This is a genomic window from Myroides phaeus, from assembly GCF_900099675.1.
GTDB lineage: Bacteria > Bacteroidota > Bacteroidia > Flavobacteriales > Flavobacteriaceae > Flavobacterium > Flavobacterium phaeum.
Genome location: NZ_FNDQ01000011.1, coordinates 1 through 106,580, shown reverse-complemented (window position 1 = coordinate 106,580; position 106,580 = coordinate 1). Strand labels below are relative to the sequence as shown.

Below are 106,580 nucleotides of genomic sequence, written 5' to 3'. Positions count from 1 at the left end.
TCGCATTAATTTAAATGGAATGAGCCCGGTAGAATACCGAGCTCATTATATTAAAAAGATTGCATAACTTCGTCCAACTTTTTGGGGTCAGTCCACATCCGATAGTCCTTTTGTATATATTTTTTAAGTTTCGCTTAGATGAAACTAATAAACAAGTTTAATATTAACGCGTTTAAAATGTCGATAAAAAACGCCCCCACCATTGGAATGATTAAAAACGCTTTATATGATGGTCCGAAACGATTTGTAACAGCTTGAATATTGGCAACTGCAGTAGAAGTAGCACCAAGTCCAAATCCACAATGTCCGGCACTTAAAATGATTGCATCATAATCTTTCCCCATTACTCTATACGTTACGTTTGCTGCAAACAACCACATTAAGATAACTTGTACAATTAAGATAACTAAAACAGGAAGAGCTAAATCAACAATTAACCAAAGTTTTAAAGACATTAATGCGCAAGCTAAGAAGATTGAAAGTCCAACGTTCCCTAAAATATCAACAGGTTCATTATTTATTTTAACTTTTAAAGCGTTGCTTAAAACGTTTCTAATGATTACACCTACAAACAAACACCACACAAACGTTGGTAGTTTAAAAGAGTACTGTGCATTCCAATCAGCTAATACTTGTCCAAGCACCAAACAAACAGAAAGCATTGTTACCGTAATCATAATTGACTTATAAGTTACTTTTTCTGCAGGGAAAGCTTCGTCAGACATCTCGTGAGTCTCTTCTCTAAATTCAATTTCCTCAGGGCTTAGTTCAGTATAGTTTTTCTTCTTTAACAAACGATGTGCTAAAGGACCTCCAATTGTACCACCAAAAATTAAACCGAAAGTAGCACAAGCTAATCCAATTTCTTTTGCTCCCAGTAGTGGGTTTCCGCTTGCCATAAAGTCGTTAGCCCAAGCACCAGCAGTACCGTGTCCACCTGTAAGTGTAATAGAACCGGCAATTAATCCAAATCGAAGGTCGATATTCATTAATTTGGCCATCAGTACACCAAGAGAGTTTTGACATAAAATGAAAAGAGCTGCAATAACTAAGAATATAACAAGGGCTTTACCTCCTTTGATCAATTTAGAAAAGTCAGCATTAAGACCAATCGAAGAGAAAAAGATGTACATCATACTATTTTGAAGACCTTCGTGAAAAGTAAACTCTTTGTTAAGAAAGGCAAATGCGCCCCAACTTAATAAAGCTACGAGAAATCCCCCAACTACAGGTTCTGGAATGTTATATTTTTTGAAGAAATTAATTTTTTGAACCAAAAAACGACCTAATAAGAGCACTAAACAGGCTAACATAAGCGTTTCGTATATTCCGAATTCCATATAACGATAAGTTTTTTTGTAAATAATTAAGTGAAGAAAATAAATTCTTTGATAGGCAAATATAACTAATCAAGATTGTAAAATAATAGAAAATGATGTATAATTACCATAAAATTAAAAAATTAGTATTTATTTTCACGTTCTCTTATTAAAAAGAACTTCAGGCTTTAGAATACATATATTATACCAAATTGAAAGAAATATAAAAATCTTTTTTTAGATACGGTTGAAATAACTATTTTTGCGCATGCAACACAATGTACTTATTTTAGATTTTGGATCGCAATACACTCAGTTGATTGCGCGAAGAGTTCGTGAGTTAAATATATTCTGCGAAATCTTACCTTTTAATGATTTACCACAGGACTTATCAGCTTACAAAGCAGTAATTTTATCAGGAAGTCCTTATTCAGTTCGCTCGGAAGAAGCGTTACACCCTGACTTGTCTAATATTAAAGGAAAAATGCCTTTATTAGCTGTGTGTTATGGTGCGCAATATCTTGCTCATTTCTATGGAGGAGAGGTTGCACCATCTAATACAAGAGAATATGGTAGAGCGAATTTAGATTTTATAGCTGAAGACGCATTCCTTAAAGACATTCCTCAAAACAGTCAAGTGTGGATGAGCCACAGTGATACTATTAAAACTTTACCGACAAATGCTGTTCTTTTAGCAAGTACAAAAGACGTTACTAACGCTGCGTACAAAGTTGAAGGAGAGCAAACGTATGCAATTCAATTCCACCCAGAGGTTTATCACTCAACAGATGGAACAACATTGTTGAAAAACTTTTTAGTAGATATCGCAGGAGTAAAACAAGATTTTACACCTAACGCTTTCGTAGAAGAGACAATTGAAGATTTGAGAAATAAAATCGGAGATGAGAAAGTAGTTTTAGCACTTTCTGGGGGAGTAGATTCTACTGTAGCTGCTGTGTTATTACACAAAGCTATCGGTGAAAACTTACACTGTATCTTCGTAAACAATGGTTTATTACGTAAAAACGAGTTCCAAAATGTATTAAATCAATACAACGGAATGGGATTAAACGTAAAAGGAGTTGATGCTACTGACCTTTTTATGACTGCTTTAGCAGGATTAGAAGATCCAGAGCAAAAACGTAAAGCTATTGGTAAAGCGTTTATCGATGTTTTTGACGCAGAGTCAAAATTAATTGAAGATGCTACTTTCTTAGGACAAGGAACTATTTACCCAGACGTTATTGAGTCTATTTCTGTAAAAGGACCTTCTGCTACTATTAAATCTCACCACAATGTGGGAGGATTACCTGACTTTATGAAGTTGAAAATAGTAGAGCCTTTACGTATGCTTTTCAAAGATGAGGTACGTAGAGTAGGAGCTTCTTTAGGAATTGATCCTGAATTGTTAGGAAGACACCCTTTCCCAGGGCCTGGATTAGCAATTAGAATTTTAGGAGATATTACACAAGAGAAAGTTCGCTTATTACAAGAAGTTGATGCTATTTTCGTAGAAGGATTAAAAGAGCACGGATTGTACAACCAAGTGTGGCAAGCTGGAGCTATTTTATTACCTGTAAATAGTGTTGGTGTAATGGGAGACGAGAGAACGTATGAAAAAGTTGTAGCACTTAGAGCGGTTGCTTCTACAGATGGTATGACTGCTGATTGGGTTCACTTACCTTATGAGTTCTTAATGGAAATTTCTAATAAAATTATTAACCGAGTAAAAGGTGTAAATAGAGTGGTTTACGACATTAGTTCAAAACCACCTGCAACAATTGAGTGGGAATAATTTAAATATTTGAATAAGTCGCTGTAACTTTGTTGCAGCGACTTATCGTTTTTTATAAATTCATATTGCTACATGAAAAAGAAATTATTTATAGCCTTAGCGGCGTTTGTTTTTACTACTACTGCATCTTTTGGTCAACAGGGGTCTTTTGTTCAATACAGAGTGAATAAGGGAGATACTGTTAGTAAAATTGCAAGAGAGAATCAGATTCCTGTGTCTGAAATCTTGAAATATAATCCAGATGCTAAGAGTGGTATAAATGAGAATAGCTTTTTATTAATCCCCACCAAAGAATTTTTAGAAAAGGAGAATAATAAGAGTTCAAATCCACTGAAAAAAGAAACGGTTAAACAAGCTGTGTCTTCTGCTTCTGCAGATACGCATATGGTTCAACCTAAAGAAACGCTTTATAGTATTAGTAAAAAATACGGCGTGTCAGTTACTGATTTATACAGTTGGAACCCATCTTTAAAAGATGGTGGTTTAAAATCAGGAAGTACAATTTATATTGCAGCTGCGGATACTTCTAAAAAACAAATTTTTGAAAGTAAAGAGGTAGTTGTGTCAAATCAACAACCAAAACGCATTCCTGCTAAGTTACCGTCGTCTGCGGCTGATACTATTAAAGATATTAATAATATCTATTTTAAGACAATTGACGTAGAGCCACAAGCTACTTTGTATAGTTTGGCGGTGATTAATAATACTACTGTGCAACGATTATTGGAGTTAAATCCAGAATTGAAAGACGGTTTAAAGAGTGGTCAAAAGATAAAGGTTCCTGCTTATGGATATAAAGCAGGTGAAAAGGTTGTAGAGCTTACTGCTGGTAAAGCTAAGCCTGCGCCAAGTAATACAACAACAATTACGGTAGAACCTAAACAGACATTATATAGTATTAGCAAACAATATGGTGTTTCTATTACTGATTTAGTTAAACAAAACCCAGAGTTAAATCAAGGATTGCGCAGTGGAATGGAATTGATTATTCCTACTGATGGGGCTCCTGCTGTTAAAAAGGAAGAGTCAAAGGTAGATTTTGATATTCCACAAGCAAGTGTTAGTACTGGTGGATATGTTGATTTTTCAACTTCTGTGGTTCGTTCAAATAGAAAAGAAATAGCTTTATTGTTGCCTTTTAATGCCAATAAAGCGGGTATGGATATAGATACACGATTACAGTCGGATGGTTTCTTAAACCTAACACTGGATTTCTATACAGGTGCTTTAATGGCAATTGACTATGCTAAGAATTTAGGTTTACCATTAACTGTTAATGTGTATGATTCTAATGAAACAAAGAATAGTTCTTCTGTAAAGAATATATTTAACACAGAGAACTTTGACGATACAGATGTAATTATAGGACCTTTCTTTAAAGCGAATGTTGATGAGGCTGTAAAAGTGTTGCCGAATGATAAAGTGGTTTTAATCTCTCCTTTGTCAAATGAAAAAGCGACACCGTCTAATCGCTTAGTGCAAACAATGCCTTATAGTGATGTATTGAAAAGTCAGTTATTAGATCATTTTATAAGAAGTGGCGCTAAGATAACTGTGGTTGTAGATGATAAAAAAACATCGACAAAGCAGTTTATGCAAAGACATTATCCTAATGTAAAAGTAATTAGTACAACTTTGATTAAGGATATTGATAAAACATTAGTCTCAGGTCAAAATAATGTATTTATATTAGATTCTAATAGTATTGCGTCAGCTTTATTATTAACGGATAAATTAAAAAACAAAGTACGCGATTTCAATATTCAAGTAGCGTCGTTTGATAAGAATGATATATTTGATTACAGTGAAATTAAAATACAAACATTAGTAGATTTAAAATACACTTTCCCTTCTGTTACAAGAGATAGTGAAGAGTCTAAAATGGAATCAGAATTTGCTAAAGAGTATAAGGATAAATATAATGTGCACCCTAATAGATTTGCTACACGAGGGTATGACGTTACTTTAGATGTTATTTTGAGAATGTTCCAAAAAGATGGTTTCTTAAAAACAGCAGGACAAAAAACACAAGAAGTAGAAAATCGCTTTATCTATAGTAGAAATCCTGAAGGAACAATTAGAAATACAGGTGTTTACTTAATGCAGTATAGTGATGATCTAACAGTGAAAGTATTGTAATATGCTTGGTGATCAAAAGTATTTAATAGAGTTAGCTCACGCAAAAATGCCCTTTGGAAAATACGAAGGAAAGTATTTAATAGATTTACCGGAGTATTATGTGGTTTGGTATCACAACAAAGGATTTCCAAAAGGAAAGTTGGGAGAGCAGTTAGCTTTGGTTTATGAGTTGAAATTAAACGGATTAGAACCAATGATAAGAAATATTCGCAATAACTTTAAGTAAAATGTTATTAGTATAAAAAGAGAAAGATAAGTTGTTTATAATGACTTATCTTTTTTTTTATATGTTTTTTCCGTTAAATCTTAGTGATGTGACGGTTGTAACAGAAAAATAACAAAAATTGTAAAAAAAACAGAATAGCTTGTTTTTTAGCATTAGAAGTAAAAATTCTATAATTTGATTAATTCAAATTGTCAAAATGATAAAAAAGGACAATATTATTTGCTTTGTGTCAATTATCACAAGGCTCTAAGCAGGGTCAGAACGAATGTGAAAAATGCGAATAACAATAATATGTTGTAAATTTGTAGAGTAAATTCGATTGATTATGATGAATATTCCTACTTCTAATCGTCCACGTGTTGTTATCATCGGTGGAGGATTTGGAGGGTTAGCTTTAGCAAAAAAGCTTAAGAATAAAAACTTCCAAGTTGTGTTGTTAGATAAGCACAACTACCATACTTTCCAACCATTGTTATACCAAGTAGCAACAGGAGGGTTAGAGTCTGGGTCTATTGCGTACCCAATTCGTAAAGTAGTACAAGGTTTTGAAGAGATATACTTTCGTTTAGCGAATGTGCAACGTATTGATACAGTCAATAAAAAAGTAGTAGCTGATATTGGTACTATTTTCTATGACTATGTTGTAATTGCTACAGGGTCTAAAACAAACTTCTTTGGAAACGAAGCAATTAAGACGAATAGTATGGCGATGAAGACAATTCCTCAGTCGTTAAACATTCGTAGTTTAGTATTAGAAAACTTTGAGTCTGCATTATTGACTACAGAAGATACAGAGCAACGTGCATTGATGAACTTCGTTATTGTTGGAGCTGGACCTACAGGAGTAGAGTTAGCAGGAGCTTTAGCTGAAATGAAAAAGCAAGTATTGCCTAAAGATTATCCAGACTTAGATTTAAGTAAAATGGAAATCAACGTTATCCAAGGAGCAGGTAAGGTGTTAGACGCAATGTCTGATAATTCTTCTAAAAAAGCACAAGAGTTTTTAGAGAAATTAGGAGTAAATGTTTGGTTAAACGAGATTGTAACAGACTACGATGGAAAAGTTGTAACTACTAAATCTGGTAAGACATTTACAGCTGAAACTGTAATTTGGACGGCAGGAGTTATGGGAGCTGTGGTAGATGGATTTGACTCTACTGTAATTCAAAGAGGTAACAGAATTAAAGTAAATGAGTATAACCAAGTAGAAGGTTTTACTGATATTTTTGCTATTGGTGACGTTGCAACAATGATGACAGAAAAAACGCCAATGGGTCACCCAATGATGGCACAACCAGCAATTCAGCAAGGGCAATTATTAGCAAACAACTTAAGTAACCTTAGAGATGGTAAACCATTGAAAGCTTTCGTTTACAATGATAAAGGATCAATGGCTACAATCGGACGAAACAAGGCAGTTGTAGATTTACCTAAGTTTAAGTTTAGTGGATTTTTCGCTTGGTTTGTATGGATGTTTGTTCACCTAATGTCATTAATTGGATTTAGAAACAAATTAGTTGTTTTCTGGAACTGGTTATATAACTATTTAATGTTTGACAGACAAGCGCGTTTAATCGTTAGACCATTTAAACGTAAAACAGAGGAGAGCTTCAAAGATCATAATGAAGATTAACTACTCATATAAAACATATATTTTATCGTAATTAATTAATAAGTCAACAAACTTATTATAAGAATGAATACCCTCTTTTTGGTTGTTTATTTTTAAAAAGTTACTGTAAAAAAGTTTAAAAAATGAATCAGTGATATTCTTGTAAGAATTCCAAAATATAGTATTCTCGTTTATATTTTCCATTACACCTGTATTGAGCATACTAAGGAGTTCTTCAAGTTCATCTGGTTCATTTTTTGCAATATTAGATAGGCAGTATCTCAAAGCAAAGATATTTGCCCCATATCTATACACTTCATTCGGGTGATGGTATGCTGCCATAAACCCAACAAAATTAGCATCACTTTCTTTTGCATATCCCAATTGATGAGAAACTTCGTGAGAAGCTGTAACAATCATTGTTGTTTTGGGTATTAAATAATTTACTTGAGCCTCATTAGTAAACGGATTGATGTATCCTGAAAACCCCATATATGTAAGGGGGATACTAAATAGTGACTTCTTGATAGAAGAAGGAATATTGTCAAAGTGGAAAGTTGATGTAATCTGTTTTAAGCCAATTTTTGCATCTCCCAGTATCTCTTCTGTTGCAAACGGGTTATTAACTGCTTTAAGACTGTCATTTGTCAAAGACAACTGAATTGTGTTTGTTTCTTTAATAATGCGTTTAGTAAGCGTTATAAGCTCTACGTTGTCATATCCTTGTGCTATTTTAAGTTGCGAATGCAAAGAAGGTCTGAAATTGTTTAATCCCCACCCTAATGTAAACAGAATGTAAAATCCAATAGAGAATTTAATAGTTCCAACTGCAATTGTTTTTACCCTTATTTTCCATTCTTTCTTACGTCTAAATACGATTATAAGACTCTTTATAATTTGAAGAATTGCGATGAGGTAGAGTATATCGCCAATAGAAAAAGGTATCCAATGCGTTATAGAGTCCCACATAGTACTATAATATTTATAAAATCCGTTTGTGTAATAAGATTCTATAGTATATGGGGATAACGTAATGCTTTTAAAACCAATAAGGAATAAGCCTAAACAAAGTAACCAATAACGCAATTTCATAAGGAGTATAATTTCACTAAACTTTTAATTAGAATAGATAAAAATAGATATATTTGTATCAAATTCTAATACGATGAGTAAAGTTAAGAAAGGAGAGAGAACAATCTTCGTTTGTGACGGAAAAAAATGTTGTAGATATAATGATGAAGCAAAAAGTTGCTTCAAAGAGTTATTGGAGGAAAATGGTATGAGTGATAATTACAGCATTTGTAAGATGAAATGCCAGGGGATGTGTAAAAGTGCTCCTGTGGTATATTTATCAGCTCACGATAAGTATAAGAAAGAAGTAACTAAAAAGAAAGCGAATAAGATATTTGAGAAATATATTAGTGCTTAAAGCTTTTTAATTACTTTTTTTCAAGTATGTTAGCTTAAATTTAAAATCAATAGATATGCATAGAGTAGTTTGTTTAACACTGTTTTTTTTTGTTAGTATATTGAGCCAAGCACAATCAATTTATTCTGAAGTGTTTTTAAAGAATTTAGCTAATCACTGTGGGAAGTCGTATAAAGGACAAATAATAAGTAATCCAATTCCGAAAGATTTTAAAGATAAAGAATTGATAATGACTGTGATGTTATGTGAGGAGGGATTAATTAAAGTGCCTTTTTTTGTTGGGGATGATTTATCTCGTACGTGGGTTTTTACTTTAAAAGACGATGGTTTAGAATTAAAGCATGATCATAGAAAAGCGAATGGAATGCCTGATGAGGTCACTATGTATGGAGGAACAGCTACAAATCACGGATTAGTTGATACACAGTTTTTTCCTGCTGACCAATATACTGCTAATTTAATTCCGAGCATTGCTGGTAATGTATGGTGGGTAACACTTTCAGATACAGAATTTAGCTATAATTTAAAGCGCGTTGATAGTGAAGGCGCTTTTAAGGTTGTTTTTGACCTAACTACTCCTATAGAATCGAATAAAATACCTTGGTAAAATTGTGAAATAAGAAAGCTTATTTTTAAAGTAATTTTTGAGAATATGACAGTAGAAGAACTAAATAGTTTAAAGAAACCAGTATTATTACAGTTTTATGCAGATTGGTGTGGTCCCTGTAGAATACTTAAAGATACAATGGTGAAATTAGAGCCTGAAATACTAAATTTAAATGTTGAGGTTGAAAAAGTAAACATTGATCTCAATAGGGAGTTGGTAGAAGAGTTTTTTATTCGTTCAGTACCAACACTCGTTTTGCTAAATGCTGAAGGAGACATTATATGGAGAGAAGGAGGTTTACCTTCTCCACAGAAAATATTACGAGAAGTTTTACAAGGAATTTAAAATAAAAAAGGCGCTAATAGACTAGCCCTAAAAAGTTGTACGGAGGTATGCAATCTTTTTAATATAATGAGCTCGATATTCTACCAAGCTCATTCCATTTAAATTAATGCGAAGTCGCTCGTTATTATAATATTTGATATACTCTTTTATTTCATTGGTTAAATCCAATATAGAATTATATTTTTTTAAATAAAATAACATTGACTTCAAAACTCCAAAGAAATTTTCGATTATAGCATTATCCAGACAGTTTCCTTTTTTAGACATAGTTTTACATTGAATTCTATTACATTAGTAGCCCACTTTTTATGAGGCTCTGTAGCTTTAAAATTTTGTTGAAGTATATTCTCTGCTGCTTTACCAACATCTCCTTTAAAAGATTTGTATTTCTTAGCTCGAATTATACTTTTAAGATTTAATTCCTCCATTATCTCAGCGATAGTTTTAAAGTTTACAGGTATTCGTAACTCTTTTCTAAGAGATAATGTAATACGTCTATATCCGTCATTGAACTTTTGATTCCAGGAATAGCGCTTTTCTTTGTCATTGAGGTAATTGTTTTTTTTTTCTTTAAATGTACACCCCGATTGTCTTCTAAACCTTTAAATCCTTTGCTTTTAAATTTTCTTATCCATTGGAATAAGACAGAAGGATTTAAGATTCTATATCTAACACAGGTATCTGTCAAAGATAAATCACTATTTTGATGTTCCTGAATAATATGAATTTTTTCTTCTATAGTGAATTTGTTTTTGGAGATTCCATGTAATCCTTGTTCTCCATAAACTTCATATAGTTTAAGCCAAAAATAAAGGTTAAACTCACTGATTTTTTCTGATCGAGAAAGTCCCCTCATACTGTCTTTACCTTCCAAAATAATAGTTACTATACGTAACTTAAATTCAAAATTGTATTTCTGTTTTCTACTCATAAAAAATGCTCCAAAAAGTGTCTAGCTTTTTGGGGCAAGACTATAATCCTTTTTTTATTTTAAAATTTAAATATGTTTGTTCTTTTTTGTGTGATTTTTGTTTCAAATCATATTTTTTTATTAAAAATATGATTATAAATTCCTTATATTTGTTAAAATTAATTTATAAAAGCTATCTTGTTTAAGAAAAGACAGTTTTGCTATAAATTACTTTTAAAAGGAAAAATAGGATTGTTTCAATAATTAAGCTTTACACCTTACTAAACTGTATACAATGGTGGTATTGATGCCTGGTTATTGAGATATTAATAAAAAGGATTATGAAAAGTAGTATTGAGGTTATTAAAAAATTAAAGGAATTATTAGAAATAAAAACAGATTTCCAATTAGCTAAGTTATTAGATGTTAAACCAAATACAGTGTCATCGTGGAAGTCACGAGAATCTCTGCATTTTGAAAAGATTATCACTTTATGTGAAATGAATAAGATTGACTTGAATACTCTTTTTTTAGAAGGATCGGAAGATATTAATGGTTTTAATCTTAGTAAGAGAAAGGTTAAAATGATATCTGTTGAACACCATTTTGAATACTGTTTAGATGCGAAAAAAGCATTAGCTGTTTGTCCTACATTCATATTTCCAACAGAAGAAGAAATTGATACAGCATTTCAGATATCAAGTGAGAATATGTATCCTACAATTAAAGTAACTTCTTATGTTTTAAGTGAGAAAATTAGTTTACAAGACTTAAAACCTTGGAATGTATATGTATTAGTTTTAAAAGATAAAGGAATTGTTTGTTATAGGTTTAAACGCAAGACTGATACAAATGAATTGTTTTTTATAAGTGATAATGAAAATTACGAGAATTTGATTGTACCAGAGAATCAGGTAAAAGAAGTATTTTACGTTCGTGGGGCATTTATCGGTAATAATAAAAATATGAGTTAATAAAATTTTAATTTTAATCAAAAAAGATTTTCCTTGTTTTAAAGAAAGTCTTTTTTTTTGATTAATTCCCAAGACAAATGATTACATTTAGTGAAACATTTTTGACTTATGCAATACTACCAACTTTATGACGCTTTAAAAGAGTTATATTCAACAGAGCAAGACTACGTGGAAAGTTCTGAATTAGGAATAGAGATTTTTAATTACGATTTTTTATCTCAAAAAGGTAAAAAAGTATTGTATGGTTCTGATGATCTGAGTTGTGGTAAACATCATATAGACTACCAAGAAGAAGTAACTAAAGGCGAAATAGAAGATCATTTGTTGGGATGTCCTGATTTTAATATAAAACAGAATGAACGATTTAAAGTATCTGTCATAAAAACTCAGGATGTTATTTCTGCTACTGGTGTCATCGTAATGTTTCACGGGTTAAATGAGAAAAAGTGGGATAAGTATTTACCTTGGGCGTATGAGTTAGCTAAGCAAACAGGAAAGGCGATTGTTCTATTTCCGATTAGCTTCCACATGGATAGAACTCCAGCAGAGTGGTCTGATCGTAAACTGATGTTTGGTATTGCACAGAAAAGAGCAGAAGACTGGAAGACTAATTCGGATACAAGTTATGTGAATGCGGCTATATCAACGAGAATGGAAGATAATCCTTTACGTCTTTTTTGGTCTGGTTTACAAACTTACTATGATTTTATTCAGTGGGTAGAGGAAGTAAAAAAGGGAACCTATCCAACTATTGATAAGAATGCTACTATCGACTTGTTTGGTTACTCTATTGGTTCGTTTTTATCGCTAATCATCTTAATGGCCAATCCAAAGGGACTCTTAGACTCTTCTAAGTTGTTGTGTTATTGTGGGGGAATGACAATAGATCGTATGGCTCCTATATCAAAGTATATTATGGATGCAAGAGCAACGATTATGATGCAGAAGACATTTGCACAATTACTGACAACTTCTTTTGTATCTGAACCAAGATTAGAGCATTATCAAGATATATTACAACATCCAGAGGAGAGTTGGTTTAGAACAATGTTGCGCTATTACCATTATCAAGAAAACAGAGAAAAACGCTTTAAAGAACTTGAAGGACGTATAAAGTCTATAAACTTGATGAAAGACGATATTGCTCCACCCGTAGAGGCATTGAATACGCTTCAAGGGGCATATCGCACTATAAATATTGAAGTAGATGTAATTGACTATCCGTTCAATTATAGTCATATGATTCCGTTTCCTTTAACTGTGAAGAATGCGGATGAGGTAACGGAGGCATTTAATTTAACAATGGATAAAATGGTCTCTTTTTACAAAAAATAAAATAAAAAACAGAAAAGGCGAACTATATGTTCGCCTTTTCTGTTTTTATAGTCTTACAAGAAGATTTACTTACTTTTTAGCTGGCTTAGCCAAGTAATCAAAGAAGTAATTAGCAATCTTCGTATTCAAATGAACTCTGTCTATTCCAGATACATTGTGTTCGTGAGAGGGGTATAAAAAGAAGTCAACTTGCTTTTGTCCTTTAATAGCTGCTTCAATAAAGTCCATTGTGTGTTGTTGAACAACAACTGGGTCTTGAGCACCGTGTATTAACAATAACTTATTGTCTATTTTATTCGCTTTATTAATCAAGCTTGTTTTCTCATATCCTTCCGGATTTTCTTGAGGCATGTCCATGTATCGTTCACCGTACATAATTTCATAGTACTTCCAATCCATTACAGGACCACCAGCAACACCTACTTTGAATATCTCAGGGTGGTTAATAGAAAGCGTAGTAGTCATAAATCCACCAAAGCTCCATCCGTATACACCAATTTTATCTTGGTCAACAAAAGAAAGGGACTTTAGATAATCAACCCCTTTTAGTTGATCAGCCATTTCATTTTGTCCTAACTGTCTGTGAATTACTTGTTCAAAATCACGTCCTCTGTTGAAACTACCTCTGTTGTCCACTGTAAACACTACATAACCATTTTGTGCCATATAATGGAAGAACAAGTTAGCACCTCCTAACCATGAGTTAGTTACTAACTGTGCGTGTGGTCCTCCATAAACGTACACCATTACAGGGTACTTCTTAGACGCATCAAAATTAGTTGGGTAGATGATACGTGCATTCAGATCCGTTTTATTGTCAGCCGCCTTAATAGTTACCAATTCCATCTTCGGCATAGTAATAACCCCATCATACGGATTTTTAGAAACTAACAAAGTATCCTCTTTTTTGTTGTCTATATTAACAACAGCAACCTTATTAGGTGTATCAATGTTATTAAACTGATCGATGAATAAGGTCTTGTTTTTGTTCAGTACAACGTTATGTGTTCCCGAAAGCGTAGTAATTTGCTCTGTTTTACCCTTTTTAAGATTTACTTTAAACAATTGTCTATCCAATCCCTTATTAGTAACTCCAGTGTAGAATGCATTTTTACCATCTTCATCAAAACCTAAAAACTCAGAAACAATCACATTCTCGTGTCCTAATTTCTTTTCAAGTTTTCCTTCTGTATTGTATAAGTACATTTGTCTGTATCCTTCATTTTCAGAGAAATGAATAAAAGTCTTATTGTTACCTGGTGTAAACACTAAACCTTGAGATGGTTCAACATAAACACTTGACTTCTCTTCAAACAATGTTTTCTCAAAAGCACCTGTTGCCGCATTGTATTGGTTTACTTTTAAATGGTTTTGCTGACGGTTTAACACCCCAACATACACATAGTTTCCTGATGGATCCCACGTAACCATAGTTAAGAATTGATCTTCAAAACCTGTTTGTAGCGTTACTTTTTCCTGCGTTAAGACATCATACACAACTAAAGAAACCCTTTCATTGCTCATACCCGCCATAGGGTACTTAATATTTTTGTTTTCAGCCACGCGACCTCCCCATTGTACAAGAGGATAATCAGTAACTAAACTTTGGTCTTTGCGGTAATATAGCAATTGGTCTTGTTTAGGACTCCACCACATTCCTTTGTTAATTCCAAACTCATTGCGGTGAGTATCACTACTACCATTAACAATATCGTGTGTAGGATCATTGGTAACCTCAATATCAGTTCCATTGTGAGAAGTGATTACAATGTTGTTATCCTTTAACCACGCTAAATAATTGCCGTTGCGAGAAGTAATCTCTTGCTCAGCATCTGCACTATATTTAAAGCTATTCGTTACCTTTTGTTCTTTAATATTAACTTGAATAGCATATTTAGCTTTGCGCTCTTTATCAACTTGCGTAAAGCTAATTTCATTATTGTTTAACCATTGTAGATCATAAGGCAACATACGCAAAGCAAACGATGCATTCTTGATATTCTTATTTAAAATTGTCTCAAGTTCTTTTGCAGTAAGAATAGTCTGGTTTTCCCATTTATTCTCTTTGCTTTTGATCAATAAGCTATCTCTATTAGTAGTAACGATAGAAAAAGCATTGTCACTTTTCCATTTCGGTTGAAGTATTTTTTCAGGAGAAAACTTAAAGTATTGTCCATTAGTTGCTTCCGTAATAGTAAGGTCGCGTTGTGCAAACATTACGTTTCCTGCTAATAATAGAAATAATAATGATTTATTTTTCATGTTGATTTACGAGTTTATATTGTCGCTAATTTAAACTAATTCCGTGCTGAGCACAATTTTTATGCAAGCAAATTAGCTTTCTTTTCTTTTTAACTATAAAATCGTCTTAATATAAGCTATGTGATATTTGTAAAAAAGTATATTCTTAATACCTTTATTACAATAATTAATGTGTAATATAAATAAACAAAGCATATATGAGTAATTCTTTGCAAAAAGTAGCCTATATAACAGGAGGAACAAAAGGAATTGGAAAAGGGATCGCCGAAGCACTATTACAGAACAATTATAAAGTAGCTATTTCAGGACGTGAACTAAATGTAGTACAAGAGGTTGCAAAACAATTAGGTAAATCAGATCAGGTCATTGCTATTCAGTCAGACGTAAGAAACTACCAAGAGGAAGAAAAAGCAATTCAGACAATAGTAGAACAGTTTGGACGAGTAGATGTAGTAATTGCAAACGCTGGATTGGGGATATTTGCTTCTATTGAAGACTTGTCTTTAGAAGATTGGAATGCGATGATAGATACAAATCTAACAGGGGTATTTCACACGCTAAAAGCAAGCATCAAACAGCTAAAAGAACACAAAGGGTACTTTATCAGCGTAGCCAGTTTAGCCGGGATTAACTTTTTTGCAAGTGGCTCAGGATACAATGCAAGTAAGTTTGGTGTAGTTGGTTTCTCACAAGCCGCTATGTTAGATTTGAGAAATGCAGATGTTAAGGTTACAACAATTTTACCTGGGTCTGTAACAAGTAATTTCAATAACCACGAACCATCAGAAGCAGATGCGTGGAAAATTCAACCAGAGGATATAGGCGAATTAGTAGTGGATATCTTAAAGATGAATCCTCGTGTATTACCGAGTAAAATTGAAGTACGTCCATTAAAAACAAGTAAGTAGTTTTCTTTAGATTACATCGTTTCCAATAAGAGAGAATTATACGATAAGTAAAGTAAGCTGAACAATAGTCGTTTATTAATTATAAAAATAAAGTTATGAGTGCAGATTTAGGTAAATTTATTCTTCGTTTAGGAGTAGGAGGCTTAATGATATTTCACGGGATATTTAAGCTTATCCACGGACATGATTTTATCATCAATCAATTATCGGCAAATGGTTTGCCCAAATGGTTGTGGTTAGGCGTTCCGGTAGGAGAGATTGTAGCACCTTTATTTTTGATTGTTGGCTTTGCCACACGTGTTTCAGGTGCTATCATAGCTTTTACGATGTTTATGACATTTTTTTTAGTTAAAGGAATGGCCGGCTTTAGTATTGACCCAAATACAGGAGGCTTAAATGCAGAATTGAATATACTGTATTTAATGAGTGCCTTAGCGATTACTTTTATTGGTCCGGGTAGTTATAGACTATACAAAGGGAAAAGTAGTATATTGTTATAAACCAGTTTTACATCCAATAAAAAGGTATTAGCAAATAGGTTTACTTTAAAAGCAACATTATCCTATAAAAAAACAAACCTCATCCTATGGTTGAGGTTTGTTTTTTTTTGCCTTTTGGCGAAGTACATATAAATATAAACTTTCCGTCTTTTCTCTTGCCCAAGGGGTTTTTCTTAAAAACTTCAAAGAAGAGTTTATACTTGGATCGTGTGTAAAACAGCGAATATTGATTTGGTTTCCCAAACCTTCAAAGCCTTCGTAATATTCTACTAATTCTTCTAATATATCAACAAGCTTTTTGCCGTGTAATGGGTCTTTTGAAGTCTGCATTTTATTCTATTTTCAACAAAGATACAGTTATTCAATAAAATGTATCAAACAATAAAATGTATTTACTCTGATAAAACGGGAAAACTATTCTTTATGAGATTGAGTAAGATTTTTAGCTTAAATACAATATGATAAAGAGATATTGAGTAATACTTAATGAAAAATTGACGATTGTAATTGTAATGTGCTAAATCTATATTTCAATAAGCATTTATATGGGAGGTTTTGTTCTCAATATGTGTTTTTTTATATTAAAATGTGGCTTAAATAATGTATTTTAGTATAAATGTTTTTATATAGTTAGTTTGATTCAATTACTGTTCTTATAATTTTTTCAAAATTATAAGAAATAGCATTGTAATTAAGTGCTAAGAAAATGAGGACAATTGCAAGAAAATAGATAGCTAATTTAAAATGTTGTGCTGTGGGGATAAAGCACCAATTTAATATGGAAAAGAAGTTTTTAATAACCTCAATTACAAGTGTTCTATTACTTGGAGGAACGATTTATGGTCAAAATGATTTAAGCAATTTTAAGTTGCGAAATACTGGGTTAATGAGTGTAGCTCCTAATACCATAGTATCTACAGGCTTTGATTTCATTAATGAAGAAAAATCGACTGTTAGAACAGATGGTATAATCTATTTTTTTAAAGACTTTACGAATAAGGGAGTCTTTGATTTTAGTTCTAAGGTTAAAACATCTACAGTATATTTCCTTTCAAAAGACTCTGCTACAAAGGCTAAAGTACTGCAAGGAGATGAGGTTTCATATTTCTATAATGTTGTGTTTGACAATCCAAATTACGGAATTGATTTAAAAAACAATATAGAGGTTTTTGGTGTAGCAGATTTTAAAGAAGGAATAATTAAAGTTGACTCTACATTTAATGATAAGAAAAAACTATCATATGGTATGGTTACGTTTAACAGTGGAGCTACACATAAAAATGCAAGTGATAAAAGTTATGTAGAAGGAGAAGTAGAGAAAGTAGGAAACGAATCATTTGTGTACCCAATTGGCGATAAAAAAATGTATCGTCGAGCTACTATTTCTGCACCGAAGCAGCTTAAAGATGTAATTAAGAGCAAATATACTGCTCGTGATAAGAAATTCTTTGAAAAGCATACAGCTGTTTCAGGGGTAATAGACAAAATAAATACTGCCGAATATTGGGAATTAAGAACCACTAAAAAAGGAGCAAATAGAGTAGTTCTCACCTTGAGTTGGGATGAGCGTATTACACCAGCGGATTTATTAAACAATCCTGAGAAAAATCTTCACATCGTTCGCTGGGATACAGAGCAAAAAATGTGGATTGATGAAGGAGGAGTGGTTGATATGGAAAAGAAAGAAGTATCTACTTTAGCAGAAATTAGTGGTTTTGGATATTTTACCTTGGCAAATGTAAAAGATGTTTTGTTAGATGGAGATGTTGTTATTTATAATCTGGTAACACCAAATGGAGATGATATGAATGACTATTTCATCATTGATAATATCAATAAATATCCCAATAACAAGGTGCAGATATATGACCGTTGGGGAGTATTAGTTTATGAAACGACTAACTATGACCCGAAAGGTGATGGTAGTGAGAATGTTTTTAATGGGTATTCTGAAGGAAGAGTTACATATAACAAGAATAAGAAACTACCAACAGGAACTTATTACTACATTGTTATTTATGAGTACAAGGATAAAAATGGTAGTCGTATGATTAAAAAAGCGGCTAACTTACACTTAGATACGAATTAGTGAAGTTATAATGATAAAGGAGCTGTCTCATATTAGGAGACAGCTTTTTTTATTATTGCTATTGATATATCGTAGCCAAAGTAAGTGTAGTACACTACTTATTTTGTAAAGCTTTTATGCGATATTTAGTAGGACCATCTACCAGATTCCTACCACATTAGTACCACACTACTTCGGATTTAAGCCTTTTTCTCGAACATGTGTGGTAGAAATGTGGTAGAAGTGTGGAACATGGTACGTATAAGACCTGTATTTACTTGGATTAAGAGTGCTTGATTTACTTGTGAAAAACTAATTACTATTATTTGTTCTTTCTCATTTCTAAAGGACGTCTTCCTGTAAATTCACAAAAAGCATTGCTAAAAGCACCAACCGTATTATATCCAACATCATTGGCTATTTCACTAACTGAGTGTTCTGTTTTTAATAAAAGTTCTATTGCCTTTAAAATGCGCAGTGCTTTTAGATATTGGAGGAAAGAAATCTGTAGTTCTGCTTGAAATAGACGAGAGACAGAGCGTTCACTCAAATTAAAGTGATTGCTAATATCTGATAACGTCAACGGCAGTCCAAAGTTTACATCTAAGTAATCTGTTATTTTAACCATTCGTTCATTATCACTAAAAGGCAATTGCAATTGCATATTCTTACTGATAAAAGTTGGTAGTATATTCTTCAAAGCTTGTAAGAAAGCAAAGTTATACGTTTGTTCATCTACCATTTGCTCGTGCCAACATTGCGTATAAGCAATCATTTCAACTACTAAATCAGAAGCGGCGTATATCCCCAGTTCATTATAGAACGGATTTTTATCATCGTCATCTGTATAGAAGTAGATAGAGTGAAGTACGGTAGCGGAATGACTAAGGCGCAATACGTGGGGTACCCCTTTAGGAATCCAGAAAAAGTAGTGAGCAGGAACAACGTGTGTTACATTGTCCACAATTAAATACGTGATGCCTCCTTCTACATAAGTAAGCTGCCCTTTTTGATGTTGATGTAAAGGGTATCGCTTCTCTGATTTCTCATGTTTGATATAAACACCGTTGGGGACAGTATCGATTAAATCGAGGGAATCAATAATCTTCATTTGAGTTTTGTTTGTTTCTGATGCAAAAGTATACAATGATTTTGTCTGGTTTCAATAAAAAATTGACTATTTAAGAAACACAACATATTGCGTCTGCATTATACTTTTGTGCGGTTAAAAATAATTTATGAAATCCGATAGTTTCTACCTCTTTGCATTGCTCGCAAGTGGCATTATCACTGGCTACAGCCAAAATAAAAATCCGTCAGACATTGATAGAGATACCTTAAAAATAACCTTAAAAGAGGTTTGGCAACAAACGGATGTTCGCAGTAAAAAAGCCTTAATACACCAGAAGGAAATAGAAATACGCCAAGAGAACACAAAAGACGCAAAAATGGAGCGTTACCCCGTATTTAACGCTTTTGGTCGTGTAGAAAAGGCAAGTAATATTCCCGTGTATACAAATGGTATTTTTCACAAACCAGAACAGCACGATGTCATACACACCTTGTACAACAGTGGGGTTTCGATGTACCTCAACTTATACAACGGTAATAAACAGAATCTGGAGATAGAAGAACGAAAGACGCTGGAAGACAAAGCGATTATTACAGCAGAACAATCTCAGTCAGAGGTTCGCTTAGAAGCAGCTAAAAGTTACCTTGCTCTTGCCAAGGTGATGAGGTTTAAAGAGGTAATGATAGCCGATATCGCAGACCAAAAGAAACAGCTTGGTCAGATGGAAAACCTATACAAGAATGGTGTAGTGCTAAAAAGCGATGTACTTCGTGCTTCAATGGAAATATCTAAAAGAGAAATGACCTTGGTTCAGATTGAAAATGATATTCTAATCGAAAACCAGAAACTCGTACTGCTTATGGGAATAAGCGACTCAGATTTCATTAAACCTCAAGATATATATGCTGAAGTTGCTCCTGTAGAATCGTACGAGGAGGCTTTAGAAATAGCAGAAGAACACGCTCACAAACACTTGCTGTCTGAAGAAGACTTAGCCTTAAGTGAGATAGAGCTTAAAAAGGTAAAAGCAAACACCAAACCAAGTATTGGGTTAATAGGGAACTTTACGATGGCTAATCCACAAATCTTCCTTTATCCTTATAATCCAAGTTGGTATAGTTTAGGAACAATAGGAGTGCAAATATCCTTTCCGATTTCTTCACTTTACCACAACGTTCATAAAAAGCGCAGCCATGTGTTAGAACATCACAAAGAAGAAATACAACACTTACACGTACAAGACCAAATTAAACAAGAGGTGCAAGAGGCTTATCTACGCTACCAAGAATCACTTGTGCAAATTCAAGTGTGTACCAAGAATCAAGAAGAAGCATTTGAAAGTGCTCGAATTATAAAAAACACATATTTTAATAGTACATCTCTATACATCGACTTACTCGATGCAGATGTTCAATATTTACAAACACAATTTGAACTTGAAGCTGCAAAGTTAGACAGCATTTACAAATATTATTCTCTACAATTAGCTAAAGGCTTACTATAATGGACATTAAAACTCGCATCAAAATTACAGACCGTTTTATTACACGTATTACGCGTTATATCGCATCGATAATCATTATCGTTGGTTGTATTTGGGGAATTCACACGCTTTGGATTTATTGGAAGTATGAACAAACAAACGATGCTCAGGTGCAGGAATATATCAATCCGGTTATTGCCAGAGTCGGTGGTTATTTGACAGAAGTACGCTTTGAAGAAAATCAAATGGTCAATAAAGGAGATACACTATTGTTAGTAGATAACAGAGAGTATATCTATGACCAAGCACAAACAAGAGCTGAGATAGAAAAACAATACGCACAGATTAAAGAGCTTGATGCTCGTCAATATACTTTATCGCAAACTGCCGCTGCGGCTGAGAGTCAAATTCAAGGACGCGAATCTAAGTTTCACCAACAAGAATTAGACTATAAACGCTATAAGAAGTTATATGATGTAGAATCTGCTACAGCACAACAGTTAGAAGAAAAACAAGCTCAGCTAACCATAGATAAGAGTAATTGGGAAAGTAGCATAGAAAGTGCACGTGCCGCTACAGCAGGGCTTGCTGATATAGAAGCACAAAAGAGAGTGCTTGAAAAGGAAATTAGCCGATTAGAGCAACTTGAAAAGCATAAGAACCTAAATGTAGATTATACAGTAGTTACTGCGCCATATCGCGGTAGAATGGGAAAACGAAGTATAGATTTAGGACAAATGATTACACCCGGACAAGTATTGACTTATATTGTGAATGATGAAACACCGAAATGGATTGTTGCTAACTTTAAGGAAACACAAATACGCAACATTCAAACAGGCGATGAGGTAGATGTTGTAGTAGATGCTTATCCAGACACAGAGTTTAAAGGCCGCGTTATTTCTATCGCACCCGCTACAGGTTCAAGTTTTTCTTTACTACCACCAGATAATGCAACAGGAAACTTTGTAAAGATTGTACAACGTATTCCTGTTCGTATAGAAGTAACATCACCTGCAGATTCTGAAGAACTACTAAAAGCTGGTATGAATGTAAATGTTTACATCGCCAAAAAACAAGCTCATGCAAAATAGTGAAGTTCCAAAGTTATTTGCAGATTGGGTACCAGAATGGATGATTCGCATTATTCTGTTTGTACTGCTAATGCCAAGTATTGTATTATTCTTTTTGCCTGCTGCAAATCCAGTTGCAGCGGCAGGTTTTTTTGGATGCGACGTTAGAGATATTCAGTTTTCTGTATCTCTTCTTTATGCAGGATTTGTTTCGTTTTACAGCCTTGAACGTCGCTTCTTTACCTATTTAGCTACAAAAGAATATTTTATCATATTTAATATATTACAACTTTTAGGGTGTGTAGCACTGTACAATACGCAGGCGTTGTGTATTATTTATCCCGTGCGTTTTTTACAAGGAATGCTCTTTGCAAGTACGGTGAACTTGAGTATTTCTACAATGTATATGCGCCTTGAAAGTTCAAAAGCCAGAGAGATTACCTTTTCGTGTTTCTATGGTATTCTAATTTGTGCAACCCCCGTAAATCAATTGATAACAGCTGATTTTATTGACCAGTACGACTATTCGTTTCTGTTTAAAATGGCAGCTTTATCTTTTGTGCCCGGGTTGTTCTTAGTTTTGATGAGTATGCAGTATGTGCGCCTAAGTAGAAAGCTTCCGCTGTCTAATTTAGACTGGGAAAGTTTTGTGCTCTATGCCGTAGCAGTTGTTCTATTTGGATATATCACAATCTACGGGCAACAATACTATTGGTTTGAAGATGCTGATATACGTTGGGCAGGATTAGGAATACTTTTAGCAATGTTGTTTTTTGTTATCCGTCAAAAGCATTTAAAAAGACCTTATATCAATTGGACAGTGTTGAAATATAGAAACTTTAAAGTAGGGTTGTTCTTGCTTTTTATTCTTTACATCTGTCGTTTTGCCTCAGGAATATCAAATGTACACTTTACAACCTCTTTGCGATTAGACCCCATACACTTATCATATCTAAATATCTTTAATCTGATAGGGTTGGTAGCTGGAGTAACGCTTGCGTGTGTGTGGCTTATCAAACGCTTACAAATGCGTTTGATATGGAGTTTAGGCTTTCTGTTCTTATTCATCTTTCACTTTGGGATGTATTTGCAATTTGCACCAACGGCCAATCCAGACTCATATTTTATGTTATTGTTCTGTCAAGGGTTTGGCGTAGGGCTGTTAATGGTTCCGACAATTATTTATTGTGTAGCCTCAGTGCCAATTGAATTAGGAGGATCTGCTGCCGCTGTTTGTTTAGCAATTCGCTATTTAGGCTATACCAGCAGTACAGCTTTGATGAATTACTACAACTTGTATAGTTCCAATCAACATAAAAATAGATTTTTAGATTATATGAACTTTTCAAATCCAATTTTGCAAAGTAAGTTATCTCAGAATGCAGCAAAACTTCAAGGACGAGGTTTGCTAAATACACCAGCAGAAAAAGCAAGTGAAAAAATGCTTATGCTTGATTTAAATAAACAGATTCAATTGCGTTATGCAATGGACTATTATGAAGTAATGTGCTGGTTATTATTGGTGATTTTACTATTAGTAATATTCACCCCATACCTAAGTAAAACTTGGGTGTACTTAAGATCGAAAACACTTTCGCCATTTTAAATTTTCTCTTTTAAAAGCACGTAGGTTAGATACGCTAAGTATCTAATTTATGTGCTTTGTTTTTTATGCGTCATTATCAAGTAAAAAATAATAAAAAGATTAGGTTGTATTGACTATGTTGTAAAAAGTTAATAATTATCATTAAAAAAATTCGTTTTAGTAAACATCAAGACGTTTTACGTTGGGTAAATAGTAACAAAGAAGTGATGAGGTAGGATTATATTTTAAAAAGTAAGTTGTAACTTTTTATATTACAGTAAGATATGTTATTTTGCACGATAGCGCATTTTGTTGTAAATCATTGTGATTTTAGTTTATTTTTGCGCTTTAATTATAATTATTGCCTAATAGAAATATGCCAAAAGAATTACAATTACAAGTACTGCCTGACGTTGCTGCTTCAGCAGAATTATTAAATCAATATGTAGCCAATAATTTGAGATGTTCTACAACAGATATTCAGCACATCACTATTTTAAAAAGGTCTATTGATGCCAGACAACGTACTGTAAAGATAAATTTGACAGTTGATGTCTTCTTTCAAGGAGAAGAGGTCGTTCATAGACAAATTGATTTTCCTGAATATAAGAATGTAAAAGATGCAAAGCGAGTTATTGTTGTAGGTGCAGGGCCTGCAGGTTATTTTGCTGCTTTACAATTAATTGAGTTAGGTGTAAAGCCTATTGTGATAGAAAGAGGAAAAGATGTAAGAGGAAGACGTAGAGATTTAAAAGCAATAAATATTGACCACGTAGTTAATCCAGAATCAAACTATTGTTTTGGAGAAGGAGGAGCAGGTACATATTCAGATGGGAAACTGTACACTCGTTCTAAGAAACGTGGAGATGTAAACCGTATTTTAGAATTATTGGTTGCCTTTGGAGCAACACAAGATATATTAGTAGAAGCACATCCGCATATTGGTACGAATAAGTTGCCAAAGATTATGCAAGATATGCGTGAGAAGATTATTGAGTTTGGCGGAGAGGTATTATTTGAAACCAAAGTAGTTGATATAGTCGTTAAGAATAGCGAAGTGCAAGGAGTTGTTATAGCAAATGGCGATACTATTGAAGCTAATAAAGTTATTTTAGCAACAGGACATTCGGCACGTGATATCTACGAGATGTTAGACCGTAAGAATATTTTAATTGAAGCTAAACCATTCGCCTTGGGAGTACGTGCGGAACACCCACAATCACTTATAGATAAAATACAGTACTCTTGCGATTACAGAGGAGAGTTTTTACCACCAGCGCCATATTCTATCGTAAAACAAGTGAATGGTCGCGGAATGTATTCATTCTGTATGTGTCCAGGTGGAGTAATTGCGCCGTGTGCTACGGCTCCAGGTGAAGTTGTAACAAACGGTTGGTCGCCTTCTAAACGTGACCAAGCAACGGCAAACTCTGGAATTGTAGTAGAGTTGAGGTTAGAAGATTTTAAACCATTTGAAAAATTCGGAGCTTTAGCAGGAATGGAGTTTCAAAAGTCAATTGAACAAAGAGCATTTTTGTTAGCAGGGGAAACACAACGCGTACCCGCTCAACGAATGGTTGACTTTTCACAGTCTAAAGTGTCGGAGTCAATTCCTAAAACATCTTACTTACCAGGTACAACATCTGTGGAATTAGGTAATGTCTTTCCAGGCTTTTTAACACAGATAATGAGAGAGGGGTTTCAAGAATTTGGCAAATCAATGAAAGGCTATTTTACCAATGAGGCTATTTTACACGCTCCGGAAAGTAGAACATCATCTCCAGTTCGTATTCCTCGTGATAATAAGACATTAGAACACCTTCAGATTAAAGGATTATATCCTTGTGCAGAAGGAGCAGGATATGCAGGAGGAATCATCTCAGCAGCAATTGACGGAGAGAAATGTGCTATAATGTGCGTTGAGAGTATGTCATACAGAATAGTACAATAAAAATAAGCCTAACTATTTACTATAATAGTTAGGCTTATTTTTATTGTACTATTCTGTATGAGATTACTTTTGTAAGCTCTGTATCATATACCCACTCAATTGTAACAATTACTTTAGCATTGGCAGTATTATTAGCTCTTAGTTTCTGTACTGATTTCATTCCTTGAAAAGGAACAAACTCAGCTTCAATTCTCTTTAAATCATTTCCTAAGTCTTCTAATTGCTTAAACTTATTACCATGTTTTAAATAAGCATATTCTAAATTAGAATTACCAATCAAGGCATCAAGGCTAATTTCTCCGACTAACTTATCTAATTGTATATACTTATCTTTTTTATCAATAAATTCTGGATCATCCAAATAAGTAATAGTTACAGTTTTAGGTTCTGATATTTCAATATTCTGATAAGAATCATAATCGTTTAAAAAAGAGAATAGCTCTTTTTCACTTAGTTTTAATGCTTTATCTGTGGGGCTTTGACAATTAGCAAATAATAAGCTACTAAAGATGACTATAATGAATATTTTTAAATATTGCATCTGTGTTATTTTAATTTCTAAAGCGAATATAAAAGTAATCTGATGTTGAGGTATAAATTATTATTTTAGATAAGCCTTTTCTTTAGTTAAGGTATGAAAAGTGAAATGAAATAGATAATTGGTTCATTGTATTTTTATTGAGGTATAAAGTAAATAGGAATGAAAGAACATTGATACCTGTTTACAAAGGAATAATTCCCTTAGATGTTAATGTTAATTGGCAAGAATTATGTTTTAAAGAAGAAATTACTTGTTGATTTATAGAGTGAGTTGTTCTTTTATAATTTAAATTTGCAATGAATTTGACCACTTGGTCTATTTTAAATAGTATGAGTAGAAATACCCCTGCAAATAGAAAGGCAGTAAGCTTGAAGATAGCTCAAAAAAAGAAGAAGGAGAAAGAAGCTGTTGCTAATAGAAAAGCAGCATTAAAAGCTATTGTTAATCAAATGAATAAGAAAGAGTAATTTTGTTTGAGGCGAAGTTGCTTTAAATTAAATAATAAGATAAAATTGCTACATACTTGTAGTAAGTAATACCAAGTCTTTCGCTTAGACAAATAAGACAAGCCTAACTATCAAAAATAGTTAGGCTTGTTTTTTTTGGGGTATAGTTAGAGTTATATTTTTTATATAAGAAAAAAGACCTATAAACGAAGCAAAAAACGTGTATTTTACTTTTTTAAAATGTCCTATAAAGGAAAACACAATGATTATTATTTTAAAAGATTGATTAATGAGAATAGGTTTCTGTTTTTATGTGGATAGTTTTATTAATACTAAGCGGTATAGGTTTTGTTTTTGTTTAATGTATTGATTTTTATGGCTTTGTGTATTGTAAGGTGTTGTTTTGTTTTTAGTTGTTTTTGTTAAAATTCTTTCGTGTCTCTTTGTGTCTCCAATAAAATGAAACCTATTTAACATTTCGATTTATAAAATTTGTTCCTAATAAACAGTGAAAATTGTTTTGTATTCAATCGTAAGAAAACCTAATAACGAACTACAAATTATGAACAAAAAATTACTTTCAATAGCGTGTTTAATGGGGACATTTTCCATGTATTCACAAGTTGGAATTGGTACAAAGATTCCAAATAAATCTGCAGAATTAGCTGTAGTATCTGACAAAAGAGGATTGTTGATTCCTAATGTTTTTTTAAAGAATAAGACAGATATAACAACAATCCAAGCAGGTAATATAGAAAGTTTATTGGTCTATAATACCAATAAAAATGATCAATTAAGTGTTGGATATTATTATTGGCACAATAATTTATGGAATAAACTACTTGTAGAAAAGGATATTCCTGAATTAGTAATTAACTATTTTGAAGAAATTACTCAAGGTGGTGATGTAACCAATATTATTAAAAACATTGTAAGAAAGACAGAAGGTAATGTCTTTTATGAAAACGGTAAGTTTTACTATATAAATGTAAACGGAGATAAAGTAGAAATAGATTTTTCTACTATTCAATTCAATGAAACCCTTACTATTTTAAATTATGATTCGGCAAGTGGATTACTAACTTATACCAATGAGAAAGGACAAGTTGTAACTATTGACATTAAGGAATCAGTTAAAGCATTTGAAACCCTTACTAAAATTGAGCAAGATATTGATAAAGGGACAATTACATTTTATGATGAAAATGGGAACTCTACTGTCTTATTAATTGCAGATTTTATTCAAAAACATGAAACAGAAACAACTTTAGTTAGAAATAGTCCTGGAAATTATAGTTATACAAATGAAAAAAATGTTGTTACTGAGATTACAGTTATTGGAGATCTTGTTGAAGTAATAAATAATAAGTTAGATCAATTATTATATCAAACATTAAAAAACTTTGTTGATTTAGAAGAGACTGTTACAAAGTTAGAGTATAATGCATCTACAAAGATGTTAGCTTATACTGATGAAAATAGACAATTACACAATATTGATATTACTCAAGTAGTAAAAGACAATCAAGATATCACTCGAATTGACAGTAGCAATTCCAAAAACATTACTGTAAGCAGTGTACAAAGTGGTAATATACTGACGTATGTTTTAGAAGTTAATACTGCTACAACTTCTGACTTAGGTGTGGTGAAGCCAGGAAGTGGATTAATTGTGGACGAATTTGGAGCATTGAGTGTAGATGTTACAACAATTTTAAATGGGAAGCATTTAAGTGGAAATGAAAAAATAGTTGTAACAAATGGTGCAGGTTCGGTTTTAAAAGAGGTATCCTTAGATATTAATGAAGCTAAGTTAAGTCTTCAAAATATTGGAGGAGTATTAAATTTAAATCAATTATATAGTGGCAATTCGGGTGATATTCTATTTGTAGATGCATCAGGTGATATTGTTTGGTCTGCATTAGAAACAGTAACATCAAATAAGCTAACTCTAAATCAGGCAGAATTAAGTTCTACTGTTAATGGAGTTTTATCATCAGTAAGTCTGGTTGATAAAATCTCTAATGAGATGATTCAAAGTCGTGCTGTTACCCAGGAAAAATTAGGTGCTTTAGAAAGTCAGGTATCTATGGTACCTGTTGTTCAAATTGATGGTAGTGTTAAGTATCAAAAGATAAATGAAGAACAAATTGAGGGTAAATTATTGGAGTCTGTTAATAATTTATTGACTGTGACTTCAGGTGCTGGGGCAATTTTAAAGGATGTAACTTTAACCGTAAATCAATCTAATTTTGAATTAAATAAGATTGGAGGAACATTAAGTATTTCTAAGATTGAAGCAGGACCAAATAATACTGTTCTTATTACTAATAATGCGGGAGATGTTGAATGGGTTGATCAGAACTCGCTTGTACCTACAACTACTAACGCTTTAGAATTAACAGGGAATACACTAACAAGTACGGTAAACAATATCTCTTCATCTGTTGATTTAGATGAAAGTAATGTTATTTCAAGTAAAGCTATCACGGGAACTGGTATTACAGTTGATGGAGGAGTTGGTGCTTCTTTAACAGATGTAAGCTTAAAGATTACTCCTGGAGCAGAAGAGCAAGTGTTAATCACACGCAATAACGCAACAGAGTGGGTTGATCAAAATACACTTGTACCTACAACTACGAACGCTTTAGGATTAACAGGAAATACACTAACAAGTACGGTAAACAACATCTCTTCATCTGTTGATTTAGATGAAAGTAATGTTATTTCAAGTAAAGCTATCACGGGAACTGGTATTACAGTTGACGGAGGAGTTGGTGCTTCTTTAACAGATGTAAGCTTAAAGATTACTCCTGGAGCAGAAGAGCAGGTGTTAATCACACGCAATAACGCAACAGAATGGGTTGATCAGAACTCGCTTGTACCTACAACTACGAACGCTTTAGAATTAACAGGAAATACACTAACAAGTACGGTAAACAATATCTCTTCATCTGTTGATTTAGATGAAAGTAATGTTATCTCAAGTAAAGCTATCACTGGAACTGGCATTACAGTTGACGGAGGAGTTGGTGCTTCTTTAACAGATGTAAGTTTGAAGATTACTCCTGGAGCAGAAGAGCAGGTGTTAATCACACGCAATAACGCAACAGAATGGGTTGATCAGAACTCGCTTGTACCTACAACTACTAACGCTTTAGAATTAACAGGGAATACACTAACAAGTACGGTAAACAACATCTCTTCATCTGTTGATTTAGATGAAAGTAATGTTATCTCAAGTAAAGCTATCACTGGAACTGGTATTACAGTTGACGGAGGAGTTGGTGCTTCTTTAACAGATGTGAGCTTAAAGATTACTCCTGGAGCAGAAGAGCAAGTGTTAATCACACGCAATAACGCAACAGAATGGGTTGATCAGAACTCGCTTGTACCTACAACTACGAACGCTTTAGGATTAACAGGGAATACACTAACAAGTACGGTAAACAACATCTCTTCATCTGTTGATTTAGATGAAAGTAATGTTATCTCAAGTAAAGCTATCACGGGAACTGGTATTACAGTTGACGGAGGAGTTGGTGCTTCTTTAACAGATGTGAGTTTGAAGATTACTCCTGGAGCAGAAGAGCAGGTGTTAATCACACGCAATAACGCAACAGAATGGGTTGATCAGAACTCACTTGTACCTACAACTACTAACGCTTTAGAATTAACAGGGAATACACTAACAAGTACGGTAAACAACATCTCTTCTTCTGTTGATTTAGATGAAAGTAATGTTATCTCAAGTAAAGCTATCACTGGAACTGGTATTACGGTTGATGGAGGAGTTGGTGCTTCTTTAACAGATGTGAGTTTGAAGATTACTCCTGGAGCAGAAGAGCAAGTGTTAATCACACGCAATAACGCAACAGAATGGGTTGATCAGAACTCGCTTGTACCTACAACTACTAACGCTTTAGAATTAACAGGGAATACACTAACAAGTACGGTAAACAACATTTCTTCTTCTGTTGATTTAGATGAAAGTAATGTTATTTCAAGTAAAGCTATCACTGGAACTGGTATTACGGTTGACGGAGGAGTTGGTGCTTCTTTAACAGATGTGAGCTTAAAGATTACTCCAGGAGCAGAAGAGCAAGTGTTAATCACACGCAATAACGCAACAGAATGGGTTGATCAGAACTCGCTTGTACCTACAACTACTAACGCTTTAGGATTAACAGGAAATACACTAACAAGTACGGTAAACAATATCTCTTCATCTGTTGATTTAGATGAAAGTAATGTTATCTCAAGTAAAGCTATCACGGGAACTGGTATTACGGTTGACGGAGGAGTTGGTGCTTCTTTAACAGATGTAAGTTTGAAGATTACTCCTGGAGCAGAAGAGCAGGTGTTAATCACACGCAATAACGCAACAGAATGGGTTGATCAGAACTCACTTGTACCTACAACTACTAACGCTTTAGAATTAACAGGGAATACACTAACAAGTACGGTAAACAACATCTCTTCATCTGTTGATTTAGATGAAAGTAATGTTATTTCAAGTAAAGCTATCACTGGAACTGGTATTACGGTTGATGGTGGAGTTGGTGCTTCTTTAACAGATGTGAGCTTAAAGATTACTCCTGGAGCAGAAGAGCAAGTGTTAATCACACGCAATAACGCAACAGAATGGGTTGATCAAAATACACTTGTACCTACAACTACGAACGCTTTAGGATTAACAGGAAATACACTAACAAGTACGGTAAACAATATCTCTTCATCTGTTGATTTAGAAGATGTAATTCAAGGTGCACAAAATACCTATGCCGTAATAGATGGAGTAAATACAACTGTTGTTAGTACAACCACTGCTAAGCATACTGATTATAGTGTGAATGTTAGTAAAAATGCTATTCAAAATGCACAAAAAATAAGTGAGGTTATAGCAGGTAATGGAGTGTTAGTTAATTCTGTAGTTGTTGATGATACAACATCATATACAGTTGCAGTAGATCCAAGTTCAACTCAATTATTGGGAGATGTAACAGGACCACTAAACTCAAATAAAGTAGTTGCAATTCAAAATGAAAAAGTAAGTACAACAACTCCGTTGAATAATCAAGTATTGACTTATGATGGAGTCTTAAAAGAGTGGAAACCGGCAATACCTCAAGTAAATGTAGATGATGTTTTGAATGGAAAAGCATTGACTTCAACTGATTTAGAGTTGTCAGCTAATGCACCAACCGCTTTATTGAAAGCAGTTACAGCTAATATTAAGACAGGTGCAGTTACTTCAGATAAAATTTTAGATAGAACAATTTTACCAATTGACATAGCAAAAGCAGGATCACTTGAAGCTTTAATCACAGATAGTACAGGAATGCCTAAATGGAGCAGTCAGCAGACACTTGTACAAGATAATCAGAAAATATCACATGTTGCAGCAGGTGAAAATGTTAATGTAGTTGAGTCTTATCTTGATAATACGACAACATATACAATTGATGTTAAATCAGCATTACCAAAGTTTTTCTATATGCCATCGGTTTTAATACCAACAGCAGAAGGACAATCAAGTCAAAACGGAGTAACATATAGTAACGCTACAAGAAAAGGGTCAATCAACTTATATGAAATTTATAATGAACAATTTAGTACCCCAGTACTAAGTAGTCGTAGTGGGGCTACCTTACCTGTTATTGATGTAGCTGATTTAGATTTTATTATCACTTATATAGATAGTAATGTGTTTTTTAATCTGCAGTTGACTGAGCAAGGACTCTTAACATACGAAGTTAGACCAACAGCAAATGTAACCAATGGTTCCTTTATGAATATTGTTTTTAGCATTCGTTAATTTAAAAATTAATAGAGATGAGAAAATATAGGTTAATAGTCGGTCTTTGCTTTTTAAGTATAAATGCATGGGCACAAAAAATCACCGTAACGACATATCAAGATATAGAAACTATACTAACTAAAGAAGAGACACAAGAGTTAAAGAAATTGGTAAGTGGTGAAAGAACGTTTATGAGTTCTTATAGCGACGGTACTGTTGAACGTTATCAAAGAGAAGACAACAATGCGACAAAAGCATTGTTTATGGAAGGATATTTTTCACCTTCTATTATAGAAAACAATGAGGAGTTTACAAGAATTGCAAGGGATATAGAAGTTGTATCAATCAACTTACATAAAAGTCCAATGCAAGGCAAAGTAAAGTTTGACCTAAGTCTTTTTAAGGGCTTAAAATATGTTGTTGTAAATTCTTTTAAAGAAAGTGATTTAATACAAATAACAACAGATTTTAAAGCTTTGAGTAAAGAGAAAGGACAAGAGATTATTGTTGTAAGTAATTTAATGGAACAAATAAGGTAAGCTATGAAAAAACAATATAAAAAAATGTTTAAGAACACTTCCTTTTATACTTTCCTATTAGTGCTATTGATGATAAGTAATGCTTTTGGACAAGTTATAAATAAAGTTCCTTTTACATTACGAACATCCTCAATGGCACCTGAACCATATAAAAACAAAAGCATTTACAATCTACGAGGAGATTTTACAATGATAGGTAATGCTAACTTATTTGATAGTAGAGTATGGGGAAATAAACCAAAAGATGCAAATGCTAATAATGGTTTAAATAGCTATATGGCTTTTTATAAATTACCAAATGAGATAAGTAGTATTAAGAACTCATCTTCTTCTACTTTAGTACATCTTTCAGGATTTGACGCAAGTTGTACTACTATAGTTTATGTAGGTTTATATTGGTCTGGAAGAGGAGATAACACAGATGCTGATGTTTTGCCAAATGGGTTGAACAAAAAAAAGGTCAAGCTGAAACTACCAGGTCAATCGTCATACCAAGAGTTAACAGCAAACGGTATTTATAAAGGAACGTCTACTGAAAGTGGGATATACTCATCATACGTAGATATCACTGATAAAGTTCGTGCATTAGGAAATAACGCTTGGGGAACCTATAGCGTTGCTGATATAGCTACTACTATTGGTGATGGTGGTTCTGTAGGATATTTCGGAGGATGGGGGATGGTTGTTGTCTACGAAAATTCAATGATGAAATGGAGAGATATTACTGTTTTTGATGGTTATAGCTTTATAGAAAGTAGTAATAGCCAGTATAGAACAGGAATCTTAAATGTTCAAGGATTTAGAGCAGCACAGAATGGAAATGTCAATATTAAAATGGGGATGATGGCTGGTGAAGGTGATAGCCCTATATCAGGAGATTCATTTGAGATTAAAAAAAGACTTTCAAATGATTGGGAGAAATTGAAACATTCAAGTAATGAAGTAGACAACTTCTTTAATTCTACTGTTTTAATATCTCCTAACACACGTGTACCCAATTATACCAATAACTATGGGACTGATATAGTAATGTTTGATTTGGGAAATACTGGGAATAAGTTCATTGACAATGGACAAACAGAGACCAGTTTTAGATTTGGTACAAATCAAGATACTTACATTATTTACAACATAACATTTGCTGTGGATGCATATGTGCCAGAAGTTGAAGCAGAGAATAATATTTTAACAAACAATGTTGTACATAATGCCAGTATAGTTCCCAATCAGCTGTTAGATTTTGAAATTGCATTGAGAAACAAAGGAACAGAAGCCGTGAAGAATGGTAAATTAGAAATTCCTATTCCTCCATCAATGCATTTTGTCTCTGCAAGCGTTGATCAAACATTACCTGTGAAGGGAACTGTTACTTGGACACATCCAAATTCTACAGATTCAAATATAACACCCGGAGGTACGCTGACTTGGAAGTTTGATCAGAATTTACCTTTTGGAGATATTTTAAAAATTCTTGGAAAACTAAAGTATAAATTAAGAGTATCTAATGATTGTACCTTATTAACTACTTCAGCAAATGATTGTATTTTAAATATAAATATAAATGGAAAAGTAACAGGAACAGGAGTTACTTCTGGTAGTGCAGTAAATGCACCTTTAGTACGCGGATACGGACAAGGAGCTTGTCCAGCACCAATATTTGATGATTTGCAATTAAAGATTATTGTAGATAATTCATTTTTAGCAAATTGTCCTAATGAGATTATAAATAACGAACGTGTGTTTACTGCTTTTTGTGCTAATGTCAGTGACGTTATTCAGCGTAGTGATATTGTTAATTCATATCCAGCAGGAACAAAGTTTTATAGTCAAGAACCAGGTACTTCAGGTTACGAAAGTTCAATAGTTACAGGAGATTTTCCTTTAAGTACTTCAGGTAAAATATTTTACGCTGTGGTTTTAGGAGCACAACAAGGATGTTATTTGAAGTTAAGGACAGTATTAGAAAATATAGAAACAGTGCCAACGGTATCATCTGTGCAAGTGTGTGAAGGAGAGTCTTATGAGTTGAATAACCAATTATCAGCTAATGGAGTACAAAGAGGGTTAAGTCTATATTATTTTGCAAGTGAAAATGCAACTGTTCCATTAGAAAATATTCCTCATCCTACACAAGCAGGAAGTCATAGATATTATGTATCAGAAGGTAAAGTTAGTAGTTCAGGAAGTTGTTTTGGAAATAAAGTAGCCTTTAATATTACAATCAATGAACTACCTGTAATTGGATCATTGCCTGTTATATGGGAGTTTTGTCCAAATGCAGATGCAACATATCAATTTACTTCAGATGCAAACCAAACGATTATTTGGGAATACACATTATCATCACAACCAGCAGTTTGGTATAGTTTACTTTTAGCTCCGTTAGAAAATAATGTACTAACAGCAAATCAAGGGGAATTAAAAGTTTCTCATGCAAATAGTATGATTGATAGATTACAGATTAGAGCTAAAGTTATAAATGAGAATGGTTGCGAAACTTACTCAAACCCAATGCTTTTATCACTAAAATCGTGTAATGCAATCACTAATCCATCCTTGCCAAGTAAGGCAGGTAAATAGTTTAAAGTATGAAAAACAAATTAAATATAACGAAAGTATTATTGTTTGGATTAGGTATAATGCTAACAATAACGAGTAAAGCTCAGAATCCAAGTAATGAACATCTTGTTAATGCTGGAATAATGAGCGTTGGTACAGAAGGAGTTGTAGGAATTGGTTATGATTTTTCAAATGAAGAAAGTGCAAGTTTACTTACAGATGGAACTATCTATTATTATAGAAACTTTACTAATGAAGGAACATATGATATCTCTGTTAATAAAAAAAGTAGTAAAACAATATTTACTCGCATTGATGGGGAATATGGAAAACAAGAACTTACTGGAAATGGACTAAGTAATTTTCACGATGTCGTGTTTGACAACGAACAAAATACTGTAGCTTTTGATTTAAAGAACAATATTGATATTCACGGGGAAGCAAATTTTAAACAAGGAATTGTAAAAGTTGATTCAACAGAAAATGCAAGGACACAATTGTCAAAAGGGATGATTAGTTTTTTAAAAGGATCAACAGTTAAAAATGTGAGTGATAATAGCCACGTAGAAGGAGTAGTTGAGAAAATAGGAAATCAAGATTTTACGTTTCCCAAAGGTGATGCAGGTTTTTATAGACCTGCAATAATAACGTCTGCAAAAAACGAAGCAGATGTATTTACAGGAAAGTATACTTTGAATGACTATGCTTTCTTTAGAGCGCGTCCTACTGCTGCAGGTGTAATTAATAAATTAGACAATAAAGAGTATTGGATAATCGAGAAAGGAAGCAATAATAGTAGTGATATTATATTGACCTTAAGTTGGGATGATCGAACAACACCTTTAGAATTGCTAACTAATCCAGAGCGTGATTTGCGTATTGTTAGATGGGATGCTAAACTTCAATTGTGGGTTGATGAAGGAGGAATAGTTGATGTTGCAAATAAGTTAATTACTACTCCTACTACTGTTAAAGGGTATGGTTTTTTTACCCTTGCTACAGTTAAAACAGATTGGTTGATTGAAGGAGATGTTGTTATTTACAACTTAGTCAGTAAAAACGATGACAGTAAAAACGATTATTTCTTGATTGATAATATATATAAATTCCCTAATAACACCGTTCAAATTTTTAATAGATGGGGAGTTAAAGTATATGAAACAACGAACTATGATTCAGCAGGAAATGGAACTACAAATGTTTTTAGAGGCTACTCAGAAGGAAGAGGTACAATTGCTAAAAAAGAACCATTGCCTACGGGAACATATTACTATGTTGTGTCTTATGAATTTAAAGATGCAGCAGGAACACGAATGATTAAGAAAACAGGGTATTTACACTTAGACACCCAATAAAAACAGAAAGAGATGAAACAATATGACAATTTTAAAATCGGCATATTCAGTATCTTACTGTCTATTGGTACTGTAGGAACTGTGTTTGGTCAACAAGACCCTCAATATACTCAATATATGTATAATCATGCTAATATTAACCCTGCCTATGCAGGAAGTTTAGAGTCGTTAAATATTTATGGACAATATAGAGCACAATGGGTGAGCCTTGATGGAGCACCCAAAACTGCAACTATGTCTGTTACATCAGCGATAGGAGATACTGGACTTGGTATAGGAGCTCATTTTTACAATGATAGATTAGGAGCAATGACAACAAATAATTTTGCAATTGATATTTCATATTCAGTTGATTTGAACGTAGATTATAAGTTGGCATTTGGGGTAAAAGGATCCGGTAATTTATTAGATGTAGATTATAGTAAACTGAATATCTATAACCCTTCAGATCCAGTAACACAGCAAAATATTGAGAATAAATTTACTCCAAATATAGGTGCTGGACTTTTTCTGTATTCTGAAAAAGCTTACGTAGGTGTTTCAGTTCCAAATTTTTTGACAATGACGCGCTATGATGATAATTTGGTAAAGACGATGAGACAAAAAATGCATTATTATTTTACAGCAGGATATGTATTTGATGTTAATGAGTCTTTAAAACTAAAACCGAGTGTACTTATTAAAGCAGTTGAAGGAGCACCATTACAAGTTGATTTATCAGCTAATATGTTGTTCAAAGAGAAGTTTACCTTAGGTGTAGCTTATAGATGGGACGCATCAGTTAGTGCATTAGCTGGTTTCCAAATTACAAAAGGACTATTTATAGGGTATAACTATGATATGGATACTACAAAACTCAGCAATTATAGTAGTGGATCACATGAGGTTTTTATGAGATTTCAATTGTTTAATTTACCTAATCGCACGAAAGCGCCAAGGTTCTTTTAAAGGTAATTATGATGAACAAAAAACTACTTAATATTGGTTTGTTTATTGTCTTTCTTATTGTAAATCCATATGTCTTTTTTGGACAGATTAAACAAGACAGAAAAGGGAATAAACAATTTGATAACTATGCTTATAGTGATGCTATAGAGACATATATGAAAATTGTGAAAAATGGAAAGGCAACTTCTCAAACCTACGCAAAGTTAGGAGATGCCTACTATTTTAATGCAAAACTGCCTGAAGCGAATCAGTGGTATGACGAATTGTTTAAGTCAAATAACAAGGATGAAATTGATGGACCGTATTACTTTAGATATACTCAAACTTTAAAAGCAGTAGGAAAAACTGAAGAGGCAGAGGAAATTATGCAGTTTTGGCTAAATAATTACGCTACAGAAAAGCAAAGAAGCTATTATCAAGAGCAAGCCACTCAAAAAATTAGTCTTCTTGAGAAAAATAAACAAGTGAAGCTTAGTATAGTAGATTTTAATAGTGATTTCTCTGATTATGGAGCTTTTGGAACTAATGCAGGTGTTATTTTTACCTCATCAAGGTCATCGGAAAGTAAGGGAAATAAACTTGATAGATGGACAAGAGAACCTTTTACAAGTCTGTTTGAAGTAGGGACAATGGCAAATGGAGAAGTTGAGGCTGTAGACTTAGAACCAGCGTTGAAATTGGTAAATCAGTCAACTGTTGCAATTTCTAAAGATGGAAATACTATGTTTTTTACGAGTAATAACTTTAATCGTAAAGGAAAGAGGCGATATAATAAGAAAGGTACTTCCTTGTTAAAAATTTTCAAAGCGTCAAAGTTAGCAAATGGCACTTGGGGAAATATGATAGAATTGTCTATAAACTCAGATAATTTTAATACAGCTCACCCAAGCTTATCTCCAGATGAGAAATTTTTATATTTTTCTTCAGATAGACCTGGAGGATTTGGAGAATCAGATTTATACAAAGTAGAATTGCAGGATTTAACTCCAGTAAATCAAGTTGTGAATCTCGGAGAAGGAATTAATACAAGTGAGAGAGAAACATTCCCATTTATAACAGACGATGCCTTATATTTTTCATCAGATGGCCGAATTGGTTTTGGTGGTTTAGATATTTTTGAGGTGGATATCTTAAGTAATGGTGCACTGGGTGAAGTTAAGAATTTAGGAGAAAAATTTAATAGTGCATTCGACGATTTCGCATTTTTTAAATTGAATAAAACTACTGGATACATTAGTTCAAATCGACCTAATGATAAGTTTAAATCGGATAATATATATATATATTCGCTTTGTATTACTGAATTGTTAGGGCAAGTTAAGAATGAACAAACACTTGAAGGTATAAGTAAAAGTACAATCAAAATAAAGGGAGAAGAACAAGAATTTAAATTACTGACAGATGGAGTAGGTAACTTTTATACAGACAATTTATTATGTGGTGAAGAGTATGATATTTTAGTCGAATCAGAAGGGTATGAACCTAAAAATGTGTTACTAAAGTTTAATGAATATTCAAGTATTGTTAAGCAAGACTTCTTACTTAAACAGATAAATAATGATAAGTGGAAAGACATTATAATTGATCCGATCTATTTTAATTTTGATAAAGCATTTATACGCTCTGAGTCTATAGCAACTTTAAACAAGATTCTACAAGTATTAGATACTTACAAAGACGTTACAATAGAGATTCGTTCGCATACTGATAGTCGTGGTACTCAAGCTTACAATTTAAACTTATCAAGTAAAAGGGCTTTGGAAACAGCCAATTGGTTAATTACAAACGGAGTTGATAAAAAGCGTGTTACCTATAAAGGAGTAGGAGAGTCTGAACTTCTTAATGAATGCAGAGATAATGTTCCATGTTCAAATGAAAAACATGCAATTAATAGACGAAGTGAATTTAAGATTATAAAATAGTAATAAACAACAGCCAATAATATCCCCATTTCTTAGCTGCAAGTATATTTTAATAAAAATCACTAAGAAAGAGAAAGAGTGCAAAAGGCACTCTTTCTTATTTTGAATATGTTTTTTTTAAATACAATGCTTCAGAGCGATTGTTTATTTCAAGCTTTGTATAAAGATTTTTGACATGATACTTGACTGTACTAACAGATATGAAAAGTTTTTCAGAGATTTGGATATTGCTCATTCCTTCCCATAAACAGGTTAGAACTTCTGTTTCTCTATTTGTTAGATTATATTTTATTTTGAGGGAATCTAATGGACTTATTTGTTTTTTATTTTTTATTTCTTCAGATTTTCTATCAAGTACAATTAAGTAATTATCAATTTCTTCTCTATAAATTTGATTTAAATCTTGAAGGTCTTTTACTCTATAAATAATTGCAAAAGTTATAATTATAGTTTCTAAAGCACTTACAAAACGGAAAGTATTAATATTAAAATAACTAAACTGTTCCATATTTATATTCATAAACAAAACAAATCCAATTGCAAAAAGAATCATAACTCCAAAAGAAATTAATAAAAAACGCGCATATATATTTTTTTTAATTAGCGTTGCTGCAAGTATAAGACAGAAAAACGGACTTATGAAGCTTAGAATAGTAATTAAGTCAAGTACAAATTGATGCGGGAAAAAAGTGAATATTAGTGATGCTAAAAAAGTAATAGAGAATAGTGAAATAAAGATGACTTTATATTGTTTGAAATATTTTTTACTATCTAAAAAATGAACTGTAAAAAGACAAGCTAATAGAGAAGTAATTGGAACATTCCAAGCTAATAAATATTTCATTTGGAATTGGCCATTAGAAATATAATATATCATTCCATCTTCATAAAATAATGAGACAAAGATGCAAAATTGTAGAGCTGTATAGCTAAGAAATCGTTTATCTCTAAAAATAAAATAGAAAATAAAGTTTATAATAATTGAAAGTGTTGCTATACCATAGTAATAACCGATGTACAACAATTGCTTTGCTTCGTATGCAGCAAAAAGACTCCGTTCTGTGGCAATTACTTTTAAATTTTCAATAGTATTTTGATGGAGATTTAAGTAATATGTTTGATTATCAGTAATTATATAATACTGTGCATATCTGCTTCTAACAAGATTGTCTCTACTATTTAAGTTTGGCTCAATATAGTGTAAATCATTTCTATTATAGATATACATATCGTAAGAAAAGATATGGGCATTAGGAATTTGAAAAATAATAGGTGCGTATATATTTTCCTTTTCAAACTTACCTTTGATCCAAGTATTATTCAGCGAGTCAATGGCTATCATTAAATTAGTTGAGCCATTAAGAGGACGATAAGTTAAAGATTCTATTTGTTGTTGAAGATTAGTTGATATTTTTGCTTCACTATAAGTAAACTGAGTTAATATTACAATAAACAAAATAGAGTTCATTAACTTTTTTAAATTAATAAGCTTCATTTATAAGGTGTTAGAGTCAGGTGTTCAAATGTAATATTTAATTATAAAGTTTGATGTTTTTTATCTTAAAAGTTTAATATTCAGTTATTTAACGTTTTGTATTGGTGTAATTGTGATAATAGATACTTAAAATTCTTTTTTTTGTATAAATAACTACCTTATATCTTTTTTTATATTTAAAATAATGATATTACTGAATTTGGTTTTTGGGTATTTTTGCTCTTGCGGTAAATAATAAGTGTTAAAAATGTGTATTCAGATTATTTTTTATGTAAAAAAGTCTGCTTTTATTGTGTCATGATAGGGTAGTAATTTAAGGTAATTAGTTTTTCAAAAGAGTAGCAAAAAATTAAAATAAAGATGTATTGCATAGGATAATATATTTTAAATACAAATGGGTTATCGCCTGTTTTTGGAATAAAAAAAGCATTCTTAATTTATTAAGAATGCTATAGCATAGTGGGAGGCATTATCCTGTCCCTCTATAAGACAAAGATAATATAATTTTTATCTTGTCTTAAGTGATTGTGAGTTACCCCAAAACCAAGCCTAACTACTTTCAATAGTTAGGCTTGGTTTTATAATCTACTAATATTTATGCTTTTTCGATTGTTTTCTTTTGTTATGTCCAGGAGCATACTCTTTAGCTGATTTTGTTCCCGTTACTTTTTTTACTTGTCCAGGAGGCATACCTTGATTTCCATTTGATTTTACTTTTCCGTGTTGATGTTTGTGGTTCTTATGTGATTTAACCTGTACTGAACATGACGCAAGTAACAGTGTAGTTAGAAGTGTAATACTGATTTTATTTATTACTTTCATAGCTATTTTATTTATGTTTAAGAATATAAGAATGACGCATTTTTATTAGGGTATCTCATATATAGAAACAAAAGTAAGTAAATTTTAAATCTGTAACTTGAAAATATGTAAAACAACAGAGTAGGGTATTTAAGTTGAAAAGCTACTTATAGTATAGGTTATTTAAATTAGGTGATTAATTGTTTAAAACAGAGGTGAGTAGCTTGATTAGTAGTCTATCTGTAATAGCTACAACTCTCGGCGACTCCACAAATTATAATATACCTTCTTAAGGTATATAGTAAAGACATAATGCAAATAAGTTTTTAAAAGTATCGGATAAAAAATAGAATCTATACAAAAACTATACAAAAAAGTATGGTTAAAAAAATAACCCCTTGATTATCAAGGGGTTGTTTTTTTTCTGTGGAGTCGCCGAGAATCGAACTCGGGTCCAAACAAGCAATCAGGAAGCTTTCTACACGCTTAGTTCCTTATTAAATTTTCGATTGTGAGCTTGGCAAGAAACAGCCACTCACAACTTAGTCTCTAAGATGTCAACCTATGTACGAGACGCTCGTAGGTCTAGGTTTACTTTACGGTTCCTCTGGACAAAGCGCCATAAACCAAGGCTCTTAAGAGGAATCTAGCTCTCCCACCTGGTGGGAACTAAAGGCAAATCTTACTATAATTCAGATTAAGCAGCTAAAGCGTAATTATTTTCGCCGTTTAAAAAGTTCGTTACATGATATTTACGAGCTACATAACAACGCTCGACGTGCTTACTAACTAATTCCACTCGCTGTCAATACCGATCGACCCCATTGTTTACTTAGTTTAGTAACTTGTTGCAAAAGTACAACAATATTTGTTTTCTTCAAAAGATTCTTAATAATGTTTTAACTATTGTCATTTTCTTTCTACTTTTTTGTACAAGTCAGAAATAATTCTATATTTGAATTTCTAACCCAAAACCAAACAAATAAACTATAACTAACCAAACTATTTATTATGAAAATAGGAATTATTAAAGAACGGAAAAACCCTCCGGATAAGAGAGTTGTGCTTTGTCCTAATCAAGTAAAAAAGGCTTTAGATCGCTATAAAGACCTCACTATTAAGATAGAACGCTCCGATATCAGAGTTTTTTCTGACCAACAGTACGAGGCTTGTGGCTTTGAATTATCAGACGATATGTCTGATTGTGATTTGCTGTTAGGGGTAAAAGAAATTCCAGTTGACGCACTCATTCCAAATAAAACTTATGTCTTTTTTTCGCATACAATAAAAAAACAAGAACATAACCGTGAGCTTTTAAAAGCTTGCATTGAGAAGAACATTACATTAATGGATCACGAGACATTTGTAGACGGGAAGAACACGAGAATTATAGGATTCGGTAGATATGCCGGAATCGTTGGTGCCTATAACACACTAAGAGGATTTGGATTAAAATACGAATTATTTAATCTTGCTAAAGCGGAGACGTTATTGCATAAAGAAGATTTGATATTTCGTCTTAAAAAACAATTCTTTCCTCCGATTAAAATTGTATTGACAGGACAAGGAAAAGTAGCAAAAGGTGTTATGGAAATCCTTGACGGAATGAAGATGAAGAAGGTTTCTGTGGAACACTTCTTAACACAGAAATACGATAGACCTGTGTATACGCAAATTGGTGTAACAGACTATTACAAGAGAATAGATGGTACAGAAGGTAGTAAACAAGATTTTTACGACAATCCGGAGTTGTACACGAGTGATTTTGAGAAGTTTTCTCAAGTTGCTGATATTCTTATGACTGGGCATTTTCACAAAACAGGATCTCCTGTGATTTTGACAAAAGAAATGCTTAACTCTCCTAAAAATCAGATTAAACTTATTGGTGATATTTCTTGTGATGTAGACCAAGGACCGATTGAATCTACTTTGAGAGCATCTACGATTGCTGAACCTTTTTATGGGTATCATCCAAGACAAGGTGAAGAGGTGGAGTTTGACCATCCTGCAGCAATAACTGTAATGGCAATTGATAACTTGCCTACAGAGCTTCCTAAAGACGCAAGCGAAGGCTTTGGTGAAGTATTTGTTGAAGAGATTATGCCAGCTTTTTTTAATGGAGATAAAGACCAAGTATTAAAAAGAGCAACGATTGTAAAGGACAAAAAACTTACAGAACGTTTTGACTACCTACAAGATTATGTAGATGGTAAAGAGTAATAAAAAAATCCTTCCATTATGGAAGGATTTTTTTTCTTAAGGACATCAATCTATTAGGGTCCTCCATTTTCTTTTGTTCAGCTATACTCGCTGTAATTTTAAATATCTTTTCTGACAAATTAGAAAGCCAAATCAACTGTTCAATTACCAAGATAGATTCTTCCATCAGATTCTGAATTTGTTTATCATCTGAATAGGACTTCTTCAATTCATATTCACGTAAATTTTTTAAGTAAGTAACACTAACATTAAAGTTTTCAGGTCTTTCAATAATATTAATTTCCTTATTAGTATTAGCATCACTTAACAAGTCTATTGTCTGTTTTAAATTATTGTCGATGTAGTCCATTACGATATTAAATGCTTCAGAAGCTTTGGTAGTCGTACGCGATTGCACGTAAATACCTATTGATGCCGCAGTAGATAAGAAAGTGTGGTTTAATACAGCCAACTCATATAATTCAGTTCTAAATTTTTGTTTAGACTTTGGTTCTTGAATCATACGTTGAAACGATGCCATTAAGTTTCCTATCTCAATAAATGCGTATTTTCTCGCTATTTTATAAGGTAATGTTACCTCTCCCTTTTCATTATAATAAAGTGTAATTTCTTTCACATACTCTCTATTAGCTTGAAGCGATTTAGACAGATGCGTATTAATGTTTAAGAACTCCCAAGATGGCCACAATAAATAGTTAGCTCCAAAGGCAAGCAAAGCACCGATTAAGGTATCAATCACCCTAAAAATAAGCAAGTCCATGAAATTCGGCGTTAATATTCCGTAAATCAAGACAACATACATTGTAATGAAAGTAACTCCAACTTTGTAATCGGTATGTGAAAACCAGTAGCCAATAATCATTGTAATTACTGTTATATAAGCAATGACAGTTACATTATCAATCACGTATAACAATCCAAAAGCCAATAAACCACCAAGTACAGTACCGATAACACGCTCAAAAGAACGCTGTTTCGTCAGTCCAAAACCAGGGCGCATAATTACCACAATAGTCAGTAAAATCCAATAACCATTTAGTAAGTTAAAGATATTACTGATTATTAATCCCACTAAAATTGTGATTGTTAAACGTGTAGCATGTCTAAAGATAGTAGAGGTAAAGTTCAAGTTCTCTCTAAGTGTTTCCCAGCGATAGTGAACCGGCGTAAGGAACTTTTCTAAATCTTTAAACTTATTTTCTACATCCATTGAGAATGCCTTTTCAGTAAGCGTTTTTTCAAGAGTATGAATTTTGATGATCTGGTTTTCAGCATAGTGTAAAACGTTTGAAAACATCAAAACAGCCTCCATCATATCAGAAGAATTATCACTTTTGACAAACTCACTTAATTTAGCTTGTAAGTTAGTAAACTCAGAAGTTAAATCGTGCTTTGGGGTGTATTTACCCCCCATATTCAATGTAGTACCAATAACCTCAATTGTGTCAGCGAAGTGGTAAGCTAACTGCTGATAATCAGTTATAATATCAAGGCGTTCTTCAAAAAGCTTATGTAATTTTTTATGTTCAAAAGAAGTAGAAACAGCAATTTCTAAAATTTCCACTAAAGAAGAAAAAGCAACTAACAGACGCCTGTTATTTGAGGAGTTACCTGTATTAGCTTTGTTTCGTACCAAATATTCACGTAAGTTTTCATGTACCTCATTTAGTTGAACCTGAATATTAAGTTGTTCCTCAGTTATTTTTTCAGTATTTGCCTCCTTGTCCCAAAGTTTTGCTCTGTGTTTAAGGTAATCTGCCGTTAGCTCCATACATTCAGAAGTCTGTAACACAGCATACCTACGTGGTCTTGCATAATAGAAAATAACAGCTACAACCAAGTAGAGTAATCCCCCTAAGAGCAACATCAAACAATGCATCCATAAAGCAGTTCCCGTATAATCGTGTGCTAATCCTAAACTGGCTGCTAATAATCCGGTAAATGATAACATATTTGCCCTGTGTCCATAGACAGAAATCATACTTAGGGAGAACAAAATAAAAACGAAAATGGGGTAAAAATACCAGTGTCCGTGCGTTAAAGACAGCGTAAGAGTAACCGCTGGTACAGTAAACGCACCAACAAGAAGTCCGACAGTTTTGTCTTTTATATTACTGGGTATATCCACGGGGGCGGTAAGCATAGCTCCAATGGCAGCTGCAAATGCCCAGTTAAACTCCTTATAAGGCATTAGAATAAGGAAAGGGACAACAGCCGATATTGTAATTTTTAGGGAATCGCCAAGGTGGGAATTATCTGTGAATTTTCTCGCTTTGCTTAGCATAGATTTAGTTTCCTATTGGTTAATTAGGTTAGAATTCTTTTCAGAAAGCAAGATAATACAAATTAGAGGCCAAAAATAATTTGTTATGTTATTTATTCGTTTATTTTTAAGTAATTTTGCGCTTTAGAATTTTTAGGACACAGATAAAAAATAATTAAGTAATATGATATTATCAATAGTTGGATATGGAGATCCTGTTTTAAGAAAAGTAGGAGAAGACATTTCTAAAGATTATCCAAACTTACCAGAATTAATAAGCAACATGTATGAAACAATGTATTCAGCACATGGAGTTGGACTTGCTGCACCACAAGTAGGTTTACCAATTAGATTATTTGTAGTAGATGCAGCACCATTTGCAGAAATGGAAGACAATACAGAAGAGGAAATAGCGTTCTTGACTACATTCAAGAAAACTTTTATCAACGCTAAGATTCTTAAAGAAGAAGGAGAAGAGTGGACGTTTAATGAAGGATGTTTAAGTATTCCAGATGTACACGAGCCAGTTAAAAGAAAAGAAAAGATCACAATTGAATACTACGACGAGAATTTTGAGAAACACGTAGAAGAGTTTGACGGATTAGCAGCAAGAGTTATTCAACACGAGTATGATCACATTGAGGGGGTTTTATTTACAGATAAAATACCATCATTAAAAAAGAAACTTATTTCTAAGAAACTTAACAATATTTTGGAAGGTAAGATATTTACTGACTACAAAATGAAGTTTACAAAGAAAAAAGGTAGATAAAAAATTGTAAATTAATAACTATTTAAGATATTTGCGACTCTTAAAGTAAAATTTAGAAAAAAATGAGTTTAGAAAAAGTTTTAGCTATTTCAGGAAAACCAGGATTATATGAGTTATTAGTACAAACTCGTACAGGATTTGTTGCTGAATCATTGGCAGATGGAAAGAAAAGTACTGTGGGATTGAGAAACAATGTTAGTTTGCTTTCTGAAATTTCTATTTATACTTACAATGATGAAGTAAAGTTATTTGAGGTATTTAGAAATATTGCAGCAAAAGAAAACAATGGAGAGGCTATTTCTCACAAGGAAGATAATCCTACATTAGTAGCTTACTTCAGAGAAGTATTACCAGAATTTGACGAAGACAGAGTATATGTTTCTGATATCAAAAAAGTATTAAACTGGTATAACATTCTTCAAAAAAGAGGAATTATTGCTGATGCATTTACTGAAGCAGAAAAAGTAGAAGAAGCAAAATAATTTTTGCCTTTGAACAAAATAAAAAAATGGATTACTATGTATAGTAGTCCATTTTTTTTGTTTATTAAAATCTATTTTAATTTGATTTGATGTATCTTTATAGATGTAATCTTCTTGTTTTTAAATCATTAAGTAGATTTTAAAATAGTTGTAATAAATATTTGATAGAAATATTTATTTAATGACGTATTGCGTTTTATTAATAAATAGTATTCGCAATTAGTTTATTTCTTTCTTTCTCTTTTCCTATCTGTAAAAGAGGTTAGCATTAGTGTTTTTAAGGGTGTAATAGGTGATTTATGTAGCATTTGTTCGGAAAACGGTCCTTTTTTCCGAAGGTGACTCGCACCGTTCCCGAACCGTTCCCGAACAAAGTCACTTATAAACTTATGAAATTCTATTGATTATTTGTAAAAAAAGAGGCTAACTTAAAATATGGTTAGCCTCTTTTACTCATTTAATAATTCTCATTACATGTAGTATTTACTACTATCGTGTGGAGCATCAAATGATTTGTCCCAATCATCATAAGCTTCTTCTTCTGTAATATTGAACTCTCTTGCAATATCTTTGATAAATTTATCTACTTCAGCATCTGAACCTCCTGGGTGTTCTGTATAGATTTTTACAGGAATTTTAATGTTTAAATCTTGTGTTCCAAGAATTCTTTTACTTGGTTTGTCAAACGGATAAGGATTACCATTGTCATCTAATTTAGTTCCTTTAACAACATGTACCAATAAAATATTCAAATCAAAAGTCTTATACTTATCTGTAATATAAAAATAACCTTTAAGCCCTATAGGATCATTTTTTGGGCGTAATTTGGCATTCGGTGAAATATAGAACATTTGATCTTCTGGTTCTGTATCTCTATATGAGTATTTAAATATATCTAAATGATTTCCAAGATCTTTATTTGTCAATAAATCTTTAACATTTTTATTTAAAAAGAAATGTTGGTGTATTGGAGCCATTTCTGCACTTGTAAACTCACTATTCATACGCTCTCCATTTTTATTGTAATAAGTAATTTCTAATCCATAGTGTACATCTTTGATAAAACGGATTGGCTCTGTTGTAGACGGCACAACATTTCCTTTCTCATCAACTTCAAATGAAATTTCTTGTTTAGATACAAAATATTTTGTTTCTGGATTTATTGGATCTCCATGAAACAATGATCCGTGTAAATGACCTTTTGTAAATGTGAAAGTTACTTTACCCCATTCTTCGTGACCTTTATCCACTGTTTCATCTACTGGTGGTGCAGGTGATACACTGTCTTTAGAACAGCCGACCAAAGTGGTTAATGAAATAAAAGCTAATAGAATAAGTAGCGTTTGGTAAAAAGATTTAAGTTTCATAAAATAAAATATTTAATTAATAATTGATTGTGATTTTTTAATAAATACTCCTCCTAAAATAACAAGAGGAGGAAAAGGGGACTTAGTACTATTTAATCGTTTTTGAGGTATTCTCTATGTCTTGCTCCCCATTGAGCAAGCTTCTCAAGAAGTGGAATTAAGTTGATACAATGTTCTGTTAAGTGGTAAACAATATATTTATCTACTTTTTTCTTTTTTATTAAAAGGTTGTCTTCTAAGTGTTTTAGTTCTTTTGAAAGTGACTTATCAGATATCTTTTCTACACTATAGAGAATTTCTTTATATCTCATCGGTTTTTTTAAAAGTTGTAGTATTATTTTCACACTCCATCTACCTGATAAAACATAGAGGGAGTCTTCAATACTTCTTTGTTTATTTATGTCCATTTGGAGAGTTTCCATTTGTTATTGTTTTTACAAAAGCTTAAAAATTATAAACTATATTTAACCTAATATCTCTTCCTTTAGCATGAATGAAATATCGATGATAATCCATATAATCTTTATATTCTGTATTTAATACGTTATCTATACGCAGTATTACGCTTAGCGTTTGATTAGATATCTTGAAATTTAATCGCCCTATTAAATTGTATAGTGATGAAGCGGCAGGAGTATCTTTTGAAAGTTCATAATCTTCACTAAATTTTTTCTTTTTAGCAGTATATTGATGCTCCAATCCTATTTGATATTTTTCATTAGGCCAAGTATAATCTATCGTTGTTGTTCCTTTTAAAGGCGAAATATTAGGCAAATACTTATGTCCTTCCGCAGTTGCACGAATAGCAGACCATTGTGTTTTTAGAAAAACTCTATCTGTAATAGGTCGCTCAAATCCCCAGTCAATCCCCATAAGAACAGCCCTACTTTGTTGAAAATTAAATATAACAGCTGGTCCTGAAAACAGTTGTTTATAGGTTTGGGTAGGTACAGTATAGATAAAATTGTCGAAGTGATGGTAAAAAGCATTTACTTGAAATTTTGATTTACCCACATAGTAGGTAAGGTGGTTAAACCACTTTATTCCAACTTCTGGTTTTATGTTTTTATCTCCTATAAAAAAAATAGGTAACCCGTGTTGTTTTCCATTTACAAATAACTCGTAAGGTTCAGGAACTTTATTACCATAACTAATAGCGCTCGAAAAACTCCCATTTTTAAAATTGTATTTACCTCCTATTTGAGAAGACCAATTATTATATTGTTTCGCTTGTCCATATGCAATGCCTAAAAAGTTTATTCCCAATGCATTCATATATGTTTGATCATATCTTATCCCATAATCGATGTACCAATTCTTTATTGTAGACCCTCCCAATAAGAATGCTGATTTGGTTTGGAAATCATAATTTGGTATAGCAGGCACAACCCCTGTACCTGGTTGATTAAAGTTTTCTTTACGTCTATAAGCAAGTCCAATTTCACCTTTCCAATTATTTTTAGTGTACTTTAAAGACAACTCAGCGAAATGAGATTGTAAATCAGTATCCTGACTTGGAATTGTTGTACGATCCATACGTCTAACCTCATACTCTTGTCTATGGTTTTTTTGGAAAGCATAGATTGCATTAATAGACATTGACTTTTGAAGTTTCCATTGTGCTTTACTTAATAAAAGTTGATGTTTTATATGCTGATAAGGTGCTTGAATAGCATAACTAAAAGGGATTGTTTTTGCAGGTCTCCCTAATGCTATAATCTCTTCTAATTCTTCAATATTACCTGATAGAGCACCATAGAAACTTCCTTTTCTTTGATTTTGGTTTAAGTACAAGAATTGAACATCAAACGGAATAGAGGAGTAGTTAATTTCTGTGTAAAAGTCTTTATCACGAACTCCTGTATTACCAATGTTGTATTTAGAGGTATGATAATCACCCTCTTTACTCCACGAAAATTGCGTTCTAAAACTTAAAGAAGGTAGTTTTTTAACACGCTTTTCTACTAATAAATGTTGTTTAATTCCTCTTGTATTAGATAAAAATGCGGTGCTATAAGCTCCTTTAAAATCAACAGAATCTTGTATTTTGGGGTTGTCAATTTTTATTACCCCTCCTAAAGCATTTGCTCCATAACGCACAGTTTCTGCACTGCGTTCAAGTTTTATATTTTTACTAAAAAACGTATTAATTTCTGGACCGTGTTGATCCGCCCAATCTTGATTTTCTAAGCGAACTCCATAAGTTAAGTAAAGAACACGCGAACTGCCTAAACCATCAATGATAGGTTTAGCTACATTACCTGTTCGTCTAACTGAAACGCCTGCTGTATTAGAAAAAAGATCTGCAATATTATCGCCTAATTTACTTTCTTTAAATTGCTGTGTTATAGGTGTACTTTCTCTAACCGATTGATTTTTAATCGGTTTAATGGTAATCAATAATTCGTCAATAAAATTTTTATTTAAAAGTGTATCAGTTTGACCATAAGAAAAGTTACAAACACAAAAATTTACCAAAGCGACTAATAAAAATCCTTTGTACATATTTGTATTATTAATTTGACAGATTTAAAACGGTTTATTGTTGATAAAACAATAAAAGTTTGCCTTAATTTCTATTAAATTAATACAGGTGGAGGTCTTGATGTAAATAAATGGTAGTAATTACTACTATTAACTTTGACTAATAAGAAATAATCTTTCTTAAAATTTGAAACTATGTTAGTAGTAATATTTTTATAAATAACTGAAGTAGTATAAACTTTTGTAAAACTAAAATACTCACAATCACATTTATGTGCTTTGTCAATCGCACTTTTTACATGTGTGCAACTTTCATAATCGCTTAAGTCACTATTTGATTGTTGAACTAATTCTGATTGAGTGAATAATTTATCTTGATGATATAAAGCATGCACCATCCCTTGCATTACCTCGAGTAAGGTAATGGATGCTATTATACCTATAAATAGGTAAGAATATAATATGTAGTGCTTATGCTTCAAGTTTATAATTTAATTCAGGGCAAAAATAAAGTTTTTAGTGAAAAAAGGAAATAGCCCTTTAAACAAAGTAAAAGCAATGTTTGTTTAAAAATCTGATATACAGTATTATAGTATGGTGGTTAACTATCCTAAAAGTTAGTAGAAACTGCATATTTTGCACAAGTTTTATTGTTTCTGCGTTTATAATTAAAACTTTGCGAATTATTTTGCTCACCTTTTTAAATAGGTTTAACAGTTGAGAAGGTTGCTTATTGTTTTATCTTTATAGCTTGAAAACAGTTATATTATGCATAGTAGAAAAGAACAATTAGCGTCTTTAGATAGATTATTAACAATCTTAGACGAATTACGTGTAAAGTGTCCTTGGGACAAAAAACAAACATTTGATTCGCTTAAAAACCTGACAATTGAAGAAGTATATGAGTTAGTAGATAGTATTACTGAAGGGGATACGGATGAAATGAAAAAGGAATTAGGAGATGTGTTGATGCATATATTCTTCTATGCTAAAATAGGTGATGAGAAAGAGTTATTTGACATTAAAGATGTTGCTGATAGTATTTCAGATAAGCTTATTTTTAGACACCCACATATTTATGGTGATGTAGAAGTAAGTTCTGAAGAAGAAGTAAAACAGAATTGGGAGAAATTAAAATTAAAAGAAGGAAATAAGTCTGTTTTGGCAGGAGTTCCAAAAGGATTGCCGGCTTTGATTAAAGCCCACCGCATTCAAGAAAAAGCAAGTGGAATTGGGTTTGATTGGAGTGATAAAGTTGATGTTTGGAATAAAGTTGAAGAGGAAATAGCGGAGTTTAAAATAGAGGAAAAAGCACAAGATAAAGCGAAGATGGAAGATGAATTTGGAGATATTTTATTCTCTTTGATTAACTATGCCCGTTTTATCGGTATCGACGCTGAAAAGGCATTGACATCGTCTAACAATAAATTTATAGGAAGATTTACAAAAGTTGAGGAATTAGTTAAAGCAGACGGTAAAGAGATTTCAAGCTTAACAGAGAAAGAATTAGATGCATATTGGGTGATTTCTAAAAACATAAAAAAGTGATTTATAATTACATATAATTGTCATTTATTTTTTATGTTTTGGAATATAAATTAAGTTAATACATGTATCTTTGTTAATAAAATTATGTTATTTTTTAAATTTTAAAACATGGTGTGATGAAGGAGAAAGTACTGGTTTTTATCTGTTTTTTACTGCAAAGCGTAATGCTTTTTGCACAAGGTAATGTGTCACCTCTTAATAATTCAATAAAGTCTACTAGTATATTGGATATGCTTGATCACAATGCTGAGTTACAAAAACGATTGATAGAAGAGATTATTATAGAAAGGAATTTACCAAGGAACTATATAACTAATAAAGGTGATTTTGTTGAAATTGTAGGTATTAATGGAAAAAGAGATCCTATTTATTATACTACTTTTAATCAAAGTGCTGCTTTTGTAGCTAATATTTTACCTCTTCAGAATAATGCAAGTGGCTTAGATTTGAGAGGTCAAGGAATGGTAGTAGGTGTTTTTGATGCAACTGTAGTTAACAATTACCATCAAGAGTTTCTGGGTAATACTAAATTAAAAATTATGTCTGAGTCTTATAGTAAGGACGCTTCTTTTTCAGAAAAGAGAAAAAGTCAAATTGCTCAGCAACATACAACACATGTTGGAGGAACATTAATTGCAAAAGGTATTGATAAGAAAGCACAAGGATTAATTCCTTTAGCTACTTTATTATCTTTTGATTGGAAGCGAGATGTAAGGGATATGTATTATGCCGCTATTTCTGATATGTTAGTTTCAAATCATTCATATGGAATAAGTGTAATAAATATAGATGGAAGTTTAGCGATTAATCCGAATTTAGTAGGAGCTTATGAAGGTAAATCTGCTGATTTTGATTATGTTACTAATTCAATAAATGTTTTTCAACCAGTAGTTTCTGTCGGTAATTACCAAGAATATGCAAAATTGTTTCATCCAAACGGTAAAGGGTTTAGTAATATAGTTGGTTTAGCTAACTCAAAAAATGCTGTAGCTGTTGGAGCTATAATGGATAATAGTTCGGCTAATAATATTGAAAGTCTAAAGATAGCTAATTTTAGTAGTGCTGGGCCAACTAGTGATTTTCGTTTAAAACCTGATGTAGTAGCGAAGGGAAACGTTTATTCTTCTATCAATGACTTCTTGAGAAATGAAGATTATGAGTTAAAAACAGATTTATACTCTGTCAAATCAGGTACTTCTATGGCTTCTCCTGTAGTAACAAGTGTACTTACAATGTGGCAACAATGGGCTAAAGTTAATTTTGGTGGTGCCTTGTGGTCTTCTTCATTAAGAGCTCTTTTAGTTCAATCAGCACTGGCTAACGAAGAGATGAAATCTTATAATTTTAAAACGAATAAGAATCATTTGTATGGACCTAACGTTTTTTATGGTTGGGGATTAGTAGATGCTAAAAAAGGAGTGAAGCTACTAGAGCAAACTTTAGATGGAAGAACTTATTTGATTGAAGGTTTAATTGAAAATAGACAAGCTAAAAAATATATATTCTATAATGGACATAATGAAAATAGTTTAGCAATTACTTTAGCTTGGACAGATCCACCAGGAGAATATGATTATAATAAAATTTATGAAGGTATTGTTAGTAAAGCTCTCGTAAATGATCTTGATGTTAGAATTAAAGTAGGGGGTAATGTGTATTTACCATTCGCTATAAATAAAGATATGAATAATCCTATTGCAATTATAAATGATAATGATGTCGACAATATGGAACGTATTATAATTGAAGATTTACCTAAAGGAGATGTTGAAGTAATGATAAGTCATAAGGGAAATTTACTAAATAATAATCAAGAGTTTACTTTGCTACTTTCAACACAGAAGAGTTTAGTGTTAAAATATATAGATAATGGTAAAGAGGATGTTTTTAAAAAACCATTGGATAAATTATTAATGTCAAGTAAAGATGAAATTATTAAGTTCTGGCCTAATCCAGCAACTAATAATGTAAACATTTTATACGATCCAATGTTACTGATTTATGATATTAAGATTTTTAATTATTCTGGACAACAAATAAAGTCTTTTAGAGATTTTTCTGAAATAACGCTTGATGTCAGCGAATTAGATACAGGGTTGTATATTATAAAAGTTACTACAAGTGAAGGAACCAGTGAGTTTAAACTGATTAAGAAATAAAATAGTACTGCATGACTAGTCCTAAAATAGATTAACAAGTTTTTAAACAATACATCCACAGGTTTGTCAGAACATAAATAATATTTTAAAGCCCTAAAATTAATCATTTTAGATTTGCCTCAAAAAGTGTCTAACTTTTTGGGACAAATCTACTTTCGCTTTTTTAAAAGTTGATTACTTCTTTTTCTCTTTTGTTTTTACAGCTTCATTTGTCTTATCAGCTGTAGTATCATTTTCTTTGTGAAATCCTTCCATTAGCTTCATAAACGACTCTTGTTGGTTGCGCATATCTTCTTGCATTGACTTCATTAGCTCCATCATATCATTTGCAAAGAAACTCTCGCTTTCTTGTTCCTGTAGCATACTTCCAAACGGGTTTTGCATAAAAGCAGCTTGTGAGCCAAACGAACTTGTTGGATTGATTCCTCCTATTTCTAAAAACTTTTCTCCATTATCTTTGTGGTGAATAATAACTGAAAATGGATTAATTCCCATTGAATTGTATTCTGATTTAGATTGAGAAGAACCTCTTTCGTCTTTGAATTGAGTTTTAATAGCAATCATTTCCCCTTTATTATTTCGCTTTATGCCTGAGAAAACGAGGTTTGCTATCTTTTCATCATTAACTTCTTTTTTTATTTGCTCTAATTCACTATCTTTAGTATTCTTATTAATCTGATACTCGATAGTAGTATTCTTAACTTTAAAATCCTTTTGCTCTTGGGCGTTCACTACAGTAAGACCTAAGAGAGTAAAAGCAAATAAAAATGAAAGTTTTAAGTATTTACTTAAATTGTGGTAAGTGTTAAACCATTTTTCCATAATACCTTGTTTTTATTAGTGATTATAATTTATAAGTTTATCAGCTAATTTAATTATTATAGTTTTAAAATAATTATAAAAGCTGGCTATTGAGTGTTAAAATAAATATTGAGTATGAAAGAAAATTTGATAAAAGATAGTGTAATAATACAAACAGAATCTACTAAGATATTGTCTGATTATACCTATCCAGCAAGTGAAGATAAGTTGCCTTTAGTAATATTTTGTCACGGTTACAAAGGGTTTAAAGATTGGGGAGCTTGGCATATTGCTATGGATTATATTGCTAATTCTGGTTGTTTTGTAGTGAAGTTCAACTTTACATTAAACGGCACAACAATCGATAACCCTACTGAATTTGACGATTTAGAGGCCTTTGGACGCAATACCTATACACAAGAACAAAACGATCTTACAGAGGTTATAAATCACTATAAGAACTTACCTCAAGTAGATGCTTCAAATGTCTATTTAATAGGACACAGTAGAGGTGGAGGTGCTGTTGTTTTACAAGGCTATCATAATGCAGACGTCAAAGGGGTAATTACTTGGGCAGGTGTATCTGACTTTAGAAAACGCTTTCCACGCGGTGCTCGTTTTGAAGAATGGAAAGAACAAGGTGTTTTTTACAGCGAAAATGGGCGTACTAAACAGCAAATGCCTCATTATTTTACCTTTTGGGAGGATTATGAGGAAAATGAAAAGGTCTTAAACGTACAAACAGCAGCACAGCACTTAAAGAAGCCTACGCTAATTGTACAAGGAACAGATGATCCGGCTGTAAATTTGAAAGAAGCACAATTGTTGCATCAATGGATTTCGAGTTCACTCTTAGATGTAATTGACGGTGCAGATCACGTATTTGGTGCTAAACACCCTTATACAGAAAAGAAATTGCCAAAGCACTTACAACAAGTAGCAGAGGATACAGCTAAGTTTATTCAAGAAACGAAGAACAATTAATCTGGTATATAAAACAAAAAGGGGTTATTTTACAGTGTAAAATAACCCCTTTTTCTATAGGTATTACTATTTTTAGTTTTCGCTTTTACCACAGTAGTAACATTTTCTCGCTTCTAAAAGTAATTGGAATTGTACCCCAAACAAAACAGATGCTATTACTAAGTGTGCTGCTTGTGATCCAAATGGGAAGTGTACGTAGTACATTAGAACTCCTGTAAACACTTCTAAGATTAATAAAATCATTACCCATTTCATTTTCTCAAATCCTAATCCTAATTTTCTATTGATATAGAATAGATACATATTTAAGAATAGAACGATGAAAGAGAAACTTCTGTGAATGTAGAACTCAATCGTTGGATTGTTTAACCATAAGTATTCATTTCCAATTCCAGCTTTCACTTGCTCATCAATAAATTCTCTTACTTGTGTTCCAAGAATTACCTGTCCTAAAGTCATAATTAACGAGATAACTAATAGTACTCTAAACTTACCATCGTATTGTTTAATTACTGTTTGGTCTTTGGCTGCTCTAATAATAGCAATAATTAAAGCTACAATTACTAAAGCCATCACCATATGCGTTGTAATCTTGAATGGATTAAGCACTGAATAAACAACCGTTGCACCTAACCAAGCTTGGAATCCCATTAAGAACACCACTAACCAAGAAGCTAAAGTAATGCCTTTGCGTGTTTTCCAAAAAGAGAAAGAAGCGATAGCCATAACTAAACAAGCTAAACCTGCTAAAGCACCACATAATCTATTAACATATTCTGTCCACGTGTGCTTAGCATTAAATTCGGCATAATCGTGGCGTGTATATTTCTCCCAATGACTTTCATCGTAGCTATCTGTTGTTGTAAACGTTTCTTTCGCTTTCCACAAACTGCTCTCGTGAATAATCATTTGCCCTTTTTCAAAATCGTGGTTAGGGTGCCATTGAATTACTTCAATATCCGTTGGTGGAATGTAGTAACCAAAACACTTTGGCCAATCTGGACATCCCATACCAGAACCAGTCATCCTTACAGCAGCTCCTGCAAAAATTACCAAGTAAACTAATATTAGGGAAGTCTTAGCTAAGGGTAAAAAATAGCTTTTCATATTATTTTGTAAATTATTTATTGACAACGTTTAATCCCATTTTAGTAGCTTTCTTTAGCATATAATCATAAGCAGCATCGTACTCATTCGGTATAACACCTTCTAAAATAGCTTCCTTAATAGACTCTTTCAAAGAACCAATCTCTCTACACGGTTTTAAACCAAAGATCTCCATAATCTCTTCTCCTGTAATAGGTGGTTGGAAGTTACGCACGTGGTCGCGCTCTTCAACCTCTACAATCTTATCTCTTACAATTTTGAAGTTATTGTGGTATTTTTTGAACTTGTTAGGGTTTTTAGTCGTAATATCTGCTTCACACAATGTCATTAAGTCTTCCACATTTTCTCCAGCGTCAAAAACTAAACGACGTACAGCAGAATCCGTTACTTCTTTTTGAGCTAAGACAATCGGTCTTGAACTCATAGCCACCATTTTCTGTACAAACTTCATCTTTTGGTTTAATGGCATATGTAAACGTGTAAATATCGTTTTGACCATTTTACCCCCTAAAAATTCGTGTCCGTGGAAAGTCCATCCATTCTTTTTAGAAAAGCGTTTTGTAGGTGCTTTTCCAATATCGTGTAAAAGAGCAGACCATCTCAACCACAAATCGTCTGTATTAGGACAGATATTATCAACTACCTCAAGAGAGTGGTAGAAGTTGTTTTTATGTGTATGACCTTCAATTTCTTCTACTTGATTTAACGCTGTTAATTCAGGTAAGATTAAATCTAAAAGTCCTGTTTTATAAAGCAATAAAAATCCTTTAGAAGGTTTATCCGCCATTAATATTTTATTCAACTCATCTACAATACGTTCACCAGAAATAATTTCTAAGCGCTTGTGATTTGCTGTAATCGATTCAAATGATTTCTCTTCAATGATAAAGTCTAACTGTGTAGCAAAGCGAATAGCACGCATCATTCTCAAAGGATCATCAGAATAAGTAATATCTGGATCAAGAGGAGTACGTATAATTTTATTCGCTAAATCTTCAACCCCATTAAAAGGATCTACAAGCGCACCAAAGTTGTCTTTATTTAAAGAAAGAGCCAAGGCGTTAATCGTAAAATCACGTCTATTTTGGTCGTCTTCTAAAGTACCATCTTCCACAACCGGTTTACGGCTATCAAAGTGATATGACTCTTTTCGCGCACCTACAAATTCTACGTCAATATCTTCATAGCGAAGCATTGCAGTACCGTAATTTTTAAATACTTGAACTTTTGGTTTGTTTGGTAAAAGCTGTGAAACTTTCAGCGCTAATTCAATTCCACTGCCAACAGCAACAATGTCAATATCTTTTTTAGAATCACGTTTTAATAAAAAGTCTCTTACAAAGCCACCAATAACGTAGCAATCGACATTTAATTCTTGGGCTGCTGTTGAAACATAATCAAATATCGAATGTGTTAAGGCTTCTTTATATATAGGGGTCTCGTTCATGGTAAAATGAAAACTATTATTATTTTCTAATAATAGTAACTTGGTTGTTTTCTTTTAGTTTAATAATTGTTGAAGGCTTTACATACTTCATTTCGTCGCGGCGCAAATTTACGACATAATCAACTCCGTCAATTATCTCTTTTGAAATTTCCTTGAAATTACTTGGTGATGGCTCTCCACTTATATTAGCAGAAGTAGAAACTAAAGGACGTTTCATACGTTCGATTAATCTAAAACAGAAAGGTTCGTTTACAATGCGAATTCCCAATGAATTATCGCTTGAAACAACTTCTTTCGCTACATTCTTAGGATTGTCAAGAATCAATGTTGTTGGTTTTTCACTACAATCAAGAATTTCCCAAGCTACCTCAGGAACATTGTGAAATATGTTGTGAAATAAACGGTCTCCGTTTACTAATACAATCATACTTTTTGATTCTGCACGCTTCTTAAGTGCATATATTTTTTTAACAGCCTCAGGGTTACTGGCATCACATCCAATTCCCCAAACAGTATCTGTAGGGTAAAGAATTATACCGCCGTTTTTAATTACTTCGTAAGCTTTATGTACTTCTTGTTGGATATCTTCCATTGTGTTTTGTATTGTTAAAAAGGCATTCGTAAATGCGAGGCTAAAAGTACAAAAAATATAAAATACTATAAGACCATAATCTATATTAAAGTCGATAAACAAAGGAAAAAGCTAAGAATTATGTTATATTTAAGAATTCGTGATTAATTTTACTTTAAATTTAAGACCGAGTTATTAAGCAAGAATTAATTTTGTAAGGATATGAGCAACAAGATAAAGAAAGAATTCAATAAAGAAGAAATATTAAAAATGTATGCCGAAGTGTCGAAAAACACTTTAATGGAGACATTAGAAATAGAATATATAGATGCAGGGCCCGATTTCTTAGTGGCTAAAATGCCCGTAAATCCTCGCGTACATCAACCTATGGGATTATTACACGGTGGTGCTTCTGTTGCCTTAGCAGAAAGCTTAGGAAGTGGGGCGTCATTGATGTTAATCGATCCTAAAACACAAGAAATTAGAGGAATAGAAATCTCTGCTAATCACGTGAAAAGCAAGCGTGCAGGACACGTTATTGGTACAGCCAGACTTCTACACAGAGGTAGAACGGTACACTTGTGGGAAATCCGTATTACAGACGAAAATGACGTCTTAGTTTCTATTTGTAAAATCACTAATATAGTTATAGATAAAACGAAATAATGTATTTATTCAAATGTTTAGCGAAACAGTTTGCTGACAAAAAACCTTTTGCTGTTTATCGCAAACCTAATTCTTCTGTTGGGATTGGGTTATTTCAGAAAACGTACACTTTACACCAAGTTGAAACTTTTGAGGAAAATGGTTTTGTATTAGCTCCTTTTTACGAGGGAGTTAAGTTGCTTATTCCTTTGGCAGAATCAGCAATTTTGACAGAGCAACTTGAAAACCAATTAATTGATTTACCGGAAATAACATTAAACTATCAAGATAGAGAAGCTGGGGAAGCTTTTGAGAGCTTAGTAACGAGATGTATTGCAGCTATTGAAGAAGGACAATTTGCAAAGGTAGTTCCTTCTCGTAAAGAGGCAGTTCCGTTTGATCTTGTCGATGTTTGTGCTTTATTTCAAAAGATAGCTTCTACTTATCCAACAGCATTTTGCTCAATGGTTTACCACCCTCAAGTTGGTTTATGGGTAGGAGCAACACCTGAAAGTTTATTGTCGCTAAAGGGAGATAAGTTGCACACAATGGCCTTAGCTGGTACACAAGTAAACCACGGGCAAGAAGAAGTAGCTTGGGGCTTAAAAGAGCAAGAAGAGCAGCAATATGTAACTGATTTTATTGTGGAAACACTAAAGCCATTTGCTACAAGCGTGGTTACATCAGAACCGTTTACAAAGCGCGCTGCTAAAGTGATGCATATTTGCACAACTGTAGAAGCAAGCTTAAAGCAAACCAATTTAGAGCCTATTGTGAACGCATTACACCCTACACCAGCAGTATGTGGTATGCCAAAGACGGAAGCAAGAGATTACTTGCTTAAAGAAGAGGGATACAATAGAAAATACTACGCTGGGTATTTAGGGGAATTAAATTGTGACGTAGCTGCTCAAGAAATAGAAGGAACAGATTTATATGTAAACCTGCGTTGTATGGAGATTGAGCAAGGATTTGCTAATTTGTATATTGGATGTGGGGTAACTAAAGATAGCAATCCTCAAAGTGAGTTTATAGAAACGGTGAATAAATCTTCAACAATGAAGAAAATACTTCATTAATCTATCTTACTCTTAGGTTAATGAAGGTATAAGCCAATAGAGTAGTAGTACTTTATTGCACGAATGGTCAATCAGAAGTTAGCATACGATCAGTTTTTGCTTGACCCATATAATATAACAATAAACAACAAAGAATGAAAGTAGATATATTAGCCTTTGGTGCTCATCCAGACGATGTAGAATTGGGAGCAGGGGCAACAATTGCAAAAGAAATAGACTTAGGAAAAAAAGTAGCTATTGTCGATTTGACAAGAGGAGAACTTGGAACAAGAGGTTCAGCAGAAATTCGCCACCAAGAAGCTACCGCAGCGGCAGCAATCTTAGGGGTGCATTACAGAGAAAATCTTGCGTTTAGAGATGGTTTTTTTGTGAACGATGAACAACATCAATTAGAGGTGATTAAAATGATCCGTAAATACCGTCCCGAGATTGTTTTGTGTAACGCTATTGACGATCGCCATATAGACCACGGAAAAGGTAGTAAACTTGTTTCTGATGCTTGTTTCTTATCAGGATTGCGCAAGATTGAGACAACAGTAGATGGAGTAGCACAAGAAGCTTGGAGACCTAAAGTTGTTTACCACTATATTCAGTGGAAAAACATAGAGCCAGACTTTGTTGTTGACGTAACAGGATATATGGACAAAAAAGTAGAGTCTGTATTGGCATATGGGACACAGTTTTTTGATAAAAATTCGAAAGAACCGACCACGCCAATCACTTCACAAAACTTCTTAGATAGCATTACTTATCGTGCGCAGGACCTGGGAAGGCTAATAAATAAAGATTTTGCAGAAGGATTTACAGTTGAAAGATATTTAGCAGTCAATACGTTAGCAGATTTAGTGTAATTTTTTTACGAAAAAGCTTGACAAGTATAGAAAAATCGCTAAATTTGCAACCGTTAAACAGATACACGGTGACTATAGCTCAGTTGGTTAGAGCGTCGGATTGTGGTTCCGAAGGCCGTGGGTTCGAGACCCATTAGTCACCCAACTTACATTAAGTAAGCGTTTAACACGGTGGTTATAGCTCAGCTGGTTAGAGCGTCGGATTGTGGTTCCGAAGGTCGTGGGTTCGAAACCCATTAATCACCCTACTTTTTAAGAAGAAAAATTTACACGGTGACTATAGCTCAGTTGGTTAGAGCGTCGGATTGTGGTTCCGAAGGTCGTGGGTTCGAGACCCATTAGTCACCCAAACTTCTTAAAGTAAATAATATACACGGTGACTATAGCTCAGTTGGTTAGAGCGTCGGATTGTGGTTCCGAAGGCCGTGGGTTCGAGACCCATTAGTCACCCAACCAAAGGATATCTTGTAAAAGGTATCCTTTTTTTTGTGCCTTTTTCTATTATTTTTTATTTTTTGTATTCTAAAATCTAATAATTTCTTTCTTTAACATCTCGTTAAACATAAGTTTCTCAGTGGTTTTAATTATACCTTGTACCACATTAGTACCACACAACGCCCACATTTACTCGGAAACAAGGGGTGTTTTCCGAACATCTCTCGAACTTGTGTGGTGTCAGTCTCGAACATGGTACGACTATGATTAAAACAAAAGTTGCGTAATAATAAACGAATGTTACTGTTTTACAAGGATAACAAAGAATTTAGCAAGCTTGTATTGGGGTGATAAGCATAACAAATGTCTGTTGTTTCTAATGCAAAAGTAGGAATAGCCCAAACAAAGAAATCGGCAAAGCGGTTATTTTGACATCATTTGCTATCAAATGACATCATCTGCACAATAAACGCTGTCCCACTTTTGTACTCAAATCTCCGAAACCCCTTATATGCAAAGGGATTGAAAGGGTTTTCAATGACATTAAGTCGTAAATAAACCGTAAATAAGTCGTAATTACCTCACCTAAAAGCCTTTTTTGCGAACGAATTACGACTTAATTGCGAGCTAATTACGACTCAATCTCCTTTGAGAAACTAATATAAACAGTCTAAAGTCTGTGTTTATAAGGAATTGAGATAGTTTTCTATAAAAATGTAAATAAACATCTTTATTATTTATATAGAAGGCTCTTAAAGAAACCTCTATAAGATACTGCGTATAAGATTGAAAAAAATAAATAGAAATGACGTCGCTCTTGGTGTAAACAGGGTATATTTTTATAAAATTTAGTTTACTATAAAAAACAAAGCTGTTTTTGGGAAATAAAAAAGGCATTGCTAAACAACAATGCCTCACTATTATTTTAAAATTAGAATTAACAGAACAGTTAATGCGATGCACTTTAAAGAGAGAAACGTAAACGATTGTAATTCTACTTTTCTATTGATTAAAGTTGCTATCACTAGAGTTGGTAATAAAAACACACCAATGACCATAGGGATAAATAAGTTTTTGTAAATCCATTCAAACGGGGTAGAAGTGTAGGCTTCAATAACATACAAACTTCTAACGATCCATAAAATTAGATTAATAGAGCAAAGGATAAATAAACTGATGTCAATTGTTTTAATCCATTTCATTTTTAATTTCATGGTTCAATTAGTTTTAGACGCTCAGGGGCATTTAATATTTTCCAAGCTGTCGCAAAAGCAAGTTTGGTTCGCTGTGTTAGTAGATGCATATCAATTTTATCAAAGGTATCTCCAGGAAGGTGATAATCTTCGTGTGTACCGTTAAAATAAAACATAGCAGGTACTTTATGCTTAGCAAAGCTGTAATGATCAGAACGGTAGTAGATTTGCTCCGGATGATCTTCTGCATTGTATGCATAATCTAAATCAAGATTAACCGATTCTTTATTAGCCTGTTCAGACATTTCGTTTAGGTCTAAACTCAACTTATCAGCTCCTACAACATACACATAATCACTATCTCCTTTGTATTCTTTTCCTTTTCTACCAATCATATCAATATTAATGTTAGCAATTGTGTTTTTTAAAGGAATAATAGGGTTTTCAACGTAATAACGCGAACCATACAATCCAAATTCTTCACCTGTAACGTGTAAAAATAAAACAGATCGCTTAGGCTTAATCCCATTTTCAGCAAGAGACTTGAATACACGCGCTAATTCCATTACCGCAACCGTACCCGAACCATTATCATCAGCCCCGTTATATATTTGTCCCATTAAAATTCCCAAATGATCGTAATGGGCTGTAATTACAAGTACTTCATCTGGCTTTTCACTTCCTTCAATAAAAGCCCAAATATTCTCACTATCCTTTAACTTCATTTGTGCCTTTGACATAAACGAAGCAGGAACTACTTGCGTATAGCTATCCGCTTGATTAGGAAAGGAAATATGGCGTTGTTTATAGTAGTTAACAATATAATCAGTTGCTTTTTTTTGTCCCTTTTCACCTGTACGACGCCCTTCAAAATCATCAGAAGTGATTACTTTTAAATGTTTAGCCAGCGTATCTTGATTGACCATTTCCCAATAAGAGGTTTTAGGTTGAGAAATTTCAACGATTGATTGTGATGTTTTACAGCTTGTAAACGAAAGAGTTAGTCCTAAAATACTGAATAAGAATGTGCTTTTTCTCATAGTGTAATTCTCTAATTGTTTTGGTAAAGATAGTCATATTGATAAATAAGGGGTAAGATTTTTGATTTATTACATTAGTGTTATCTTTGTTCAAACTGAAAAATCAATGAGTAAAGTTGTTTTTATTACCGGAGGTTCGTCTGGAATTGGAAAATGTGTAGGAGAGTTCCTTACTTTAAAAGGATATAAAGTATATGGAACCAGTAGAAACCCTGAAAGGGTAGTGGAAAGTAAGTTTCCTCTTGTGAAATTAGACGTACGCAATACAGAAAGCATTGTTTCTTCTATAAATGAAGTATTGGCGAAAGAAGGACAAATAGATGTTTTAATCAATAACGCTGGAGTTGGGATAACAGGACCAATAGAAGAAATTCCGGCTGAAGAGATATTCAATAACTTTCAGACAAATGTGTTTGGTCCGATTGAAGTGATTAAAGCTGTATTGCCATCAATGCGTAAAAGAAAACAAGGGTTGATTATCAATGTAACGTCTATTGCAGGTTATATGGGATTGCCTTTTAGAGGAATTTATTCATCATCAAAAAGTGCGTTAGAAATCATAACAGAATCATTGCGAATGGAGTTAAAACCATTCAATATTGAAGTTACTAATGTGGCACCAGGAGATTTTGCTACCAATATAGCATCAGGTCGCTACCACGCACCAGTAATAGAAAACTCGGATTATAAGCAGATTTACAAAATGTCACTTGATATGATGGATGAGCACGTAGATGCGGGAAATAATCCAATTGAAATGGCGCAAGCTATTTATAAAGTGATAAATACACCTAAGCCTAATGTGCGTTATAAAGTAGGGGAACCATTGCAAAAGTTCTCTTTATTCCTTAAAAAGGTGTTGCCAGGGAAAACATATGAAAAATTGCTAATGAAGCATTATAAGATCAAAGGGTAAAAAATGTCAATTAAAATGGGGGATTAGCAATATTTTAATTGTACTTTTGACATACAACATAACATAATATAATAGTATATCATTATGAAGTTTTTTATTGACACGGCTAATTTAGATCAGATTAAAGAGGCTGAAGCACTTGGAGTGTTAGATGGAGTTACAACTAACCCTTCTTTGATGGCTAAAGAAGGTATCACAGGGGCAGAAAACATTTTAAATCATTACAAATCAATCTGTGAGATTGTAGATGGTGATGTAAGTGCAGAAGTAATTTCTGTAGATTACGAAGGAATGATTAGAGAAGGAGAACAGCTTGCTGCTTTACATCCACAAATTGTTGTTAAATTACCAATGACAAAAGAGGGAATTAAAGCTTGTAAATACTTTTCTTCTAAGGGAATTAAGACAAACGTTACTTTAGTATTCTCTGCTGGGCAAGCTTTATTAGCTGCTAAAGCTGGTGCTACTTACGTTTCTCCATTTATCGGTAGATTAGATGATATCTCTACTGATGGATTAATTCTTATCCAAGAAATCCGCCAGATCTATGATAACTACGGATTTAACACTGAAATATTAGCAGCATCTGTACGTCACACTATGCACATTGTAAACTGTGCTAAAATTGGTGCTGATGTTATGACTGGACCATTGAGCGCTATTTTAGGATTGTTAAAACATCCTTTAACTGACAATGGATTAGCTCAGTTCTTAGCAGATTACGCTAAAGGAAATAAATAAGAAGGAAATTCTTATACACATTACAAACTACAAACTATTAAAAGACAGCTTTCGGGCTGTCTTTTTTTTGTACTAATTTTCTTTTTTGTTTTACAAGATGATTTTAGAGAAATTAATGAATACAGATAACTACCTAAAGTAATTTTATCATTAATTAACAGGGCTTTTTCCACAAAAATCACTAATTTAAAACTTTCAAATAAAAAAGTAATTTACAGTATGGAAGTATTGCTTACAGAGATAAAGAATAAGGTTGGAATTATAACACTAAATTCAGAGAGAACGCTAAACTCTTTGAATTATCCTATGGCTGATGCGTTGACAAAAGTATTAGAGGATTGGAAAACGAATGAAAATATTGCTTGTGTTTTCTTGCAGGGCGCAGGTGAAAAGGCATTTTGTGCCGGAGGAGATGTACGTCAGATGCACGATGCTATCATAGAACAACGTCAAATAGACGGAACAAAAGTGCCTCAAAAGTGCTTCGATTTCTTTCTAAAAGAATATCAATTAGATTATAACATACACAAATACCCTAAACCTATCGTGGTGTGGGGAAGCGGTATTGTTATGGGGGGAGGAATGGGCTTATTAGTTGGCGCTTCTCACCGCATTGTTACAGAGAAAAGTAAGTTGGCTATGCCTGAGGTTACCATTGGATTATATCCAGATGTTGGTGCTACTTACTTTTTAAACCGTATGCCGTCGGCTTATGGTGTTTATTTAGGGGTAACAGGTACTCGCTTAGATGGCGCTGATGCCTTATTCCTAAATTTAGCAGATTATTATATGGAATCATCAGAAAAAGAGGGAGTTATTAACGCGTTGGCTACTGCTGATTGGACCAAAGACCACAAAACGACTATTGATGCTATTTTAGAGAATTCTGCACGTAAAACGACTATACCTGTTTCTCAAGCGCACGAGCATCAGGAATTTATAAAACTATTTGAATCGGCTGATACTATTCAGCAATTTAGAGAAATATTGCTGTCTTATCAACCGAAAGATGAGTGGATAGAAGGAGGGTTTAAAACATTTATGGCAGGTTCTCCAAGTTCGACTCACGTTATTTTTAGACAGATACATTCAAATAAGAATATGTCTTTAGCAGAAGTGTTTCGTTCAGAGTTAAATATGTCTTGTCAATGCTCCATACACCCTGATTTTGCAGAGGGAGTTAGAGCGTTGTTAGTTGATAAAGACCAATCGCCCAAATGGCAACCTGCTACTTTTGAAGAAGTAACAGAAGCGTGGGTAGATAGTTACTTTACTCCGTTGTGGACAGCAGATACACATCCGTTAAAACACTTAGTATAAATTATGAGCGAACTTTTGAGTTCGCTTTTTTATAAGGGTAAACATTAAAAATGGAATAAAATAAAAAAGCCGGAAAATTACTTCCGGCTTTTCACTAATTATATAATGGTTTATTTTTTAACCAATGGCACCAACCAACGTACTCCACAGATTACTTGATGTTGATGTGAATCATTTAAATTGCTTAAGTTTTTATCGAATGTTGTGTTTTGATAATTATAAGAAGCAAAAAGTCTAATGTCTTTAAATAAAGGTTCAGAGAAAGGATAATATTCAAGGGCACCTTGAATTCCAACGACAGAGTATGCGTTTCCGTTGTCTAAATCGTTTCTCTTACTATACATTCCTTTTACATAAGGAACAACTTTATCAATTCTATATTTTAAACTCAACGTAGTTGCGTTGTCTTTGATATAAGTATTTCCTAAATTATTCTCTAAATCAAGTATAGAGCTATAATTAAGGTTTCTATAACCAAACATCCAGTCAGCCTCAATTTGAAGGTTATCAATGTCTAATCTATTACCGATAGTAACCCAGTTATAATATCTTGAAGCATCGTGTTGTAACAAACCATAACCATATCTTGTTTTAAGTTTACCATCAAATAACTCACCTTGCCATAATCCTAAATAACCAAAAGCTTTGTTTTTGTATTTCTCAGTTACAAAACCATCACCAGGACTTATGAATTGTAAGGTATATTTACTTTTAGGAGTGTGGTAACTTACACTTGCACCATTACTATACACTTCAATATCGGGATATATGTTTGAGTACATATATAATTCACCCCCATTATAATCAATTTCAAAAGATCCCCAACCTGTCATTAAACGACCAGCTGCAAAAGACCACTTTTCATTTGCAAAATACTCTAATACAGCAAACTCTAATGGGTTGTCGTTATTGTTTAATAGACTATAACGCATAGAGAACTCGACCTTATCCAAGAATTTTGTAGTTAAGTACATTCTTGTTTGGTTTACCTGAAAATTGCTATTATTAGTTTGTTGTCCATTAAAAGTAGTGTTAAAATCATATCTGCTATCTAAATACAAATTAAAGTAGTTAACAACGTCTTTATTTCCGTTGATTGTAAATAGAGCAGTAGGATCTGCTTTTTTAATGGTATCTGTCTGGCTATAAAGCGATGTACTCATCGCTAATAATAGGAAAAGTGATATTTTTCTCTTTATCATGTCAATTATTTATTGGCTAAGATAATTTTTTTTATAATGTTTTCATAAAAAAAGTAGTATTTTATCTTAATTATTTTTGTTATTATAAGTTTTAAATGATTTTTAGTATTTAATTTGCCTTAAAGAGTGAGGTTTTTAAGGTTACTATAAAAAGTATTAATTACTCTTTATGCTGTCTTTTCACATATAATTTAGTAAAAATGTTTTTTTACTGTAACAAATTTAATACCAAAAAATAAGACAGGGTAAGAAAAGAAAGGTGTTTTTCTCTTACAAAGAGTAAGAAGCTTTAAATCAGTTGAATAATTTTCGCCTTTTTTATATTACTTATTAGAAAAAATAAACACATTTAAGTTTAGCGTAGCTTTGGGATTGCATAAGATTGGTTTAAGTAATATGCTTTGATAATCGGAGAAAAATTAACAATAGAAGTAGCTATAAAAGCAACTTTTTTTTAATAACATATTTTAAATGTTTGTTGCTAATAAATAACTATAATTCCTAAAACGAAGCTTATCTTAAGCGAATTTGGTTCTAAAATAAGTGAATAGTAATATTGCAAGCAATAGTAGATTGTAGATATTAATGATATTTTATTAGAGAATAGTATATTTTTTATTTAGAATATCCTAAATTTGAAAAGTAATATGAATTTTAATAAAGATTTTATATATGAGTCAAGAAGTTAGAAGCTTAGAACCTAAGCAATTATGGAATAAGTTCGCTGATTTAAACGCAGTTCCACGTCCTTCTAAAAAAGAAGAACGCGTAATTGAGTTCATGATGAATTTTGGAAAAGATTTGGGATTGGCAACAATCAAAGATGAAGTTGGAAATGTCATCATTAAAAAACCTGCAACAGAAGGAATGGAGAACAGAAAAACAATTGTGATGCAATCACACTTGGATATGGTTCACCAAAAAAATAACGATACTGAGTTCGATTTCGACACACAAGGTATTGAAATGTATGTAGATGAAGAAGGATGGGTTAGAGCAAAAGGTACAACATTAGGTGCTGATAACGGTATTGGTGTTGCTACTATTATGGCTATTTTAGAGAGTACTGATATTCCTCACCCAGCAATTGAAGCTTTATTTACAATTGATGAAGAAACTGGAATGACTGGTGCTAAAGGCCTTCAAGGAGGTATGTTAGAAGGAGAAATTCTTTTAAATTTAGATACAGAAGAAGATGACGAGATTGATATCGGATGTGCTGGTGGTATTGATGTAACTGCATCTGCAGAGTATGATGAAGAAGATACTCCAGAGGCTTCAGTTGGTTACAGAATTACAGTAAAAGGATTACACGGAGGTCACTCAGGAATGGATATTCATAAAGGGTTAGGTAATGCTAACAAAATTATGAACCGTTTGTTATTTGATGCTTTCGATAATTTCGGATTACAAATTGCAAAAATCAAAGGTGGAAGTTTACGTAATGCTATTCCTCGTGAGAGTGTAGCTGAAGTGATTATTGCTAAAGTATATGACGAAGCTTTTGTTTTCGATATGAATACAATTGTTGATGATATTAAAGCTGAATTACATACAGTAGACCCTAATTTAGAAGTTATTTTCGAAAGATTAGAAGATGCTGATATGCCTAAGAAAGTTATGCCTCCTATGGCACAATATTTCTTTGTACGTTCAATGCAAACAGCTCACAATGGAGTTTATAGATTAAGTCCTGATTTTGAAGACTTAGTTGAAGCATCAAACAACATTGCTAAAGTAGATGTAGCTGATGGTAAATTAACAGTAAAATGTTTAACAAGATCATCTGTAGAATCATCTAAAATGGATGTTGCTAACGGATTGCGTTCTGCTTTTGAATTAATGGGATGTGAAGTTGAATTTTCAGGTTCTTACCCAGGATGGAGTCCAAACGCTGAATCTGAAATTAAAGACATCTTAGTTGATATTTATGAAAGACAAGTAGGGGAGAAACCAAATGTAGTTGCTTGTCACGCTGGATTAGAGTGTGGTATTTTAGGAACTAATTATCCTGATATGGATATGATTTCTTTTGGTCCTACAATTAGAGGAGCTCACTCTCCAGTAGAAAGAGCAAACATTGCATCTGTTCAGAAGTTCTGGAAATTTGTATTGCAAATTTTAAAGGAAATTCCTGTAAAACAATAATCTGTTTAGATTATATAAAACAAAGAGCTGTATCTTGTAAAAAGATGCAGCTCTTTTTGTTTTTCAAAAAAAGAACGTTCATAAGACTAATTAATTGTAAATATGATAGAATTTAAGTAATTATTTATATTGATTACTAATTTTAAGACAATATTATATTTGCCAACGAATTAGAATTTGTAATTTGGCAAAAACAAAAATTTAAAAACTCTTATAATATGAAAAAATCGTTTTTAGCTATCACAATGATGGGGCTTTTAGTAATGTCTTGTGGGCAAAAAAAAGAAGAGAATAAAGATGTAGTTACAGAAACAACAGAACAAGTTGAAACTGCAAAAACAGAATTAACTCATTCGATTGAGTGGACTGCTTTTAAAACACCTGAGAAAGTAGGGGTTAAAGGTACGTTCTCAGATGTGAAATTACTTGATGTTAAAGAAGCTACAACGTTAGAAGAATCTTTAAAAGGAGCTGCATTTATCGTAACAACATCAACTGTTAGCACAAATGATGCTGGTAGAGATGAGAAATTAAAAGTTGAATTCTTTGCTAAAATGGTTGGGAATATCAATGGTTTCTTTGGAGAGTTCAAAGACGGAAAAGTTGTAGTAAACTTAACAATGAATGGGGTAACAAAAGAGAAAGAGTTTACTTATGTTGTAGAAGGCAATACTATGAAAATCAACGGATCAATTGATATATTAGGGGATTTCGTAGCACAAACTGCATTTGATAGTTTACACGAAGCTTGTAAAGATTTACACGCTGGTAAAACATGGAGTGATGTAGAGATTGCAGTAGAGATTAAAAAATAATTTGCAATAAATACCGAATTGAAGAGGAATATTACTAAATATTCCTCTTTTTTTTTAACTTTGCATTCCAAATAAATTATCTATTTTAAGATATGTTAGATAGACTACAAATTATAAAGCAACGTTTTGACGAAGTTTCTGACTTAATTATTCAGCCGGATGTAATCGCTGACCAAAAACGTTACGTACAATTAAATAAAGAATATAAAGATTTAAAACAACTTGTTGATAAACGAGTTGAGTATATGAATCTTACAGCTAATCTTGAAGAAGCTAATGAAATCATCGCTGACGGTAGTGATGCTGAGATGGTAGAAATGGCTAAAATGCAATTAGATGAAGCTAAAGAACGTTTACCTGAATTAGAAGAAGAGATTAAATTCTTACTTATACCAAAGGATCCTGAGGATGCAAAGAACGTAATGGTAGAGGTACGTGCTGGTACTGGTGGTGATGAAGCAAGTATCTTTGCAGGAGATTTATACAGAATGTACACTAAATACTGTGAAAGTAGAGGGTGGAGAACTTCTGTTGTAGATGTTAACGAAGGAAGTGCTGGTGGATATAAAGAGGTTATCTTTGAAGTAACAGGAGAAGACGTATACGGAACGTTGAAGTTTGAAGCAGGTGTACACCGTGTACAACGTGTTCCACAAACTGAAACCCAAGGACGTGTTCACACTTCTGCTGCTACTGTAATGGTATTACCTGAAGCAGAGGAATTTGATGTACAAATTGATATGAATGATGTTCGTATTGACTTATTCTGTTCATCAGGTCCTGGAGGTCAGTCAGTAAATACAACTAAATCAGCTGTACGTATGACGCATATTCCAACAGGATTAGTAGCTCAATGTCAAGATGAGAAATCACAACATAAGAATAAAGATAAAGCTTTATCTGTATTGCGTTCTCGTTTATACGAAATGGAGTTAGCTAAGAAACAAGCTGTAGATGCTCAAAAACGTAGCTCACAAGTTAGTAGTGGAGATAGATCTGCTAAGATTAGAACTTATAACTACCCACAAGGACGTGTAACGGATCACCGTATTGGTTTGACGTTATATGATTTGGATGGTGTTATGAACGGAAATATCCAGAAAATTATTGATGAATTACAATTAGTTAGCAATACTGAGAAGCTTAAAGAAAGCGAAGTATTCTAATTTATTTTAATGAACTTATATAACCACACATACGTTATTTGTATTGTGTGGTTTTTTTTAAACTTATACTACCATGACAACACAACAATTAGTAGAACAAATAGTTAAGAAGAAATCATTTCTTTGTATCGGATTAGACGTTGATTTAGCAAAGATTCCAGCTACTTTTCTACAAGAGGAAGATCCTATCTTTAGTTTTAATAAAGCTATTATTGATGCTACGCACGACATCACTGTGGCATACAAACCAAATATTGCTTTCTATGAAGCGTACGGACTAAAAGGATGGACTTCTTTGAAGAAAACGATTGATTATTTGAATGCAAATTATCCTGAGGTGTACACCATTGCTGATGCTAAACGTGGAGACATTGGAAATACAGCTACTATGTATGCAAAGGCATTTTTTGAAGATATGGCTTTTGACAGTGTAACTGTTGCTCCATATATGGGAAAAGATTCAGTAGAACCCTTTTTAGAGTTTGAAAACAAACACACTATTTTGTTAGCTTTAACTTCAAATAAAGGAGCGTTTGATTATCAAACTCAGAAGGTAGGAGATAAGGAATTGTACCAAGTAGTTTTGGAAACTTCTAAGTCTTACAAAAACTCTGAAAACCTAATGTATGTGGTAGGAGCTACCAAAGCAGAGTATTTCAAAGAAATCAGAAAGATAGTTCCGGATAGTTTCCTACTTGTTCCTGGAGTTGGAGCACAAGGAGGTAGTTTAAAAGATGTATGTGAGTTTGGGTTTAATAGTCAAGTAGGTTTATTAATCAATTCATCACGAGGAATTATCTATGCTTCTAATGGTACTGATTTTGCTGAAAGAGCGCGAGAAGAGGCTCTTGTTCTACAAAAAGAAATGGAAGAGATAATAAAAAATAAGCTATAAGCAATGATTGTATTAAAAGACCAAATAGGTCAAGAACATACTTTTACAAGTAGACCGAAACGAATTGTGTCTTTGGTTCCTTCACAAACAGAAACATTGTTTGACTTAGGACTGGAAGATGAGATTGTTGGGATTACTAAATTTTGTGTACATCCATATCATTTAAAAGTTACGAAGACTAACGTTGGAGGAACTAAAAAGGTACACAAAGAGAAAATAAGATTATTAGAGCCAGATATTATTATTTGCAATAAAGAAGAAAATACTTTAGAAATAGTAGAAAGCTTAAAAGAGATTTGTCCTGTTTGGGTAACGGATGTTATCACATTAGAGGATAATTTGAAGATGATAGAAGATTTTGGTGTGTTGTTTAACAAACGTACAGAATCAAGAAAGTGGATTGATAAATTGCGTTTTGCTCAGAAAGATTTTATGTCTTTTGTAAGTGATAAACCAAGTTACACAGCTGCTTATTTTATTTGGAGAGAGCCATTTATGGTAGCTGGTAAAGATACGTTTATCAATGAATTGATGACTCTTTGTAAGTTTGAAAACGTTTATGCTAACAGAGAGGAAAGATACCCTGAAATAGAATTGAGAAAGATTCGTATTCAGGGAGATCCAGAGTTGGTATTTTTATCATCAGAGCCGTTTCCTTTTAAAGAAGAACACGCTTTTGAAATAGGTCGTTTCACACATCACGGAAAAACCGTTTTTGTAGATGGAGAAATGTTCTCTTGGCATGGTACTCATCTATTTAGAGCATTTGATTACTTCAAACAGATACATGAAAGAATAGAATAAAGAAAAAGCGAGTAATTTTCATTACTCGCTTTTTAACTAACCCTAACTATTATGAAATCAATCATTTTTGATAAAACAAATTTCAGAAAATAATTTGATAATAGCGGTTAATTGAATGTTATATAAATGTTATTTTATTTATTTATCTAAAAAATATTTAATCCTTTAAACAAAGACTTCTTTTCCTGTTTTTTCTCTGATTTTTTATCTTTAGAATTGCTTGATGTGCTTTTTTGTCCACTCTTCTTTAAATTATCTTGAATTGAGAATACATCTTGCAAGAGTTTTGTATTTCTGGCAAGTCCAGAGTTTGCTCGAATTTTATTCTCTTCAACAGCAATCATTTTGAAAACTCCACTCATTGTTTCATTAGTAACGTAATCTGTTAAATCTGTGTTTACAGGAGAAACTAATGGTAAATTGTTATACGTAGAAAAGATAGTTTCCCATACTTTATCTGCACCAACTGTAGCTAAAGACTCGTTAATAACAGGAGAAAACTTTTTGTATAAAGCAGTTTTTGTGTTTGTTTGTAAGTAGTCAGTGGCAGCAGATTCTCCTCCAATTAAAATATTTTTAGCGTCATTAAAGGAAATATTTTGAACAGCATCTAAAAAGATAGGAGTAGCTTCCTTCACAGCTGATTCAGCAGCTCTATTAAGTAAAAGTAAACCTTGATCAGCTAAACTACCCATTCCGATTTTTCTTAGTGTTTTATCAACTTTTTGAATTTCTTCAGGTAATAAAATTTTAACCAATTCATTTTTAAAGAAACCATCTTTTTGAGTTAACGTACTCACTTGGTCAGTAATACCTTTAGTAAGTGCTTCTTTAAGTCCGTTTGCTGCTTTGTCTTGGCTCAAGCTGTTAAGTAACGTCGTTGTTGTTTGTTTCTTTTGAGCTTGCATTGGTAAAGCTACTCCACCTGTTAATGTAATAGCTAATGCCAGAACCAAAAATTTGTTTTTCATTATGTTATTTATGTTTAAATTATAATAAGCTATCTGCTTCTAATCGAATGGCAGAAAGGGCTATTTCTATTTTACGTTGTAACTGAATGTTTTCAGTAAGTAATACTTCTCTTAACGCAGTAGCATTAGCTACTGATGGATGTTGCGCTGTTTGATGTACTGATGAGATAATTGTATTTTTAGTTTGAAGTACTATTTGCCATAGTTCATTTGTAACGTAAATTTGTTGGGAGATATTATAATCAAACTCTTGTTCAATATGTTGTATTAAAGCAAATTGATAAGTGTTTTTATCCTCAGAAACAGGTTCTATACGCAATACCAACTTCTTTAAATCAATGCGTTCAATTAAGATAACTAACCTTTCACAAGCTTGTAGCTTCAAAGCTGTAGTGTCAATAGTAGCTTTATTTTCTTCTTTTTTCTTTAATTGTTCTAATAAGTAGAAGTCTTTTTTAGACTGACGCTCTAAGATTTTACTAAAATATACGTAAGACAATGCTGCAGTAGTTAAAGCAGGTAACGTATATCCTATAATCTCTAATATAAAATCTGTTTTCATAGCTTTTTTGATTTGGTACAAAAATAGGGAATAATATTATCTGGCATAATTTTTTATAACATCAATAACTTGTTATAAAGGGATAGGAATTGTAATTTTGAACTTTTTCGAGGAAATAGATATGCAAAATTATATTGATCAATTAAATGAGGCTCAAAGAGCGCCTGTCCTTCAGAAAGATGGACCAATGATAGTGATAGCGGGAGCAGGTTCGGGTAAGACAAGGGTTTTAACTTTACGTATTGCTTATTTAATGCATCAAGGTGTTGATGCGTTTAATATTTTAGCATTGACATTTACAAATAAAGCAGCTCGTGAAATGAAACACAGAATTGCTCAAATAGTAGGTAATTCTGAGGCTAAAAATTTATGGATGGGAACTTTCCACTCTGTTTTTGCTAAGATTTTAAGAGCTGAATCGGATAGACTTGGGTATCCGGGAAACTTCTCTATTTATGATTCTCAAGATAGTCAGCGTTTAATCGGTCAGATTATTAAAGAGATGCAATTAGATCGTGATATCTATAAACCTAAAGAAGTACTTAGCCGTATTTCATCTTATAAAAACAGTTTGATCACTGTTAAATCTTATTTTGAAAATCCGGAGTTACAAGAAGCAGATGCTATGAGTAAACGTCCGCGTATTGGTGAGATTTACAATAACTACGTAGAAAGATGTTTTAAGTCAGGAGCAATGGATTTTGATGATTTGCTTTTAAAGACAAATGAATTATTGACACGTTTTCCTGATGTGTTGGCAAAGTATCAAGATCGCTTTAGATACATTTTAGTAGATGAGTACCAAGATACAAATCACTCGCAGTATTTGATTGTACGTGCTTTGTCTGATCGTTTTCAAAATATATGTGTAGTTGGTGATGATGCGCAAAGTATTTATGCTTTCCGTGGAGCAAACATCAACAACATTCTTAACTTCCAAAAGGATTATGAGGGAGTACAAACCTATCGTTTGGAGCAAAACTATCGTTCTACACGTAATATTGTTGAAGCAGCAAATACTGTTATCGACAAGAATAAAGTGAAGCTTGAAAAGGTAGTTTGGACTGCTAATGATTTTGGGCCAAAGATTAAAGTACACCGTTCATTAACAGATGGAGAAGAAGGTCGCTTTGTTGCTTCAACCATTTTTGAAGAGAAAATGGTAAATCAAAAAAATAATGGTGATTTTGCTATCCTATATAGAACCAACGCACAATCTCGAGCTATGGAAGATGCATTGCGCAAAAAAGATATTCCTTATCGTATTTACGGAGGATTATCGTTTTACCAAAGAAAAGAGATCAAGGATGTTTTAAGTTACCTTAGATTAGTTATTAATCCAAAGGATGAAGAGGCTTTGGTACGTGTAATTAACTATCCAGCCCGTGGTATTGGAAATACAACAATGGATAAATTAACTATTGCTGCTAATCATTATAAACGTTCTATCTATGAGATTATTGAGCATATTGATAAAATAGACTTAAAGATTACTGCTGGTACTCGTAACAAATTGAGCGATTTTGGTTTAATGATTAAGGCTTTTCAAGCTTTGGATGAAACTATGGATGCGTATCAGTTAACAGAGCATATAGCCAAAAAAACAGGATTAGTACAAGAACTTAGAAAAGATACAACGCCTGAAGGTATTACTCGTATGGAAAACATTGAGGAGTTACTGAATGGTATTAAGGATTTTATTGAAGGACAGAAAGAGGTAGATGGAGCAAGAGGGTCTTTAAGTGAATTTCTTGAAGATGTGGCTTTAGCTACTGATTTAGACAAGGATACAGGAGAAGATGACCGTGTGGCCTTGATGACTATTCACTTGGCAAAAGGACTTGAGTTTCCAACCGTATTTTGTGTTGGAATGGAGGAAGATTTGTTTCCAAGCGCGATGAGTATGAATACGCGTAGTGAGTTGGAAGAAGAAAGACGTCTATTCTATGTGGCATTAACCCGTGCAGAACATCAGGCGTATTTGACTTACGCTCAATCAAGATATCGTTGGGGAAAATTAGTTGATTGTGATCCATCAAGATTTATTGAAGAGATAGATGATCAATACTTAGAGTATTTAACTCCTGTTGAAACAAACTATCGCTATAAACCAACTATCAATGCTGATATATTTGGTGACGTAGATAAAAGTAAATTAAGGTTAAAAAAGCCAGAGAATGGTACTCCTCCAGCTTATATTACTAATAGCGAAGAACCTAAGCAAGATAGAAATATCCGCAAACTTAAGCCAGTAAATTCAAGTTCAAAAAGTACTGGTGTTGCAGCTGATAATCAAGGGTTAATTGTTGGCCAAACCGTAATGCATGAAAGATTTGGGAAAGGAGTAATCTTGAATTTAGAAGGAGTAGGGGCTGATAAGAAAGCTGAAATAAAATTTGATGTAGGAGGGATTAAAAAATTGCTACTAAGGTTTGCCAAACTACAGGTTTTGTCGTAATTTGTAAAAGTATTTAAGAAGTAAAAGAAATGTCACAGTTAATTAAAATATATCCAGAAAATCCGAATGAAAAAGAGATTGACAGAGTTGTTAAGATCTTGAGAGAAGGAGGTTTAGTTATTTATCCTACTGATACTGTATATGGGTTAGGCTGTGATATCACAAATTCTAAAGCTTTAGAGAAAATTGCAAAAATTAAAGGTGTAAAACTTGAGAAAGCTAACTTCTCTTTTATATGTTATGATTTGAGTAATATATCTGATTATGTTAAACAAATAGATACAGCAACATTCAAGATTCTTAAAAAAGCATTACCAGGTCCATATACTTTTATTTTACCTGGTAATAATGACTTGCCAAAGGATTTTAAAAAGAAAAAAACGGTTGGTATTCGTGTTCCTGATAATAATATAGCACGTGAAATTGTAAAGAAATTAGGTAATCCTATTGTTTCAACATCTATTTACGATGAAGATGCGATATTAGAATACACAACAGATCCTGAACTTATCTATGAAAAATGGCAAAATACAGTTGATTTAGTTATTGATGGGGGGTATGGTAATAATGAAGCCTCTACAGTAATTGATTTATCTGGTTCTGAGCCAGAAATTGTTAGAGAAGGTAAGGGATCAATAGATATATTTTAAGAAAATATACTGATAAGTAATAAATTTGTTCAATTAATAAAGTTAAATCGCAGTTATATATCATATAACCTGAATAAAATTAGGGGAATTCAAACTGAATTATTATTTTTGTAACTGTTTATATTAAAAGCTAAACGTATCACACTATGAATTTACATGAATTTCAAGGTAAAGAAATATTAGCTAGCTACGGTGTAAGAGTACAACGTGGATTAGTAGCTAACAACGCAGAAGAGGCAGTTGAAAAAGCAAAACAACTTACAGACGAAACTGGTACAAGTTGGTATGTAATCAAAGCTCAAATCCACGCTGGAGGAAGAGGTAAAGGAGGAGGAGTTAAGTTGGCTAAAAACTTAGAAGAAGTTAAAGAAATTGCTGGTAAAATTATCGGTATGGATTTAATTACTCCACAAACACCACCTACTGGTAAAAGAGTTAACCGTGTGTTAGTTGCAGAAGATGTATACTATCCAGGAGAAAGCGAAACATCTGAATTTTACATGTCTGTATTATTAGATAGAGCTAAAGGACGTAATATGATTATGTATTCTACTGAAGGTGGAATGGATATTGAAGACGTTGCTGAAAAAACTCCACACTTAATTTTTAAGGAAGAGATTGACCCTGCTGTAGGATTACAAGGTTTCCAAGCAAGAAGAATTGCTTTCAACTTAGGATTATCAGGAAATGCATTCAAAGAAATGGTTAAATTCGTAGATGCTTTATACAGAGCATACATTGGAAGTGATTCTTCAATGTTCGAAATTAACCCAGTATTAAAAACATCTGATGATAAAATTTTAGCAGTAGATGCTAAAGTAACATTAGATGATAATGCATTATACAGACAAAAAACTTATGCTGAATACAGAGATTTCTCTGAAGAAAGACCAATCGAGGTAGAAGCAAACGCTGCTGGATTAAACTATGTTGATTTAGACGGTACAGTAGGATGTATGGTTAATGGAGCTGGATTAGCTATGGCAACTATGGATTTAATTAAGTATGCTGGTTTTGAACCTGCTAACTTTTTAGACGTAGGTGGAACTGCTGATGCTAAACGTGTTGAAACAGCTTTCCGTATTATCTTAAAAGATCCAAACGTAAAAGCAATTTTAATTAACATCTTTGGTGGTATCGTTCGTTGTGACCGTGTTGCTCAAGGAGTTGTTGATGCATACAAAAATATGGGAGATGATATCAATGTTCCAATTATCGTTCGTTTACAAGGAACAAACGCTGAATTGGCAAAAGAATTAATCGACCAATCAGGTATGCCAATCTTATCTGCAGTTGCTTTCCAAGAAGCTGCTGATCAAGTTAAAGCTGCATTATCTTAATCTATAGATTAAATATACATATAAAGGAAGCCAGATATTTTACATATCTGGCTTCCTTTATTTATAATCTCCTGATTTAATAATTATTTCATTGGTTTATATATCTATTGTGCTACTTGTCTATAATTTCCATATTTAATCATAAGTACAGATAAAAATAAAATATTTAATTCTGAGAGGATTGTTGATATTGTTAGTATAATGAAGAACATCTATAAACTATAAAAGGGTATTCAATATTTGAATACCCTTTTATTATGATAATTATTTATTCTTTTTACCATTATTAAACTTTATTCCAGCAAAAGGAGAATCATTCTTCTTTCTATTAAAGTTTTTAGCTTTTGAAGAATCATTCGTTTTCTTAGAATAAGTTTTACTTTCTATTTTTTGTTTAGGTGCGGAAGTTTTTACTTTATAAGAACCTTCTTTCTTAAACTCTTTTTTATGTGTAGCTAAAACTTCCATAGGATTTTTTGGTTCTTCTTTAGTTCCTCTTAAATAAATAACTAAAGCATTTAAAAAATTTCTTAATACTTGATCTCCACATTCAACATATTTAGGATGATCTTCATTTCTAAAGAAATTACCTATTTCACCTTTTGACATACGAAAATCAACTAGTTCAAGTATTTCAACAATTTGATCATCTCTAAGTTGCAATGCAACACGTAATTTTTTAAAAATATCGTTATTCGTCATTTTAATTCTAATTTTGGCAAAGGTAAATTAAAAAGTTTAAAGTTTATCTTTTAAAGCTTTTATTTCATCTCTAAGTTTAGCTGCATTAATAAAATCTAAATCTTTCGCTGATTTTTCCATTGCTTTTCTCTTATCACGTATCATTTTTTCAATATCAGCTTTAGACTTGTATTTTGTAGATTCTTCAGCAGCTTTTAAGATAGATTCTTTTTGAATCTCATCATAAGAGTTTTTAACTAATTCACTACTTATTTTTTTATTAAGTGCAGTAGGTACTTTGTTGTGATTTTTATTATAAATCATTTGCTTTTCCCTGCGATAAGCAGTTTCGTCAATAGTTTTTTGCATACTTGCCGTTATCTTATCAGCATACATAATAGCTTTACCATTAACATTACGAGCTGCTCTTCCAACAGTCTGAGTTAAAGATCTATGACTTCTTAAGAAACCTTCTTTATCAGCATCTAATATCGCAACTAAAGAAACTTCTGGTAAATCAAGTCCTTCTCTTAAAAGGTTAACACCAATTAAAACATCAAATAATCCCTTCCTCAAATCTTGCATGATTTCAACTCTTTCAAGCGTATCAATATCAGAATGTATATACCTACATCTAATACCGACTCTTGTAAAATATTTAGCAAGTTCTTCAGCCATTCTTTTAGTTAGAGTTGTAACCAAAGTTCTCTCATCAACTTCTACTCTTTGTTGAATCTCTTCAATAAGATCATCTATTTGATTTTCAGAAGGTCTTAACTCTATGATAGGGTCTAATAAACCAGTAGGTCTAATCAATTGCTCTACAACTACACCTTCAGATTTTTGCAATTCATAATCAGCGGGAGTTGCAGAAACATAAATTACTTGATTTTGCATAGATTCAAACTCCTCAAATTTCAAAGGCCTATTATCTAAGGCAGCAGGTAGTCTAAATCCATACTCAACCAGATTCTCTTTTCTTGATCTATCACCTCCATACATAGCATGTACCTGTGATATAGTAACGTGACTTTCGTCAACAACCATTAAATAATCATCGGGAAAATAATCTAACAAGCAGAAAGGTCTTGTTCCAGGATCTCTACCATCTAAATAGCGAGAGTAATTCTCAATTCCAGAACAATAACCAAGTTCTCTAATCATTTCTAAATCAAAATTAGTTCTTTCCTCTAATCTTTTAGCCTCTAAATGCTTACCTATTTCCTTGAAGTACTCAACTTGTTTAACCATGTCTTGTTGTATTTCCCATATTGCATTTTGCAAAACATCAGGAGAAGTAACAAACATATTTGCAGGATAGATTGTAAGTTTAGTAAACTTCTCTATTACTTGTGAGTCTGTTGCATTAAAAACTTCTATATCTTCTATTTCATCACCAAAAAAATGAATACGGAATGGATTATCAGCATAACTAGGAAACACTTCAATTATATCACCTTTGATTCTAAAATTACCTGGTCCAAAATCAGCTTCTGTTCTAGAGTATAAACTTTGAACAAGTTTATGTAATAATTGTGTTCGAGATATTTCTTGATCCAGTTCTACAGTAATAACATTTTTTTGAAATTCAATAGGGTTACCAATACCATAAAGACAAGATACAGATGCAACAACAAGAATATCTCTTCTACCAGATAATAGGGCAGAAGTAGTACTAAGGCGCATCTTTTCTAATTCATCATTTATTGATAAATCCTTTTCTATGTATTGTCCTGTGACTGGAATGAATGCTTCAGGTTGATAATAATCATAATAAGATACGAAATACTCAACAGCATTATTAGGAAAGAAGTTTTTAAATTCTGTATATAGCTGAGCAGCTAAAGTTTTATTATGTGCTAAGACAAGAGTAGGACGTTGCACTTCTTGAATTACATTAGCAACAGTAAAAGTTTTACCTGAACCTGTTACACCAACAAGAGTTTGAAACTGTTCATTAGCTATAACCCCTTGACTTAATTTTTTAATTGCTTCAGGCTGATCTCCAGTAGGAGCATATTCTGAATTTATTTTGAATTCCATACTAAATAATAACTTATACAAAGTTACTTATTTAAATGAAAAAAGCGCAAGAATAATCTTGCGCTTTAGTATAATATTAGTTATAATCTAATTACTTAATTTTGAAAATAACTTTTCTTGCAATCTTACGAGCTGCAGCTGAATCTTTAGAAACTGCGTCGTCAATTCCGTTACCTGTAGCAGATACTTTAGAAGAAGCAACACCAGCTTTAACTAAGATATCTTTAACTGCGTTAGCACGTTTTGCAGATAATGTATTGTTGTAAGATTTGTTTCCTACAGCATCAGCATATCCTAAAACTTCTACAGAAGCAGATGGGTTATTTTTCATGTAGTTAACGATGAAGTTAATTCCATCAACTGAAGTTGGTTGAGATTTATCAAAGTCAAAGTATACAGCAACGTATCCTTTATTGATAAGTTCTTTAATCATTGCAGCGTCATCAGAGCTAACTGGTTTCTCAGCGTTACCATATTTCTCAGCGATAAACGCTTCAATGTTGTCAGCAATACCATTGTTGTTTTTGTCGATATTTCTACCTCTTGAATCTACTAATGCACCTGCTGGAGTGTTTGGCTCTAAATCTAAGTAATCAGCAACACCGTCTCCATCAGAGTCAATAAGCATTCCTTCTACTTTAGATAATCTTCCGTCTAACTCAGATAATAAGTTGTTCTCTTGAGCTGCTTCAGCATACCAGTCAGCGTGTTGAGCATGTTTACCTAAGTAAACAGAGATACCAACTGTTGCGTTCATCATTGTACCTTGGAAGTTTGAACGGTTTGTAGTACTTAATCCGTCAAAGTTTTGGTTTTGTTGAACGTTTTGTACGAATGTAAAATCAGCGTTTAAAGCAACACGTCTGTGTAATTTAACTTGTCCAGTTAAACCAGCCATAATGTGTCCCATGTTATCTGTACCTGTAAATCCGTCTCCATTCATCCAAGAGAAACCTCCCCCTGCGTGAGCTTGAACGTTTAATACTTTAGTCCAGTTTTCGAAGTTAAGAACTCTACCTAAGTTTACAACTCCTTCAACACTTGTTCTGTAGTAGTTAGTATTTAAATCTGCATCGTTAGTCCAGCTATCTAATTTGTCATATCCAAAAGAAGCTTTAACTCCGAATTTGTTATTTAAACTGTAACGTACACCACCATCTAAGTGCATGTTTTCGAAAGTTTCACCTGTATATCCTGAAGTTAAAGTTCTTGCAGGTTTAGCAAAACCACCATTTAAGTCAATAGACCATTTGTTGTAAGGTTTGTCTTGAGCATTAGCTACACCAAAAGCTAATACAGAAGCCAATAACGGTAATGTTAATTTTTTCATAGTTGTATTTTTAATTTCCACTAAACTTGATTTTAAGTAACCAAGTCTTTACTAATCGCTTAAGGAGCAAATATAATCTAAACTTTTGAAATATCAGAAAAATTCATACTTTTATTTCAAAATACATCGTATTTACTACAAATATGTAAAATTAAAAGAACTAAGATGAAATATACCTCTAAGATTTTTGTCACTGTAGATGTGATATTGTTTAAAGAAAAGATAAGGGATTTAGAAATACTTTTAATAAAACGCAAAAACGAGCCATTTCGTGATTATTGGGCCTTACCAGGTGGTTTTGTTGATGAAAATGAGGATTTAAAGATAGCTGCGAGTAGAGAATTACTTGAAGAAACATCAATTCTATGCAAAGAACTTACCCAAACTAAAGCTTATGGTACACCTTTTAGAGATCCACGATCACATACTATTAGTGTTGCTTTTTATGGAGAAGTAGGGGAAGAGGTAATAGGTAAAGCAGCAGATGACGCTAAAGAACTTGCCTGGTTTAGTATTACTAACTTACCAGAATTAGCATTTGATCATGCTGAAATTATTGCTGATGCCATAGAAATAAGAAAAAAAAATAAGCCTGAATAGGCTTATTTTTTTATGCTTTAGAGTTTAACAACTTGTTTTCCATGATAAAAGTACCAAATGGAACAACAGAAGCTACACAAATCAGACCGTATTTCTTCCAGCTCCATTTCTCATCACTTTTAAGAACAGTTGCCATTACAATATAAAGTATAAATAAAACACCATGTGCCATTCCTACTTTACTTACCATTGCTGGCATATCCATAAAATATTTTAAAGGCATTGCTATAAATAGTAATACTAAAAGAGAAATACCCTCAAGTAGAGCAATAATTTTAAATGATTTAAGCATTTTTAATTAATTTACGAGTTTTGAGTGGCTAATATAGATTTTATATTAGAACAAAAAAAGCCTATCAGACAATCTGATAGGCTTTTTTTGTTATGATTAACATTTCTAATTAGAAAGCTTGCAATCTTGTGTTGTAATCTCTCAAATCTTCAATGTTATGTTTGTTATTAATATCTTTATATAGAGATAAAAGGTATTGTAAACTTTCTAAATCATTTTGGGCAGCTGCAATTTCAGCAACAACTCCTTCAGTTTCCTCTATAGCCTCATCTGATGGAATAGCAATCAAAAAAGCATTGTTATTTTGAATATGCTCGTAAGTTAAACGAATAGATTTTACTAGAACCGGTTTCTCTTCTAATAAAGCGAATTCTCTTAGTTTTTGTAAATCCGGAACAATATTTTCTACAACAAGTCCATCAGCAATTAAATCCGATTGGATCTTTTTAATCAATTTTAAAGCATTTGCGTTTTCCACAGTAAATATCTTTTAAGTATAAAAAATTATAGCACAAAAATAATCTTTTTAACCTATTATAAGAAAACAAAACGTGATTTATTTTAATAAAAAAGAATTAAACAACATCAAATCAGTTATTTATAAGACAAAATAGTCCTTAATATCCCTAAAAATCCCAACTAAATATCATTATTAAAAAGAAAAACCGCCCTTTTCCGAAGAATAGAAGCGGTTTTTTCAAACAAACTAAACCAAACTGTTTGTTTCCTTATTAGAAAACATATTCGTTTGCGTCTACCAATTTGCTTGCAATTGTTTCTCTCAATGCATTCACATTTGGTAGATTCACATATTTTGTAAATCTGCGTAGCCCCATTAACATAACACGTTGTTCATCTCCTTCAGCAAAAGAAGCAATTCCTTCTTTTCCTTTCTCAGAGATAATATCAACAGCGTGGTATAAGTATAACTGAGCCATTGCAATTTCTTCTTTAATATTTTCTTGTCCCTTTAATTTAGCAAGCTTTTCTGTTCTAAGAATAGCACTTTCTGCCATATAGATCTCAATCATCATATCAGATGCAGCCATTAATAAAGCTTGATGTTTCTCTAAATCTGGACCATATTTCTGAACAGCACTACCTGCAACCATTAAGAATGCTTTTTTCAATTTCTCGATAAGCTCTTTTTCTTCAGCAAATAATTCAGAATAATCTGGTGTGTCAAAACTTGGAATACTCATTAACTCATCAGCTACTTGCATTGCAGGTCCTAATAAATCAACGTGTCCTTTCATTGCTTTTTTGATTAACATACCAACTGCTAACATACGGTTGATCTCGTTCGTCCCTTCATAAATACGAGCAATACGAGCATCTCTCCAAGCGCTTTCCATTGGTGTATCTTCCGAGAACCCCATTCCTCCAAAGATTTGGATTCCTTCATCAGCACAAGATTGTACGTCTTCAGAAACAGCTACTTTAAGAATAGAACACTCAATAGCGAACTCTTCAACTCCTTTTAATTCTGCATCTTGGTGTGTATTACCTTCTGCTATACGTTGATTAATACGCTCTTCAATACTTGCTGCTGCTCTATATGAAGCCGCTTCACCTACATAAGCATTTGTTGCCATTTCAGCTAATTTTGTACGGATTGCACCAAAAGATGAAATAGGTGTTTTAAACTGAATACGCTCATTAGCATATTGAACCGATTGCGTAATTAAACGACGTTGTGAGTCTAAACAAGCTGCTGCAAGTTTAATACGACCAACGTTTAAAGCATTCATAGCAATTTTGAAACCATTTCCTCTTTCAGACAACATATTTTCAACAGGAACTTTTGTTTCGCTGAAGAATACTTGACGAGTAGAAGAGGCTCTAATTCCTAATTTGTGTTCCTCTTCTCCTAATGTAATACCGTTACTTGGATCATTTTCAACGATAAAACCTGTAATGTTTTTATCATCTTCAATACGTGCAAATACGATAAATAAATTACAAAATCCTGCATTAGAAATCCACATTTTTTGTCCTGTGATAGAGTAGTGCTTACCATCTTCAGACAAAACAGCTTTTGTTTTTCCTGAGTTTGCATCTGATCCTGCATCTGGTTCTGTTAAACAGTATGCACCAAACCATTCTCCTGAAGCTAACTTAGGAACGTATTTATTCTTTTGTTCTTCATTACCATAAAGTGTAATTGGCATTGTTCCAATACCTGTATGTGCACCAAAAGCAGTAGAGAAAGACCCAGTAGCTCCTGAAATATAATCACAAACTAACATTGTAGAAACAAATCCCATTCCCAATCCTCCGTAAGCCTCTGGAACTGCTACTCCTAATAAACCTAGTTCACCTGCTTTACGCATACTTGATTCTGTAAAAGCGTAATCTTTTTTCTCAAAACGCTCTTTATTTGGCCATATCTCTTTGTCAATAAATTCCTTTACTGACTCACGCATCATTACTTGCTCTTCAGAGAAATCTTCTGGAGTGAAAACATTCTCGCATTTAGTTTCTTTTACAAGGAATTGACCTCCTCTTGTGATATCTGTACTCATAGTTTTATTTCGTTATTGGTTAATAGTCTTTATAGCAATTCATAGATTCCTGCAGCTCCTTGTCCAGTACCTACACACATAGTTACCATTCCATATTTAGAACCACGGCGTTTCATTTCATCAAATAATTGAACGGATAATTTTGCTCCTGTACATCCCAGTGGGTGACCAAGTGCAATTGCACCCCCATTTACATTGATGATTTCTGGATTCAAATCTAATTCGCGAATTACTGCTAATGATTGTGAAGCGAAAGCCTCGTTTAATTCAAACAGATCAATATCTTTAACTTGTAATCCTGCTTGTTTTAATACTTTCGGAATAGCTTTAACAGGGCCCATTCCCATAATTCTTGGTTCTACACCAGCCGCTGCATAATTTACCATTCTTGCAATTGGCTCAATGTTTAACTCTTTTACCATTTCTTCAGACATAATCATAACAAAAGCAGCACCATCACTTGTTTGTGAAGAGTTACCAGCTGTTACAGATCCATCAGCAGCGAATACCGGACGCAATTTAGATAATGCTTCAATTGAAGTACCTGCTCTTGGTCCTTCATCTTTAGTAACAGTATATGATTTAGTATCGCGTTTTCCTTTTTCGTTAACAAATACTTCATTCACTGTAATGGGTACAATTTGATTATCAAACTTACCATCTGCTTGTGCTTTTAAAGCTTTCATATGTGAATTAAAAGCAAACTCATCTTGATCAGCACGAGATACATTGAATTGTTTTGCTACCGCTTCAGCAGTAAGTCCCATTCCCCAATAGTAATCTTCGTGTCCTTCTTTGGCTACACCGTAATCAGGAGTAGGCTTATACCCACCCATAGGAATGTAACTCATACTTTCAGCACCTCCAGCAATGATACAATCTGCCATTCCAGCTTGAATCTTAGCTACAGCCATACCAATTGTTTCAATTCCTGAAGCACAGTAACGGTTTACTGTTACACCAGGTACATCCTCAACTTTTAACCCCATTAAAGAAATTAAACGAGCAATGTTTAACCCTTGTTCAGCCTCAGGCATTGCATTACCTACCATAACATCGTCAATGCGACTTTTGTCGAATTCAGGTAATGACTTCATTAAGTGCTCTATTGTTTCAGCAGCAAGTTCATCAGGTCTTTTAAATCTGAATACACCTCTTGGTGCTTTACCTACAGCTGTTCTATATCCTTGTACTATATATGCAGTTTTCATTTTCTCAGTAGTTTAAATTAGATTAAAGATTAGTTTCTCAATGGTTTACCATTTTTCAACATAAATTGGATTCTTTCCAATGTTTTACGTTCCCCACATAGAGATAAGAAAGCCTCTCTTTCTAAGTCAAGTAAATATTGTTCTGTTACCAATGTAGCTTCAGATAAATCACCTCCAGCCATTACGTAAGCTAACTTGTTAGCAATCTTACGGTCGTGTTCTGAAATGTATTTACCAGCCATCATACTATCTGTTCCTACTAAGAACATACCCAATGCTTGACGTCCAAGTACTTTAATGTCTTTGCGTTTCACAGGCTGTGTATATCCCGCTTCTGCCATCACTAAAGCCTCACGTTTAGCTTGAGCTAATTGTAAATCTTTATTTACAACTACAATATCCTTTCCTCTTTGTAAAATGTTCAAGTCATACGCTTCTTGTGCAGAAGTAGCTACTTTAGCCATTCCAATAGTCAAGAAGTGCTCTTGAAGAGTGTTTAACTCCACGTCGTTTTTGCGGTAAAGATCTGCTGCTCTAACTGTCATTTCTTTAGAACCACCACCACCAGGGATAAGACCAACGCCAAACTCTACTAATCCAATATAAGTTTCAGCAGCCGCTACAACTTTATCAGCGTGTAAGCTCAACTCACATCCACCACCAAAAGTCATTCCGTGTGGAGCCGCTACAACAGGAATACCAGAGTAACGCATTTTCATCATCGTGTCTTGGAACATTTTAATTGCGATGTTTAATTCATCGTAATCTTGCTCCGCAGCCATCATAAAAATCATCATTAAGTTAGCACCAACTGAGAAGTTAGACCCTTGGTTACCAACTACTAATCCTTGGAAGTCTTTTTCAGCAATTTCAACAGCTTTGTTTAATCCTGCCAAAACACCACCACCAATCGTATTCATTTTTGAGTGGAACTCTAAGTTTACAATTCCATCTCCAAGGTCAATTAACGAAGCCTCACTATTGCCCCAAACTTTATTCGTTGCTCTAATATTATCAAGAATAATGAATGCATCTTGACCAGGAATTGCCTCAAATGCTTTTGTATTTTGGTTGTAGAATAACTTCTTACCATTTTCAACTTTATAGAAGCTTTTAGCTCCTGTAGCTGCTAATTCTTTTACCCAATCAGCAACTTGATATCCTTCTTTTTCAACAATTGCAATACCTTTCTCAAGACCTACAAGATCCCAAGTTTGGAACGGACCATATTTCCACGCATAACCAGTACGCATTGCATCATCAATAGGGTAGAAGGTATCTGTAATTTCAGGTACGCGTTGTGAAACATAAGCAAAAAGAGACGCAAAGTGTTTGCGAATTAGATCTCCTGCTTTTCCTTGATCCGCAAGTAATACAGCTAATTTAGCTTTAGTACCTCCTGCTTGCTTAGCCGTTTCAACAGCAGTAATTTTAGCACGCTCTAAAGGTCTGTACTCTAATTTTTCAAGGTCAAGAGCAAAGCGGTTTGTTTTCCCTTCTTTATCTACCTCTTTGTAATAAAATCCTTTACGCGATTTATCTCCTAAGAATTTGTTTTCCAATAAGAAGTTTAAAGGCTTACTGTCTTTAATCCCTTGAATCATTGCATCATTAGGACAATTTTGTTTTAAACCAGTAGTAACATTAATAGCAGTATCTAACCCTACTAAATCTCCTAATTTAAACGTACCCGTTTTTGGTCTTCCTAAAATAGATCCTGTTAACGTATCCGCTTCTTCAATAGTTAATCCAAGTTCTTGAGCCAATTGCATTACCATTGCCATTGAGTAAACTCCTACACGGTTACCAATAAACCCTGGAGTATCTTTACACAATACAGGTGTTTTTCCTAAGTATAAGCTTGAATAACGTTGGAAGAATGAAATCACCTCAGGAGATGTTTGTGGTCCTGGAATAATTTCAAACAATTGTAAATATCTTGGAGGATTAAAGAAGTGCGTTCCACAGAAGTGTTTTTGGAAATCTTCTGAACGGCCTTCAACCATTAAGTTCATAGGAATACCAGAGGTATTCGAAGTAATTAAAGAACCTGGTTTTCTATATTTTTCAATCTGTTCAAAAACAGACTTTTTAATGTCTAATCTTTCGATAACAACCTCAATAACCCAGTCGCAATCTTTTATTTTTACTAAATCATCTTCAATATTTCCAGTAGAAATGCGTTCAGCAAATTTCTGCAAGTAAATAGGAGACGGTTTAGATTTCAAAGCATTTGCCAAGTGCGTATTCGCAATTCTATTTCTTACAACTTTACTTTCTAAAGTAAGGCCTTTCTTTTCCTCATCTGGCGTTAACTCACGAGGCAAGATGTCAAGAAGCAATACTTCTAAGCCAATATTAGCAAAGTGACAAGCAATAGCTGATCCCATAACACCAGAACCCACTACCGCTACTTTTTTAATAATACGTTTCATACTTTAAATAATTCTTTGGTTTATAGTCTAATTTTCAAGCCTTAAGATAAGATTATTTTTCTTCAAAAATGTTCTTGTCGTTAATCAGTTGATTGATAACATCTGTAACTTCAATAAAATTTCGAATCTTCTCTTCAGAGATATGTGATTTAATTTTTTCATTAAATCGTTTAACCTTGGCTCTTGATAGTTCTCTTTTTTCAAGACCGAGTGGAGTAAGTTTAATAATGACCCCACGTCCGTCATTAGGATTTTTCTCTTTAGTAATCAAACCCTTTTCTTCCATCTTTTTAAGCGTACGTGTTAAGCTCGTAGCTTCCATTCCCATATTAGGACCTAATAGGGTAGAAGGAGTACCCTCTCTATCAATACTTAATAAAGCAAAAGCAAGTGCCATACTGGCATCATATTTAGCAGCTTCTTCATTGTACATTCTCGATACAGCTTGCCACGTTGCTCTCAAAACGTAATCTATAGTTTTGTTTTTCATACCTTATTGATTAAATCAAATATAAAAAAAAATAGTATGCGTGCATACTATTTCTTCTTTTTTTCTTTTTATTAGTAAAATTTTAACTTTTACCCTCTGTAAATCTTCTCGTATAAATCTTTGTACATTTCTAAAATAATACGACGACGTAGCTTAAGAGTAGGGGTTAAGTGCTCACTATCAATACTCCATACTTCTGGTGTAAGTTCAAATTTCTTCACTTGTTCCCATTTACCAAACTTTTTATTGATGTGAACTACCTCTTCCATAATACGATCAATGACCTTTTGATTTTTAACTAACTCTTCATTAGTTGTACCAATATCATATCGTTTTCTTCTTGCCCATTCTCTTACGAATTCAAAATTTGGTTGAATAAAGGCTGCAGGCATTTTTTCACCCTCACCAATAACCATAATCTGCTCTATAAAACGAGATTGTTTCATTCTGTTTTCAATCATCTGCGGAGCTACATATTTCCCTCCAGAAGTCTTGAACATCTCTTTTTTACGATCTGTAATATGTAAGAAACCATCTTCGTCTATACGTCCGATGTCTTCTGTATGGAAGTAACCATTCTTAATAACCGAATTTGTTTTTTCTTCATCTTTATAGTATCCTAACATAACGTTTGGACCTTTACACAAGATTTCACCATCTTCAGCAATCTTAACTTCTACGTTACCGATTGGACGTCCAACAGTACCCGAACGCAATCCTCCATTTCTCTTATCATTTACAGCGATAACAGGAGAAGTTTCTGTTAGTCCATATCCTTCCATTACAGGAAGTCCAGCAGCGTTAAAAACTTTAGATAAACGAGGTTGTAATGCAGCACTACCACAAACAATAATCTTCATTTCACCACCCAGTGCTTCTTGCCATTTTTTGAAAACCAACTTTCTTGCTATTCCTAATTGAATATTGTAAAACAACCCTCTGTTGTATGGTTTATATCTAAAACCAAGTTCTAATGCCCAGAAAAATGCTCTCTTTTTAAAGCCTGTCAATGCAGAACCTGTTGTAAAGATTTTATCGTACACTTTTTCAAGTAAACGAGGTACAACAGTCATTACATTAGGTTTTACTTCCTTCATATTTTCCCCCATCTTTTCTATTGACTCCGCAAAATAAATAGAAACACCACTATATTGGTATAAATAGGTAATCATACGTTCAAAAACGTGACAAATAGGTAAGAAGCTCAGCCCTCTATATTTCTCTTCTCTTGTAAAAGGAACTCTATCCCAGCTTCCTGTAACGTTTGCAAGCAAATTCGTGTGAGACAACATTACTCCCTTCGGCTTTCCTGTTGTTCCAGAAGTATAGATAAGTGTAGCCAAGTGATCTCCCGTAATCGTATCTTTAATGCGTTCTACATCTGCTTGATTACTCTCATCAGCACCAAGTTCAAACAAGACATCAAAATTTTTACAACCTTCTATTTGATCAAAAGAGTAAACCTCTTTTAAAAGGGGTAATTCTTCTTTAACAGACATCAATTTATCATAAATCTCCTGATCTGAAACTACGCAATATGTAGCTTCAGAATGACTGATAATATACTGATAATCTTCTGCAGCGATAGTAGGGTAGATAGGCACGTTCTGTGCTCCGATTTGCAACAAACCAATGTCAAGCAAATGCCATTTAGTCTGGTTAGCACCAGAAATAACAGCTATTTTTTCATTTTCTTTTATTCCTAAGCGCAATAAGGCTCTTGAAAGAGCGTTCGCTTTATTTATATATTCCTGAGAAGAAGTCTTCTCCCATTTTCCATTTACTTTCGTAACTAACGCATCCTCTAAAGGAAATTGTGCGTTTTGTAGGTAAGGAATATCAAAAAGTCTTGTAGGATTTACCATGTTTACATTAATTAGCTTACGCAAAGTATAAAAAAAAAACTATATAAACTATAATGAGTTAAAAAAGATAATAATCTAAAGTTTTAATTAAATTTGTGGTTTTACTAAAAAATTTCAAAATACACTTATCATATGACATCTAATCGTTTCAGATTAAATGAAATGTTAGTTATGGGCTATCGATTGCTGTTGGCTTTTTTCTTCTATTTCATTGCGCGAACTTTATTTTACATTTACAATACAGATTTATTAAATGTAGACTCTGTTGGTCAGTTTTTATCCTTAGCTTACCACGGTTTGACTTTTGATAGAATGGCTATTTTTTATGTTAATAGTTTATTCATTATTATGTCTATTTTACCGTTGTTTATCAATACTAAAAAAGGCTACCAAAAAGCAGTTTTCTATGCTTATATTATTCCTAATTTAATTGCATATTCTACCAATTTCATCGATTTTATTTACTACAGATTTATCTATGCAAGAACAACTATTGCTGTTTTTGACAGTTTAGAACACGAATCTAATAAGGGACAATTATTTTTTAACTTCTTAGTAAACTATTGGCACGTTTTCGTTCTATGTGTTTTACTTTGTGCTTCTTGGATTTACCTGTATAAAAAAGTTAAGTTCACAACACCCCTAAAAGTAGAGGCTAAAAAACCTTATTGGTTATCTACTGCTATAATAACAGTAGTAGTAGGTGTGGGATTTGTAGCTGGTGTACGCGGTGATTTAAAGAAAACAACTCGTCCTTTAAATATCATTGATGCTAATAGAAATGTATCTAAACCAGAACACGCCGATATTGTTTTAAATACACCTTTTGCTATTTTGCGTACTATCGGTAAAACGAGTTTTAAAAAGGTGGAGTATATGGATGAGCAGACTTTAGCTCAAAATGTTAGTGCTATTAAGCAATACAATACTAATGAGCCTTCAACGCCAAATATCGTATTGTTTATCACAGAAAGTTATGCCAGAGAATATATAGGTGCTTTTAATGAAGATATGAATATTCCGAACTTTAAAAGCTACACGCCATTTATAGATTCTTTAGCTCAACACAGTCTTATTTTTCCAAACGCATTTGCAAACGGATATAAGTCCATTCACGGAGTTTCTTCTGTTGTAGCAGGTATTCCTTCGTTTAAAGATGCATTTACATCGTCTCCGTTTCCTAAACAAAAGATTGAGTCGTTGGTATCTACGTTGAAATCTAAAGGGTATGATACATCTTTTTTTCACGGTGCTCCAAATGGATCAATGGGATTTTTAGGGTTTGGTAATATCTTGGGATATGACCATTATTACGGAAAAACAGAATACAACAATGACGCTGACTTTGATGGAACATGGGGGATATGGGATGAACCATTTTTTCAATATATGCGAAAGACATTAAATGATAAAAAGGGACCATTCTTTGCGACTTTATTTACTGTTTCTTCACACGAACCGTTTAATATTCCTAAAGAATATGAAGGTAAGTTTCCTGTTGGAAATCAGCAAATACACAAAACAGTAGGTTATACTGATTATGCATTTAAACGCTTCTTTGAAGAGAGTAGCAAAGAACCGTGGTTTGAAAACACTATATTTATTATAACAGCAGATCATACAAATCAAATTGATTATGACGAATATAGAAAACTTGTAAATCGCACTGCTGTTCCTATTCTGTTTTACAGTCCGAAAGGCAATTTAAAGGGGGTAGATAAACGTTTAGCACAGCAGATAGATATTTATCCTACTGTATTAGATTTAATTGGTTATGACAAACCTTTTAGAAGCTGGGGACGTAGCTTGATCAATGATACGATTACAAAACCTTTTACTGTTAATTACGGTGCTAATGAATACACCTACCAAGAAGGTAATTATATCTGTAGGTTTAACGGCAAGGAAGTAACCGGATTTTACGCGATTACCGACAAAGGATTAGAGAAAAATTTAATCAAAAATAAAAATAAAGAAATGGAAGCTATTGAGATGAAATGCAAAGCTTTTATTCAAGATTATTTTGAAAGAATTATAGATAAAAAGTTAGATTAGCATCACATAAAAATAAAAAAAAGCTCTTGAGTATTTTATTCAAGGGCTTTTTTTTGTACCTATAAATACTTGTTTTACAAATTAATTAGATACTGTAACAATAGAAACAAGGCGAATTATAACATACTTTATAAGTCGCCTTGTTCGGAAGTTGTTCGAGACAAGTTCGAGAGTTGTTCGGAAAAAGGGGGTGTTTTCCGAACAACTCTCGACTAAATGTACAATTACTTTCTTTTTTAAGTCTTTTAAACCTTGTGTCATTTTAAAAGAAAAAAAGACTTATTGTATTTTAAAAATAGAGTTGAAAGCAAAATAAAGCCTTTACACAAAGCATAAAGGCAAGAAGTTTATAAAATGCTTAAAGATTACTCTTCAAGGTCATTTTTTTTCAATAACTCTTTTGCTCTTGCTAAATCTTCTTCTTCAACAAAAACGTGAACTGCCTTATCAGCAGATCCAAAACCTGCTGTAATAGCAGAATCAATATCATCTCTAACAATATATCTAATATTGTTTTCTTCTAATACATCTTTAACTGCAAGGACCATAATTTCACTTCCAGCAAATAATTTTTTATGACTCATAACATACTTATTTATACCTCTAAATTAAAACTATTTGATTTTATAACGAAATTAAATTCAATATAAAATAATTTGTTTGATTTTAGTAAGCGTAAAGTCTAATCGCATAGCTCTGAAATACAAAATAAAGAAGTGGGCTGTATAGTAATCTTTTATAATCTGGTAAAAATTTAGTATCTTAAGGAAGATTTTGAATAAATTCAATGTGTTATGAAGATAGAAGAGACTAAGGCGTATCGTCAATTGGGAGAAGTATCTCAATTAATTGTGAGTAAGAGTGCTTCTAAAAAGAGAATACAAGAAGCAGTAACTATGGTCAGAACTATAGGAGTAGAAAAATGGGAACGAATAACTAATCTGCCCATCTTGTGGCATAATATTGTAAAAGAGCTTGCTGTATAAACAGCAAGCTCTTTTACAATATTTATAAAAAAATCGGAGCCACCCAAAGGCGACTCCGACAAATCAAATTATAACTAACTATTCTTTTATATTTTAAACCTCTTGGTTTCTGAATACTAACTCATTGTTGAAAGCATCTAATAAAATCATACTGTCTGCTTTTACTTTACCAGCCAATATCTCTTTAGACAAGCGGTTTAATACTTCGCGTTGTACAACACGTTTTACTGGACGAGCTCCAAACTCTGGTTCAAAACCTTTACTTGCTAAGAACTCTTTAGCTTCAGCTGTAGCTTCCATATGAATGTTTTGTTGTTGTAACATTCTAAACACACCTTGCAGTTGTATATCCACAATAGATAAGATATTGTCTTTACTTAATGGAGTAAACATTACTACCTCATCAATACGGTTTAAAAACTCTGGGCGTACAGTTTGTTTCAACTCGTTTAAAACACCTTCTTTAGCTTCTTCTGAAGCTTGCTCTATAGAAGAGATATTCTCAAATTTCTCTTGAATAATATGACTACCCATATTAGAAGTCATAATGATAATTGTGTTTTTAAAATCAGCTAAACGTCCTTTGTTATCTGTTAAACGTCCTTCATCCAATACTTGTAATAAGATATTAAACGTATCTGGGTGTGCTTTTTCAATCTCATCTAATAAAACAACAGAATATGGTTTTCTACGAACAGCCTCTGTTAATTGTCCTCCTTCATCATATCCTACGTATCCTGGAGGCGCTCCAACTAATCTACTTACGCTATGACGCTCTCCATACTCACTCATATCTATACGAGTCATTGCATTTTCATCGTCAAATAAGTACATTGCTAAAGCTTTTGCCAACTCCGTTTTACCAACCCCTGTTGTACCTAAGAATAGGAACGAACCAATTGGTTTTTTAGGGTCTTGTAGGCCGGCGCGACTTCTACGTACAGCGTCACTAATTGCTTCTATTGCTTCTTCTTGTCCTACAACGCGTTTGTGTAACTCAGTTTCTAAGTGAAGTAATTTCTCTCTTTCACTTTGCAACATTTTTGTTACAGGAACACCAGTCCATTTAGCAACAACTTCTGCAATATCATCACTTGTAACTTCTTCTTTAATAAGCGAGTGTCCACTTTGATTAGCTTCTACTTGTTTTTGTGCAACGTCAAGTTTCTCTTGTGCGTCTTTAATTTTACCATAGCGCAACTCAGCAACTTTTCCGTAATCACCTTCACGTTCTGCTTTTTCAGCTTCTAACTTGTAAGTCTCTATTTCTTGTTTGATAGTTTGCACTTGATCAACAACCTCTTTTTCAGATTGCCATTTAGTGAAAATATCATTTCTTTCTTCTTTTAAGTTGGCAACTTCAAGTCCTAATGATTTTAATTTCTCTTCATCATTTTCTCTTTTAATTGCCTCAATCTCAATTTCCAACTGCATAATCTTACGATCAAGAGCATCTAATTCCTCTGGTTTAGAGTTAATCTCCATTCTCAACTTAGCTGCTGCCTCATCCATTAAATCAATAGCTTTGTCTGGTAAGAAACGGTTAGTAATATAACGCTCAGACAAGTTTACTGCTGCAATAATCGCTTCGTCTTTGATACGCACTTTGTGGTGAGCTTCATATTTCTCTTTAATACCACGTAAGATAGAGATAGCGCTCTCTGTATCTGGTTCATCTACAATTACTTTTTGGAAACGACGTTCTAATGCTTTGTCTTTTTCAAAGTACTTTTGATACTCATCTAAAGTTGTTGCTCCAATAGAACGAAGTTCTCCTCTTGCTAAAGCAGGTTTTAAAATGTTTGCAGCATCCATAGCTCCGTCACCACCACCAGCACCTACAAGGGTATGAATCTCATCAATAAACAAGATTATGTTACCTTCTGCTGAAGTAACTTCTTTAACTACCGCTTTTAAACGTTCTTCAAATTCACCTTTATACTTCGCACCAGCAATCAAAGCTCCCATATCTAATGAGAAGATTTGTTTATCTTTTAAGTTGTCTGGCACGTCTTGTTGTACAATACGGTGTGCTAATCCTTCTGCAATAGCAGTTTTACCAACACCTGGCTCACCAATTAACATTGGGTTATTTTTAGTACGGCGACTCAAGATTTGCAATACACGTCTAATCTCTTCATCACGACCAATTACAGGGTCTAATTTCCCTTCGTTAGCCAACTGTGTTAAGTTATTCGCATATTTATTTAAAGAGTTGTAAGTCTCTTCAGCAGACGCAGAAGTAACTCTTGCTCCATTTCTAATTTCGTTAATTGCCGCTTCTAATTGTTTTTCTGTTACTCCTTGATCTTTTAAGATTTGAGCAACGCGACTTCTTGATTTAAAGATGGCTAAGATTAAGTGTTCAATTGAAACAAACTCATCTTTCATCTTTGTAGCAATAGCTTGTGCTTCTGTAAGAGCAGTACCTGCTTCACGAGACAAACCTATATCTGCACCTGATACTTTAGGAAAGTTTTGGATAGTAGCATCTAAAACAGATTTAAAAGTATCAACGTTTATGTTTAATTTTTTTAAGATGAAAGGTGTTACGTTTTCATCTACTTCCATAATAGCTTTGAAAATGTGTTCATTCTCAATTTGCTGTTGCCCTAAACCTTGTACGATAACTTGCGCACGCTGTAGAGCTTCTTGTGATTTTATTGTAAAATTATTTAAGTTCATTTGTGTAATATTTTTGGTTGCTTAGTAATAGTCAATTTATGTTCCAAAGTAGTTGTTGCGACTTTTTGTCAATATTTTTCTTGCTTAGTGTGGCTATTGATGTCAAAAAGTCATAATTTAGCCTTAATTATAATAAAACAGATAACATTTTGTCTTATGAACTGGATTCAACTTACAGAAAGTACACAAATAGAGGACCTAATTAAACAGTCTGAAGAGAAGGCTGTGGTTATTTTTAAAAGTAGTAACAGATGCTATATTAGTAAATTTGCTTTGAAAAACTTTGAAAGTAGTTTTACTAATCCAACAGACGCACCTTGCTATATGGTAGATGTAGTAGCTAATCGATTGGTGTCAATGGAGATTGCTGATAAGTTTCAGATTCACCACGAATCACCACAGCTTTTGATTATTTCTAAAGGAAAAGCTGTATTCCACACTTCTCATGAGAGTATAGACGGAAAGGATACAGAAAAATTATTGTTGCGTTTATAATCCGCTATTACAATAGTAAAAGAGGCCAGATATTAATCTGGCCTCTTTTAGTTAATGACTGTTATTCTATTTTTTGATAATTTAAGTCTATAGACGATACAATCTTTGCATTAGGACTATATTCACTTGATTGGATAGTTTCTACAACAGCAGTTGCTAATACTTCTGCTTGTTTTATATCTTCAGCTTCTTTAGCTACTGTTCCTTCAATAGCAATACCATCAATATCTATTTCTTTAATTCCAGTATTGTTTACTTCAAATATTCTAAGTAAACCAACGGCAAAAGAGTTTTCGTCGTGAAACTTTATATCAGAAACAAGTATTTCTTTATTTTTGCTATCAATCTGTGTAGTAAAAGTTACGCTTTTGAAACTTTTAGTTTCTCTTTCAAGCTCAACGAACTTGATAAGTTGTTTATAGACTTCCTCAAATTTTTGAAAATTAGCTTCACTGCTTAAATCATTACCCGTATATGTTATTTTAAACTGTTTTGTTTTAATTGGCTTAACAGACTCAAAGCTTGTGAAAAAACTTGACTTATTTGCATACACCATACCTAAGGTAGAGCATATACACATTGCTGTGATGATTATTCTTTTCATAAATAGCTGATTTTAGGTTTTTTATATCTACAATTTACGAAATTCAAACAAATTAGACATTGAAAAATAAAAAAAAGAGGTTTCTAACTTAGAAACCTCTTTTATACTACATAATTTATGTGTTCACAGTTATGGAAAGTACTGCTATTAAATCAAAATTAAATTGACAATGTATTGTAATTTTTCTCGTTTAATTGGAACATGTATTTATGTGCATTAGGTGTACCTATAAAGTACGAAGGCAAGTCTTTCATGTCTACACCGTAAACCTTTAAAGCAAATTCACACACTACTAATTTGATTCCTGCTTTATTAGCAGCATCAAATTCTGCGCGGAATTCTTTATTGTGAAGTTCTTGTACCATTTGCCCCATAATTACAATTTCAAAGTCAACTTTTGGATTGGCTTGTTTCATTTCTGACGCAGTCATGATAGAAGCACGTAAGTTTTTTATTGACTGAACAAGAATAGCAAACTTTTCCCCTTTTGTTTCTTGAAACAAAACACTCTCTGAATTGTTAGTTGTCATTGGTGCTGCATACGTTACTGCATTTGCTGATAAAACTAAAGCGAAGGCTAAAACTATTTTTTTCATACTTAATAAATTATTTTTTGTTATTAAATCTGAAGCGAAAATAGAGTAGTATTTATGTCTTGGCAGTAACAATTGTTACACAAAGGGGTTATTTGGTTTTTTATCTCTTATAAAAAAGATAGTGTAACTATTGTTACTTTAACTAAAAGAATAGAAATGTATGTTTGTATCATTATTAAAATGATAGAAGATGAATAAGATAATAGGTTATTTTAAAAAGTGGACTCCAATGAGATGGGTGAGATTAGGTCTTGCTGTTTTGCTAATTTTTCAAGCAATTGACGCACAGCTTTGGGTGCTTGCAATTCCTGCTGTGTACTTATTATTACAGGCTTTCTTTAACTTCGGATGTAAAAACGACTCTTGCAAGATATAACTAACTGATTTAGTAGTAGTTGTTTGTTAAAACTTTTTTGTGTTAAAAAATATAAGATGTCTTTTGTTTAATTACTTTTGACGCCACTTTTATAACATAATAAAATTACATGAAAAGAAGATTACTTTACTCAACTATCACAATGGCAGGATTACTGTCTTTTTATGGTTGTAAAAACAAGCAAGAAGATCAGCCTATTACTATAGATTCTCAAACAACGGAAGAAGTTATTGATACAAATGAAGAGATTACTTTTAATAATTTAGGTGAAGATGAAGATGGCTTTGAACACTATAGTATTTTGAGTGGTTTTGAAAATATGAAGGAATACCCTAAACATTATGATTTCAAAACAAAAATGATTACTCCAGGTACCTTTCACAGCGATGAAGTTCCGACAGAGGTAAACGATATCAAATGGTACGGATTATATAAAGATACGGATCAAGCGTATAAGATTACAGAGGCAAAACCTGAAGTAAGCCAAGTATTTGACCCTGTTTTAGATGAGGATGGAGAGATGACAGGAGTAGAGGTGGCTCAAAGTGAAGAAAAACCTTTCTTAGCCTTTGTAGAAAGCAATATAGACTTAACTACTTCAGCTATTGAAACGACTACTTTACCGAGTTATATCTACCCAGGAGAAAAAGTACAATTCACTTATAAAGGGAAAGAATACACACTTTTTGCAACAGGAACACGTAAGTCAAGTGGTATTTCAGAACAAGATATTCAAGAGTCTATTGTAAACGGATTTGAGATGCCTAAGTTTTATGTGAAAGACTATACACTTCGTTTAGAGGTAAAAGATACAGAAATGAAGAATGAGATTGTCTTGTTATCACAAAAGTTTTTTGAAGAAGGGGTAGTACCTAAGATAATGTTCGGAGGAGATATAAACAATGATAATGTAGTTGACTTAATCTTAGATACAGCAACGCATTACAACGTATCAAGACCAACCTTATATTTGTCTAAACAAAACCAAAATCAAGTAACATTAAAACCAGTAGCAGCACACGAAACTGTTGGTTGTTAAACATAAAAAAACTCCTTATAAGTAAATTTATAAGGAGTTTTTCTTTTTATAGTTAATTAGATTTTAACTGAAGCAGGTAATAACATACTGCTAACTTCACCAAAGCCAATTCTTACTTCGTCATTTTGACAATATCCCTTCATTGTTACAGTATCGTAGTCGTGAATGAAAGAACGCGTACTACCATCAGGCATTTCAATTGGTTTAGAACCAGCCCAAGCCAATTCCAACATCGAACCAAAGCTTGATGGATCTTTTCCTGAAATAGTACCAGACCCCATTAAATCACCAGAGTTAATTTTACATCCGTTGATAGTATGGTGAGCCAATTGCTGACTCATTGTCCAATAAAGATATTTGAAGTTTGAAGTACAAATAAGCTTCTCTGTACTGTTCTCAGGTTTTAAGTAAACCTCAAGGTTGATGTCAAATGTTTTATTTCCTTTTTGTTGTAAATAGGGAAGAGGTAGCGGGTTTTGTTCAGGACTAGCTACTCTGAACGGTTCTAAGGCATCAATTGAAATAATCCAAGGAGATATTGAAGTTGCAAAGTTCTTTGCTAAAAATGGCCCTAACGGGACATATTCCCACGTTTGAATGTCACGTGCACTCCAGTCATTTAACAATACCATACCAAAGATGTGTTCTTCTGCATCATCAACCAAAATATTCTCTCCTAATAAATTAGCATCTGTAGTAATAAATCCAGTTTCTAATTCAAAGTCTACACGCTGTGAAGGACCGAAAACAGGAGTTTTTTCTCCTTTTGGTAATGTTTGGCCTACTGGTCTTTTTACATTTACACCAGACGGAACAATTGTAGAGCTTCTACCGTGATATCCTACAGGAATGTGTAACCAATTGGGCATTAAAGCATTTTCTGGGTCTCTAAACATTATACCAACGTTAGTAGCGTGTTCTTTACTTGAATAGAAATCTGTATAATCACCAATATAAACAGGTAATTGCATTTCTACCTCACTCATATCAAAAATAACTGCCTCTCTGTGCTTTGCATTATTCTTTAAAGTGTCATTATTGTAGTCAAATATATCTGCGATGCGATTTCTAACCTCGCGCCAAGTCTTTTTCCCGTTAGAAATGAAGTCATTCAGTGTATCTTGTAAAAATACGTCATCCGTTAATTCAATACCTTTAAAATACCCCAACATTTGTAAAGCACTCAAATCAATCGCATAATTTCCAATACGCGTACCTATTGTAATCACGTCGTCTTTGGTAATAAAAACTCCAAAAGGAATATTCTGGATTGGAAAATCAGAGTCATTACTTACCTCAAGCCACGTTTTCCTTTTAGGATCATTTGCACTAATTATCATAATCGTTTTTTAATTTGTATTAATAGTATATTCAAATATATAATTAAGACTGAAATTAACAAACGATTTTTGTACATTTGAAAGCAATTTAACGTAACACACAAACTAAATGGCAAGAGACACAGAAATTTTTGATCTAATTTTAGAAGAGCAAGACAGACAAATTCATGGTATTGAATTAATTGCATCAGAGAACTTCGTAAGTGAAGATACTATGGAGGCAGCTGGTTCTTGTTTAACTAATAAATATGCGGAAGGATATCCTAATAAACGCTACTACGGAGGATGTGAAGTAGTTGACGTTGTTGAACAAATTGCTATTGATAGAGCAAAAGCTTTATTTGGAGCAGAATATGTAAACGTACAACCACACTCTGGTTCACAAGCAAACACTGAGGTATTTGCAGCGTGTCTTAAACCTGGTGATAAAATCTTAGGATTTGACTTATCTCACGGAGGACACTTAACTCACGGTTCACCTGTAAACTTCTCTGGAAAATTATACAACCCTGTATTCTACGGTGTTGAGCAAGAGACTGGAATGTTGAACTATGACAAAATTCAAGAAATCGCTACTAAAGAGCAACCTAAGTTAATCATTGCTGGGGCTTCTGCTTATTCAAGAGATATGGATTTCGAACGTTTCAGAAAAATTGCTGACAGCGTTGGTGCTATCTTAATGGCTGATATTTCTCACCCTGCAGGACTTATTGCTAAAGGTTTATTGAATGACCCTGTTCCTCATTGTCATATCATCACGACTACAACTCACAAAACGTTGAGAGGACCTCGTGGAGGAATGATTATGATGGGGAAAGACTTCCCTAATCCATTTGGAATCAAAACTCCTAAAGGTGAGGTTAGAATGATGTCTTCTTTATTAGACAGTGCTGTTTTCCCAGGAAACCAAGGAGGACCATTAATGCACATTATCGCTGCTAAAGCGGTTGCATTTGGTGAGGCGCTTTCTGACGAGTTCTTTAACTATACTTTACAAGTACAAAAGAATGCTAAAGCTATGGCTGAGGCTTTCGTAAAAAGAGGATATGATATCATTTCTGGTGGTACAGATAACCATATGATGTTAATCGACCTTAGAAACAAGAATATTTCTGGTAAAGATGCTGAAAACGCTTTAGTTAAAGCTGAAATTACTGTTAATAAGAATATGGTTCCTTTTGATGACAAATCTCCTTTCGTAACTTCAGGTATCCGTATTGGTACTCCTGCTATTACTACAAGAGGTTTAGTTGAAGCTGATATGGAAACTATCGTTGCTTTAATCGATAAAGTAATCATGAACCACACTGACGAAGCTATCATCGAAGAAATTGCTGATCAAGTAAATGAAATGATGGAAGAACGTCCAATGTTTGTATGGTAATATAATTAAGTATTTATATGACTAGTCCTAAAATAGATTGACAAGTTTTTAAACAATACATCCAGAGGGATTTTCTCTCTGGATTTTTTTATGCACATAATTTGGAGTGAGCA

At 33.1% G+C, this 106,580-nt stretch carries 88 protein-coding genes, 4 tRNA genes and 1 other RNA gene; 54 read left to right on the top strand and 39 right to left on the bottom strand.

Going from position 1 to position 106,580, the window contains the following annotated elements; all coding sequences use genetic code 11:
• Positions 1-134: 134 nt before the first annotated feature.
• Positions 135-1,340 (bottom strand): sodium/glutamate symporter, encoded by a 1,206-nt coding sequence (gene gltS / locus BLT46_RS07475; protein WP_090408569.1) that lies wholly within the window; start codon positions 1,338-1,340, stop codon positions 135-137.
• 247 nt (positions 1,341-1,587) lie between these two features.
• Here gltS and guaA point away from each other — a divergent pair, with 247 nt between their 5' ends.
• From guaA to BLT46_RS07455, 4 genes are all read left to right on the top strand, one after another.
• Positions 1,588-3,114, top strand: a complete 1,527-nt coding sequence (gene guaA, locus BLT46_RS07470) for a glutamine-hydrolyzing GMP synthase (RefSeq protein ID WP_090408566.1) — start codon at positions 1,588-1,590, stop codon at positions 3,112-3,114.
• Positions 3,115-3,186: 72 nt separating this feature from the next.
• Positions 3,187-5,253: a LysM peptidoglycan-binding domain-containing protein gene (locus BLT46_RS07465; protein ID WP_090408563.1), complete on the top strand. Its 2,067-nt coding sequence runs from the start codon at positions 3,187-3,189 to the stop codon at positions 5,251-5,253.
• Between the two features lies 1 nt (position 5,254).
• Complete coding sequence (locus BLT46_RS07460) at positions 5,255-5,479, top strand: DUF3820 family protein (RefSeq protein ID WP_090408560.1); 225 nt, start codon at positions 5,255-5,257, stop codon at positions 5,477-5,479.
• Between the two features lie 325 nt (positions 5,480-5,804).
• Complete coding sequence (locus tag BLT46_RS07455) at positions 5,805-7,112, top strand: NAD(P)/FAD-dependent oxidoreductase (protein ID WP_090408557.1); 1,308 nt, start codon at positions 5,805-5,807, stop codon at positions 7,110-7,112.
• On the opposite strand, the gene BLT46_RS07450 is transcribed toward BLT46_RS07455, so the two are convergent.
• Positions 7,113-8,183 carry a DUF3810 domain-containing protein gene (locus tag BLT46_RS07450; RefSeq protein WP_090408555.1) on the bottom strand — a complete coding sequence of 357 codons (1,071 nt, stop codon included), beginning with the start codon at positions 8,181-8,183 and terminating at the stop codon, positions 7,113-7,115. It lies immediately after the preceding gene.
• 73 nt (positions 8,184-8,256) lie between these two features.
• Between BLT46_RS07450 and BLT46_RS07445 the strand changes: the two genes are divergently transcribed.
• From BLT46_RS07445 to BLT46_RS07435, 3 genes are read left to right on the top strand one after another with little or no spacing between them, the layout of a single operon-like run.
• Entirely contained in the window at positions 8,257-8,520 is a 264-nt protein-coding gene (locus BLT46_RS07445; protein ID WP_090408553.1) for a (2Fe-2S) ferredoxin domain-containing protein, read from the top strand.
• 55 nt (positions 8,521-8,575) lie between these two features.
• Entirely contained in the window at positions 8,576-9,127 is a 552-nt protein-coding gene (locus tag BLT46_RS07440) for a hypothetical protein (protein ID WP_090408550.1), read from the top strand.
• 45 nt (positions 9,128-9,172) lie between these two features.
• Positions 9,173-9,472, top strand: coding sequence for a thioredoxin family protein (locus BLT46_RS07435; RefSeq protein WP_090408547.1), 300 nt, complete (start codon positions 9,173-9,175; stop codon positions 9,470-9,472).
• A 27-nt stretch (positions 9,473-9,499) separates the two neighbouring features.
• On the opposite strand, the gene BLT46_RS13330 is transcribed toward BLT46_RS07435, so the two are convergent.
• Genes BLT46_RS13330 through BLT46_RS07420 form a run of 3 tightly spaced genes read right to left on the bottom strand, consistent with a single transcriptional unit; the run spans position 9,500 to position 10,403 of the window.
• Positions 9,500-9,739, bottom strand: coding sequence for an IS3 family transposase (locus BLT46_RS13330; RefSeq protein ID WP_090408543.1), 240 nt, complete (start codon positions 9,737-9,739; stop codon positions 9,500-9,502).
• On the bottom strand, positions 9,703-9,933 hold the full coding sequence (locus tag BLT46_RS13325) for a hypothetical protein (RefSeq protein WP_394332442.1): 231 nt from the start codon (positions 9,931-9,933) through the stop codon (positions 9,703-9,705). Before BLT46_RS13325 ends, BLT46_RS13330 begins: the two co-directional genes overlap by 37 nt.
• Entirely contained in the window at positions 9,924-10,403 is a 480-nt protein-coding gene (locus BLT46_RS07420) for a transposase (protein ID WP_090408538.1), read from the bottom strand. The genes BLT46_RS13325 and BLT46_RS07420 overlap by 10 nt, the downstream gene beginning before the upstream one ends.
• Positions 10,404-10,723: 320 nt before the next feature.
• On the opposite strand from BLT46_RS07420, the gene BLT46_RS07415 reads away from it, so the two are divergent.
• Together BLT46_RS07415 and BLT46_RS07410 are read left to right on the top strand one after the other, a co-directional pair.
• Positions 10,724-11,356, top strand: coding sequence for a helix-turn-helix domain-containing protein (locus tag BLT46_RS07415; protein ID WP_090408535.1), 633 nt, complete (start codon positions 10,724-10,726; stop codon positions 11,354-11,356).
• A 108-nt stretch (positions 11,357-11,464) separates the two neighbouring features.
• Positions 11,465-12,691, top strand: coding sequence for a DUF6051 family protein (locus BLT46_RS07410; RefSeq protein WP_090408532.1), 1,227 nt, complete (start codon positions 11,465-11,467; stop codon positions 12,689-12,691).
• 69 nt (positions 12,692-12,760) lie between these two features.
• Here BLT46_RS07410 and BLT46_RS07405 read toward each other — a convergent pair whose 3' ends face one another.
• Positions 12,761-14,953, bottom strand: a complete 2,193-nt coding sequence (locus BLT46_RS07405; RefSeq protein WP_090408529.1) for a S9 family peptidase — start codon at positions 14,951-14,953, stop codon at positions 12,761-12,763.
• A gap of 197 nt (positions 14,954-15,150) precedes the next feature.
• On the opposite strand from BLT46_RS07405, the gene BLT46_RS07400 reads away from it, so the two are divergent.
• Both BLT46_RS07400 and BLT46_RS07395 read left to right on the top strand, forming a co-directional pair.
• Entirely contained in the window at positions 15,151-15,861 is a 711-nt protein-coding gene (locus BLT46_RS07400) for an SDR family oxidoreductase (protein WP_090408526.1), read from the top strand.
• A 95-nt stretch (positions 15,862-15,956) separates the two neighbouring features.
• On the top strand, positions 15,957-16,361 hold the full coding sequence (locus BLT46_RS07395; RefSeq protein WP_090408523.1) for a DoxX family protein: 405 nt from the start codon (positions 15,957-15,959) through the stop codon (positions 16,359-16,361).
• Between the two features lie 84 nt (positions 16,362-16,445).
• Here BLT46_RS07395 and BLT46_RS07390 read toward each other — a convergent pair whose 3' ends face one another.
• The gene (locus BLT46_RS07390; protein WP_090408520.1) at positions 16,446-16,691 is read right to left on the bottom strand and encodes a VF530 family protein; all 246 of its coding nucleotides are present in this window, start codon (positions 16,689-16,691) and stop codon (positions 16,446-16,448) included.
• Between the two features lie 448 nt (positions 16,692-17,139).
• Here BLT46_RS07390 and BLT46_RS07385 point away from each other — a divergent pair, with 448 nt between their 5' ends.
• On the top strand, positions 17,140-18,450 hold the full coding sequence (locus tag BLT46_RS07385) for a T9SS type B sorting domain-containing protein (RefSeq protein ID WP_090408518.1): 1,311 nt from the start codon (positions 17,140-17,142) through the stop codon (positions 18,448-18,450).
• A 301-nt stretch (positions 18,451-18,751) separates the two neighbouring features.
• Here BLT46_RS07385 and BLT46_RS07380 read toward each other — a convergent pair whose 3' ends face one another.
• Positions 18,752-19,540, bottom strand: a complete 789-nt coding sequence (locus BLT46_RS07380; RefSeq protein ID WP_090408515.1) for a helix-turn-helix domain-containing protein — start codon at positions 19,538-19,540, stop codon at positions 18,752-18,754.
• Between the two features lie 127 nt (positions 19,541-19,667).
• Between BLT46_RS07380 and BLT46_RS07375 the strand changes: the two genes are divergently transcribed.
• From BLT46_RS07375 to BLT46_RS07360, 4 genes are all read left to right on the top strand, one after another.
• A complete protein-coding gene (locus BLT46_RS07375) occupies positions 19,668-21,005 on the top strand; it encodes a TolC family protein (protein ID WP_090408512.1) in 1,338 nt (445 codons plus the stop codon).
• Entirely contained in the window at positions 21,005-22,078 is a 1,074-nt protein-coding gene (locus tag BLT46_RS07370) for an HlyD family secretion protein (RefSeq protein WP_090408508.1), read from the top strand. Before BLT46_RS07375 ends, BLT46_RS07370 begins: the two co-directional genes overlap by 1 nt.
• Entirely contained in the window at positions 22,068-23,663 is a 1,596-nt protein-coding gene (locus tag BLT46_RS07365; RefSeq protein ID WP_090408505.1) for an efflux MFS transporter permease, read from the top strand. Before BLT46_RS07370 ends, BLT46_RS07365 begins: the two co-directional genes overlap by 11 nt.
• A 355-nt stretch (positions 23,664-24,018) precedes the next feature.
• Complete coding sequence (locus BLT46_RS07360; protein WP_090408502.1) at positions 24,019-25,593, top strand: NAD(P)/FAD-dependent oxidoreductase; 1,575 nt, start codon at positions 24,019-24,021, stop codon at positions 25,591-25,593.
• Between the two features lie 40 nt (positions 25,594-25,633).
• Here the strand turns inward: BLT46_RS07360 and BLT46_RS07355 are convergent, their stop codons facing one another.
• Positions 25,634-26,134, bottom strand: a complete 501-nt coding sequence (locus BLT46_RS07355; protein ID WP_090408499.1) for a hypothetical protein — start codon at positions 26,132-26,134, stop codon at positions 25,634-25,636.
• A gap of 296 nt (positions 26,135-26,430) precedes the next feature.
• Here BLT46_RS07355 and BLT46_RS13185 point away from each other — a divergent pair, with 296 nt between their 5' ends.
• The 7 genes from BLT46_RS13185 (at position 26,431) to BLT46_RS07325 (ending at position 39,703) form a co-directional block, all read left to right on the top strand.
• Complete coding sequence (locus tag BLT46_RS13185; protein WP_176770739.1) at positions 26,431-26,601, top strand: hypothetical protein; 171 nt, start codon at positions 26,431-26,433, stop codon at positions 26,599-26,601.
• 541 nt (positions 26,602-27,142) lie between these two features.
• A complete protein-coding gene (locus BLT46_RS07350; RefSeq protein ID WP_143021877.1) occupies positions 27,143-32,398 on the top strand; it encodes a hypothetical protein in 5,256 nt (1,751 codons plus the stop codon).
• A gap of 17 nt (positions 32,399-32,415) precedes the next feature.
• On the top strand, positions 32,416-32,919 hold the full coding sequence (locus BLT46_RS07345; RefSeq protein WP_090408494.1) for a hypothetical protein: 504 nt from the start codon (positions 32,416-32,418) through the stop codon (positions 32,917-32,919).
• Between the two features lie 3 nt (positions 32,920-32,922).
• Positions 32,923-35,499: a hypothetical protein gene (locus tag BLT46_RS07340; protein ID WP_143021876.1), complete on the top strand. Its 2,577-nt coding sequence runs from the start codon at positions 32,923-32,925 to the stop codon at positions 35,497-35,499.
• An 8-nt stretch (positions 35,500-35,507) separates the two neighbouring features.
• Entirely contained in the window at positions 35,508-36,833 is a 1,326-nt protein-coding gene (locus BLT46_RS07335; RefSeq protein WP_090408488.1) for a T9SS type B sorting domain-containing protein, read from the top strand.
• A 12-nt stretch (positions 36,834-36,845) separates the two neighbouring features.
• The gene (locus BLT46_RS07330) at positions 36,846-37,781 is read left to right on the top strand and encodes a PorP/SprF family type IX secretion system membrane protein (protein WP_090408485.1); all 936 of its coding nucleotides are present in this window, start codon (positions 36,846-36,848) and stop codon (positions 37,779-37,781) included.
• Positions 37,782-37,789: 8 nt separating this feature from the next.
• Positions 37,790-39,703: an OmpA family protein gene (locus tag BLT46_RS07325; protein WP_090408482.1), complete on the top strand. Its 1,914-nt coding sequence runs from the start codon at positions 37,790-37,792 to the stop codon at positions 39,701-39,703.
• Positions 39,704-39,800: 97 nt separating this feature from the next.
• On the opposite strand, the gene BLT46_RS07320 is transcribed toward BLT46_RS07325, so the two are convergent.
• From BLT46_RS07320 to ssrA, 3 genes are all read right to left on the bottom strand, one after another.
• Complete coding sequence (locus BLT46_RS07320) at positions 39,801-41,198, bottom strand: LuxR C-terminal-related transcriptional regulator (RefSeq protein WP_090408479.1); 1,398 nt, start codon at positions 41,196-41,198, stop codon at positions 39,801-39,803.
• Between the two features lie 588 nt (positions 41,199-41,786).
• Entirely contained in the window at positions 41,787-42,020 is a 234-nt protein-coding gene (locus BLT46_RS07315) for a hypothetical protein (RefSeq protein ID WP_090408473.1), read from the bottom strand.
• Between the two features lie 403 nt (positions 42,021-42,423).
• Positions 42,424-42,822: a transfer-messenger RNA gene (gene ssrA, locus BLT46_RS07310) on the bottom strand.
• A 188-nt stretch (positions 42,823-43,010) separates the two neighbouring features.
• On the opposite strand from ssrA, the gene BLT46_RS07305 reads away from it, so the two are divergent.
• Positions 43,011-44,219, top strand: a complete 1,209-nt coding sequence (locus tag BLT46_RS07305; RefSeq protein ID WP_090408469.1) for an NAD(P)-dependent oxidoreductase — start codon at positions 43,011-43,013, stop codon at positions 44,217-44,219.
• 16 nt (positions 44,220-44,235) lie between these two features.
• Here BLT46_RS07305 and BLT46_RS07300 read toward each other — a convergent pair whose 3' ends face one another.
• Positions 44,236-46,503, bottom strand: a complete 2,268-nt coding sequence (locus BLT46_RS07300) for an FUSC family protein (protein WP_090408466.1) — start codon at positions 46,501-46,503, stop codon at positions 44,236-44,238.
• Between the two features lie 163 nt (positions 46,504-46,666).
• Here BLT46_RS07300 and def point away from each other — a divergent pair, with 163 nt between their 5' ends.
• Positions 46,667-47,254 carry a peptide deformylase gene (gene def, locus BLT46_RS07295; protein ID WP_090408463.1) on the top strand — a complete coding sequence of 196 codons (588 nt, stop codon included), beginning with the start codon at positions 46,667-46,669 and terminating at the stop codon, positions 47,252-47,254.
• A 62-nt stretch (positions 47,255-47,316) separates the two neighbouring features.
• Positions 47,317-47,736, top strand: a complete 420-nt coding sequence (locus BLT46_RS07290; protein WP_090408460.1) for a DUF5606 family protein — start codon at positions 47,317-47,319, stop codon at positions 47,734-47,736.
• A gap of 470 nt (positions 47,737-48,206) precedes the next feature.
• On the opposite strand, the gene BLT46_RS07285 is transcribed toward BLT46_RS07290, so the two are convergent.
• The 3 genes from BLT46_RS07285 to BLT46_RS07275 form a co-directional block, all read right to left on the bottom strand.
• Positions 48,207-49,103: a hypothetical protein gene (locus tag BLT46_RS07285; protein ID WP_090408457.1), complete on the bottom strand. Its 897-nt coding sequence runs from the start codon at positions 49,101-49,103 to the stop codon at positions 48,207-48,209.
• 92 nt (positions 49,104-49,195) lie between these two features.
• Positions 49,196-49,525, bottom strand: coding sequence for a winged helix-turn-helix transcriptional regulator (locus tag BLT46_RS07280; protein WP_090408454.1), 330 nt, complete (start codon positions 49,523-49,525; stop codon positions 49,196-49,198).
• Positions 49,526-49,547: 22 nt separating this feature from the next.
• The gene (locus BLT46_RS07275; RefSeq protein ID WP_090408451.1) at positions 49,548-51,608 is read right to left on the bottom strand and encodes a TonB-dependent receptor; all 2,061 of its coding nucleotides are present in this window, start codon (positions 51,606-51,608) and stop codon (positions 49,548-49,550) included.
• Between the two features lie 747 nt (positions 51,609-52,355).
• Here BLT46_RS07275 and mazG point away from each other — a divergent pair.
• Positions 52,356-53,135: a nucleoside triphosphate pyrophosphohydrolase gene (gene mazG / locus BLT46_RS07265; RefSeq protein ID WP_090408445.1), complete on the top strand. Its 780-nt coding sequence runs from the start codon at positions 52,356-52,358 to the stop codon at positions 53,133-53,135.
• Positions 53,136-53,251: 116 nt separating this feature from the next.
• A complete protein-coding gene (locus BLT46_RS07260) occupies positions 53,252-55,294 on the top strand; it encodes a S8 family peptidase (RefSeq protein ID WP_090408442.1) in 2,043 nt (680 codons plus the stop codon).
• 174 nt (positions 55,295-55,468) lie between these two features.
• On the opposite strand, the gene BLT46_RS07255 is transcribed toward BLT46_RS07260, so the two are convergent.
• Positions 55,469-56,116: a hypothetical protein gene (locus BLT46_RS07255; protein WP_090408439.1), complete on the bottom strand. Its 648-nt coding sequence runs from the start codon at positions 56,114-56,116 to the stop codon at positions 55,469-55,471.
• 114 nt (positions 56,117-56,230) lie between these two features.
• Between BLT46_RS07255 and BLT46_RS07250 the strand changes: the two genes are divergently transcribed.
• Positions 56,231-57,079 carry an alpha/beta hydrolase family protein gene (locus BLT46_RS07250; RefSeq protein WP_090408436.1) on the top strand — a complete coding sequence of 283 codons (849 nt, stop codon included), beginning with the start codon at positions 56,231-56,233 and terminating at the stop codon, positions 57,077-57,079.
• Between the two features lie 72 nt (positions 57,080-57,151).
• On the opposite strand, the gene BLT46_RS07245 is transcribed toward BLT46_RS07250, so the two are convergent.
• Genes BLT46_RS07245 through BLT46_RS07235 form a run of 3 tightly spaced genes read right to left on the bottom strand, consistent with a single transcriptional unit; the run spans position 57,152 to position 60,225 of the window.
• Positions 57,152-58,186 (bottom strand): COX15/CtaA family protein, encoded by a 1,035-nt coding sequence (locus tag BLT46_RS07245; RefSeq protein ID WP_090408433.1) that lies wholly within the window; start codon positions 58,184-58,186, stop codon positions 57,152-57,154.
• A gap of 13 nt (positions 58,187-58,199) precedes the next feature.
• A complete protein-coding gene (locus BLT46_RS07240) occupies positions 58,200-59,633 on the bottom strand; it encodes a CCA tRNA nucleotidyltransferase (RefSeq protein WP_090408430.1) in 1,434 nt (477 codons plus the stop codon).
• 19 nt (positions 59,634-59,652) lie between these two features.
• A complete protein-coding gene (locus tag BLT46_RS07235) occupies positions 59,653-60,225 on the bottom strand; it encodes an L-threonylcarbamoyladenylate synthase (protein WP_090408427.1) in 573 nt (190 codons plus the stop codon).
• 201 nt (positions 60,226-60,426) lie between these two features.
• On the opposite strand from BLT46_RS07235, the gene BLT46_RS07230 reads away from it, so the two are divergent.
• The 7 genes from BLT46_RS07230 to BLT46_RS07200 all read left to right on the top strand — a co-directional run bounded on the left by BLT46_RS07230 (position 60,427) and on the right by BLT46_RS07200 (position 63,229).
• On the top strand, positions 60,427-60,870 hold the full coding sequence (locus tag BLT46_RS07230) for a PaaI family thioesterase (RefSeq protein ID WP_090408424.1): 444 nt from the start codon (positions 60,427-60,429) through the stop codon (positions 60,868-60,870).
• Positions 60,870-61,928, top strand: a complete 1,059-nt coding sequence (locus BLT46_RS07225; protein WP_090408421.1) for a chorismate-binding protein — start codon at positions 60,870-60,872, stop codon at positions 61,926-61,928. The genes BLT46_RS07230 and BLT46_RS07225 overlap by 1 nt, the downstream gene beginning before the upstream one ends.
• A gap of 134 nt (positions 61,929-62,062) precedes the next feature.
• On the top strand, positions 62,063-62,779 hold the full coding sequence (bshB1, locus tag BLT46_RS07220; protein ID WP_090408418.1) for a bacillithiol biosynthesis deacetylase BshB1: 717 nt from the start codon (positions 62,063-62,065) through the stop codon (positions 62,777-62,779).
• A 68-nt stretch (positions 62,780-62,847) separates the two neighbouring features.
• A tRNA-His gene (locus BLT46_RS07215) sits at positions 62,848-62,921 on the top strand.
• Positions 62,922-62,950: 29 nt separating this feature from the next.
• A tRNA-His gene (locus tag BLT46_RS07210) sits at positions 62,951-63,024 on the top strand.
• Between the two features lie 28 nt (positions 63,025-63,052).
• Positions 63,053-63,126 (top strand) — tRNA-His (locus BLT46_RS07205).
• A gap of 29 nt (positions 63,127-63,155) precedes the next feature.
• Positions 63,156-63,229, top strand: a tRNA-His gene (locus BLT46_RS07200).
• A 1,195-nt stretch (positions 63,230-64,424) separates the two neighbouring features.
• Here the strand turns inward: BLT46_RS07200 and BLT46_RS07190 are convergent.
• Entirely contained in the window at positions 64,425-65,447 is a 1,023-nt protein-coding gene (locus tag BLT46_RS07190) for a M28 family metallopeptidase (protein WP_090408412.1), read from the bottom strand.
• A 106-nt stretch (positions 65,448-65,553) separates the two neighbouring features.
• Between BLT46_RS07190 and BLT46_RS07185 the strand changes: the two genes are divergently transcribed.
• From BLT46_RS07185 to BLT46_RS07175, 3 genes are all read left to right on the top strand, one after another.
• Complete coding sequence (locus BLT46_RS07185) at positions 65,554-66,363, top strand: SDR family oxidoreductase (protein WP_090408409.1); 810 nt, start codon at positions 65,554-65,556, stop codon at positions 66,361-66,363.
• Between the two features lie 84 nt (positions 66,364-66,447).
• Entirely contained in the window at positions 66,448-67,104 is a 657-nt protein-coding gene (gene fsa / locus BLT46_RS07180) for a fructose-6-phosphate aldolase (protein WP_090408407.1), read from the top strand.
• A gap of 219 nt (positions 67,105-67,323) precedes the next feature.
• Entirely contained in the window at positions 67,324-68,424 is a 1,101-nt protein-coding gene (locus BLT46_RS07175; protein WP_090408404.1) for an enoyl-CoA hydratase/isomerase family protein, read from the top strand.
• Between the two features lie 110 nt (positions 68,425-68,534).
• On the opposite strand, the gene BLT46_RS07170 is transcribed toward BLT46_RS07175, so the two are convergent.
• Positions 68,535-69,626 (bottom strand): porin, encoded by a 1,092-nt coding sequence (locus BLT46_RS07170; protein ID WP_090408401.1) that lies wholly within the window; start codon positions 69,624-69,626, stop codon positions 68,535-68,537.
• Between the two features lie 672 nt (positions 69,627-70,298).
• Between BLT46_RS07170 and BLT46_RS07165 the strand changes: the two genes are divergently transcribed.
• The 5 genes from BLT46_RS07165 (at position 70,299) to BLT46_RS07145 (ending at position 75,454) form a co-directional block, all read left to right on the top strand.
• A complete protein-coding gene (locus BLT46_RS07165) occupies positions 70,299-71,774 on the top strand; it encodes an aminoacyl-histidine dipeptidase (protein WP_090408398.1) in 1,476 nt (491 codons plus the stop codon).
• 218 nt (positions 71,775-71,992) lie between these two features.
• Entirely contained in the window at positions 71,993-72,589 is a 597-nt protein-coding gene (locus tag BLT46_RS07160) for a YceI family protein (protein ID WP_090408393.1), read from the top strand.
• A gap of 92 nt (positions 72,590-72,681) precedes the next feature.
• Positions 72,682-73,755 carry a peptide chain release factor 1 gene (gene prfA / locus BLT46_RS07155; protein WP_090408390.1) on the top strand — a complete coding sequence of 358 codons (1,074 nt, stop codon included), beginning with the start codon at positions 72,682-72,684 and terminating at the stop codon, positions 73,753-73,755.
• 73 nt (positions 73,756-73,828) lie between these two features.
• A complete protein-coding gene (pyrF, locus tag BLT46_RS07150; protein WP_090408387.1) occupies positions 73,829-74,650 on the top strand; it encodes an orotidine-5'-phosphate decarboxylase in 822 nt (273 codons plus the stop codon).
• A 3-nt stretch (positions 74,651-74,653) separates the two neighbouring features.
• Entirely contained in the window at positions 74,654-75,454 is an 801-nt protein-coding gene (locus BLT46_RS07145) for an ABC transporter substrate-binding protein (RefSeq protein ID WP_090408384.1), read from the top strand.
• Positions 75,455-75,600: 146 nt separating this feature from the next.
• Here the strand turns inward: BLT46_RS07145 and BLT46_RS07140 are convergent, their stop codons facing one another.
• Together BLT46_RS07140 and BLT46_RS07135 are read right to left on the bottom strand one after the other, a co-directional pair.
• On the bottom strand, positions 75,601-76,425 hold the full coding sequence (locus BLT46_RS07140; RefSeq protein ID WP_090408381.1) for a DUF4197 domain-containing protein: 825 nt from the start codon (positions 76,423-76,425) through the stop codon (positions 75,601-75,603).
• A 19-nt stretch (positions 76,426-76,444) separates the two neighbouring features.
• A complete protein-coding gene (locus BLT46_RS07135; protein ID WP_090408378.1) occupies positions 76,445-76,987 on the bottom strand; it encodes a DUF7935 family protein in 543 nt (180 codons plus the stop codon).
• A 121-nt stretch (positions 76,988-77,108) separates the two neighbouring features.
• Here BLT46_RS07135 and BLT46_RS07130 point away from each other — a divergent pair, with 121 nt between their 5' ends.
• The 3 genes from BLT46_RS07130 to sucC all read left to right on the top strand — a co-directional run bounded on the left by BLT46_RS07130 (position 77,109) and on the right by sucC (position 81,435).
• Entirely contained in the window at positions 77,109-79,445 is a 2,337-nt protein-coding gene (locus BLT46_RS07130; RefSeq protein WP_090408375.1) for an ATP-dependent helicase, read from the top strand.
• Between the two features lie 29 nt (positions 79,446-79,474).
• Positions 79,475-80,095 carry an L-threonylcarbamoyladenylate synthase gene (locus BLT46_RS07125; protein ID WP_090408373.1) on the top strand — a complete coding sequence of 207 codons (621 nt, stop codon included), beginning with the start codon at positions 79,475-79,477 and terminating at the stop codon, positions 80,093-80,095.
• 146 nt (positions 80,096-80,241) lie between these two features.
• Complete coding sequence (gene sucC, locus BLT46_RS07120; protein ID WP_090408371.1) at positions 80,242-81,435, top strand: ADP-forming succinate--CoA ligase subunit beta; 1,194 nt, start codon at positions 80,242-80,244, stop codon at positions 81,433-81,435.
• A gap of 264 nt (positions 81,436-81,699) precedes the next feature.
• On the opposite strand, the gene BLT46_RS07115 is transcribed toward sucC, so the two are convergent.
• From BLT46_RS07115 to BLT46_RS07105, 3 genes are all read right to left on the bottom strand, one after another.
• The gene (locus BLT46_RS07115; protein ID WP_090408368.1) at positions 81,700-82,137 is read right to left on the bottom strand and encodes a DUF1456 family protein; all 438 of its coding nucleotides are present in this window, start codon (positions 82,135-82,137) and stop codon (positions 81,700-81,702) included.
• A 36-nt stretch (positions 82,138-82,173) separates the two neighbouring features.
• Positions 82,174-84,159 carry an excinuclease ABC subunit UvrB gene (gene uvrB, locus BLT46_RS07110; protein WP_090408366.1) on the bottom strand — a complete coding sequence of 662 codons (1,986 nt, stop codon included), beginning with the start codon at positions 84,157-84,159 and terminating at the stop codon, positions 82,174-82,176.
• A gap of 91 nt (positions 84,160-84,250) precedes the next feature.
• Complete coding sequence (locus BLT46_RS07105) at positions 84,251-85,489, bottom strand: OmpA family protein (RefSeq protein WP_090408364.1); 1,239 nt, start codon at positions 85,487-85,489, stop codon at positions 84,251-84,253.
• 165 nt (positions 85,490-85,654) lie between these two features.
• Here BLT46_RS07105 and BLT46_RS07100 point away from each other — a divergent pair, with 165 nt between their 5' ends.
• Positions 85,655-86,089 carry an NUDIX domain-containing protein gene (locus tag BLT46_RS07100; RefSeq protein ID WP_090408361.1) on the top strand — a complete coding sequence of 145 codons (435 nt, stop codon included), beginning with the start codon at positions 85,655-85,657 and terminating at the stop codon, positions 86,087-86,089.
• Positions 86,090-86,099: 10 nt separating this feature from the next.
• On the opposite strand, the gene BLT46_RS07095 is transcribed toward BLT46_RS07100, so the two are convergent.
• The 7 genes from BLT46_RS07095 to BLT46_RS07065 form a co-directional block, all read right to left on the bottom strand.
• The gene (locus tag BLT46_RS07095) at positions 86,100-86,381 is read right to left on the bottom strand and encodes a DUF3817 domain-containing protein (RefSeq protein WP_090408357.1); all 282 of its coding nucleotides are present in this window, start codon (positions 86,379-86,381) and stop codon (positions 86,100-86,102) included.
• A 109-nt stretch (positions 86,382-86,490) separates the two neighbouring features.
• A complete protein-coding gene (locus BLT46_RS07090; RefSeq protein WP_090408354.1) occupies positions 86,491-86,859 on the bottom strand; it encodes a hypothetical protein in 369 nt (122 codons plus the stop codon).
• Between the two features lie 253 nt (positions 86,860-87,112).
• The gene (locus BLT46_RS07085; protein WP_090408351.1) at positions 87,113-88,906 is read right to left on the bottom strand and encodes an acyl-CoA dehydrogenase family protein; all 1,794 of its coding nucleotides are present in this window, start codon (positions 88,904-88,906) and stop codon (positions 87,113-87,115) included.
• Positions 88,907-88,935: 29 nt separating this feature from the next.
• Positions 88,936-90,117: an acetyl-CoA C-acyltransferase gene (locus BLT46_RS07080; RefSeq protein WP_090408348.1), complete on the bottom strand. Its 1,182-nt coding sequence runs from the start codon at positions 90,115-90,117 to the stop codon at positions 88,936-88,938.
• A gap of 29 nt (positions 90,118-90,146) precedes the next feature.
• Positions 90,147-92,552 carry a 3-hydroxyacyl-CoA dehydrogenase/enoyl-CoA hydratase family protein gene (locus BLT46_RS07075; RefSeq protein ID WP_090408345.1) on the bottom strand — a complete coding sequence of 802 codons (2,406 nt, stop codon included), beginning with the start codon at positions 92,550-92,552 and terminating at the stop codon, positions 90,147-90,149.
• Between the two features lie 52 nt (positions 92,553-92,604).
• Complete coding sequence (locus tag BLT46_RS07070) at positions 92,605-93,042, bottom strand: MarR family winged helix-turn-helix transcriptional regulator (RefSeq protein WP_090408342.1); 438 nt, start codon at positions 93,040-93,042, stop codon at positions 92,605-92,607.
• A gap of 89 nt (positions 93,043-93,131) precedes the next feature.
• Entirely contained in the window at positions 93,132-94,907 is a 1,776-nt protein-coding gene (locus BLT46_RS07065) for an AMP-dependent synthetase/ligase (protein ID WP_090408340.1), read from the bottom strand.
• Positions 94,908-95,039: 132 nt separating this feature from the next.
• Between BLT46_RS07065 and BLT46_RS07060 the strand changes: the two genes are divergently transcribed.
• Entirely contained in the window at positions 95,040-96,962 is a 1,923-nt protein-coding gene (locus BLT46_RS07060; RefSeq protein ID WP_090408337.1) for an LTA synthase family protein, read from the top strand.
• 365 nt (positions 96,963-97,327) lie between these two features.
• Here the strand turns inward: BLT46_RS07060 and BLT46_RS07055 are convergent, their stop codons facing one another.
• Positions 97,328-97,546 (bottom strand): putative signal transducing protein, encoded by a 219-nt coding sequence (locus BLT46_RS07055; protein ID WP_090408334.1) that lies wholly within the window; start codon positions 97,544-97,546, stop codon positions 97,328-97,330.
• Between the two features lie 210 nt (positions 97,547-97,756).
• On the opposite strand from BLT46_RS07055, the gene BLT46_RS07050 reads away from it, so the two are divergent.
• On the top strand, positions 97,757-97,948 hold the full coding sequence (locus tag BLT46_RS07050; protein ID WP_090408331.1) for a hypothetical protein: 192 nt from the start codon (positions 97,757-97,759) through the stop codon (positions 97,946-97,948).
• Between the two features lie 93 nt (positions 97,949-98,041).
• Here the strand turns inward: BLT46_RS07050 and clpB are convergent, their stop codons facing one another.
• The gene (gene clpB, locus BLT46_RS07045; protein WP_090408329.1) at positions 98,042-100,633 is read right to left on the bottom strand and encodes an ATP-dependent chaperone ClpB; all 2,592 of its coding nucleotides are present in this window, start codon (positions 100,631-100,633) and stop codon (positions 98,042-98,044) included.
• A 156-nt stretch (positions 100,634-100,789) separates the two neighbouring features.
• Between clpB and ytxJ the strand changes: the two genes are divergently transcribed.
• Positions 100,790-101,128 (top strand): bacillithiol system redox-active protein YtxJ, encoded by a 339-nt coding sequence (gene ytxJ / locus BLT46_RS07040; protein WP_090408327.1) that lies wholly within the window; start codon positions 100,790-100,792, stop codon positions 101,126-101,128.
• Positions 101,129-101,189: 61 nt separating this feature from the next.
• Here the strand turns inward: ytxJ and BLT46_RS07035 are convergent, their stop codons facing one another.
• The gene (locus tag BLT46_RS07035; RefSeq protein ID WP_090408324.1) at positions 101,190-101,732 is read right to left on the bottom strand and encodes a hypothetical protein; all 543 of its coding nucleotides are present in this window, start codon (positions 101,730-101,732) and stop codon (positions 101,190-101,192) included.
• 158 nt (positions 101,733-101,890) lie between these two features.
• Positions 101,891-102,328, bottom strand: coding sequence for a hypothetical protein (locus tag BLT46_RS07030; protein ID WP_090408572.1), 438 nt, complete (start codon positions 102,326-102,328; stop codon positions 101,891-101,893).
• Between the two features lie 190 nt (positions 102,329-102,518).
• Here BLT46_RS07030 and BLT46_RS07025 point away from each other — a divergent pair, with 190 nt between their 5' ends.
• Both BLT46_RS07025 and BLT46_RS07020 read left to right on the top strand, forming a co-directional pair.
• Complete coding sequence (locus BLT46_RS07025) at positions 102,519-102,704, top strand: hypothetical protein (protein ID WP_090408321.1); 186 nt, start codon at positions 102,519-102,521, stop codon at positions 102,702-102,704.
• A 109-nt stretch (positions 102,705-102,813) separates the two neighbouring features.
• Complete coding sequence (locus tag BLT46_RS07020; protein ID WP_090408318.1) at positions 102,814-103,743, top strand: hypothetical protein; 930 nt, start codon at positions 102,814-102,816, stop codon at positions 103,741-103,743.
• Positions 103,744-103,799: 56 nt separating this feature from the next.
• On the opposite strand, the gene fahA is transcribed toward BLT46_RS07020, so the two are convergent.
• Positions 103,800-105,083 (bottom strand): fumarylacetoacetase, encoded by a 1,284-nt coding sequence (fahA, locus tag BLT46_RS07015; RefSeq protein WP_090408313.1) that lies wholly within the window; start codon positions 105,081-105,083, stop codon positions 103,800-103,802.
• A gap of 109 nt (positions 105,084-105,192) precedes the next feature.
• On the opposite strand from fahA, the gene glyA reads away from it, so the two are divergent.
• Positions 105,193-106,467, top strand: a complete 1,275-nt coding sequence (gene glyA, locus BLT46_RS07010) for a serine hydroxymethyltransferase (protein WP_090408310.1) — start codon at positions 105,193-105,195, stop codon at positions 106,465-106,467.
• The last annotated feature ends 113 nt before the right edge of the window (positions 106,468-106,580 follow it).

Excerpts from the sequence above, each read along its gene's own strand:
- gltS (WP_090408569.1), bottom strand. The coding sequence starts at position 1,340 with ATGGAATTCGGAATATACGAAACGCTTATGTTAGCCTGTTTAGTGCTC.
- guaA (WP_090408566.1), top strand. The coding sequence starts at position 1,588 with ATGCAACACAATGTACTTATTTTAGATTTTGGATCGCAATACACTCAG.
- BLT46_RS07465 (WP_090408563.1), top strand. The coding sequence starts at position 3,187 with ATGAAAAAGAAATTATTTATAGCCTTAGCGGCGTTTGTTTTTACTACT.
- BLT46_RS07460 (WP_090408560.1), top strand. The coding sequence starts at position 5,255 with ATGCTTGGTGATCAAAAGTATTTAATAGAGTTAGCTCACGCAAAAATG.
- BLT46_RS07455 (WP_090408557.1), top strand. The coding sequence starts at position 5,805 with ATGATGAATATTCCTACTTCTAATCGTCCACGTGTTGTTATCATCGGT.
- BLT46_RS07450 (WP_090408555.1), bottom strand. The coding sequence starts at position 8,183 with ATGAAATTGCGTTATTGGTTACTTTGTTTAGGCTTATTCCTTATTGGT.
- BLT46_RS07445 (WP_090408553.1), top strand. The coding sequence starts at position 8,257 with ATGAGTAAAGTTAAGAAAGGAGAGAGAACAATCTTCGTTTGTGACGGA.
- BLT46_RS07440 (WP_090408550.1), top strand. The coding sequence starts at position 8,576 with ATGCATAGAGTAGTTTGTTTAACACTGTTTTTTTTTGTTAGTATATTG.
- BLT46_RS07435 (WP_090408547.1), top strand. The coding sequence starts at position 9,173 with ATGACAGTAGAAGAACTAAATAGTTTAAAGAAACCAGTATTATTACAG.
- BLT46_RS13330 (WP_090408543.1), bottom strand. The coding sequence starts at position 9,739 with ATGTCTAAAAAAGGAAACTGTCTGGATAATGCTATAATCGAAAATTTC.
- BLT46_RS07420 (WP_090408538.1), bottom strand. The coding sequence starts at position 10,403 with ATGAGTAGAAAACAGAAATACAATTTTGAATTTAAGTTACGTATAGTA.
- BLT46_RS07415 (WP_090408535.1), top strand. The coding sequence starts at position 10,724 with ATGAAAAGTAGTATTGAGGTTATTAAAAAATTAAAGGAATTATTAGAA.
- BLT46_RS07410 (WP_090408532.1), top strand. The coding sequence starts at position 11,465 with ATGCAATACTACCAACTTTATGACGCTTTAAAAGAGTTATATTCAACA.
- BLT46_RS07405 (WP_090408529.1), bottom strand. The coding sequence starts at position 14,953 with ATGAAAAATAAATCATTATTATTTCTATTATTAGCAGGAAACGTAATG.
- BLT46_RS07400 (WP_090408526.1), top strand. The coding sequence starts at position 15,151 with ATGAGTAATTCTTTGCAAAAAGTAGCCTATATAACAGGAGGAACAAAA.
- BLT46_RS07395 (WP_090408523.1), top strand. The coding sequence starts at position 15,957 with ATGAGTGCAGATTTAGGTAAATTTATTCTTCGTTTAGGAGTAGGAGGC.
- BLT46_RS07390 (WP_090408520.1), bottom strand. The coding sequence starts at position 16,691 with ATGCAGACTTCAAAAGACCCATTACACGGCAAAAAGCTTGTTGATATA.
- BLT46_RS07385 (WP_090408518.1), top strand. The coding sequence starts at position 17,140 with ATGGAAAAGAAGTTTTTAATAACCTCAATTACAAGTGTTCTATTACTT.
- BLT46_RS07380 (WP_090408515.1), bottom strand. The coding sequence starts at position 19,540 with ATGAAGATTATTGATTCCCTCGATTTAATCGATACTGTCCCCAACGGT.
- BLT46_RS07375 (WP_090408512.1), top strand. The coding sequence starts at position 19,668 with ATGAAATCCGATAGTTTCTACCTCTTTGCATTGCTCGCAAGTGGCATT.
- BLT46_RS07370 (WP_090408508.1), top strand. The coding sequence starts at position 21,005 with ATGGACATTAAAACTCGCATCAAAATTACAGACCGTTTTATTACACGT.
- BLT46_RS07365 (WP_090408505.1), top strand. The coding sequence starts at position 22,068 with ATGCAAAATAGTGAAGTTCCAAAGTTATTTGCAGATTGGGTACCAGAA.
- BLT46_RS07360 (WP_090408502.1), top strand. The coding sequence starts at position 24,019 with ATGCCAAAAGAATTACAATTACAAGTACTGCCTGACGTTGCTGCTTCA.
- BLT46_RS07355 (WP_090408499.1), bottom strand. The coding sequence starts at position 26,134 with ATGCAATATTTAAAAATATTCATTATAGTCATCTTTAGTAGCTTATTA.
- BLT46_RS13185 (WP_176770739.1), top strand. The coding sequence starts at position 26,431 with ATGAATTTGACCACTTGGTCTATTTTAAATAGTATGAGTAGAAATACC.
- BLT46_RS07350 (WP_143021877.1), top strand. The coding sequence starts at position 27,143 with ATGAACAAAAAATTACTTTCAATAGCGTGTTTAATGGGGACATTTTCC.
- BLT46_RS07345 (WP_090408494.1), top strand. The coding sequence starts at position 32,416 with ATGAGAAAATATAGGTTAATAGTCGGTCTTTGCTTTTTAAGTATAAAT.
- BLT46_RS07340 (WP_143021876.1), top strand. The coding sequence starts at position 32,923 with ATGAAAAAACAATATAAAAAAATGTTTAAGAACACTTCCTTTTATACT.
- BLT46_RS07335 (WP_090408488.1), top strand. The coding sequence starts at position 35,508 with ATGAAAAACAAATTAAATATAACGAAAGTATTATTGTTTGGATTAGGT.
- BLT46_RS07330 (WP_090408485.1), top strand. The coding sequence starts at position 36,846 with ATGAAACAATATGACAATTTTAAAATCGGCATATTCAGTATCTTACTG.
- BLT46_RS07325 (WP_090408482.1), top strand. The coding sequence starts at position 37,790 with ATGATGAACAAAAAACTACTTAATATTGGTTTGTTTATTGTCTTTCTT.
- BLT46_RS07320 (WP_090408479.1), bottom strand. The coding sequence starts at position 41,198 with ATGAAGCTTATTAATTTAAAAAAGTTAATGAACTCTATTTTGTTTATT.
- BLT46_RS07315 (WP_090408473.1), bottom strand. The coding sequence starts at position 42,020 with ATGAAAGTAATAAATAAAATCAGTATTACACTTCTAACTACACTGTTA.
- BLT46_RS07305 (WP_090408469.1), top strand. The coding sequence starts at position 43,011 with ATGAAAATAGGAATTATTAAAGAACGGAAAAACCCTCCGGATAAGAGA.
- BLT46_RS07300 (WP_090408466.1), bottom strand. The coding sequence starts at position 46,503 with ATGCTAAGCAAAGCGAGAAAATTCACAGATAATTCCCACCTTGGCGAT.
- def (WP_090408463.1), top strand. The coding sequence starts at position 46,667 with ATGATATTATCAATAGTTGGATATGGAGATCCTGTTTTAAGAAAAGTA.
- BLT46_RS07290 (WP_090408460.1), top strand. The coding sequence starts at position 47,317 with ATGAGTTTAGAAAAAGTTTTAGCTATTTCAGGAAAACCAGGATTATAT.
- BLT46_RS07285 (WP_090408457.1), bottom strand. The coding sequence starts at position 49,103 with ATGAAACTTAAATCTTTTTACCAAACGCTACTTATTCTATTAGCTTTT.
- BLT46_RS07280 (WP_090408454.1), bottom strand. The coding sequence starts at position 49,525 with ATGGAAACTCTCCAAATGGACATAAATAAACAAAGAAGTATTGAAGAC.
- BLT46_RS07275 (WP_090408451.1), bottom strand. The coding sequence starts at position 51,608 with ATGTACAAAGGATTTTTATTAGTCGCTTTGGTAAATTTTTGTGTTTGT.
- mazG (WP_090408445.1), top strand. The coding sequence starts at position 52,356 with ATGCATAGTAGAAAAGAACAATTAGCGTCTTTAGATAGATTATTAACA.
- BLT46_RS07260 (WP_090408442.1), top strand. The coding sequence starts at position 53,252 with ATGAAGGAGAAAGTACTGGTTTTTATCTGTTTTTTACTGCAAAGCGTA.
- BLT46_RS07255 (WP_090408439.1), bottom strand. The coding sequence starts at position 56,116 with ATGGAAAAATGGTTTAACACTTACCACAATTTAAGTAAATACTTAAAA.
- BLT46_RS07250 (WP_090408436.1), top strand. The coding sequence starts at position 56,231 with ATGAAAGAAAATTTGATAAAAGATAGTGTAATAATACAAACAGAATCT.
- BLT46_RS07245 (WP_090408433.1), bottom strand. The coding sequence starts at position 58,186 with ATGAAAAGCTATTTTTTACCCTTAGCTAAGACTTCCCTAATATTAGTT.
- BLT46_RS07240 (WP_090408430.1), bottom strand. The coding sequence starts at position 59,633 with ATGAACGAGACCCCTATATATAAAGAAGCCTTAACACATTCGATATTT.
- BLT46_RS07235 (WP_090408427.1), bottom strand. The coding sequence starts at position 60,225 with ATGGAAGATATCCAACAAGAAGTACATAAAGCTTACGAAGTAATTAAA.
- BLT46_RS07230 (WP_090408424.1), top strand. The coding sequence starts at position 60,427 with ATGAGCAACAAGATAAAGAAAGAATTCAATAAAGAAGAAATATTAAAA.
- BLT46_RS07225 (WP_090408421.1), top strand. The coding sequence starts at position 60,870 with ATGTATTTATTCAAATGTTTAGCGAAACAGTTTGCTGACAAAAAACCT.
- bshB1 (WP_090408418.1), top strand. The coding sequence starts at position 62,063 with ATGAAAGTAGATATATTAGCCTTTGGTGCTCATCCAGACGATGTAGAA.
- BLT46_RS07190 (WP_090408412.1), bottom strand. The coding sequence starts at position 65,447 with ATGAGAAAAAGCACATTCTTATTCAGTATTTTAGGACTAACTCTTTCG.
- BLT46_RS07185 (WP_090408409.1), top strand. The coding sequence starts at position 65,554 with ATGAGTAAAGTTGTTTTTATTACCGGAGGTTCGTCTGGAATTGGAAAA.
- fsa (WP_090408407.1), top strand. The coding sequence starts at position 66,448 with ATGAAGTTTTTTATTGACACGGCTAATTTAGATCAGATTAAAGAGGCT.
- BLT46_RS07175 (WP_090408404.1), top strand. The coding sequence starts at position 67,324 with ATGGAAGTATTGCTTACAGAGATAAAGAATAAGGTTGGAATTATAACA.
- BLT46_RS07170 (WP_090408401.1), bottom strand. The coding sequence starts at position 69,626 with ATGATAAAGAGAAAAATATCACTTTTCCTATTATTAGCGATGAGTACA.
- BLT46_RS07165 (WP_090408398.1), top strand. The coding sequence starts at position 70,299 with ATGAGTCAAGAAGTTAGAAGCTTAGAACCTAAGCAATTATGGAATAAG.
- BLT46_RS07160 (WP_090408393.1), top strand. The coding sequence starts at position 71,993 with ATGAAAAAATCGTTTTTAGCTATCACAATGATGGGGCTTTTAGTAATG.
- prfA (WP_090408390.1), top strand. The coding sequence starts at position 72,682 with ATGTTAGATAGACTACAAATTATAAAGCAACGTTTTGACGAAGTTTCT.
- pyrF (WP_090408387.1), top strand. The coding sequence starts at position 73,829 with ATGACAACACAACAATTAGTAGAACAAATAGTTAAGAAGAAATCATTT.
- BLT46_RS07145 (WP_090408384.1), top strand. The coding sequence starts at position 74,654 with ATGATTGTATTAAAAGACCAAATAGGTCAAGAACATACTTTTACAAGT.
- BLT46_RS07140 (WP_090408381.1), bottom strand. The coding sequence starts at position 76,425 with ATGAAAAACAAATTTTTGGTTCTGGCATTAGCTATTACATTAACAGGT.
- BLT46_RS07135 (WP_090408378.1), bottom strand. The coding sequence starts at position 76,987 with ATGAAAACAGATTTTATATTAGAGATTATAGGATATACGTTACCTGCT.
- BLT46_RS07130 (WP_090408375.1), top strand. The coding sequence starts at position 77,109 with ATGCAAAATTATATTGATCAATTAAATGAGGCTCAAAGAGCGCCTGTC.
- BLT46_RS07125 (WP_090408373.1), top strand. The coding sequence starts at position 79,475 with ATGTCACAGTTAATTAAAATATATCCAGAAAATCCGAATGAAAAAGAG.
- sucC (WP_090408371.1), top strand. The coding sequence starts at position 80,242 with ATGAATTTACATGAATTTCAAGGTAAAGAAATATTAGCTAGCTACGGT.
- BLT46_RS07115 (WP_090408368.1), bottom strand. The coding sequence starts at position 82,137 with ATGACGAATAACGATATTTTTAAAAAATTACGTGTTGCATTGCAACTT.
- uvrB (WP_090408366.1), bottom strand. The coding sequence starts at position 84,159 with ATGGAATTCAAAATAAATTCAGAATATGCTCCTACTGGAGATCAGCCT.
- BLT46_RS07105 (WP_090408364.1), bottom strand. The coding sequence starts at position 85,489 with ATGAAAAAATTAACATTACCGTTATTGGCTTCTGTATTAGCTTTTGGT.
- BLT46_RS07100 (WP_090408361.1), top strand. The coding sequence starts at position 85,655 with ATGAAATATACCTCTAAGATTTTTGTCACTGTAGATGTGATATTGTTT.
- BLT46_RS07095 (WP_090408357.1), bottom strand. The coding sequence starts at position 86,381 with ATGCTTAAATCATTTAAAATTATTGCTCTACTTGAGGGTATTTCTCTT.
- BLT46_RS07085 (WP_090408351.1), bottom strand. The coding sequence starts at position 88,906 with ATGAGTACAGATATCACAAGAGGAGGTCAATTCCTTGTAAAAGAAACT.
- BLT46_RS07080 (WP_090408348.1), bottom strand. The coding sequence starts at position 90,117 with ATGAAAACTGCATATATAGTACAAGGATATAGAACAGCTGTAGGTAAA.
- BLT46_RS07075 (WP_090408345.1), bottom strand. The coding sequence starts at position 92,552 with ATGAAACGTATTATTAAAAAAGTAGCGGTAGTGGGTTCTGGTGTTATG.
- BLT46_RS07070 (WP_090408342.1), bottom strand. The coding sequence starts at position 93,042 with ATGAAAAACAAAACTATAGATTACGTTTTGAGAGCAACGTGGCAAGCT.
- BLT46_RS07065 (WP_090408340.1), bottom strand. The coding sequence starts at position 94,907 with ATGGTAAATCCTACAAGACTTTTTGATATTCCTTACCTACAAAACGCA.
- BLT46_RS07060 (WP_090408337.1), top strand. The coding sequence starts at position 95,040 with ATGACATCTAATCGTTTCAGATTAAATGAAATGTTAGTTATGGGCTAT.
- BLT46_RS07055 (WP_090408334.1), bottom strand. The coding sequence starts at position 97,546 with ATGAGTCATAAAAAATTATTTGCTGGAAGTGAAATTATGGTCCTTGCA.
- BLT46_RS07050 (WP_090408331.1), top strand. The coding sequence starts at position 97,757 with ATGAAGATAGAAGAGACTAAGGCGTATCGTCAATTGGGAGAAGTATCT.
- clpB (WP_090408329.1), bottom strand. The coding sequence starts at position 100,633 with ATGAACTTAAATAATTTTACAATAAAATCACAAGAAGCTCTACAGCGT.
- ytxJ (WP_090408327.1), top strand. The coding sequence starts at position 100,790 with ATGAACTGGATTCAACTTACAGAAAGTACACAAATAGAGGACCTAATT.
- BLT46_RS07035 (WP_090408324.1), bottom strand. The coding sequence starts at position 101,732 with ATGAAAAGAATAATCATCACAGCAATGTGTATATGCTCTACCTTAGGT.
- BLT46_RS07030 (WP_090408572.1), bottom strand. The coding sequence starts at position 102,328 with ATGAAAAAAATAGTTTTAGCCTTCGCTTTAGTTTTATCAGCAAATGCA.
- BLT46_RS07025 (WP_090408321.1), top strand. The coding sequence starts at position 102,519 with ATGAATAAGATAATAGGTTATTTTAAAAAGTGGACTCCAATGAGATGG.
- BLT46_RS07020 (WP_090408318.1), top strand. The coding sequence starts at position 102,814 with ATGAAAAGAAGATTACTTTACTCAACTATCACAATGGCAGGATTACTG.
- fahA (WP_090408313.1), bottom strand. The coding sequence starts at position 105,083 with ATGATAATTAGTGCAAATGATCCTAAAAGGAAAACGTGGCTTGAGGTA.
- glyA (WP_090408310.1), top strand. The coding sequence starts at position 105,193 with ATGGCAAGAGACACAGAAATTTTTGATCTAATTTTAGAAGAGCAAGAC.